Source organism: Ruegeria sp. AB7, assembly GCF_056542625.1.
Window position 1 is genome coordinate 55879 of record NZ_JBQGAC010000005.1, and the last position, 112169, is coordinate 168047.

Annotated in this window: 119 protein-coding genes and 1 tRNA gene (1 of these 120 running past the window's edge); 50 read left to right on the plus strand and 70 right to left on the minus strand. The window is 58.3% G+C overall.

All coding sequences use genetic code 11. The features are described from left to right. The 4 genes in view from ACR0EN_RS13790 to ACR0EN_RS13805 are tightly spaced (at most 12 nt apart) and all read right to left on the minus strand, a layout consistent with a single transcriptional unit that may run on beyond the window. Window positions 1-793 carry the 5' portion of a MaoC family dehydratase gene (locus tag ACR0EN_RS13790; RefSeq protein ID WP_480587255.1) on the minus strand. It extends 236 nt beyond the left edge of the window, so the window shows 793 of its 1029 coding nt (coding positions 1-793); it begins with the start codon at window positions 791-793; the stop codon falls past the left edge of the window. Further along, entirely contained in the window at window positions 793-999 is a 207-nt protein-coding gene (locus tag ACR0EN_RS13795; RefSeq protein WP_480587258.1) for a DUF1737 domain-containing protein, read from the minus strand. The genes ACR0EN_RS13790 and ACR0EN_RS13795 overlap by 1 nt, the downstream gene beginning before the upstream one ends. Window positions 1000-1011: 12 nt before the next feature. Further along, entirely contained in the window at window positions 1012-1566 is a 555-nt protein-coding gene (locus ACR0EN_RS13800) for an NnrU family protein (protein ID WP_170395794.1), read from the minus strand. Between the two features lie 6 nt (window positions 1567-1572). Then, window positions 1573-2430 (minus strand): HpcH/HpaI aldolase/citrate lyase family protein, encoded by an 858-nt coding sequence (locus ACR0EN_RS13805; RefSeq protein WP_170395792.1) that lies wholly within the window; start codon window positions 2428-2430, stop codon window positions 1573-1575. Window positions 2431-2605: 175 nt separating this feature from the next. Here ACR0EN_RS13805 and ACR0EN_RS13810 point away from each other — a divergent pair, with 175 nt between their 5' ends. Then, entirely contained in the window at window positions 2606-2905 is a 300-nt protein-coding gene (locus tag ACR0EN_RS13810) for a hypothetical protein (RefSeq protein WP_170626171.1), read from the plus strand. Here ACR0EN_RS13810 and ACR0EN_RS13815 read toward each other — a convergent pair. After that, a complete protein-coding gene (locus ACR0EN_RS13815; RefSeq protein ID WP_170395788.1) occupies window positions 2902-3657 on the minus strand; it encodes a sulfite exporter TauE/SafE family protein in 756 nt (251 codons plus the stop codon). The genes ACR0EN_RS13810 and ACR0EN_RS13815 overlap by 4 nt on opposite strands. A 161-nt stretch (window positions 3658-3818) precedes the next feature. Here ACR0EN_RS13815 and mdh point away from each other — a divergent pair, with 161 nt between their 5' ends. The 9 genes from mdh to ACR0EN_RS13860 all read left to right on the plus strand — a co-directional run bounded on the left by mdh (window position 3819) and on the right by ACR0EN_RS13860 (window position 14456). After that, window positions 3819-4781, plus strand: coding sequence for a malate dehydrogenase (gene mdh, locus ACR0EN_RS13820; protein ID WP_170353522.1), 963 nt, complete (start codon window positions 3819-3821; stop codon window positions 4779-4781). 309 nt (window positions 4782-5090) lie between these two features. Then, window positions 5091-6284, plus strand: a complete 1194-nt coding sequence (gene sucC / locus ACR0EN_RS13825; RefSeq protein WP_170395786.1) for an ADP-forming succinate--CoA ligase subunit beta — start codon at window positions 5091-5093, stop codon at window positions 6282-6284. Window positions 6285-6367: 83 nt separating this feature from the next. Continuing rightward, the gene (gene sucD / locus ACR0EN_RS13830; protein WP_170522246.1) at window positions 6368-7249 is read left to right on the plus strand and encodes a succinate--CoA ligase subunit alpha; all 882 of its coding nucleotides are present in this window, start codon (window positions 6368-6370) and stop codon (window positions 7247-7249) included. Between the two features lie 34 nt (window positions 7250-7283). Further along, complete coding sequence (locus tag ACR0EN_RS13835; RefSeq protein ID WP_480587261.1) at window positions 7284-7823, plus strand: DUF805 domain-containing protein; 540 nt, start codon at window positions 7284-7286, stop codon at window positions 7821-7823. Next, entirely contained in the window at window positions 7820-10777 is a 2958-nt protein-coding gene (locus ACR0EN_RS13840) for a 2-oxoglutarate dehydrogenase E1 component (RefSeq protein WP_170647118.1), read from the plus strand. Before ACR0EN_RS13835 ends, ACR0EN_RS13840 begins: the two co-directional genes overlap by 4 nt. A gap of 3 nt (window positions 10778-10780) precedes the next feature. Beyond that, window positions 10781-12295 (plus strand): 2-oxoglutarate dehydrogenase complex dihydrolipoyllysine-residue succinyltransferase, encoded by a 1515-nt coding sequence (gene odhB, locus ACR0EN_RS13845; protein WP_480587264.1) that lies wholly within the window; start codon window positions 10781-10783, stop codon window positions 12293-12295. Window position 12296: 1 nt separating this feature from the next. Then, window positions 12297-12566 (plus strand): hypothetical protein, encoded by a 270-nt coding sequence (locus tag ACR0EN_RS13850; protein ID WP_170513081.1) that lies wholly within the window; start codon window positions 12297-12299, stop codon window positions 12564-12566. 71 nt (window positions 12567-12637) lie between these two features. Next, window positions 12638-14026, plus strand: a complete 1389-nt coding sequence (gene lpdA, locus ACR0EN_RS13855; RefSeq protein WP_480587267.1) for a dihydrolipoyl dehydrogenase — start codon at window positions 12638-12640, stop codon at window positions 14024-14026. A 121-nt stretch (window positions 14027-14147) separates the two neighbouring features. Further along, the gene (locus tag ACR0EN_RS13860; RefSeq protein ID WP_170408345.1) at window positions 14148-14456 is read left to right on the plus strand and encodes an EthD family reductase; all 309 of its coding nucleotides are present in this window, start codon (window positions 14148-14150) and stop codon (window positions 14454-14456) included. Between the two features lie 17 nt (window positions 14457-14473). Here the strand turns inward: ACR0EN_RS13860 and ACR0EN_RS13865 are convergent, their stop codons facing one another. The 4 genes from ACR0EN_RS13865 to ACR0EN_RS13880 are packed head-to-tail and all read right to left on the minus strand — an operon-like array spanning window position 14474 to window position 17379. Beyond that, on the minus strand, window positions 14474-15079 hold the full coding sequence (locus ACR0EN_RS13865; RefSeq protein ID WP_170818592.1) for a pyridoxamine 5'-phosphate oxidase family protein: 606 nt from the start codon (window positions 15077-15079) through the stop codon (window positions 14474-14476). Beyond that, a complete protein-coding gene (locus ACR0EN_RS13870; RefSeq protein ID WP_170513904.1) occupies window positions 15066-15806 on the minus strand; it encodes a lysophospholipid acyltransferase family protein in 741 nt (246 codons plus the stop codon). The genes ACR0EN_RS13865 and ACR0EN_RS13870 overlap by 14 nt, the downstream gene beginning before the upstream one ends. Next, complete coding sequence (locus ACR0EN_RS13875; RefSeq protein WP_170408348.1) at window positions 15806-16705, minus strand: FtsX-like permease family protein; 900 nt, start codon at window positions 16703-16705, stop codon at window positions 15806-15808. The genes ACR0EN_RS13870 and ACR0EN_RS13875 overlap by 1 nt, the downstream gene beginning before the upstream one ends. Continuing rightward, window positions 16702-17379 carry a cell division ATP-binding protein FtsE gene (locus ACR0EN_RS13880; protein WP_170423929.1) on the minus strand — a complete coding sequence of 226 codons (678 nt, stop codon included), beginning with the start codon at window positions 17377-17379 and terminating at the stop codon, window positions 16702-16704. Before ACR0EN_RS13880 ends, ACR0EN_RS13875 begins: the two co-directional genes overlap by 4 nt. Before the next feature lie 182 nt (window positions 17380-17561). Between ACR0EN_RS13880 and ACR0EN_RS13885 the strand changes: the two genes are divergently transcribed. Continuing rightward, window positions 17562-18329 (plus strand): zinc-ribbon domain-containing protein, encoded by a 768-nt coding sequence (locus ACR0EN_RS13885; protein WP_480587270.1) that lies wholly within the window; start codon window positions 17562-17564, stop codon window positions 18327-18329. Here the strand turns inward: ACR0EN_RS13885 and ACR0EN_RS13890 are convergent. The 4 genes from ACR0EN_RS13890 to argH form a co-directional block, all read right to left on the minus strand. Continuing rightward, the gene (locus ACR0EN_RS13890) at window positions 18326-20812 is read right to left on the minus strand and encodes a TIGR02302 family protein (RefSeq protein ID WP_480587554.1); all 2487 of its coding nucleotides are present in this window, start codon (window positions 20810-20812) and stop codon (window positions 18326-18328) included. The two genes, ACR0EN_RS13885 and ACR0EN_RS13890, sit on opposite strands and share 4 nt — an antisense overlap. A 96-nt stretch (window positions 20813-20908) precedes the next feature. Continuing rightward, window positions 20909-22174 carry a diaminopimelate decarboxylase gene (gene lysA / locus ACR0EN_RS13895; protein ID WP_170818590.1) on the minus strand — a complete coding sequence of 422 codons (1266 nt, stop codon included), beginning with the start codon at window positions 22172-22174 and terminating at the stop codon, window positions 20909-20911. A gap of 294 nt (window positions 22175-22468) precedes the next feature. Then, window positions 22469-22651: an argininosuccinate lyase gene (locus ACR0EN_RS13900; RefSeq protein WP_170395762.1), complete on the minus strand. Its 183-nt coding sequence runs from the start codon at window positions 22649-22651 to the stop codon at window positions 22469-22471. Beyond that, window positions 22651-24039 carry an argininosuccinate lyase gene (gene argH, locus ACR0EN_RS13905; protein WP_170408352.1) on the minus strand — a complete coding sequence of 463 codons (1389 nt, stop codon included), beginning with the start codon at window positions 24037-24039 and terminating at the stop codon, window positions 22651-22653. The genes ACR0EN_RS13900 and argH overlap by 1 nt, the downstream gene beginning before the upstream one ends. A gap of 21 nt (window positions 24040-24060) precedes the next feature. On the opposite strand from argH, the gene ACR0EN_RS13910 reads away from it, so the two are divergent. The 10 genes from ACR0EN_RS13910 (at window position 24061) to yddG (ending at window position 32081) form a co-directional block, all read left to right on the plus strand. Further along, window positions 24061-24627 carry a TlpA disulfide reductase family protein gene (locus tag ACR0EN_RS13910; protein ID WP_170395758.1) on the plus strand — a complete coding sequence of 189 codons (567 nt, stop codon included), beginning with the start codon at window positions 24061-24063 and terminating at the stop codon, window positions 24625-24627. Between the two features lie 93 nt (window positions 24628-24720). After that, on the plus strand, window positions 24721-25050 hold the full coding sequence (locus ACR0EN_RS13915; protein ID WP_480587273.1) for a hypothetical protein: 330 nt from the start codon (window positions 24721-24723) through the stop codon (window positions 25048-25050). 59 nt (window positions 25051-25109) lie between these two features. Next, window positions 25110-25496 carry a hypothetical protein gene (locus tag ACR0EN_RS13920; protein ID WP_480587276.1) on the plus strand — a complete coding sequence of 129 codons (387 nt, stop codon included), beginning with the start codon at window positions 25110-25112 and terminating at the stop codon, window positions 25494-25496. After that, entirely contained in the window at window positions 25493-26464 is a 972-nt protein-coding gene (locus ACR0EN_RS13925; RefSeq protein WP_170597266.1) for a sterol desaturase family protein, read from the plus strand. The genes ACR0EN_RS13920 and ACR0EN_RS13925 overlap by 4 nt, the downstream gene beginning before the upstream one ends. 90 nt (window positions 26465-26554) lie before the next feature. Beyond that, window positions 26555-26743, plus strand: a complete 189-nt coding sequence (locus tag ACR0EN_RS13930) for a hypothetical protein (RefSeq protein WP_170395750.1) — start codon at window positions 26555-26557, stop codon at window positions 26741-26743. Between the two features lie 110 nt (window positions 26744-26853). Next, the gene (locus ACR0EN_RS13935) at window positions 26854-27687 is read left to right on the plus strand and encodes an EAL domain-containing protein (RefSeq protein WP_170513107.1); all 834 of its coding nucleotides are present in this window, start codon (window positions 26854-26856) and stop codon (window positions 27685-27687) included. A gap of 194 nt (window positions 27688-27881) precedes the next feature. Continuing rightward, window positions 27882-29057, plus strand: a complete 1176-nt coding sequence (locus ACR0EN_RS13940) for an acetyl-CoA C-acetyltransferase (protein WP_170395746.1) — start codon at window positions 27882-27884, stop codon at window positions 29055-29057. Window positions 29058-29244: 187 nt separating this feature from the next. After that, window positions 29245-29967 (plus strand): acetoacetyl-CoA reductase, encoded by a 723-nt coding sequence (gene phbB, locus ACR0EN_RS13945; RefSeq protein ID WP_170395744.1) that lies wholly within the window; start codon window positions 29245-29247, stop codon window positions 29965-29967. A 303-nt stretch (window positions 29968-30270) separates the two neighbouring features. After that, the gene (locus tag ACR0EN_RS13950; RefSeq protein ID WP_170513880.1) at window positions 30271-31218 is read left to right on the plus strand and encodes a transcriptional regulator GcvA; all 948 of its coding nucleotides are present in this window, start codon (window positions 30271-30273) and stop codon (window positions 31216-31218) included. Beyond that, window positions 31215-32081 carry an aromatic amino acid exporter YddG gene (gene yddG / locus ACR0EN_RS13955; RefSeq protein ID WP_480587280.1) on the plus strand — a complete coding sequence of 289 codons (867 nt, stop codon included), beginning with the start codon at window positions 31215-31217 and terminating at the stop codon, window positions 32079-32081. The genes ACR0EN_RS13950 and yddG overlap by 4 nt, the downstream gene beginning before the upstream one ends. Window positions 32082-32085: 4 nt before the next feature. On the opposite strand, the gene ACR0EN_RS13960 is transcribed toward yddG, so the two are convergent. The 3 genes from ACR0EN_RS13960 to ACR0EN_RS13970 form a co-directional block, all read right to left on the minus strand. Further along, window positions 32086-32250 carry a YdcH family protein gene (locus ACR0EN_RS13960; RefSeq protein ID WP_170395738.1) on the minus strand — a complete coding sequence of 55 codons (165 nt, stop codon included), beginning with the start codon at window positions 32248-32250 and terminating at the stop codon, window positions 32086-32088. Between the two features lie 124 nt (window positions 32251-32374). Then, complete coding sequence (locus tag ACR0EN_RS13965) at window positions 32375-33142, minus strand: tRNA1(Val) (adenine(37)-N6)-methyltransferase (RefSeq protein WP_480587282.1); 768 nt, start codon at window positions 33140-33142, stop codon at window positions 32375-32377. Beyond that, window positions 33139-33354, minus strand: a complete 216-nt coding sequence (locus ACR0EN_RS13970; protein WP_008755664.1) for a putative signal transducing protein — start codon at window positions 33352-33354, stop codon at window positions 33139-33141. Before ACR0EN_RS13970 ends, ACR0EN_RS13965 begins: the two co-directional genes overlap by 4 nt. A 56-nt stretch (window positions 33355-33410) precedes the next feature. On the opposite strand from ACR0EN_RS13970, the gene ACR0EN_RS13975 reads away from it, so the two are divergent. Next, complete coding sequence (locus tag ACR0EN_RS13975) at window positions 33411-34409, plus strand: polyprenyl synthetase family protein (RefSeq protein ID WP_170395734.1); 999 nt, start codon at window positions 33411-33413, stop codon at window positions 34407-34409. Here ACR0EN_RS13975 and ACR0EN_RS13980 read toward each other — a convergent pair. From ACR0EN_RS13980 to soxR, 4 genes are all read right to left on the minus strand, one after another. After that, entirely contained in the window at window positions 34402-35220 is an 819-nt protein-coding gene (locus tag ACR0EN_RS13980; RefSeq protein WP_170395733.1) for a 4-(cytidine 5'-diphospho)-2-C-methyl-D-erythritol kinase, read from the minus strand. The genes ACR0EN_RS13975 and ACR0EN_RS13980 overlap by 8 nt on opposite strands. Next, complete coding sequence (locus ACR0EN_RS13985; RefSeq protein ID WP_480587284.1) at window positions 35210-36922, minus strand: tetratricopeptide repeat protein; 1713 nt, start codon at window positions 36920-36922, stop codon at window positions 35210-35212. Before ACR0EN_RS13985 ends, ACR0EN_RS13980 begins: the two co-directional genes overlap by 11 nt. A 104-nt stretch (window positions 36923-37026) precedes the next feature. After that, window positions 37027-38673: an electron transfer flavoprotein-ubiquinone oxidoreductase gene (locus ACR0EN_RS13990; RefSeq protein ID WP_170818586.1), complete on the minus strand. Its 1647-nt coding sequence runs from the start codon at window positions 38671-38673 to the stop codon at window positions 37027-37029. Window positions 38674-38809: 136 nt separating this feature from the next. Next, window positions 38810-39265 carry a redox-sensitive transcriptional activator SoxR gene (soxR, locus tag ACR0EN_RS13995; protein WP_170612843.1) on the minus strand — a complete coding sequence of 152 codons (456 nt, stop codon included), beginning with the start codon at window positions 39263-39265 and terminating at the stop codon, window positions 38810-38812. Window positions 39266-39354: 89 nt separating this feature from the next. Here soxR and ACR0EN_RS14000 point away from each other — a divergent pair, with 89 nt between their 5' ends. The 3 genes from ACR0EN_RS14000 (at window position 39355) to ACR0EN_RS14010 (ending at window position 41447) form a co-directional block, all read left to right on the plus strand. Further along, window positions 39355-39735, plus strand: coding sequence for a VOC family protein (locus ACR0EN_RS14000; RefSeq protein WP_170408363.1), 381 nt, complete (start codon window positions 39355-39357; stop codon window positions 39733-39735). Between the two features lie 234 nt (window positions 39736-39969). Next, on the plus strand, window positions 39970-40440 hold the full coding sequence (gene greA, locus ACR0EN_RS14005) for a transcription elongation factor GreA (protein WP_170395722.1): 471 nt from the start codon (window positions 39970-39972) through the stop codon (window positions 40438-40440). Window positions 40441-40454: 14 nt separating this feature from the next. After that, the gene (locus tag ACR0EN_RS14010) at window positions 40455-41447 is read left to right on the plus strand and encodes a hypothetical protein (RefSeq protein ID WP_170566247.1); all 993 of its coding nucleotides are present in this window, start codon (window positions 40455-40457) and stop codon (window positions 41445-41447) included. On the opposite strand, the gene ACR0EN_RS14015 is transcribed toward ACR0EN_RS14010, so the two are convergent. The 4 genes from ACR0EN_RS14015 to ACR0EN_RS14030 are packed head-to-tail and all read right to left on the minus strand — an operon-like array spanning window position 41444 to window position 44733. After that, window positions 41444-42709 carry a molybdenum cofactor synthesis domain-containing protein gene (locus ACR0EN_RS14015; protein ID WP_480587289.1) on the minus strand — a complete coding sequence of 422 codons (1266 nt, stop codon included), beginning with the start codon at window positions 42707-42709 and terminating at the stop codon, window positions 41444-41446. The genes ACR0EN_RS14010 and ACR0EN_RS14015 overlap by 4 nt on opposite strands. Then, window positions 42706-43197 carry a molybdopterin-guanine dinucleotide biosynthesis protein B gene (mobB, locus tag ACR0EN_RS14020; protein WP_170626189.1) on the minus strand — a complete coding sequence of 164 codons (492 nt, stop codon included), beginning with the start codon at window positions 43195-43197 and terminating at the stop codon, window positions 42706-42708. The genes ACR0EN_RS14015 and mobB overlap by 4 nt, the downstream gene beginning before the upstream one ends. Continuing rightward, a complete protein-coding gene (mobA, locus tag ACR0EN_RS14025; protein ID WP_480587292.1) occupies window positions 43194-43850 on the minus strand; it encodes a molybdenum cofactor guanylyltransferase MobA in 657 nt (218 codons plus the stop codon). Before mobA ends, mobB begins: the two co-directional genes overlap by 4 nt. Continuing rightward, window positions 43843-44733 (minus strand): formate dehydrogenase accessory sulfurtransferase FdhD, encoded by an 891-nt coding sequence (locus ACR0EN_RS14030; RefSeq protein WP_170423927.1) that lies wholly within the window; start codon window positions 44731-44733, stop codon window positions 43843-43845. The genes mobA and ACR0EN_RS14030 overlap by 8 nt, the downstream gene beginning before the upstream one ends. 49 nt (window positions 44734-44782) lie before the next feature. Here ACR0EN_RS14030 and ACR0EN_RS14035 point away from each other — a divergent pair, with 49 nt between their 5' ends. Together ACR0EN_RS14035 and ACR0EN_RS14040 are read left to right on the plus strand one after the other, a co-directional pair. Next, window positions 44783-45493, plus strand: coding sequence for an AzlC family ABC transporter permease (locus tag ACR0EN_RS14035; RefSeq protein ID WP_170408370.1), 711 nt, complete (start codon window positions 44783-44785; stop codon window positions 45491-45493). Continuing rightward, window positions 45490-45822 (plus strand): AzlD domain-containing protein, encoded by a 333-nt coding sequence (locus tag ACR0EN_RS14040; protein ID WP_170395711.1) that lies wholly within the window; start codon window positions 45490-45492, stop codon window positions 45820-45822. Before ACR0EN_RS14035 ends, ACR0EN_RS14040 begins: the two co-directional genes overlap by 4 nt. Here the strand turns inward: ACR0EN_RS14040 and ACR0EN_RS14045 are convergent. The 7 genes from ACR0EN_RS14045 to ACR0EN_RS14075 all read right to left on the minus strand — a co-directional run bounded on the left by ACR0EN_RS14045 (window position 45811) and on the right by ACR0EN_RS14075 (window position 52315). Further along, entirely contained in the window at window positions 45811-46443 is a 633-nt protein-coding gene (locus tag ACR0EN_RS14045; RefSeq protein ID WP_170395709.1) for a hypothetical protein, read from the minus strand. The two genes, ACR0EN_RS14040 and ACR0EN_RS14045, sit on opposite strands and share 12 nt — an antisense overlap. 21 nt (window positions 46444-46464) lie before the next feature. After that, window positions 46465-46599: an aa3-type cytochrome c oxidase subunit IV gene (locus ACR0EN_RS14050; RefSeq protein ID WP_170395707.1), complete on the minus strand. Its 135-nt coding sequence runs from the start codon at window positions 46597-46599 to the stop codon at window positions 46465-46467. Between the two features lie 68 nt (window positions 46600-46667). Then, on the minus strand, window positions 46668-47222 hold the full coding sequence (locus ACR0EN_RS14055; protein ID WP_170818584.1) for a hypothetical protein: 555 nt from the start codon (window positions 47220-47222) through the stop codon (window positions 46668-46670). After that, window positions 47209-49047 carry a glycerophosphodiester phosphodiesterase family protein gene (locus ACR0EN_RS14060; protein WP_480587295.1) on the minus strand — a complete coding sequence of 613 codons (1839 nt, stop codon included), beginning with the start codon at window positions 49045-49047 and terminating at the stop codon, window positions 47209-47211. The genes ACR0EN_RS14055 and ACR0EN_RS14060 overlap by 14 nt, the downstream gene beginning before the upstream one ends. Before the next feature lie 64 nt (window positions 49048-49111). Then, window positions 49112-49561, minus strand: a complete 450-nt coding sequence (locus tag ACR0EN_RS14065; protein WP_170395701.1) for a DUF6173 family protein — start codon at window positions 49559-49561, stop codon at window positions 49112-49114. A 4-nt stretch (window positions 49562-49565) separates the two neighbouring features. After that, window positions 49566-50612: an MBL fold metallo-hydrolase gene (locus ACR0EN_RS14070; protein WP_480587298.1), complete on the minus strand. Its 1047-nt coding sequence runs from the start codon at window positions 50610-50612 to the stop codon at window positions 49566-49568. Continuing rightward, window positions 50612-52315: an acyl-CoA dehydrogenase family protein gene (locus ACR0EN_RS14075; RefSeq protein WP_480587300.1), complete on the minus strand. Its 1704-nt coding sequence runs from the start codon at window positions 52313-52315 to the stop codon at window positions 50612-50614. The genes ACR0EN_RS14070 and ACR0EN_RS14075 overlap by 1 nt, the downstream gene beginning before the upstream one ends. A gap of 132 nt (window positions 52316-52447) precedes the next feature. Here ACR0EN_RS14075 and ACR0EN_RS14080 point away from each other — a divergent pair, with 132 nt between their 5' ends. Then, window positions 52448-53395 (plus strand): L-threonylcarbamoyladenylate synthase, encoded by a 948-nt coding sequence (locus ACR0EN_RS14080; protein ID WP_170513159.1) that lies wholly within the window; start codon window positions 52448-52450, stop codon window positions 53393-53395. Here the strand turns inward: ACR0EN_RS14080 and ACR0EN_RS14085 are convergent. Beyond that, window positions 53392-53946 (minus strand): YqgE/AlgH family protein, encoded by a 555-nt coding sequence (locus ACR0EN_RS14085; protein ID WP_170395693.1) that lies wholly within the window; start codon window positions 53944-53946, stop codon window positions 53392-53394. The two genes, ACR0EN_RS14080 and ACR0EN_RS14085, sit on opposite strands and share 4 nt — an antisense overlap. A gap of 148 nt (window positions 53947-54094) precedes the next feature. Between ACR0EN_RS14085 and ACR0EN_RS14090 the strand changes: the two genes are divergently transcribed. Next, a complete protein-coding gene (locus tag ACR0EN_RS14090; RefSeq protein ID WP_170733553.1) occupies window positions 54095-54907 on the plus strand; it encodes a protein-disulfide reductase DsbD domain-containing protein in 813 nt (270 codons plus the stop codon). A 4-nt stretch (window positions 54908-54911) separates the two neighbouring features. Beyond that, complete coding sequence (locus ACR0EN_RS14095; RefSeq protein WP_170612826.1) at window positions 54912-55361, plus strand: NUDIX hydrolase; 450 nt, start codon at window positions 54912-54914, stop codon at window positions 55359-55361. On the opposite strand, the gene ACR0EN_RS14100 is transcribed toward ACR0EN_RS14095, so the two are convergent. The 6 genes from ACR0EN_RS14100 to ACR0EN_RS14125 form a co-directional block, all read right to left on the minus strand. Then, entirely contained in the window at window positions 55328-58729 is a 3402-nt protein-coding gene (locus tag ACR0EN_RS14100; protein ID WP_480587305.1) for an efflux RND transporter permease subunit, read from the minus strand. The genes ACR0EN_RS14095 and ACR0EN_RS14100 overlap by 34 nt on opposite strands. 5 nt (window positions 58730-58734) lie before the next feature. Further along, window positions 58735-60192 (minus strand): RND family efflux transporter, encoded by a 1458-nt coding sequence (locus tag ACR0EN_RS14105; protein WP_170818578.1) that lies wholly within the window; start codon window positions 60190-60192, stop codon window positions 58735-58737. Window positions 60193-60297: 105 nt separating this feature from the next. Then, window positions 60298-60840 carry a molybdenum cofactor biosynthesis protein B gene (gene moaB / locus ACR0EN_RS14110; RefSeq protein WP_170408382.1) on the minus strand — a complete coding sequence of 181 codons (543 nt, stop codon included), beginning with the start codon at window positions 60838-60840 and terminating at the stop codon, window positions 60298-60300. 6 nt (window positions 60841-60846) lie between these two features. Then, window positions 60847-61467 (minus strand): LysE family translocator, encoded by a 621-nt coding sequence (locus tag ACR0EN_RS14115; RefSeq protein ID WP_170423650.1) that lies wholly within the window; start codon window positions 61465-61467, stop codon window positions 60847-60849. Further along, window positions 61464-62063 (minus strand): metallophosphoesterase, encoded by a 600-nt coding sequence (locus tag ACR0EN_RS14120; RefSeq protein ID WP_170423648.1) that lies wholly within the window; start codon window positions 62061-62063, stop codon window positions 61464-61466. Before ACR0EN_RS14120 ends, ACR0EN_RS14115 begins: the two co-directional genes overlap by 4 nt. After that, complete coding sequence (locus ACR0EN_RS14125; protein ID WP_480587557.1) at window positions 62060-62824, minus strand: uracil-DNA glycosylase; 765 nt, start codon at window positions 62822-62824, stop codon at window positions 62060-62062. The genes ACR0EN_RS14120 and ACR0EN_RS14125 overlap by 4 nt, the downstream gene beginning before the upstream one ends. 758 nt (window positions 62825-63582) lie before the next feature. Between ACR0EN_RS14125 and ACR0EN_RS14130 the strand changes: the two genes are divergently transcribed. From ACR0EN_RS14130 to ACR0EN_RS14165, 8 genes are all read left to right on the plus strand, one after another. Next, window positions 63583-64518 carry an aspartate carbamoyltransferase catalytic subunit gene (locus tag ACR0EN_RS14130; RefSeq protein ID WP_480587309.1) on the plus strand — a complete coding sequence of 312 codons (936 nt, stop codon included), beginning with the start codon at window positions 63583-63585 and terminating at the stop codon, window positions 64516-64518. Continuing rightward, complete coding sequence (locus ACR0EN_RS14135; protein ID WP_170818574.1) at window positions 64515-65033, plus strand: hypothetical protein; 519 nt, start codon at window positions 64515-64517, stop codon at window positions 65031-65033. Before ACR0EN_RS14130 ends, ACR0EN_RS14135 begins: the two co-directional genes overlap by 4 nt. Continuing rightward, window positions 65018-65404 (plus strand): hypothetical protein, encoded by a 387-nt coding sequence (locus ACR0EN_RS14140; protein WP_170818573.1) that lies wholly within the window; start codon window positions 65018-65020, stop codon window positions 65402-65404. Before ACR0EN_RS14135 ends, ACR0EN_RS14140 begins: the two co-directional genes overlap by 16 nt. Further along, a complete protein-coding gene (gene pyrC / locus ACR0EN_RS14145; RefSeq protein WP_480587313.1) occupies window positions 65401-66681 on the plus strand; it encodes a dihydroorotase in 1281 nt (426 codons plus the stop codon). The genes ACR0EN_RS14140 and pyrC overlap by 4 nt, the downstream gene beginning before the upstream one ends. Next, window positions 66681-67286 carry a glycerol-3-phosphate 1-O-acyltransferase PlsY gene (gene plsY / locus ACR0EN_RS14150; RefSeq protein ID WP_170395665.1) on the plus strand — a complete coding sequence of 202 codons (606 nt, stop codon included), beginning with the start codon at window positions 66681-66683 and terminating at the stop codon, window positions 67284-67286. The genes pyrC and plsY overlap by 1 nt, the downstream gene beginning before the upstream one ends. After that, window positions 67283-67558 (plus strand): hypothetical protein, encoded by a 276-nt coding sequence (locus ACR0EN_RS14155; protein WP_170395663.1) that lies wholly within the window; start codon window positions 67283-67285, stop codon window positions 67556-67558. The genes plsY and ACR0EN_RS14155 overlap by 4 nt, the downstream gene beginning before the upstream one ends. Window positions 67559-67730: 172 nt before the next feature. Further along, window positions 67731-68204 (plus strand): YHS domain-containing (seleno)protein, encoded by a 474-nt coding sequence (locus ACR0EN_RS14160; protein WP_170395661.1) that lies wholly within the window; start codon window positions 67731-67733, stop codon window positions 68202-68204. Window positions 68205-68465: 261 nt separating this feature from the next. Then, a complete protein-coding gene (locus tag ACR0EN_RS14165; protein WP_480587316.1) occupies window positions 68466-68999 on the plus strand; it encodes an outer membrane protein in 534 nt (177 codons plus the stop codon). Window positions 69000-69040: 41 nt separating this feature from the next. Here ACR0EN_RS14165 and ACR0EN_RS14170 read toward each other — a convergent pair whose 3' ends face one another. Beyond that, window positions 69041-70024, minus strand: coding sequence for a quinone oxidoreductase family protein (locus tag ACR0EN_RS14170; RefSeq protein ID WP_170423639.1), 984 nt, complete (start codon window positions 70022-70024; stop codon window positions 69041-69043). Window positions 70025-70238: 214 nt separating this feature from the next. Here ACR0EN_RS14170 and ACR0EN_RS14175 point away from each other — a divergent pair, with 214 nt between their 5' ends. Then, the gene (locus ACR0EN_RS14175) at window positions 70239-71096 is read left to right on the plus strand and encodes a DUF2189 domain-containing protein (RefSeq protein ID WP_170408392.1); all 858 of its coding nucleotides are present in this window, start codon (window positions 70239-70241) and stop codon (window positions 71094-71096) included. Between the two features lie 15 nt (window positions 71097-71111). On the opposite strand, the gene ACR0EN_RS14180 is transcribed toward ACR0EN_RS14175, so the two are convergent. Further along, window positions 71112-72098 (minus strand): NAD(P)H-quinone oxidoreductase, encoded by a 987-nt coding sequence (locus tag ACR0EN_RS14180; protein WP_480587319.1) that lies wholly within the window; start codon window positions 72096-72098, stop codon window positions 71112-71114. Window positions 72099-72170: 72 nt separating this feature from the next. Beyond that, window positions 72171-72863: a COQ9 family protein gene (locus tag ACR0EN_RS14185; protein ID WP_480587321.1), complete on the minus strand. Its 693-nt coding sequence runs from the start codon at window positions 72861-72863 to the stop codon at window positions 72171-72173. A gap of 112 nt (window positions 72864-72975) precedes the next feature. Between ACR0EN_RS14185 and rpsU the strand changes: the two genes are divergently transcribed. Together rpsU and ACR0EN_RS14195 are read left to right on the plus strand one after the other, a co-directional pair. Then, window positions 72976-73182, plus strand: a complete 207-nt coding sequence (gene rpsU, locus ACR0EN_RS14190; RefSeq protein WP_005614280.1) for a 30S ribosomal protein S21 — start codon at window positions 72976-72978, stop codon at window positions 73180-73182. A 296-nt stretch (window positions 73183-73478) separates the two neighbouring features. Further along, the gene (locus ACR0EN_RS14195) at window positions 73479-74675 is read left to right on the plus strand and encodes a CAP domain-containing protein (protein WP_170818567.1); all 1197 of its coding nucleotides are present in this window, start codon (window positions 73479-73481) and stop codon (window positions 74673-74675) included. 51 nt (window positions 74676-74726) lie between these two features. Here the strand turns inward: ACR0EN_RS14195 and ppk2 are convergent, their stop codons facing one another. Together ppk2 and ACR0EN_RS14205 are read right to left on the minus strand one after the other, a co-directional pair. Beyond that, window positions 74727-75644: a polyphosphate kinase 2 gene (gene ppk2 / locus ACR0EN_RS14200; protein WP_480587324.1), complete on the minus strand. Its 918-nt coding sequence runs from the start codon at window positions 75642-75644 to the stop codon at window positions 74727-74729. A 172-nt stretch (window positions 75645-75816) separates the two neighbouring features. Beyond that, window positions 75817-76275: an Lrp/AsnC family transcriptional regulator gene (locus ACR0EN_RS14205; RefSeq protein ID WP_480587327.1), complete on the minus strand. Its 459-nt coding sequence runs from the start codon at window positions 76273-76275 to the stop codon at window positions 75817-75819. A 135-nt stretch (window positions 76276-76410) separates the two neighbouring features. Between ACR0EN_RS14205 and ald the strand changes: the two genes are divergently transcribed. Next, window positions 76411-77526, plus strand: coding sequence for an alanine dehydrogenase (gene ald / locus ACR0EN_RS14210; RefSeq protein WP_170597235.1), 1116 nt, complete (start codon window positions 76411-76413; stop codon window positions 77524-77526). A gap of 187 nt (window positions 77527-77713) precedes the next feature. Here ald and ACR0EN_RS14215 read toward each other — a convergent pair whose 3' ends face one another. Further along, window positions 77714-78520: a mechanosensitive ion channel family protein gene (locus tag ACR0EN_RS14215; protein ID WP_170423629.1), complete on the minus strand. Its 807-nt coding sequence runs from the start codon at window positions 78518-78520 to the stop codon at window positions 77714-77716. A 223-nt stretch (window positions 78521-78743) separates the two neighbouring features. On the opposite strand from ACR0EN_RS14215, the gene ACR0EN_RS14220 reads away from it, so the two are divergent. Next, the gene (locus tag ACR0EN_RS14220) at window positions 78744-79442 is read left to right on the plus strand and encodes a glutathione S-transferase N-terminal domain-containing protein (protein WP_170423627.1); all 699 of its coding nucleotides are present in this window, start codon (window positions 78744-78746) and stop codon (window positions 79440-79442) included. Between the two features lie 51 nt (window positions 79443-79493). Here the strand turns inward: ACR0EN_RS14220 and ACR0EN_RS14225 are convergent, their stop codons facing one another. From ACR0EN_RS14225 to ACR0EN_RS14265, 9 genes are all read right to left on the minus strand, one after another. Then, window positions 79494-79940 carry a YtoQ family protein gene (locus ACR0EN_RS14225; RefSeq protein ID WP_170423625.1) on the minus strand — a complete coding sequence of 149 codons (447 nt, stop codon included), beginning with the start codon at window positions 79938-79940 and terminating at the stop codon, window positions 79494-79496. Between the two features lie 80 nt (window positions 79941-80020). Then, window positions 80021-82417 carry a phenylalanine--tRNA ligase subunit beta gene (gene pheT / locus ACR0EN_RS14230; RefSeq protein WP_480587330.1) on the minus strand — a complete coding sequence of 799 codons (2397 nt, stop codon included), beginning with the start codon at window positions 82415-82417 and terminating at the stop codon, window positions 80021-80023. Between the two features lie 78 nt (window positions 82418-82495). Next, window positions 82496-83299, minus strand: coding sequence for an alpha/beta hydrolase family protein (locus ACR0EN_RS14235; protein WP_170818565.1), 804 nt, complete (start codon window positions 83297-83299; stop codon window positions 82496-82498). Between the two features lie 265 nt (window positions 83300-83564). Then, window positions 83565-84077, minus strand: coding sequence for a hypothetical protein (locus ACR0EN_RS14240; RefSeq protein ID WP_170818564.1), 513 nt, complete (start codon window positions 84075-84077; stop codon window positions 83565-83567). After that, a complete protein-coding gene (gene pheS, locus ACR0EN_RS14245; RefSeq protein ID WP_010443591.1) occupies window positions 84074-85147 on the minus strand; it encodes a phenylalanine--tRNA ligase subunit alpha in 1074 nt (357 codons plus the stop codon). Before pheS ends, ACR0EN_RS14240 begins: the two co-directional genes overlap by 4 nt. 70 nt (window positions 85148-85217) lie before the next feature. Next, complete coding sequence (locus ACR0EN_RS14250; RefSeq protein ID WP_170818563.1) at window positions 85218-86588, minus strand: glutamate--cysteine ligase; 1371 nt, start codon at window positions 86586-86588, stop codon at window positions 85218-85220. Between the two features lie 66 nt (window positions 86589-86654). After that, on the minus strand, window positions 86655-87182 hold the full coding sequence (locus ACR0EN_RS14255) for a hypothetical protein (protein WP_170818562.1): 528 nt from the start codon (window positions 87180-87182) through the stop codon (window positions 86655-86657). Continuing rightward, complete coding sequence (locus ACR0EN_RS14260) at window positions 87179-88027, minus strand: GNAT family N-acetyltransferase (protein WP_170423615.1); 849 nt, start codon at window positions 88025-88027, stop codon at window positions 87179-87181. Before ACR0EN_RS14260 ends, ACR0EN_RS14255 begins: the two co-directional genes overlap by 4 nt. Further along, window positions 88024-88749, minus strand: coding sequence for a 16S rRNA (uracil(1498)-N(3))-methyltransferase (locus tag ACR0EN_RS14265; protein WP_170423613.1), 726 nt, complete (start codon window positions 88747-88749; stop codon window positions 88024-88026). The genes ACR0EN_RS14260 and ACR0EN_RS14265 overlap by 4 nt, the downstream gene beginning before the upstream one ends. Before the next feature lie 12 nt (window positions 88750-88761). Between ACR0EN_RS14265 and ubiA the strand changes: the two genes are divergently transcribed. The 3 genes from ubiA to ACR0EN_RS14280 all read left to right on the plus strand — a co-directional run bounded on the left by ubiA (window position 88762) and on the right by ACR0EN_RS14280 (window position 92036). Beyond that, a complete protein-coding gene (gene ubiA / locus ACR0EN_RS14270) occupies window positions 88762-89724 on the plus strand; it encodes a 4-hydroxybenzoate octaprenyltransferase (RefSeq protein WP_170818561.1) in 963 nt (320 codons plus the stop codon). 67 nt (window positions 89725-89791) lie between these two features. Continuing rightward, window positions 89792-91714, plus strand: coding sequence for an OmpA family protein (locus ACR0EN_RS14275; protein ID WP_480587334.1), 1923 nt, complete (start codon window positions 89792-89794; stop codon window positions 91712-91714). A gap of 1 nt (window position 91715) precedes the next feature. Continuing rightward, the gene (locus ACR0EN_RS14280) at window positions 91716-92036 is read left to right on the plus strand and encodes a hypothetical protein (protein WP_170395619.1); all 321 of its coding nucleotides are present in this window, start codon (window positions 91716-91718) and stop codon (window positions 92034-92036) included. A gap of 5 nt (window positions 92037-92041) precedes the next feature. Here the strand turns inward: ACR0EN_RS14280 and ACR0EN_RS14285 are convergent, their stop codons facing one another. The 3 genes from ACR0EN_RS14285 to pgsA are packed head-to-tail and all read right to left on the minus strand — an operon-like array spanning window position 92042 to window position 93404. Further along, entirely contained in the window at window positions 92042-92485 is a 444-nt protein-coding gene (locus ACR0EN_RS14285) for a molybdenum cofactor biosynthesis protein MoaE (protein ID WP_480587337.1), read from the minus strand. A 1-nt stretch (window position 92486) separates the two neighbouring features. Then, complete coding sequence (moaD, locus tag ACR0EN_RS14290; RefSeq protein WP_170395615.1) at window positions 92487-92732, minus strand: molybdopterin converting factor subunit 1; 246 nt, start codon at window positions 92730-92732, stop codon at window positions 92487-92489. Window positions 92733-92735: 3 nt separating this feature from the next. After that, complete coding sequence (gene pgsA / locus ACR0EN_RS14295; RefSeq protein ID WP_170395613.1) at window positions 92736-93404, minus strand: CDP-diacylglycerol--glycerol-3-phosphate 3-phosphatidyltransferase; 669 nt, start codon at window positions 93402-93404, stop codon at window positions 92736-92738. A 190-nt stretch (window positions 93405-93594) separates the two neighbouring features. Here pgsA and ACR0EN_RS14300 point away from each other — a divergent pair, with 190 nt between their 5' ends. Further along, window positions 93595-94479 (plus strand): DMT family transporter, encoded by an 885-nt coding sequence (locus ACR0EN_RS14300; RefSeq protein WP_480587340.1) that lies wholly within the window; start codon window positions 93595-93597, stop codon window positions 94477-94479. Here the strand turns inward: ACR0EN_RS14300 and uvrC are convergent. The 7 genes from uvrC to ACR0EN_RS14335 form a co-directional block, all read right to left on the minus strand. Then, window positions 94476-96350: an excinuclease ABC subunit UvrC gene (gene uvrC / locus ACR0EN_RS14305; RefSeq protein WP_480587561.1), complete on the minus strand. Its 1875-nt coding sequence runs from the start codon at window positions 96348-96350 to the stop codon at window positions 94476-94478. The genes ACR0EN_RS14300 and uvrC overlap by 4 nt on opposite strands. Window positions 96351-96640: 290 nt before the next feature. Next, window positions 96641-97420: an SDR family oxidoreductase gene (locus ACR0EN_RS14310; RefSeq protein ID WP_170626212.1), complete on the minus strand. Its 780-nt coding sequence runs from the start codon at window positions 97418-97420 to the stop codon at window positions 96641-96643. Window positions 97421-97441: 21 nt separating this feature from the next. Beyond that, window positions 97442-98404 carry a calcium/sodium antiporter gene (locus ACR0EN_RS14315; RefSeq protein ID WP_170395605.1) on the minus strand — a complete coding sequence of 321 codons (963 nt, stop codon included), beginning with the start codon at window positions 98402-98404 and terminating at the stop codon, window positions 97442-97444. 168 nt (window positions 98405-98572) lie between these two features. Next, window positions 98573-99370, minus strand: a complete 798-nt coding sequence (locus ACR0EN_RS14320; protein ID WP_170423599.1) for a S49 family peptidase — start codon at window positions 99368-99370, stop codon at window positions 98573-98575. A gap of 104 nt (window positions 99371-99474) precedes the next feature. After that, complete coding sequence (locus tag ACR0EN_RS14325; RefSeq protein ID WP_170395601.1) at window positions 99475-100236, minus strand: ABC transporter permease; 762 nt, start codon at window positions 100234-100236, stop codon at window positions 99475-99477. After that, window positions 100233-101162, minus strand: a complete 930-nt coding sequence (locus tag ACR0EN_RS14330; protein WP_170395599.1) for an ABC transporter ATP-binding protein — start codon at window positions 101160-101162, stop codon at window positions 100233-100235. Before ACR0EN_RS14330 ends, ACR0EN_RS14325 begins: the two co-directional genes overlap by 4 nt. Before the next feature lie 91 nt (window positions 101163-101253). Then, on the minus strand, window positions 101254-101769 hold the full coding sequence (locus ACR0EN_RS14335) for an SRPBCC family protein (RefSeq protein WP_480587343.1): 516 nt from the start codon (window positions 101767-101769) through the stop codon (window positions 101254-101256). Between the two features lie 155 nt (window positions 101770-101924). Between ACR0EN_RS14335 and ACR0EN_RS14340 the strand changes: the two genes are divergently transcribed. Further along, complete coding sequence (locus ACR0EN_RS14340) at window positions 101925-103019, plus strand: CaiB/BaiF CoA transferase family protein (protein ID WP_480587346.1); 1095 nt, start codon at window positions 101925-101927, stop codon at window positions 103017-103019. A 58-nt stretch (window positions 103020-103077) separates the two neighbouring features. Here the strand turns inward: ACR0EN_RS14340 and hemE are convergent, their stop codons facing one another. Then, window positions 103078-104112 (minus strand): uroporphyrinogen decarboxylase, encoded by a 1035-nt coding sequence (gene hemE / locus ACR0EN_RS14345; RefSeq protein ID WP_170733532.1) that lies wholly within the window; start codon window positions 104110-104112, stop codon window positions 103078-103080. Between the two features lie 107 nt (window positions 104113-104219). Between hemE and hemC the strand changes: the two genes are divergently transcribed. Further along, window positions 104220-105176: a hydroxymethylbilane synthase gene (hemC, locus tag ACR0EN_RS14350; RefSeq protein WP_170818555.1), complete on the plus strand. Its 957-nt coding sequence runs from the start codon at window positions 104220-104222 to the stop codon at window positions 105174-105176. A 220-nt stretch (window positions 105177-105396) separates the two neighbouring features. Here the strand turns inward: hemC and ACR0EN_RS14355 are convergent, their stop codons facing one another. Continuing rightward, entirely contained in the window at window positions 105397-107517 is a 2121-nt protein-coding gene (locus ACR0EN_RS14355) for a CHASE2 domain-containing protein (protein WP_480587349.1), read from the minus strand. A 162-nt stretch (window positions 107518-107679) separates the two neighbouring features. Beyond that, complete coding sequence (locus ACR0EN_RS14360) at window positions 107680-108636, minus strand: FecR family protein (protein WP_480587352.1); 957 nt, start codon at window positions 108634-108636, stop codon at window positions 107680-107682. A 304-nt stretch (window positions 108637-108940) separates the two neighbouring features. Here ACR0EN_RS14360 and ACR0EN_RS14365 point away from each other — a divergent pair. Continuing rightward, window positions 108941-109030 (plus strand) — tRNA-Ser (locus tag ACR0EN_RS14365). A 335-nt stretch (window positions 109031-109365) separates the two neighbouring features. Here ACR0EN_RS14365 and rplT read toward each other — a convergent pair. The 4 genes from rplT to ACR0EN_RS14385 all read right to left on the minus strand — a co-directional run bounded on the left by rplT (window position 109366) and on the right by ACR0EN_RS14385 (window position 112131). Next, window positions 109366-109731, minus strand: a complete 366-nt coding sequence (rplT, locus tag ACR0EN_RS14370; RefSeq protein ID WP_008756009.1) for a 50S ribosomal protein L20 — start codon at window positions 109729-109731, stop codon at window positions 109366-109368. 14 nt (window positions 109732-109745) lie between these two features. Beyond that, a complete protein-coding gene (rpmI, locus tag ACR0EN_RS14375; protein WP_010443552.1) occupies window positions 109746-109946 on the minus strand; it encodes a 50S ribosomal protein L35 in 201 nt (66 codons plus the stop codon). A gap of 182 nt (window positions 109947-110128) precedes the next feature. Next, window positions 110129-111679, minus strand: coding sequence for an alanine/glycine:cation symporter family protein (locus tag ACR0EN_RS14380; RefSeq protein ID WP_170465878.1), 1551 nt, complete (start codon window positions 111677-111679; stop codon window positions 110129-110131). Between the two features lie 14 nt (window positions 111680-111693). After that, window positions 111694-112131 (minus strand): universal stress protein, encoded by a 438-nt coding sequence (locus ACR0EN_RS14385; RefSeq protein WP_170395586.1) that lies wholly within the window; start codon window positions 112129-112131, stop codon window positions 111694-111696. Between the last annotated feature and the right edge of the window lie 38 nt (window positions 112132-112169).

The following is a 112169-nucleotide window of genomic DNA, read 5'->3' on the forward strand; positions in this document are numbered from 1 at the left end:
TCTGCGCATTCGCCAGGCCATTAAACGACAAGGCACGCGCCATCGAGATAACGTGGCCGCCATAGATCAACCGCCCCTCTGGTCGGAAGGTGAGGTCGAAATGCACTTTGGCGGTGTTCTGCCACAGGCGGGTGGCCAGCATGTGCTCGGCCTCTTCGACGGTCACGCCATCGACGTGATCGATCGTTTCTTCCGTGTTGTACGCATCCCAGCGGTGGTTTTCGCCGGATTGTACAAAATTATATTTCGAGAAATCGAGCCCCTGCGGTACCGCCAGATCGCTGACATCAAGCGCCTTTTTCAGATTGGGCACCACCGTCTCTGGTGCAGGCGCATCGAGGTTTGATTTGCGCACCATGACCCAGCGAACATACTCGATCACCACTTCGTCGCGCTGGTTCAGCCCGCGGGTACGGACCCAGACGACACCGGTTTTGCCATTCGAGTTCTGCTTGAGGCCGATCACCTCAGATTCAGCGCGCAGCGTATCACCGGGGTAGACCGGTTGCAGCCAGCGCCCTTCGGCATAACCCAGATTGGCGACTGCATTCAGCGAGATATCGGGAACCGTTTTACCGAACACCACATGGAAGGCCGCCAGATCGTCAATCGGACTTTGCGGCAGGCCACAATTCCGGGCGAACTCATCCGAGGAATAGAGTGCGTGTCGCGCGGGATAGAGCGCGTGATAAAGCGCGCGCTCGCCATCCGTCACCGTGCGCGGCACGGCGTGATGCAGGATCTGCCCGACTGAATAATCCTCGAAAAAGTTACCCGGATTGGTTTTTGCCATTATTGCTGTCCCAGTTTCATGTCGGGGGTGTAATCAGCGGCGACCTCTTTGGTCACAGCCTGCGCGCAACGCATCACGTTATTTGCGGCGTCAAAGGCATAGGACGGGTCGCCATAAAGCTCCCATCCCATTGCCAACGCGTCCGAGACCTTGTGGCAGAAGGCTGATGTGTCTTCCTCGGTCAACAAACGATAAAGTTTCGCCATTGATTAGGCCCCTTATCCACCAAACGGAGACGGACCAACCAGCCCGTGAATATAGCCCACAACGCCCAGCAGCACGATGGAGCCCACAAAGAACATGGCATCTTTGCCGTATGTGCCGGGTTCGCCCGGCGCCCAGTCTGGTTCGGATTTGTTGATCACGATTACTTCGACAATTGCCCAGGCCAGCAAGCCACCAAACAGGATGATCGAGGCCAGATCACCGTTCACCAACAGGTGCGCAAATGCCCAGAGTTTAAAGCCACCCAGCATGGGGTGACGGACCTTGTTCAACAGGCGACCTTTGGTTCCCGCAGGGCTGGCCAGATAGAACGCGATCAACACCAGCAGGTTGTTGACGTGAATCAGAAAGGTTGGCGGCGCCCAGACATATATGAAATCGGTCATGCGATAACCGAAGATCATCAACAATACCGAGGCCACCAAGGCGAGCGCCACGACGCCCTTGCCCGCGTCGCCCATGGCGGCACGTCGTTCCGGCATCGCGCGCTTAAAAAGATGTGCGGCCCACCAAAGTGCCACACCAAGGATCAGAAGAACAAAGCCCATACTGGCTTACCCCGCTTGCAAAGCTACTATCGCCTCTGCTTTTGCCAGAGTTTCGCGGGCAGTTACAACGTGTAGGTTTTCAACAATCTTGCCATCGACAACGGCGACCCCCTGCCCCTGCGACTCGGTTTCCTCGAAAGCGGCAATCTGACGGCGAGCCAGATCAATCTCATCCTCGGAAGGGGCAAAGGCGGAGTTTGCGATGTCGACCTGGGCCGGGTGGATCAGGGTTTTGCCATCAAAGCCCATGTCGCGGCCCTGGGCACACTCGGCGGCCAGACCGTCGGTGTCCTTGAAGGCATTGTAGACGCCATCGACGATGATCAGCCCCTCGGCCTTGGCCGCCAGCAGGCACAGGCCAAGCGAGGTCATCATCGGCAAACGGTCGGGGCGGAAGCGCGTCTGCAGCTCTTTCGCAAGATCGTTGGTCCCCATGACAAAGCCTGCCATCAGCGGATGTGCGGCAATTTCGGCTGCGTTCAGCATCCCGCGCGGCGTCTCCATCATCGCCCAGATCGGCAGGTCTCCGGTGATTGAGGTCAGCGCATCCACATCCGCAGCAGAACTCACCTTTGGCAACAGAACGGCATCTGCATCCATCTCGCGCACGGCTTCGGCATCCGCGCGCCCCCATTCGGTATCAAGCCCGTTGATCCGCACAATCTTGACCCGAGCACCATAGCCTCCGGCGGCCAAAGCCGCCTTGAGGGTCTCGCGCGCGTTCTCTTTCTCATCAGCCGCAACCGCGTCTTCAAGGTCAAAGATGATGGCGTCCACCGGCAATGTGCGGGCCTTATCAAGCGCGCGTTCACGCGAGCCGGGGATGTATAGTACCGAGCGATAGGGGCGTTGGCGCGGGTCCACTGGACTCTCCCATTGAAATAATGTTGCGCGGAATGGGGCATTTTTTGACGGAAAGTTCAAGAACAAAATCGCCGCAGCGCAGCATTTCCTGCGCTGCGCAACGTGCGTTGCCTTAACGCGATGTCCTTTTGCCTACGGCACGCTGCTTTGAGGAAGAGCTTGAAAGGGGTGACCAATGAAAACGATTATGCTGAAAATGACGATTGGCTTGGGCATCATGGTACTGGCAGCGCAACAAGTCAGCGCACAGAATTGTGCGCCACGCGAGGACGTGATCAAGCGATTGGCAAAGTCCTATGGCGAAACCCGACGAGGCATCGGTATTGTGCGTCAGGGAGCGGTGATGGAGGTGTATGCCTCGGACCAAACCGGCAGCTGGACCATTGTTGTGACCTTGCCGGAAGGTGTGACCTGCCTGATCGCCTCAGGCCAGTCTTATGAAACACTGGCCGAAACGCTGCCGCCCAACACCTAAACCAGCGCATCCCAGATCAGTTTGCTTCCCGTCAGGGTCAGCAAGACGTAGGCAATGTTAAAAAACAATCGTTCGGAGAGCATGAAATGCGCCCGGACGCCCAGCCAGGCCCCGAGGATCGCAAACGGGGTCAGCAAGAGGTCTGCCAAGGCTGTGTGCCAAGTGAAGAGGCCCAGATAGGCGAAGGGCACGAATTTGACGGCGTTGATCACCCAGAAGACCAGCACGGTTGAGGCTTGAAATTCGGTTTTCGTCAGGCGTTGTGACAGCAGGTACACGGCGGCGGGTGGGCCGCCCGCATGGCTGACAAAGCTAGTGAATCCGGCGATCAGCCCGGCAAACAAACCCGCCGATGGAGGCAACCGGTTGGCAAAGCCCCGTACCCAGCCTCTGGTCTGGGCAACGTGCCAGATCACGAAACCGACCGATATTCCGCCAATCAACAGACGTAGCAGATCGTCATCCGTCGCACGATAAAGCCACGCGCCCAGCGCGATACCGGGTACTGCGCCCAACATCAGAAGGCGCGAATCCGGCCAGCTCCAGCGTTTCCAATACGGCTTTAACGTCGCCAGATCGATCACCATCAGTATCGGCAGCATTAGTGCTAGCGCCTGTCCTGGCGTCAGTATCAGAGCCAGAATCGACGAAGATGCAAACGCCACTCCCGAGCCGAACCCACCTTTCGAGATGCCCGCGAAGATCACCGCCGGGATCGCCACTGCAAAAAACATCAGGTTCATCTCGAACATCAGGCACCCCGGAAATATGCATGATTCACAGGCGGTTTAGCGCAATCGGCGGGGTGTGTGCAAACGGTATGCGGTGGCATGCCGCGCCGCAGAAGGCTTGCGTGACGCCGCTTTTACGACTAGCACAACCGCGATTTCAAAACCGACCGGAGATATTCCAAATGGCCAGACCCAAGATCGCGCTGATCGGCGCAGGTCAGATCGGCGGCACGCTCGCCCACCTCGCTGCAATGAAAGAACTTGGTGACGTCGTGCTGTTCGACATCGCCGAAGGCACCCCGGAAGGAAAGGCGCTGGACATCGCCGAATCCGGCCCCTCGGAAGGCTTCGACGCCAAACTGAAGGGCACCCAGTCCTATGAGGACATCGCCGGTGCCGACGTCTGCATCGTCACCGCTGGCGTGCCGCGCAAGCCGGGCATGAGCCGCGACGACTTGCTGGGCATCAACCTGAAGGTCATGAAATCGGTCGGTGAAGGCATCGCCGCAAACGCTCCGGATGCGTTCGTCATCTGCATCACCAACCCGCTGGACGCGATGGTTTGGGCGCTGCGTGAATTCTCGGGCCTGCCGCACAACAAAGTCTGCGGCATGGCGGGCGTTCTGGACTCGGGCCGTTTCGCACACTTCTTGTCGGAAGAGTTCAATGTGTCCATGCGCGACGTCACCGCCTTTGTTCTGGGCGGCCATGGCGACACAATGGTGCCTTCGGTGCGCTACTCGACCGTTGCCGGTATCCCGCTGCCCGATCTGGTTGAGATGGGCTGGACCACGCAGGAAAAACTGGACGCCATCGTTCAGCGCACCCGTGACGGCGGCGCAGAAATCGTTGGCCTGCTGAAGACCGGCTCGGCTTTCTATGCACCGGCGACTTCGGCGATCGAAATGGCCGAAGCCTACCTGAAAGACCAGAAACGCGTTCTGCCCTGTGCTGCCTATTGCAACGGCGAACTGGGTGTCGACGGCATGTATGTCGGCGTGCCTACCGTAATCGGTGCAGGTGGCATCGAGCGCGTCGTCGACATCAAGCTGAACGAAGAAGAACAGGCCGGTTTCGACAATTCGGTCAATGCCGTTAAGGGCCTGATCGAAGCATGCAAGGGCATCGACAGCTCGCTGGCCTAAGTCACGAACCCTAAAACCAATGAACCGGCCCTCTTCACGGGCCGGTTTTCTTTTACACGGTGCCAAGCTGGCTAAAAGATGTTCGCGCAAACGTCGCAAAACTCATCTATGAATGTGTTTTGTGGGCATGATCCCGGATCATCGAATCAATTTCCACGCCCCGCAATTTTTGTGATCACACCCCAAAAACCTGTGATCACAAATACTGAAAATCTTCGACAATTTCCCGTGACCCGTCAAAAAACTCTTTAATTTTGGCGCTTAGACACCCCTATAACGGTGTAATCGTAGTCAGACGGGACAATTTCGATGAACATTCACGAATATCAAGCCAAAGCGCTTCTTCGCAGCTATGGCGCTCCGGTCTCCGATGGTCGCGCAGTTCTGCGCGCCGAGGAAGCCAAAACCGCAGCCGGTGAATTGGACGGGCCGCTTTGGGTCGTCAAGGCGCAAATCCACGCGGGTGGTCGCGGCAAGGGTTCCTTTAAAGAGGCCGACGCCGGTGAAAAAGGCGGTGTCCGTCTGACCAAATCGGTGGAAGAAGCCGCCGAAGAAGCCAAGAAGATGCTTGGCCGCACGCTGGTCACCCATCAGACCGGCCCCGCAGGCAAGCAGGTGAACCGCATCTACATCGAAGCCGGTTCAGGCATCGAACGTGAACTTTACCTGGCCCTGCTGGTGGACCGCCAGACCAGCCGTATCTCATTCGTATGCTCGACCGAAGGCGGCATGGACATCGAAGAGGTGGCCGCTGCGACGCCTGAGAAAATCCTGTCCTTCTCGGTTGATCCCGCCACTGGTTATCAGCCCTATCACGGCCGCCGCATCGCGTTCTCGTTGGGACTGGAAGGCGCGCAGGTCAAACAATGCGTCAAGCTGATGAACCAGCTCTACAATGCCTTCGTCGAGAAGGACATGGAGATGCTGGAGATCAACCCGCTGATCGTCTCGGACAAGGGCGACCTGAAAGTACTGGACGCAAAAGTCGGCTTTGATGGTAACGCGGTATACCGCCACCCGGATATTGCCGAGTTGCGCGACACGACCGAGGAAGACCCCAAGGAACTGGAAGCGTCCAAATACGACCTGAATTACATCGCGCTGGACGGTGAGATCGGCTGCATGGTCAACGGTGCCGGTCTTGCGATGGCCACGATGGACATCATCAAGCTTTACGGTGCCGAGCCTGCCAACTTCCTGGATGTTGGCGGTGGCGCGACCAAAGAGAAAGTAACCGAGGCGTTCAAGATCATCACCTCAGACCCCAACGTCAAAGGCATTCTGGTCAACATCTTCGGCGGCATCATGCGCTGTGATGTGATTGCCGAGGGCGTCGTTGCCGCGGTGAAAGAGGTGGGCCTGCAGGTCCCGCTGGTCGTGCGTCTGGAAGGCACGAATGTCGAGAAGGGCAAAGAGATCATCAACACCTCGGGCCTCGATGTGATCGCAGCGGACAACCTGAAAGACGGTGCCGAGAAAATCGTGAAGGCCGTCAAAGGCTGAGTGTCATCCCGTAGGGTGGGCTTCAGCCCGCCTTTCCCAAGATTTTGGCGGGCAGAAGCCTGCCGTATAAAGGAGAACGCCAGATGGCAGTCCTCATCGACGAAAATACCAAAGTGATCTGTCAGGGCTTTACCGGCTCGCAGGGCACATTCCACAGCGAACAGGCCATCGCCTATGGCACCAAGATGGTCGGCGGCGTGACCCCCGGCAAAGGTGGGATGGAGCATCTGGGCCTGCCCGTGTTCAACTCGGTTCACGAGGCCAAGCATGTGACCGAAGCCAACGCCAGCGTGATCTACGTGCCGCCGCCCTTTGCAGCGGACTCGATCCTCGAAGCGATTGACGCCGAGATGGAAGTGATCGTCTGCATCACCGAAGGCATCCCGGTTCTGGATATGATGAAGGTGAAACGCGCGCTGGAAGGTTCAAACTCGCGTCTGATCGGCCCGAACTGCCCCGGTGTCATCACGCCCGACGCCTGCAAGATCGGCATCATGCCGGGCCACATCCACAAACGCGGCTCGGTCGGCGTTGTGTCGCGCTCGGGCACCCTGACCTATGAGGCCGTCAAGCAGACCACCGATGTGGGTCTGGGCCAGTCCACCTGTGTGGGCATCGGCGGCGACCCGATCAAAGGCACCGAGCATATCGACGTGCTGGAATGGTTCCTGGCAGATGACGAAACCGAGTCGATCATCATGATCGGTGAGATCGGCGGCTCGGCCGAGGAAGAAGCCGCGCAATTCCTGGCAGATGAGGCCAAGAAAGGCCGCAAGAAGCCCACGGCAGGGTTCATCGCGGGCCGCACGGCCCCTCCTGGCCGCCGCATGGGCCACGCGGGCGCCATCGTCGCCGGCGGCAAAGGCGGCGCCGAGGACAAGATCGAAGCCATGCGTTCGGCTGGTATCGTCGTGGCCGAAAGCCCGGCGCAGCTGGGTGAGGCTGTGCTGGAAGCCATCGGTTGACCAGAATTTGACTGCTTTGGGAGGAGCGGTAAACATGACTTTCGGCGAAGCCATTAAAACCTGTTTCTCCAAGTTTTTCACCTTTTCGGGCCGTGCTTCGCGGCCCGAATACTGGTTCTTTTTCCTGTTCATCGTGATCTGGAACATCATCGCCGGGATCATCGACTGGCAGTTTTTCACTCAGGTCGCTGTGACCGAAACAGAGACTTCCAAATCCGTCACGGCCACCTCGACGGGCCCGGTCCAAAGCATCGTCAGCCTGATTGTCTTCTTCCCCCATTTGGCCGTCGCGTGGCGGCGGATGCATGATACGGGGCGCAGCGGGCTTTATGCTCTGCTGCCGATCCTGCTGATACTTGGTGCGCTTGCCGTCCTGATCTTTGGCATCGGCCTTGCCAGCCAGTTCCATGGCGGCACGTTGGATATCCTGTTCACCCGCGCAACTCTTCTTATTGTCATTCCGACACTTCTTGTCCTGTTTGTGTCGCCCCTCCTGGTTCTGTGGTGGCTGACCCGCCACAGCGAACCAGGCACCAACCAATACGGTCCCAACCCATATGAGGTAGCCCAATGACCGAACACTCGCCCAACACCGCCTTTCATGCCTCAAGCTTCATGCAGGGGCATAATGCCGAATATCTGGAGCAGCTTTATGCCCAGTACACCAAGAACCCGGGCGCTGTGGATGCTGCCTGGGTCGAGTTCTTCAAGGCCATGGGCGATGACGCGCCGGATGTGCAGCGCGAGGCCGAGGGGCCTTCGTGGGCGCGGACCGACTGGCCTCCGATGCCTGCGGATGATCTGACCGGTGCGTTGACTGGCGAGTGGGCCGAGATCGACGCCAAAGCAGCGGGCAACAAAATCAAGGATAAGGCGGCGGCCAAGGGTGTTGAGGTCAGTGATGACCAGATCAAGCGCGCGGTGCTGGACAGCCTGCGGGCGCTGATGCTGATCAGGGCCTATCGTATCCGGGGCCATCTGGCAGCTGATCTGGACCCGCTGGGCATGCGCGCCGCCAGTACGCATCCCGAGCTGGACCCGAAGACTTACGGGTTCACCGATGCTGACATGGATCGACCGATCTTTATTGACAACGTGCTGGGCCTGCAGATGGCCAGCATGCGCCAAATCGTCGAGATCGTGAAGAGGACCTATTGCGGCACCTTCGCGCTGCAATACATGCATATCTCGAACCCGGAAGAGGCCGCGTGGCTGAAAGAACGCATCGAGGGGTTCGGTAAGGAAATCGCCTTCACCAAGGAAGGCCGCAAGGCGATCCTGAACAAGATGGTCGAGGCCGAGGGTTTCGAGAAATTCCTGCATGTGAAATACATGGGCACCAAGCGGTTTGGTCTGGACGGTGGCGAGGCACTGATCCCCGCGATGGAACAGATCATCAAGCGCGGCGGCGCCTTGGGCCTCAGCGATATCGTCATCGGTATGCCACACCGGGGTCGTCTGAACATTCTGGCCAATGTGATGGGCAAGCCCTATCGCGCGATCTTCAACGAGTTTCAGGGCGGCAGCTTCAAGCCCGAAGACGTGGATGGATCAGGCGACGTGAAATATCACCTCGGCGCGTCAAGCGACCGAGAGTTCGATGGCAATAGCGTTCACCTGTCGCTGACCGCAAACCCCTCGCACCTTGAGGCAGTGAACCCGGTGGTTCTGGGTAAGGTCCGCGCCAAGCAGGACCAGTTGAACGACGAAGACCGCACCAAGGTGATGGGCATCCTCCTGCACGGTGATGCGGCCTTTGCCGGTCAGGGTGTTGTCGCCGAAGGCTTCGGCCTGTCGGGTCTGAAAGGGCACAAGACCGGCGGCACCATGCATATCGTGGTGAACAACCAGATCGGTTTCACCACCGCGCCGCATTTCAGCCGTTCCAGCCCTTATCCCACGGATATCGCGCTGATGGTTGAAGCTCCCATCTTCCACGTGAATGGCGACGACCCCGAGGCGGTGGTGCATGCCGCCAAGGTGGCGACCGAGTTCCGCCAGAAGTTCCACAAGGACGTGGTGCTGGATATCTTCTGCTACCGCCGGTTTGGTCATAACGAGGGTGACGAACCCATGTTCACCAACCCGATCATGTACAAGAAGATCAAGACGCATAAGACCACGTTGTCGTTGTATACCGAGCGCCTTGTCAGGGACGGGCTTATCCCCGAAGGCGAGATTGAAGACATGAAGGCGGCCTTTCAGGCACATCTGAATGAAGAGTTCGATGCCGGGAAAGACTACAAGCCAAACAAAGCCGACTGGCTGGATGGGCGCTGGTCGCATCTGGACAAGCACAAAGACGAATACATGCGCGGTGAAACCGCAATTACACCAGAGACGCTGGCCGAGATCGGCACCGCTCTGACCAGCGCCCCCGAAGGTTTTGCGATGCACAAAACCGTGGGCCGGTTGCTGGACCACAAGAAACAGATGTTCGAAAACGGAACCGGCTTTGACTGGGCAACGGGCGAGGCTCTGGCGTTTGGCTCTCTGCTGACCGAAGGCTACCCTGTACGTTTGGCCGGACAGGACGCGACGCGTGGCACATTCAGCCAACGCCATTCCGGATTTGTCCATCAGGAAACCGAGGAACGGTATTACCCGCTGAACAATATCCGCAAGGGCCAATCACATTATGACGTGATTGACTCGATGCTGTCCGAATACGCGGTGCTTGGGTTTGAGTATGGCTATTCACTGGCCGAGCCCAACGCGCTTGTTCTCTGGGAGGCACAGTTTGGCGATTTCGCCAACGGGGCGCAGATCATGTTCGATCAGTTCATCAGTTCGGGTGAATCGAAGTGGCTGCGGATGTCTGGTCTGGTCACGCTGCTGCCGCATGGGTTCGAAGGGCAAGGCCCAGAACACTCATCTGCACGGCTTGAGCGGTTTCTGCAAATGTGCGGTCAGGACAACTGGATCGTGGCGAACTGCACAACGCCTGCGAACTATTTCCACATCCTGCGCCGTCAATTGCACCGGACCTTCCGCAAGCCGCTTATCCTGGTGACGCCAAAGTCGCTGCTGCGCCATAAGCTGGCGGTCAGCAAGGCCGAGGAATTCACCACAGGCTCGAGCTTCCATAGGGTGCTGTGGGATGATGCTCAACAGGGCAACTCGGACACTAAACTGGTGGCAGATGACAAGATCAAGCGGGTCGTCATGTGCTCGGGCAAGGTCTATTTTGATCTGCTTGAGGAACGCGATGCGCGCGGCATCGACGACATCTACTTAATGCGGATCGAGCAATACTATCCTTTCCCCGCGCATTCGCTGATCAACGAGCTTGAGCGCTTCAAGGGGGCCGAGATGGTCTGGTGTCAGGAAGAACCCAAGAACCAGGGGGCTTGGACTTTTATTGAGCCCAATATCGAATGGGTTCTGACCCGCATTGGCGCAAAACACACTCGTCCGGTCTATGCCGGTCGCGCAACTTCGGCCTCGCCCGCGACGGGTCTGGCCAGCCAACACAAAGCCCAACAAGAAGCGCTGGTGAACGAAGCGCTGAGCATTGAAGGAAAGTAAACGATGACGATTGAAGTTCGTGTTCCCACGCTGGGCGAGTCTGTCACCGAAGCCACCGTTGCGACCTGGTTCAAGAAACCGGGCGATGCAGTCGCCGTAGATGAGATGCTATGTGAACTTGAGACCGACAAGGTCACGGTCGAGGTGCCCTCACCCGCTGCTGGCGTGATGGGCGAGATAGTTGCAGCCGAAGGTGAGACCGTGGGCGTCGATGCCCTGCTTGCCACGATAGCGGCGGGCGAAGGGGCTGCGCCTGCTCCGGCAGCGGCGGCCCCGGCCCCGGCGGCAGCGGCACCCGCAGCATCAGGCGGCAGTGTAGATGTGATGGTGCCGACATTGGGTGAATCCGTCACCGAGGCTACAGTCTCGACATGGTTCAAACAGGTCGGCGACAGCGTTGCACAGGATGAAATGCTGTGCGAGTTGGAGACCGACAAGGTCTCGGTCGAGGTCCCTGCCCCGGCGGCAGGCGTTCTGGCTGAAATCGTTGCGCCTGAAGGCAGCACGGTCGATGCTTCTGCCAAATTGGCGGTGATCTCGGGCGCAGCCGCAGGTGCGGCAGCGGCTCCGGTGGCAGCCGTCGCCGCTCCGGCTGCAGCCAGCACAGCTAAAGACGTGTCCAACGCTCCATCGGCTGAGAAAGCGATGGCCGAAGCTGGTCTGTCTGCGGATCAGGTCACTGGCACCGGACGCGATGGTCGTATCATGAAAGAAGACGTGGCAAAGGCAGTTGCAGCAGCTACAGCCCCAGCGCCTGCGGCGGCTGTGCCCGCCCCCGCTGCCCAAGCTCCGCGTGCGCCTGTAGCTGCGGAAGATGCCTCACGCGAGGAACGTGTGCGCATGACACGTCTGCGCCAGACCATTGCCAAGCGCCTGAAGGACGCGCAGAACACCGCCGCGATCCTGACCACCTATAACGAGGTGGACATGACCGAGGTGATGGCCCTGCGCAACCAGTACAAGGACCAGTTCGAGAAGAAGCATGGCGTACGTCTGGGCTTTATGTCCTTTTTCACCAAGGCCTGCTGTCATGCGCTGAAAGAAGTGCCCGAAGTGAATGCCGAGATCGACGGCAATGACATCGTCTACAAGAACTTCGTGCATATGGGTGTGGCCGCAGGTACGCCGCAAGGGCTGGTGGTTCCAGTCATCCGGGATGCGGACTCGATGTCTTTCGCAGCGATCGAGAAAGCCATCGCCGAAAAGGGCAAGCGCGCCCGTGATGGTAAACTCTCGATGGCGGAAATGCAGGGCGGCACTTTCACGATCTCGAACGGAGGCGTCTACGGCTCGCTGATGTCTTCACCGATCCTGAACCCGCCGCAATCGGGCATTCTGGGCATGCACAAGATCCAGGATCGTCCCATGGTCATCAATGGTGAGATCAAAATCCGCCCGATGATGTATCTGGCGCTGTCCTATGATCACCGTATTGTGGACGGCAAGGGTGCTGTGACATTCCTTGTCCGCGTAAAAGAGGCGCTGGAAGACCCGCGCCGTCTGCTGATGGATCTTTAAGATGGCGACTCATGTACTGTGGCAAGCCGATGTGGCCGATTTCGATGCATGGCTGAAGGTGTTCCGCGAGGATCAACCGATGCGCAAGGCCGCGGGCATCCGCGACCTGCATGTCTGGCGCGATCCGGATCAGCGGGATCATGCGATAGCCATGTTCGAGGTTATGGATCTGGACAAGGCAAAGGCGTTTTTTGGGTCGGAAGAGTTGGCGATGCATCACGAGCGGGGCGGGATAGCCCATATCTCGATCAAGCTGCTGGAACCCGTTTGAAATATAGGTACCCGACCCGCCACACCGGATCGGGACGCTGCCGGATCACCCGGTCGATTTAGGAGAATGTAATGGCAAATTATGACGTCATCGTAATCGGCGCCGGACCCGGCGGCTATGTCTGCGCCATCCGTTGCGCCCAACTGGGCCTTAAAACCGCAGTTGTCGAGGGGCGCGAGACGCTGGGTGGGACTTGCCTGAACGTGGGCTGCATCCCCTCGAAAGCATTGTTGCATGCCAGCCATCAGTTGCACGAAGCCGAACACAACTTTGCAAAGATGGGTCTGAAGGGGAAGTCACCTTCGGTCGATTGGAAGCAGATGCAGGCCTACAAGGACGAGGTGATCGATGGCAACACCAAGGGCATCGAGTTTCTGTTCAAGAAGAACAAGATCGATTGGCTGAAAGGTTGGGGCTCAATCCCTGCTGCGGGCAAGGTCAAGGTTGGTGATGAGGTCCATGAGACCAAGAACATCATTATCGCGTCGGGCTCTGAGCCATCGGCACTGCCTGGCGTCGAGGTTGACGAAAAGGTCGTAGTGACTTCGACCGGCGCGTTGTCTCTGGGCAAAGTTCCCAAGAAAATGATTGTGATCGGTGCCGGTGTGATCGGGCTTGAATTGGGCTCGGTCTACAGCCGTTTGGGCGCAGAGGTGACGGTGATCGAATTCCTCAAGGAAATCACGCCGGGTATGGACCCCGAGGTTCAGAAGACTTTCCAGCGTATCCTGAAGAAACAGGGTTTGAAGTTCGTCATGGGCGCTGCGGTGCAAAAGACCGAAGCCACCAAGACCAAAGCCAAGGTGACATACAAGCTGCTCAAGGATGACAGCGAGCATGTCATCGATGCCGATACTGTGCTGGTGGCCACCGGGCGCAAGCCATATTCGGATGGGCTGGGGCTGGACGCTTTGGGCGTCGAGATGACCCGGCGCGGCCAGATCAAGGTCGGTAGTGATTGGCAGACCAACGTGCCGGGCATCTACGCCATCGGCGACGTGACCGAAGGCCCGATGCTGGCCCACAAGGCTGAAGACGAGGGCATGGCCGCAGCCGAGCAGGTTGCAGGCAAGCATGGTCATGTGAACTATGGTGTCATTCCGGGAGTCATCTACACTTGGCCCGAAGTGGCCAATGTGGGTGAGACCGAAGCGACACTCAAAGAACAGGGCCGCGCCTACAAGGTCGGCAAGTTCATGTTCATGGGCAATGGCCGGGCCAAGGCGAATTTCGCAGCCGACGGGTTCGTCAAGATTCTGGCAGACAAAGAAACCGATCGCATTCTGGGCGCGCATATCATCGGCCCCGCGGCCGGAGACCTGATCCACGAGGTTTGCGTCGCCATGGAATTCGGCGCATCAGCCGAAGATCTGGCCCTGACCTGCCACGCTCACCCGACCTATTCCGAAGCAGTGCGCGAGGCGGCGCTCGCCTGTGGTGACGGGCCAATTCACAGCTGACCCAACCTGAGCAGGTCCTCTACCTAGTCTCCTTGAGCGGCACCCCGTGTCGCTCAAAACCATTTGCGGCAGGTGATCAGACGCGGTTTACTGACTCCATTGCTTTTGGAAAGGAAGTCAGATGAGCGTCAGTTTACAGGTGATCTATCCCATAGGTACAGAAACACATTTCGATTTCGACTATTATGTCGGCACACATCTTCCGCTTGTCGGCGAGCACATGGGGTCACATATCGAACGTACGGTCGTAACCAAAGGCATTGCGGGAGGCCCGGATGAGGCGGCGGGTCACTACGCGATCGCAACGATCATATTTGAAGATCAGGAAGCGATGAACGACGCTATGTCAAAGGCAGGCCCTGTCCTGGCCGATCTGCCAAACTTCACAAATGTCAAACCGCAGATGCTGATCGGTGAGGTGATCGGCTGAATCAGAGCCATGTTTACCTACCACATGGTTTTTGCGGCGCGGGCACCCCATTCCTGATCATATTGCGCGCCGCCTTCTTCTCCTGACGTCATCTCCGAGAGGATCTCGCCGACGGTTGGCAGCCCATCGGATTCATCCCGCCCGCTCCATGTTTGCGCGCGCATCAAGGCGCGGGCACATTGGGTGTAGATTTCGGAAATTTCGATCACGATGACGGTCGCGGGGCGCTTCCCGTTTTTCTCTAACCGGGCGCGCAGGGCTTCATCAGCAGTCAGTTGAGCGTTCCCATTTACCCGAACCACATTGTTCGAACCGGGCACCATGAACAACAATGAGACGCGTGGATCGAGTACGATATTTCGCAGGGAATCCAAGCGGTTGTTTCCCCGCCAATCCGGCAGTGCCAGGGTGCCTTGGTCCAGTTCCAACACAACTGGCCCTTCATCTCCACGCGGGCTGCCATCGACACCTTCGGAGCCGACGGTGCTGAGGATACACAGGCGTGAGGCCATAATCCATTTGCGGTAGAGCGGTGTTAGCCGCCGCGCCACTTTGCGTATGGAGGCTGCGCCGGGTGTGCCATACAGAGCCTCAAGGGCAGTGATATCCTTAACGAATTCCATCCGGGTCAAACCCCACTTCTCTCATCAATTCGTTCGAGCGTGTCTCAATCACGTTTTCCAGCCGTTCCAGAAAGTCATTCCGCGCAACGCCGGGTTCGATTGGATTTAGGAAATCGACAATCGCCGTGCCGGGCTTGCGCATGACACCGGTTCTGGGCCAGAAGACGCCCGCATTGGTGGCAACGGGTACGCACGGGAACCCGAGCCCTTCATACAGAACCGCCGTTCCAACCTTGTAGGGCTTGTGCACCCCAGGCGCGACGCGCGTACCTTGCGGGTAGATCACCAACTGACCGGGTTCGCTGAACTCGCGGGCGACATCCTTGACCATCTTCGCAACCGCCGCCCCGCGTTTGCCGCGATTGACCGGGATACATCCCAGACGGCGCGCATACATTCCGATGACCGGCGTCCACAGAAGCTCTCGCTTCATGATGAATTTGCCGTGTGGGATGGCGTCGAAGATTATGATGATGTCCAGAAACGACTGGTGCTTGGCGCCGATCACAACCTCGCCATGTGGGACTTCTCCGCGCACTTCGCAGCGAATACCAACCATCCAGCGGGCCAACCACTTGGTTGTGCGCGCATAGGTTTTGCATGCTCGCAATGCGCCACGCTTGGCGAACAGCGCATAGGGGGCAAAGACAAGCCCCAGTACCAGCATCCAGGCATAGATGGTGATCATGAAGATCAGCGACCGGACCCATTGAATAGCCATGAACATCACGAAAGCTCCTTCAACTTGCGCTGCGCGGCTGACCATGTGGCCAGAAACGCAACGGCCGCGCCCAATACCGGGATCAGCACGGGCAGGATCCAACCGATACCCTGAAACCCAAGGCCAGTGAGAAAACCACCCGCATCCGAGGCTTCGGGGAGCAACAATACACCCGTCATACCCAGCAAGGTGCCGACCGCTGCCCCAAACAGCGCCCGGAACGTAAAGCGGCGCACGAACGCTCCGGCGATGAACCGGTCCCGCGCGCCGACCTGACGCAGAACCTCGATTATCTGCGCGTTGGCGGCAAGCGAGGCGTTGGCGGCAAGCGTGATCATGGCGGCAGTGGCGCCGCCGATCAGCAGGATCGAAATCCAGCCCAGACGCCGCAGTGAATTGGCCGCATCAACCAATGGTTCGCGCCAGCGAGTGTGATCATCCAGCACTGCGCCCGGCACCTCAGCCCCTAGCCGCAGCCGCAGGCCAGCCGCATCAAGACCCGGCTCACCTTCGATAATCTCTATCAGCTGCGGGATTGGTAAAGTGTCCAGAGGCAAGTCCGGTCCGAACCAGGGTGACAGCAGTGTGGCCTGCTCTTCGCTCGTCAACGCGCGAGCCGAAGCCACACCCGGCGTTTGCTGGAGGACGTTCAAAGCAGCCTCGGTTTGCGCCGCACGTTGATCTGCAGGGGCATTGATCCGCAAGGTCGCTGCCCCCGCCAACTCTGAAGCCCAACGATCCGCCACACGGCCCGAGGCTAACGAAAGAGCCAGCGCAAACACCGCCAGAAAGGCCATTGCGCCAGACACGAACAGGGTCAATTGCGCCGTAAAGCCCGTGGGTGGCACCACCCGGTCGGCGCGGCTGTCACGGCGCAGCAAATTGCGGATCGTGCCCTTGCTCATAGATCCGCCCCCGCAAGCTGCACCCGGCGCTGCGCGATACGCAGTACGCGAGCCTGAACTTGGCTTTTGGCGGCGCGGATCAGGCTTAGGTCATGGGTGGCGATCAGCACGGTTTTTCCCATCCTGTTCAATTCGACCAACAGGCGCAGAAGTCGTTGCGACATCTCCCAGTCCACATTGCCGGTGGGTTCATCCGCAAGCACCACATCGGGCGATAGGATGACTGCGCGGGCCAATGCGGCACGCTGGCGTTCGCCCCCCGATAGTTCAGGCGGGTGCGCCTCAAGCCTGCTGCCAAGCCCGACCCAGCCAAGCAGTTCGGTCAGATCGTCCTGCTGCCCATTTTCAGAGCGCCCCGAGACCATCAGCGGCAACGCGACATTCTCGGCCAGCGTCATGTGATCCAAAAATCGGCAATCCTGATGCACCACGCCAATTCGGCGGCGCAGCAGCGCCATCTGATCGCGGTCCATGCGGGCGATATCCTCACCAAAGGCCATCAACCTGCCCGAGGTTGGCAACAACGCGCCATAACAGAGTTTCAGCAATGTGGTCTTGCCCGCACCCGAAGGCCCGGTCAGAAAGTGGAACGATCCGGGCTGTAATTGCAGCGAAACATCGCTTAGCAACTCACCACCGCCGTAGGTATAGCTGATATTCTCCAGCTCGATCACGCCTGCCCCCTTTATTCTGCTCACCTCTTGCCCGAGCGCAGCGGTGGATTCAATGCCTTGGGCGGGGCCAATTGGCGACACTTGGCCCGCGAAACCGAAAACACGCTTTGCTGTTGGGTCTTAACGGAATATCATCCCTGAAAAAACTATTATCAGGCCAGCCTTGAAGGTCAGGAGGCAGAATGCGTTTAACGTGTCCGAATTGCAGCGCCCAGTACGAAGTCCCGGACGAAGTGATCCCCGAGGACGGGCGCGAAGTTCAATGCTCGGCTTGCGAAGAGACCTGGTTTCAGGAAAAGTATCCAGTCGCCAGCAAAGCAGAGCCGGAAGCGAAATCTGCAACTGCAATCCAGGCAGCCTTTGCCGAACCGGAAGATGTTAAGTCAGAGGATGCGCCAGAACCCGATACGGCCAAGGCCGAGCCAGAAAAGGTTAAGGCAGAAGACACACCAGAACCCGATGCGCCCGAGGAATTGAGTGTTGGAAACGTAGACCCAGTGGTATCCAGCATCCTCAAGGAAGAGGCTGCACGCGAGGCAGAGCTGCGCGAGCGTGAAGGCAGTAATCTGGAAAGCCAACCTGATCTGGCATTGGATCCGCCTGAAGAGCCCAAGGTCAAACCGAAACGGCCCTCGGCCACTGAAACCGCCGCTGACGCAGGTCAGAAAGATGAGCTGCCGGATGTTGAGGCGATCAACTCGGGTCTGCGCAGCGACTTGACATCGGACGAAGCTGAAGCCGTTGCTCCGGCCCGCAAATCCGGTGGGTTTCTGCGTGGCTTTGCCTTGATCATTATCATCGGCGTCATTCTGTTTCTGATATATGGAAACGCCAATCAGATCAGCGAGGCGGTTCCTCAGGCTGATCCGATGCTGAAATCATATGTCTCACTGGTCGATCAAGCGCGCCTTTGGCTTGAGACACAGACCGGGGGCGCAGGGCAGAACTAGAACCTTTCGAGCAATCGCTTGAGGTATTCCAACTCGATCTGAGGCCGATCCTGTTCACCGGTCCTACGGCGGATTTCATCCAGCAACTCGCGCGCACGGCGATATACATCTTCGCCTTGCAGCAAGTTGTCGTCGGTCGAGATTGATCCCGCGGAACCTGGCGTACGACCCAATGGATCGCGGTTATTGGCCTGCATGTCGCCGGCCTCGGTCCCTTGACCCGGCTGGTTCTGCTGGTTCTGCGCCAGGGCTTCGCCCAGTGAACGCATGCCTTCGCGCAGGGCTTCCATCGCCTCGGATTGACGGTCAATCGCCTCGGCCAGATCATCGCTGCGCAAGGCGTCTTCGGCGTCGTCCATGGCCCGGCCCGCACGGCCCAATGCTTCGCGCGCAGCGTCGCCTTCGGGTGTACCACCGCCGGGCAGACCCTGTTGCTGCCGATTCAACTCATCCCGCAGCGCCTGCTGCCGATCCGCCAGTGACCCCTGACCTTGCTGGCCTTCACCAGCCTCATCCTGACCCTGGCCCTGACCGCCCTGGCCTTCATGGCTCTGGCCGCGTCCCAGACCACCATTGCGGCCCTCATTTCCCTGACTTTCGCCCGCTTGCGCACCGGGGTTGAACTGTTCCTGCAGGTCGCGGAATGCCTGATCGCTGAGGCCCTGTTGTTCGCGCAGGGTTTCTGCCAGCCCTTCCATGGCCTGCTGTCCTTCGGACTGGCCACCTTGGCCCTGCCCTTGTGTGACGCGCATGTTTTCCATCATTTGCTGGAACTCTTCCAATGCCTGCTGCGCCTCGGCCATGCGGCCTTGTTCCATGAGCTCCTGAATGCGGTCCATCATTCGCTGCAGGTCATCCTGCGTCATCTGCAGGGTTTCGCCGTTCTGGCCCTGCTGTCCTTGCTGCGTCTCACCGTTTTCCTGCGCCAGACGCTGGAGTTGCCGCATGTAATCCTGTGTCGCTTCGCGCAGCTCCTGCATCAGTTCGGCAATCTCTTCGTCGCTGGCACCGTTCTGCATCGCTTCGGTCAGACGCTCCTGCGCACGGCGCATCCGTTCCAATGCGTCGGCCAGCGTGCCATCCTCGATCAGAACCGCCAGATCCCACAGTGCCTGCGCAATTTCTTCCTGCTGTTTGACGTTCAGTGCGCTGTATTTGTCGAAGGTCTCCAGCCGCCGCAGGATCACACGCAGACGCAGATACGCTGTATCTGAGCGGAAAAGGTCCTCGGGTAGGTGCGAAACCGCGCGCAGCAATTGCGATACACGCAGCGCGTTTTCGCGCGACCAGAGCAGATCGCGCCGCTGTTCGATCACCGCAGCAGCCAGTGGGTCAAAGAACCTACGGGCGGGCAGTTCTGTCAGATAAGGTTCTGCCACCGTCTCTTGATCTGCCGCGTCGATAGCCATGAGGGTTATTTTCACCGGCAAATGTGCCCAAGGGTGCTGCGAGAAATCCTCGATCAAGTCTTCGGTGAAATCGGTCCGATCGCCTGTAATCGGCATTGGCAACTCGACCGTAATGATCTCGCGCGGTTCTGGCTCGGTCGCAAGACCGAATTGACGGTTGACCGCAGGCAGGTCCAATTCGATCCGGGCGGTGCCGGAGACGATTCCATAGTCATCCGCAGCAGCGAAAGGCAGCTTCATCTGTCCGCCAGCCTCTGATTGCGCCACTCCTGCCGTCGCGATCCTGGGCGCAGTGTCTGGAAGGATCTCAAGCGCCCAATCGCGACCGGCCGGGCCATCGATCCGCATCTGACCCGAGCGTTCGGCAACAAATTCCTGTTCCGGTTCTGTCGCGGCTTCGGTGCCCAGAGGTGTCGAAGATTCTGTCAGGCTGTGCGCGCCGATCTCGCCGTAGAACCGAAGTGTGATGCGGCTGCCTTTAGGCACCGTCAACGTCGGATCGGTCTGATCGGCAAGGTAGAGCGTTGGCAGCCCGGTGTAGCGCGGCGGTTCAATCCAACCCTCCCAAGTCGGGCCCTGCCCCGCCTGAGCGGTCCCCGGCGTCATGTCAGCGACCGAGCCTATCCGCCAGAACGAGCCGAACAGAGCCGCAACGACGAGTGCCAATAAGGCAGCATAGCGAAGCGCATAGGGATCGCGAGACGCCAGCCGCAAGTCGGGTTTTACCGGATCGGCCTTTGATGCACGATCTGCCATGCGCGTCTGGTGCGCATGCCACAGTGCCACCGAATCCGCATCCATTGCACCGATTGCCTGATCGTCCATCAGTGCTTGTATCGGGCGTCCGGGCAGGGTTTCATCCAGCCGAACCAGCGCCTGGGCCCGGGTTGGCAGGTGGAACCGTCTGATTCCCAAAACCGCTGTCGCAATCATAGCAATCAATCCGATCGCTGCAGAAATCCAAACGGCTTCAATGCGCACAAGATCGTGCAGACCCAGCATCAGGGCGGCCAGCAGCGCCATAAGAATAGAAAAGAACGGCCAGAAGGCGCGCATCACCTGCTCAGCCAGCATACCCCCGTGCGTCAGCCACAGGGACAGTCTTGGAATTGGCAAGGTCTGGTTGTCGCGCAAGGCGGGCCTCCTGATCGGCCCGACGCGCCTATCGCGTCAAAGCCACTCAGGTATGGTATCGCGGTTTATGATTTCGTCAAAGCTTGGGCGTTCACGAATTACGGCAAATTGATCCCCGTTCACCAGAACCTCAGGGATTAGGGGCCGCGTATTGTATTCGCTGGACATGACAGCACCGTAGGCACCTGCACTGCGGAATGCGATAAGATCGCCCGATTTCAAAGCCGGCATGTTGCGTTGTTTTGCAAAGGTATCCCCGGATTCACAGACCGGACCAACGATATCATACGGGCGCTGTTCGACCCCTGCGGCAGGTTCTTCGACCGCCACTATATCATGATACGCCTCATACATCGCGGGGCGGATCAGGTCGTTCATCGCGCTATCGAGGATCAGGAAATCGCGGTCTTCGCCGGATTTAACATAGATGACCTTGGACACCATCAGACCCGCGTTTCCGGCAATCAGCCGACCGGGCTCAATCTCGATCTCGCAGCCCAGATGGCCCAGTGTTTTCTTGACCATCGCACCATATTCAACCGGCAGCGGAGGCGCGTCGTTGGAACGGGCATAGGGAATACCCAAGCCACCGCCCAGATCAAGGCGGCGGATGTTATGTCCCTCAGCGCGCAGACGCTCGGTCAGCTCAGCAACCTTGTTATAAGCCAGCTCAAACGGCTCCAACTCGGTCAGTTGTGAGCCGATATGAACGTCGATCCCAATCACCTCCAATCCCGGAAGGCTTGCGGCCAGTGCATAAACCTCGGACGCGCGCGAAATCGGGATGCCGAACTTGTTCTCGGACTTGCCGGTGGCGATCTTGGCGTGGGTTTTTGCATCCACGTCCGGATTCACCCGAACAGTGATCGGCGCAACCTTGCCCAATTCCAGTGCAACCGCATTGATCACCTGCATTTCGGGCTCGGATTCGACATTGAACTGACGAATTCCACCGGTCAGAGCGGTACGAATCTCATCCGCTGTCTTGCCGACGCCCGAAAAGACAATCTTGTCTCCGGGCACGCCCGCGGCTTTGGCGCGCAGATATTCCCCGCCCGAAACCACATCCATTCCCGCACCTGCCTGCCCCAGCGTCTTCAGGATGGCCTGATTGCTGGCCGCTTTCATCGCATAGCAGACTAGGTGATCAGTGCCCTCAAGCGCGTCATCGAACAGCTTGAAATGCCGTAACAGCGTCGCCGTCGAATAGACATAGAACGGGGTTCCGACCGCGGCTGCGATTTCGGAGATTGGCACATCCTCGGCGAAAAGCGCGCCGTCGCGGTAGAGAAAATGATCCATGCCTGCGCGCTTAGACCAAAAGAGGTATGTGGATCAAATGATTCCGGTAGGGTTGTGGTCACCGTCGCGGTTCAGAACGTCTTTGACGCGCCAACCCTCGCATATCCTGAAACCGAGACCCCGGACCCGCTAGGTGCGGCCGTTGGTTCCGTTCGGGGTGCGCCTGACGGGTCGCAAGCTGCAAGTACGGCGAGGCAGAGGATCAGGCCGGCAGGTCTCATGCATTTTCTCTTTGTCATTCAGGACGTGTCAGATGCAGATGGGTGTGCGATCAGTAAATTGCAATTTTGGAGTTCAGAGCCCCAGATAAACGCCTAGCCCACCGCGTCTGAGACCAACGCCAACACCGCCATAGGTGCCGCTGCTGCCTACGCCGACGCTTGCGCTCATGGTGGGCTGTATGGGTTCGCCATCGGCACCACACCCGGCCAAGGCCGCTGCGACCGCAATCAATAGCACCACCCGTCGTATCTGCATTACACCAGCGCCTTCCATCGCTTGATCTGGGCCCGCACCTGATCCGGTGCGGTGCCGCCATAGGATTGGCGAGAGTTTACCGAATTTTCGACGGTAAGAACAGAATAGACGTCGTCGGTGATGTCCGCGTGGACCGATTGCATGTCCTCCAGCGTCAGATCCGGTAGGTCGCAGCCCTTGCTTTCAGCCATGGCCACCAGCGATCCAGTGACATGGTGCGCGTCGCGGAAGGGCAGGCCCAGCACGCGGACCAACCAGTCGGCTAGGTCGGTCGCAGTTGAAAAGCCAGACCCGGCAGCGGCAGCCAGGCTTTCGCGATTGGCGGTCATGTCCTTGACCATGCCTTCCATCGCAGCAAGTGCCAGCATCCAGTTATCTGCCGCATCAAATACCTGCTCTTTGTCTTCCTGCATGTCCTTGGAATAGGTCAGCGGCAGCCCCTTCATCACCATCATCAGGCCAGTATTCGCACCAAATATGCGGCCAACCTTGGCACGGATGAGCTCAGCTGCATCGGGGTTCTTCTTTTGCGGCATGATTGATGAACCAGTCGAGAAGCGATCAGACAGTGATACAAACCGGAATTGGGCCGAGGACCAGATTACCAGTTCCTCGGCAAAGCGCGACAAGTGCATGGCGCAAATCGAGGCGGTCGACAGGAACTCCAACGCGAAGTCGCGGTCGCTGACAGCGTCAAGTGAATTGGCTGCGGGGCGGTCGAAGCCCAGCGCCTCAGCTGTCATCTGGCGGTCGATTGGGAAAGAGGTCCCGGCCAACGCGGCTGCGCCCAAGGGGGATTCGTTCATCCGGGCACGGGCGTCGCGCACGCGGGACAGATCGCGGCCAAACATCTCGACATAGGCCATCATGTGGTGACCCCAGGTTACCGGCTGCGCGGTTTGCAGGTGGGTGAAACCGGGCATGACCCAGTCTGCCCCGGCCTCGGCCTGCGCCAAAAGCGCGCGGATCAGGGCCAGAAGACCGGATTCTGCGGCATCTAGCTGGTCGCGAACCCAGAGTTTGAAATCGGTCGCCACCTGGTCGTTTCGCGACCGGCCCGTGTGCAGACGGCCTGCGGGTTCTCCGATCACCTCTTTCAGTCGCGCCTCGACATTCATGTGGATGTCTTCCAGCGCAGTCGAGAACTGAAATTCTCCGTTCTGAATTTCTGACAAAACGGTGAGCAGGCCTTCCCGAATGGCGTGCGCATCACTATCAGTAATAACGCCTGTGGCAGCCAACATGGCGGCATGGGCGCGCGAGCCTGCGATGTCCTGGGCTGCCATCCGCTGATCGAACCCGATCGAGGCATTTATCGCCTCCATGATCGCGTCTGGACCAGCGGCAAAGCGGCCGCCCCACATCTGGTTCGAAGATTGATCGGTCATGAAAGAAAACCCGGAGTTGATATGCGCCTGTTACGTCTGATCCCCCTTTATATGGCCCTAGCGCTGGGTGCAAACGCCGCTTTGGCAACAGATGCGGCAACGCTTGGCCCATTGCGTGAGGGCAGCCTGAAGCGGCTGATCCTGCATAGTGAGCCCAAGCCGGTCAAAGTGGTCGATTTTGAGCTAGAAGATGATGGTGGCACCGGATCGCTGGCCGACTACAAAGGCAAGTATGTGCTGCTGAACTTCTGGGCCACATGGTGTGCGCCGTGCCGCAAAGAAATGCCTCAGATCGCTGAACTGCAACAGGAGTTTGGCGGTGACAAATTCGAGGTTCTGACCCTGGCGACCGGTCGCAACACACCTGCCGGGATCAAGAAGTTCTTTGACGAAAACGGCATCGACAACTTGCCGCGTCATCAGGATCCGAAACAGGCGGTTGCACGCGAAATGGGAGTGATTGGCCTGCCGATCACTGTGATCATCGACCCCGATGGCAATGAGATCGCACGCCTGATCGGTGATGCAGAATGGAACTCGGACAGTGCCAAGGCGATAATTTCGGCACTTGTCGAAGGCAATAGCTGAGGTCCCGCGCGCTCTTGCAGAAAATCTGTGTTAGAATGAGACCGGCCCCAACGGGCCGGTTTTCGTTTGCGACCGGAAGAAAGGGAGACTCCGATGAAACCGGTAGTTCTGTTGATTGGGCGGTTGCCGAATGTAATCGGCGACGTGGCACAACAACTGGATCACCTACCGATTCAGTGGCTGGGCGCGCATGATCAGGATGAGGTGCGGCGGCAGCTGGACGCGGAACCGCGCATCGCCTGTGCGATCATGGGCGCGGGTCTTGATGACAAGATACGCGGAGAAATGGTTGGCATCATCGCCGCGCGAAGGCCCGATATCTGCATCCATCTCAAAGATCGGGCCTCTGGCCCTGACGGGTTAATGCCGTTTGTCGCACGCATCGTCCAGCATGAGATTCTGGAAAGCCTGGAAAGCGGCTGACGCCACGCCACCTTTGACAGACAAATCGCCCGCTTGCAGGTTATCTGCAGGAGGATGGAATGCCGCTGGAAATACTATTGATCCTCGTCGTCGGCGGCATTGCCGGGGTCGCCTTGCTGCTGCATCTGACGGGCAAATCACGCTTGCAAGTGCTGACGCCCAAGACAGCACAGGAACAGTGGCTGCGTCACTTTCCAGATGATTCAATCATTGACGTAACCGTTGCCCATGATAGTCACGCCGCCCTTATCCGAACCGAAACCGGAGCCGGTCTGCTGTGGTCCTTTGGTGCCGATACCGTGGCCCGCCATTTGCGAGATTTCGATTGGCTGGATCATCCCGAAGGCTTTGAAGTCCTGTTCCAAGATTTCGGCACTCCTCGGGTCATCGTCCACCTTGATGAGACCGAACGCCAGCACTGGCAAAATCTGATGGATCCCGCATGACCGATCAAGTGAGTTTTCCCGACGCGGTGCAATGGGCCGTGCCTTTCTTCATCGCGGCCATTCTGGCCGAATTCCTTTGGATCGCGATCAAAGGCCGGGGCGGTAGGTACGAAACCCGCGATGCCTTGACCTCGCTAATCATGGGGGCAGGCAATATCGCCTCGGGCTTTTTGCTGGGCTTCATCGCATATGCGTTTTTCATGTGGCTGTGGCAGATCACACCGCTCAACCTAGGGACCTCGATCCCGGTCATCATCTTGTGCTTTGTACTGGACGATCTGCGGTATTACTGGGTGCACCGCTTTGGGCACCGCATTCGCTGGGTCTGGGCCAGTCATGTGAACCACCACAGCTCACAGCATTACAACCTTACAACGGCGCTGCGGCAGACCTGGACCTATACATTCACCTTTATGATGGTGGTACGTGCGCCGCTGATCCTGCTGGGCTTTCACCCGGCGATGGTGCTGTTCGTCGGAGGTCTGAACCTGATCTACCAATTCTGGATCCATACCGAAGCGATCGGCAAAATGCCGCGCTGGTTCGAAGCCGTCATGAATACGCCCAGTCACCACCGCGCCCATCATGGGCGAAATGCGCGATATCTTGATTGCAACTATGCGGGTGTCTTTATCATCTGGGACAAGATGTTCGGCACATTTGTCCCCGAGCAAGAAGATGACAAGGTCGACTATGGGCTTGTCCACAATATCGGCACGTTCAATCCGCTGCGCGTGGCGTTTCATGAATGGGTTGGAATCTGGCGGGACGCCACCCAACCGGGCCTGACCTTGCGCCAACGTCTGGCTTATTGTTTTGCCCCTCCGGGCTATAGCCACGATGGCAGCCGCGACAATTCCCAACAGATCAAGGCCAAGCACCTTGTCCGCCATCCGCAAGATCACGGCACACCGGGATTCGAACAGTTCGGCACCAAATCACCTGCTTCCACAGCCAAGCGGGCCTAGGTCTCAAAAAGACCTTTTCTTTGCTTGAAATTTGGCACAAGCGCTCCATATCCCCTGAGATGTTTTAAGAGTGCATTTCCGGAGGTCCGCATGTCAAAGCTGATGAGAATTTCTACGATCACAGGTTTGCTGGGCCTCGTCATCACAATGACCGCCGCACTCAACGGAGCAATGCCCGCGCTATTGGGGCTGGGATTTGTCATGGCCGCGCTGGGACTTTTAGGAGCGCTTATCGGTGCGGCTGCCTCGCTGCGTCATGCTTGGCAATCAACACACTGATCTTCCGCCCCGCCACCTGCGATAAAATTTTGAGCGTTAACCCCGGTTTTACCTGTCTTCCCTGAAACTGGCCCCGGCCAAAATCATCGGGATCAGGGGAACGGTACGTCATGGGAAACAGGAAACGCGCAGACCTGCCCGAGGGATCGGACGACCCTTTGAGCGCCGCCGTCACTTCACGGGATCGATCGGTGGTACAGATGGCGACCGAAGCCGTAAAGCATAGACAATGCAGGCTGGCGTTCCAGCCTGTCGTTCAAGCACATCCTCCTCAGGGCATCGCGTTCTACGAAGGGTTCATCCGTGTATTGGATGAAACCGGCCGCGTCATCCCCGCGCGCGAGTTCATGCCACAGGTTGAGAACACGCCAATTGGCCGGGACCTTGATTGCGTCGCGCTTGAAATGGGGCTGCGCACTCTGATCCGCAACCCTGGCATCCGCCTGTCGATCAACATGTCCGCGCGGTCCATCGGTTATTCCAACTGGTCGCGTGTGCTGGATAGGTTTCTGAAAAAAGACGCAAGCTTGGGCGAAAGGTTGATTCTGGAAATCTCAGAATCTTCGGCGATGCAGGTGCCCGAACTGGTGGTAGATTTCATGGATCGCCAACAAGCCCGCGGTATCGCCTTTGCGCTGGATGATTTTGGGGCCAGTAACTTTGGCTTTCGCCACTTTCGTGAATTTCTGTTCGATGCCGCCAAGATCGATGGGCAGTTCATCAGGGGCATCAGCAGCAATCCCGACAATCAATCGCTGGCGCGCGCACTGATTGCAGTTGCGCGGGAATTCGAAATTCTTGTCACCGCCGAATCGGTCGAAAGTGACGAAGATGCTCATTTCCTGATCGCAAACGGTGTCGATTGTCTGCAGGGCTTTCTGTATGGAGCGCCTTCAGTCACTCCGCCCTGGAGCTCGGAAAAAGCTGCAAAAACGGGCAGTTGATAGCAGCTGGTCGCGCGGAACACCGCCAAGGCTCACTCTGAGACAAGCTGTCCGTTGCTGCAGATGCAGCATTGCGCTATTGCAGAAGATGCTTGAGCGGGGGATCACGAGGCGCTCTTGCACCCGGAGAAGACTTCTCCTCAAACCGCGCCGTCAGATTTCCCACAGGACCATGACGGTAAAGGATTGACTTTATGACCAACGTAGTAATCGCATCCGCCGCACGTACGGGCGTCGGTAGCTTTAGCGGTTCGTTTGCGAACACCCCCGCACATGATCTGGGCGCTGCCGTCCTTGAAGCAGTTGTCGAACGTGCCGGGATCGACAAGGGCGAAGTAAGCGAAACCATCATGGGCCAGGTCCTGACTGCCGCCCAAGGTCAGAACCCAGCGCGCCAGGCGCATATAAATGCGGGCCTGCCGCAGGAAAGCGCGGCTTGGGGCATCAACCAGGTCTGCGGTTCGGGTCTGCGTGCTGTTGCTCTGGGTGCACAGCATATCCAATTGGGCGATGCCGACATCGTTGCGGCTGGTGGACAAGAAAACATGACCCTGTCGCCCCATGCCGCCGCCCTGCGCGCCGGTCATAAAATGGGTGACATGAAATACATCGACACGATGATCCGCGATGGTCTGTGGGATGCCTTCAACGGCTATCACATGGGTCAAACGGCTGAGAACGTCGCCGAGAAATGGCAGATCAGCCGCGATATGCAGGATGAATTTGCGGTCGCCTCGCAAAACAAAGCCGAAGCGGCCCAGAACGCTGGCAAGTTCGCCGATGAAATCGTGCCCTTCACCATCAAGACCCGCAAGGGCGACATCGTGATGGACAAGGACGAATACATCCGCCACGGCGCGACAATCGAAGCCATGGGCAAACTGCGCCCCGCCTTCGCCAAGGACGGTTCTGTCACGGCCGCAAACGCTTCGGGCCTGAATGACGGTGCCGCAGCCACCCTGCTGATGTCGGCTGAGAATGCCGAAAAGCGTGGGATTGAGCCCTTGGCCCGAATTGCATCCTACGCGACCGCCGGACTTGACCCGTCGATCATGGGCGTTGGCCCGATCTACGCTTCGCGCAAGGCTCTGGAGAAAGCTGGATGGTCGGTCGATGATCTGGATCTGGTCGAAGCCAACGAAGCCTTCGCAGCGCAAGCCTGCGCTGTAAACAAAGACATGGGTTGGGATCCGTCGATCGTAAACGTCAACGGTGGTGCAATTGCCATCGGACACCCAATCGGCGCGTCCGGTTGCCGGGTTCTGAACACCCTGCTGTTCGAAATGAAGCGCCGGGATGCCAAGAAAGGTCTCGCGACCCTCTGCATCGGCGGCGGCATGGGTGTCGCCCTGTGTGTGGAGCGTGACTAAGTGCGCTGAAAACTAATTACAAAAGGGCGTCTACTGGGCGCCCTTTTTTGTTACAATCGGATCATACCCCTTAGATGCGACAATATCGCCGGACAGAAAGACAAGATCGATCACGAAACGATATTGCGCATCCTTAACTCTCAGAGTAACAGAATTACCAAGACGACTAAATTTGGAGGAGTCCTAAATGGCACGTACAGCACTCGTAACCGGCGGTTCCCGCGGCATCGGCGCAGCAATTTCCAAGGCGCTGAAGGCCGAAGGATACAATGTTGCCGCCACTTATGCAGGCAATGACGAAGCCGCCGCAAAGTTCACCGACGAAACCGGTATCAAAACCTATAAATGGAATGTTGCGGATTACGACGAATCCAAAGCGGGTATCGAAAAAGTCGAGGCCGAGGTCGGCCCGATCGACATCGTGGTCGCCAACGCAGGCATCACCCGCGACGCACCGTTCCACAAGATGACACCTGAACAGTGGCATCAGGTCATCGACACCAATCTGACTGGTGTTTTCAACACCGTGCACCCGGTATGGCCGGGTATGCGCGAGCGTAAATTTGGTCGTATCATCGTGATCAGCTCGATCAACGGTCAGAAAGGCCAGTTTGCGCAGGTCAACTATGCCGCAACCAAAGCGGGCGATCTGGGCATCGTGAAATCTCTGGCGCAGGAAGGTGCGCGGGCCGGTATCACGGCCAACGCGATCTGCCCCGGCTACATCGCGACCGAAATGGTCATGGCCGTGCCGGAAAAAGTGCGCGAATCGATCATCGGTCAAATCCCGGCTGGTCGTCTGGGTGAACCGGAAGAAATCGCGCGTTGCGTGGCCTTCCTGGCGTCGGACGATTCGCAGTTCATCAACGGCTCGACCATTTCCGCAAACGGTGCACAGTTCTTCGTCTAAACCGACGATCTGAGAATGAAAACGGGCCGGTCCATCAAGGACCGGCCCTTCTTTTATCCCGTAAGATCACGCGCGCTGCGATCAGCGGGAACCGAATAGCCAGGACCAGAATCCTACAACCGCCTTGCCGCGCTCTTCATGCGCGCGGTGAATGGCGTTCTGAATGGCTGGGTTTGTTGTCATCTCGATCATGCTGAACCCTTCTCAATCAAGTTGGATTTGTCTTGCCATCAACATGGCCTTTGATTTTAAATTGCACAAACGAGAGTTTTCGACCCTTCAGTTCAGAAAAACTTAACTGTCATGACCGACCGCCTGCCTCCGCTGACTGCTTTGCGCGCCTTCGATGCCGCCGCACGACATATGTCGTTTGCCAAGGCGGCGGAGGAGCTGAACGTGACCCCGGCTGCCCTGTCCTTTCAAATCAAGTCGTTAGAAGAGCATCTGGGCCACCCCGTGTTTCGCCGGCTCAATCGCGCCGTCGAACTGACCGAAGCCGGGCGCACATTGGCACCCGGAACCGCAGATGGCTTTGCCGCCCTGCAAGCCGCGTGGCAAGCGACGCGGAGGCTGCAGGATGAAACCAGCCTAACGGTTACCGCTGGCCCTGCCCTGACGGCGAAATGGCTAGCTCCGCGTCTGTACGAATTTGCCCGGGCAAACCCCGGCATTGATCTGAAATTCTCGGCCACTCTGCGCAACATGGACCTTGAACGGGATGACGTGGACGTGGCGATCCGCTTTGGCTACGGGCCGGATGAGGGGCTCTATTCGGTTCCCGTCCGCAAGGAGTGGCTGACACCGGTTATGACCCCGGAGCTGGCCGAACAATTCCCCACGCCTGCGTCGTTGCGCGACGCCCCCCTGATCCACGACGATTCGATCAGTTTCCTCAAGCCGCGTTGCGACTGGCCTGCATGGTTCCGCGCGGTGGGATTGGACTTCACACCGACCCATGGGGCGCATTTTTCAAACGCCGATCACGCCATCGATGCTGCCGTGGCCGGGGTGGGCGTGGTTCTGGGGCGGCGCGCCATGATCCTGAAAGACCTGACCGAAGGGCGACTGGTCGCGCCGTTCAAAGTGGCACTGGAGACCGCCGGGCGATTTCGTTTCCTCTGCCTGCAAGGGGCAGAGAAGCGACCGCAGATCGCAGCGTTCCGCGACTGGTTCATATCCGAGATTGAAAAGACCGCGCATATATCGGATGAGTTTGAAATCATCCCTGTTGAGAAGGTAGCTGGTGAATGAGCAGAATGGGCGCGACCGCGATTGGTTTTGTCGCCGTTTTGCTATGGTCTCTGCTGGCGCTGTTCACTGTGGGTTCGGCCCCGACGCCGCCTTTGTTGTTGAACGCGATCTGTTTTACCATCGGCGGTACGCTGGGTCTGATTTGGACATTCGCCAGCGGCGGGCTGGGTCAACTGCGCCAGGTCGCGTGGACGACATACCTGCTTGGATCAATTGGCCTTTTTGGCTACCACGCGCTGTACTTTTCAGCCCTTCGCATGGCCCCTGCAGCCGAGGCTGGGCTTATCGCTTATCTCTGGCCTTTGCTGATCGTTCTTCTATCAGGTCTGCTGCCCGGAGAACATCTGAAACCTGGTCACCTTATCGGAGCCTGCCTTGGCTTTGCTGGAGCCGCCGTCATCATCACGGGTGGTGGCAGCGCAGGGTTTCAGGTCCAGCATCTGCCCGGCTACGGGCTGGCCTTGCTGTGCGCGCTTACATGGTCCAGCTACTCGGTTCTATCGCGACGGCTGGGTGATGTGCCGACAAGTTCGGTCGCGGTGTTCTGCATTTTGACGGCGATCGCCTCATGGGCCTTGCATTTCACGGTGGAAGAAACGATCTGGCCGCAAGGCACATTTGGCTGGGCCTCGACCTTTGCACTTGGCCTGGGACCGGTTGGGCTGGCGTTCTATGTCTGGGATATCGGCGTCAAGCGCGGGGACATTCAAATACTGGGCACCGCCTCATACGCGGCACCTTTGCTATCGACGCTTGTGTTGGTTCTGGCCGGGATCGCCGCCCCGTCCTGGGGTCTGGCGATCGCGGCCTTGTTTGTCACCGGTGGCGCTGCCATCGCGGCCCGCGCCAGCCTGAAGGCCTAGAACCTTAGGTCGACAGGCGCTCGATCTCTTCTTTTAGCTTCAGCTTCTGTTTCTTCAGCTGTGCGATATGGAGATCGTCAATACCAGGTGAGCGTTGCGCTTCTTCCACTTCAAGACCGAGAATTTCGTGTTTTTTCTTCAACTCCGTCAGATGTGCGCTCACGCTCATGGCGGTCCTCCTTCTCTGGTTTGTAAGTGTCACGTAAGAAGTTGATCACATCATTTCCAGCCTGTCACGCTGCAGACGCACGAAATCTATAATAAATCCGACAAATTCGGCTGGTCATTGCCGATCAGGCAAAGTGCCCGGTCAAATCCGCCCGATCGCGCAACACCGCCGAAACCTTTGGGGTATAGCTTTCGCCGTCTTCTACGTGCCGGTCACCGAGGTGCAGAATCAGCGGTGCGTGTAGCCGAAAGGCGGCGCGCCCGCCCTTTCTGGCACGCAGAATCACCAGCTCGGACGCGCGATCCGCACGGGGGGCCAGAGGTAGCACCTGAATCGAGCCCAAGCGGCCCGCGCACCCCGCAAGCATATCGGGCAGCCGGTCTGCCCTCTGGATCATGTGAAGATAACCGCGCGGCGCCAGACGTCGGGCGGCGACATTGATCCAGTCCTCAAGCGGCGTGTCTTCACCCAGTGCGATCTGCCGACCCGCGTCGGTGGCAGGGCTGTGCGCGCCTGCCCGGTAGTAGGGCGGATTGGCGATCACATGATCGAACTGTTCTTGTCGCAGATCATTCGGTAGTGCGTTCAAATCCGCCTCAACCACGGTGATCGCTGCGTTTTGTTCCGAATTGCGGCGGGCCAGATCTGCATAGCCAGCCTGCAGTTCAACCCCAGTTGCCTTCAGGTGCGGCACTCGCGCCATTAGGCACTGAATAGCAGCCCCTGCCCCGCAGCCCAATTCCAGCACCGACTGGCCAGCTTGTGCCGGGACCGATGCCGCCAGTAGGACCGGATCGGCCCCTGCACGATATCCTGAGCGCGGCTGCCACAGACGCACACGCCCGCCCAGAAAATCATTGCAGGTCAGATCACTGTCGGAAAAGCTGCTCATCGCCCCAGCGGGATCTCGTTATCGCGCATGACCCGTTCGGCGCGGGTCAGATCATCTGCCCGCACCATCAGGCGACGGGGAAAGATTCCGATGCCGCCTTCTAGGATGCTCATATTTACGTCCATCTGAAAGCAGTCTATATCCTCGCCCTCAAGGAGAGCCGTTGCAAAGGCTAGGATTGTCGGATCGGTGCTGCGCAATAGTTCTTTCATGGGGATGGATGTAAGGGCAAGGTGACAGGGATGTCGAGCCTTGTATCAGGAGAGTGATGAACGTCAGCACGATCTCGAAACCGCATGAGCGTCTGGCAGAGATGCTTGCGGGCGAAATGGCAGCAGTAAACACGCTGATTCGGACGCGTATGGCGTCGGAACATGCCCCGCGCATTCCCGAAGTGACCGCGCACCTGGTCGAGGCGGGCGGTAAGCGTCTGCGCCCGATGCTGACCCTGGCGGCGGCGCAGCTGTTCGGCTATTCAGGCGACCATCACGTCAAGCTGGCTGCAACGGTCGAGTTCATTCATACCGCAACCCTGCTGCATGACGATGTCGTAGATGAAAGCGGGCAGCGGCGCGGGCGACCGACGGCAAACCTGCTATGGGACAATAAATCCAGTGTCCTGGTTGGCGATTACCTGTTTTCCCGCAGTTTTCAGTTGATGGTCGAAACCGGTTCGTTGCGGGTTCTGGATATCCTTGCAAATGCATCGGCCACAATCGCCGAAGGCGAGGTGCTGCAGATGACAGCGGCCACCGATCTGGGCACGGATGAAGGTGTCTACCTGCAGGTTGTACGCGGCAAAACGGCGGCGCTGTTTTCTGCCGCAACCGAAGTGGGTGGTGTGATCGCAGGCGCGACCGAGGCGCAGGTCAAGGCGCTGTATGACTATGGCGACGCGCTTGGAATCGCGTTCCAGATCGCAGATGATCTTTTGGATTATCAGGGCGATAGTGCGGCCACAGGCAAAAACGTCGGCGACGACTTCCGTGAACGCAAATTGACCCTGCCAGTGATCAAAGCCGTGGCTCAGGCAACTGCCGAGGAACACGCGTTTTGGGAACGGACGATCGGTCGCGGGCGGCAGGAAGAGGGTGATCTGGATCACGCTTTGTCGCTGATGGCCAAATACAGCACGCTGGATGCAACCCGCGCGGATGCGTTTGGCTGGGCGGCCAAGGCCAAGGCTGCGCTGGCGCCTCTTCCGGATCACGAAATCCGCACCTTGTTAGGCGATCTGGCCGATTACGTCGTATCGCGCCTTAACTGAGCGTCGTTGCGCGGCACCACCAACCGGGTTGGGCCGCGCCGATCTCATAGGCGGCAAAATGGGCTGCTTTGAGCGTTGGAAAAAGTGCGAAACAGGTTGAGCCTGAACCCGACATACGAACCATCAACGCGTCTCGGGTGCCTTCCAACGCCGCTATGACCTCCGCAATGCCCGGCGCTACAGATATTGCAGGTGCCTCTAAATCATTCCGCTGAACCTGCAACCACGTGGCGCAGTCTTCCGGTGTTTTGAATGCAGGGATCTCAGCAGGCATCGGTGCGTTGTCTCTGCTGTGCAAAGCGGAAAACACCGGGCCGGTGGGAACTTCAATACCCGGATTGACCAAAAGCGCCGGGAGGGGCGGCAACGCCATCGGCTCAATCTGTTCACCAATCCCGCGCATACGCGCTGCAGCAGCATGTATGCATACCGGGACATCCGCGCCGAGCGACAGCGACACGCTATCGGGCCACTCTCCCCCCTTCTTCACGGTGCGCAAAACCGCCGCAGCATCCGAGGAGCCGCCCCCGACACCGCCACCGTGCGGCAGTTGTTTGTTCAGATGAATGCGACCGGTCCAGCCTGCGGCCTCGGCGGCCTGCCAGACCAGATTGCGATCATCGGTCGGTACGCCATCCGAAAACTCACCCGTGACCGACAGAGACAGCTCGGGGCCGGAACTGAGGCTCAACTGATCCCCAACATCGGCAAAGGCCACCAACGAATCAAGCAGATGATAGCCATCCGCGCGTTGGCCGGTCACATGCAGGGTCAGGTTGATCTTGGCGGGGGCAAATGCCTCAGCCTTCATTGGCGACCTTCAGGGGTTCGGCACCTTCCTCGGCCAGAACCGCATCCAATCCGACTTCAATCTTGCGGCGGATGCGTTCAGGATCGGCTTCACCGTCGGTATCTTCAGGATCAATGAAAGATAGTGCTCGTTTCCACTGGAACTCGGCTTCACGCCCGCGACCTACGGCCCAGTAAACATCGCCCAGATGGTCATTTACCACCGGATCGACCGGCATCAGTTCAACGGCGCGCTCCATGTGGTCGACTGCTTCGTCGTACCGGCCCAGGCGGAACAACACCCAGCCCAAGCTGTCAACGATATAGCCGCTGTCAGGGCGCGCTGCGACTGCGCGTTCGATCATATTCAACGCTTCGTCCAATTTCTCGCGCCGCTCGACCAGCGAATACCCGAGATAGTTCAGCACCTGTGGTTGGTCCGGGTTCAACTCAAGCGCGCGGCGGAAATCGGCCTCGGCCTCGTCCCAGTTCTTCAGACGTTCATGCGATATCCCGCGGGCATAATGCAGGAACCAGTTTCCGCCTGCACCCTCTTCCGTCAGGCCAATCGCCTTGTCGTAAGAGGTGACCGCTGCCGCGTAATCCTCTTGCTGGCGCCGCAGGTCGGCCAAAGCTACATGCACACCGGGCAAATCGGGGCTTTGAGCGGCAAGGTTTTGCAGGACTTCGGCGGCAGCTTCTTTTCTGTCAGAGCGACTGAGGACCTCGGCGCGCCCCAGCTCGGCGGCATGATAATCGCTGCTGTCCGGAGGCACCTGCCGATAGACATCAACCGCCAGATCATATTGTTCCAGCCCATCCAACAACTCAGCGCTTAGCAAAAGCGCATCAATATGGTCAGGCCGCAGAAAGGCCGCGACGCGGGCATATAGCAGAACATAATCCTGCGCGGCCTCCGCACTCAGCGCAGCGCCAACGGTGAAGAAAACCTCGGCCATGCCATCCTGTGCAGAACGGACATGGGTAAAGGGCAGCGTTTCGCCATCAGACAGCCGAGTGACGTAACCTTCGATGGTCGGATCACTGCCGGCGGCAAAGACGTTATCCAGAAATTCCAGCGCATCGTCGTTGCGATCCAGCTGCGACAGCACTTCGGCACGCGCCAGCGCAGCCCGGCGTGAAAAACGGGCGACCAGGCCATCATCTGCGGCAAGGATCGCCTCGGCCCCCTCAAAGTCTCCGACTGACGCCCACGCCATGGCCTTGTGATAAAGTGCAAATTCTTTCAGACCTTCCTGCGTGGTAACAACGTCAAATTGTTCCATCGCTTTGGTCATGGCGCCTTGCCCCATATGAGCCCAAGCAATCATCAGGCCATCAACCAGCGGTCCAACCCCTTGCGTTTCAGGATCGCGGGCCAGAAATTCATCCAGCTTGCCATCTGCCACCAGATTGGCGGCGATCACCATCCGAGCGGCCTGGCTGGGCAGTTCATTTTCCTCGATAACTTCGGCGACGGTCAGGGCCCGCTCAATCTCACCCAAGGCGAGCCGGGCGACGACCACGTTTTCCAGCAGTTTCGGGTTTTGGGGATCAGCGCGAAGCGCCTGCGCATAGTAACGCTCGGCAGCGGGATAGTCGCTCTCATAAATCGCCTGACGCCCGGCCAGATACGACCCCGATCCGGTATCCGATACCGCAGGAAACGCGATTGAAGAACTGAGGATCACGGCCAGAGCCGCGCGTCGAACCAGGGAAACCACTGATAATCTGCCTTGCTGTCGTTGACTGACCGACAAGCTAGGGCTTTGCTGGGCGAGAGGCAATGGCAGAGCCTTCACGACCCTGCCAACGCCCGTGTTCTTGCCTACATATTGGGGTAGTTCGGCCCGTCGCCGCCCTGCGGTGTAGTCCAGGTGATGTTCTGGCTGGGATCCTTGATGTCACAGGTCTTGCAGTGAACACAGTTCTGGAAGTTGATCACGAATCGCGGCCCGTCTTCATCCTCGACCATCTCATAGACGCCTGCGGGGCAGTAACGCTGTGCTGGCTCGTCGAATTTGGGCAGGTTGACCTTAACCGGGATGTCCGGGTCGGCCAGTTTCAGATGACAAGGCTGGCTTTCCTCGTGATTGGTGGCCGCAAACGATACGTTCGTCAGGCGGTCAAAGGACAGTGTGCCATCGGGTTTCGGATAGTCGATGGGTTGATGCTTGCTGGCATCTTCGGTCGATTCCGCGTCGTTCTTGCCGTGGCCCAGCGTGCCCAACAGCGAGAAGCCCAGCGTATTGGTCCACATGTCCATACCGCCCAGTACCAGGCTGGCGGTCAGGCCGTATTTCGACCAAAGAGGTTTGACGTTGCGCACCTTCTTCAGATCCGAGCCGATTGCACCATCGCGAACGTCGGCCTCATAAGCGGTCAGCTCATCACCCGAACGCTCGGCCTTGATGGCATCATAGGCGGCCTCGGCCGCGGCCTTGCCTGACAGCATCGCGTTGTGGTTGCCCTTGATGCGTGGCACGTTGACCATGCCCGCCGAGCAACCCAACAGCGCAACACCCGGTGCGACCAGTTTCGGCATCGACTGGTAGCCACCCTCGGTGATCGCGCGGGCACCATAAGCCACACGCTTGCCGCCCTTAAGCAGGTCAGCCACCATCGGGTGATGCTTGAAGCGCTGGAATTCCATGTAGGGGTACAGGTGCGGGTTTTTGTAGTTCAGGTGAACCACAAAGCCGACATAGACCTGATTGTTTTCAAGGTGATAGATGAACGACCCGCCTCCCGCGTTGCTGCCCAGCGGCCAGCCCATGGTGTGCGTGACGCTGCCTTCTTTGTGCTTGGCCGGGTCGATCTCCCAGATCTCTTTCATGCCAACACCGTATTTCTGCGGCTCTTTACCGGCAGACAGGTCGTATTTGGCGATGACTTCCTTGGACAGTGAGCCGCGCACGCCTTCCGACAGAAAGACATATTTACCATGCAGTTCCATGCCCGGTTCGGTGTTGGGACCGTAGGATCCGTCTGGCTCCAGACCAAATACACCGGCAACAACGCCTTTGACTTCACCGTTCTCACCGTAGACCAGCTCGGAACAGGCCATGCCGGGGAAGATTTCGACGCCCAGCTCTTCGGCCTGTTCGGCCATCCAGCGGCAGACATTGCCCATCGAGACGATGTAGTTGCCGTGGTTGTTCATCAGCGGCGGCATGGGCGCGTTGGGGATGCGGATCTGACCGGCCTCACCCAGCATATAGAAGTTGTCTTCGTTCACCGGCGTGTTCAGCGGCGCGCCCTTGTCCTTCCAGTCGGGGATCAGCGCGTCCAGACCACAAGGGTCCAGCACCGCACCCGACAGGATATGCGCACCCACTTCCGAACCCTTCTCTAGAACCACGACGTTCAGGTCGGCATCCAGCTGTTTCAGACGGATGGCCGCAGACAGGCCCGCAGGGCCAGCACCCACGATCACCACGTCATATTCCATCGCTTCGCGTTCAATCTCGGCCATCGCGGGCTCCTTAGCTAACTTTCCGAATTGGCGCTTTCTTCATGCGGTCGGCGCAATATTGTTTCACGGCTGATTACATGGTCATAAAGACTTTGGTCAATCGAAACACGGCGTAACAACGCCGCTATTCGACACTTCAGGCTCCGGGTGCGTCCCCCATAAGGTATCTGGGACCGCTACCATGGGATTTGGCCCTGTCATCGGGGTTGTAAAGCTTGCATTTCGGCAGGCTGAGGCAGCCACAACCAATACATCCATCCAGATTGTCGCGCAGTCGCATCAGCGTATCGATTCGCTGATCCAGATGCGTGCGCAGCCGTTCGCTGATACTCTTCCAGTCCTGAGGCGTCGGTGTGCGGTTTCCTGGCAAGCCCGACAATACCTCGCGGATCTCGGGCAAAGTCAGACCGAATTGCTGCGCGATCATCACAAAGCTTAGCCGTCGGATATCGGCGCGCTGATAACGCCGCTGCCCACCCGCGTTACGCCATGGAGATATCAAACCTTGCGCCTCGTAGTATCGGATCGCCGACACCGCCAACCCGGTGCGCCGGGCCAATGCTCCAATCGCCAGACCTTCCGAAACAACCATTACATCCTCCCAAAGAAATCTCTTGACCTAAAGTTAGGTTTAGAAATTACAGTGAGTCGGGACAAGCCTCAAATTGGAAGGAGAATCCCATGATGGCGACGCTGGAACATACTAATTTCACGGTCCGCGACCCAAAGGCATCTGCGGCGTGGATGCAGAAAGTCTTCGACTGGAAAACACGCTGGGAAGGCCCTGCCATTGCCGGTGGCTATACGGTGCATGTGGGCAGCCCGCATACCTATCTGGCACTCTACGCCCCCGGCGATCCCAAGCCATCAGGCGAAAACAGCTATGATTTCGTGGGCGGCTTGAACCATGTAGGTGTGCTGGTCGAGGATATCGACGCCACCGAGGAAAAGGTCCGCAAAGCGGGATTTGAACCGCACAACCACGCAGACTATGAGCCAGGCAAGCGGTTCTATTTCGAGGATGACAATGGCATCGAATTCGAAGTGGTTCAGTATGATTGAGATGCTGTGGCTTGGGCACGAAGCCAGCCGTTGGCGTAGTGGAGAATTGTTGGGACAGCGCCACAGGCGCACCCGCCCCCCGGAACGGCGGCGCTAAGTTGCGAGTTTACTGACAACGCACACCTCCCCTCTTGCAATTCACGCCTCATTTGGGTCAGGTAATTGCCAACCCATCCTTCGCCCCGACGCTATTGTGCGGCGGGGCGTAACAATTTCTGCGTGGACGACAAGACAATGGAAAAGATCCCCATGACGCCTTCGGGCAATGCCGCGCTCGAGGCAGAGCTGAAGAATCTGAAATCCGTCGAGCGCCCGGCGATCATCGAGGCGATTGCCTCAGCCCGCGAACTGGGCGACCTGAAAGAAAACGCCGAATACCACTCGGCGCGCGAAAAGCAGGGCTTTATCGAAGGCCGCATCAAAGAGCTTGAAGGCATCCTGTCGCTGGCAGATGTCATTGATCCGGCCAAACTGTCAGGGGCCATCAAGTTCGGCGCGAAGGTCACGTTGGTGGATGAAGATACCGACGAAGAAAAGACCTGGCAGATCGTGGGTGAGTATGAGGCCAATATCGAAGCGGGCCTTCTGAACATCAAATCCCCCATCGCCCGCGCCCTGATTGGCAAAGAAGAAGGCGACAGTGTCGAGGTCCGCACCCCCGGAGGCGTGCGCTCTTATGAAGTTCTGAGTATCGAATACGCCTGACCGGAGCGTTTGTCATGTCAGGGTCTGAACCTGAGCAAGAACCCGAGAAACCCACCTCGCTGGGTATCTACGACCGTCCGGCGCACCGTTCGGTCACCGAGATCGAGATTGCAGCAGTTGTTCTCAGCCTGATCTGGCTGGTGGTGTCGGTCGTGTTTCTGGTACTGCCCGGCGGGCAACAAGGAGGGTTCATCGTCACCTTCCTGGCGGTGTTCATGCCGGTCGCAATGATCTGGGTCGCAGCCCTCGCGATGCGCGCCAGCCGCGTGATGCGCGAAGAAAGCGCCCGCCTGCAGACAGCGATCGATGCGATCCGCAACAGCTATGTCGTTCAGCAACAACGCGCGGCCAGCACGTATGAACCGACGGTCGGCAAGAAACTGGATGAAATCGCCGAAAGCGCAAAAAAGACCGAGAGCGCGCTGGCGACATTCTCGACCAATCGCGGTGAACCCGGGCGCACCCAAAGGCCCGCGCCGGACATGGCCAATCAGACTTCGTTGGAACTTGGCACCTCAGCGGAAGAAATTGCGCCCCCGTTGCCCACCGACATCTTTATCCGCGCCCTGAACTTCCCCGAGACGCAAAGCGATGCCGAGGGATTTAACGCGCTGCGGCTTGCATTGAAAGATCGCAAGACCTCGAAACTTGTGCAGGCCTCACAAGATGTTCTGACCCTTCTCAGCCAGGAAGGCATCTATATGGATGACCTGCGCCCCGATATGGCGCGACCCGAAGTCTGGCGGCAATTTGCCCAAGGCGCGCGCGGGCGGTCGGTGGCTGCCTTGGGTGGCATTCGGGACCGTTCGTCACTGGCGCTGACTGCGGCGCGGATGAAACAGGATCCGATCTTTCGCGATGCCGCACACCATTTCCTGCGCCGCTTTGACCATATGATCGTCGAGTTCGAACCTAATGCCAGCGATGCCGAGCTTACAGCCCTGAGCGAAACCCGCACAGCGCGTGCCTTCATGCTGGTGGGGCGTGTCGCAGGGACGTTCGATTAAAGCCCAAAACTCCCGTAGGGTATGAACCTCACCAGATCGCCGGGCTTGATATCGCGGGCACCGTCCTCGATTTCGACCAAGCCTTCGGCCCAGCTCAGCCCGCTGATCCGGCCAGATCCTTCCGAATGGAACACCTCGGCCCGTCCTTCACGGATTCGTGCCCGCAGATATTCGCGACGCCCCGGTTTCTTGCGCTTTTCGAAAGCGGCGGGCACGTCGAAGCCTTGCGGCTCTTGCCAGCCTGCACCGGCCAGCAGGTTCAGTGCCGGGCAGGCAAAGATCAACGTGCAAACCAGTGCTGCCACCGGATTGCCCGGCAAGCCAAACACCGGCGTCTGATCCCACATGCCCAGCGCCAATGGTCGCCCGGGTTTTAATGCGATGCGCCATTCCTGCATCGCCCCGGCCTCTCGCAATAATGCCGAGACGTGATCTTCATCGCCGGCGGAGGCCCCGCCACTGGTCAGGATTACATCCACTTGCTGAGCCGCGCGATCCAAATGCTGTTTCAGCGCCGCGCGATCATCCTCGGCGCGCCCAAGATCAACCGCTTTGAATCCAATCCGCTCGGCCAGTGACAGCAGCATCGGACGATTTGCATCATAAATCTGCCCCAGTCCGGCGCTGTCACCCGGCTCGACCAGCTCATCCCCGGTCGATAGTACCCCGACGCGCAAAACCTTGCGGACGGAAACCTCAGCCAGACCAACCGCCGACAAAAGCGCCAGATCCGTTGGTGTTAAACGCCGCCCAACTGGCAAGGTCAGCGCGCCTTCAACCACGTCTTCGCCTGCCTTTCGCGTGTTCGCGCCCTGTTTCAACGGACCTCGGAATGCAATGTGCCCATGATCAAAGGTCACATCCTCTTCCAATATGACCGTATTAACACCCTTTGGCAGTGCAGCTCCGGTAAGAATGCGTATCGCATGGCCCTCTGGGACCTCACCGTCAAAGGGTACACCCGCAGCCGCCCGGCCCTCTACCAAAGGCATGACACAGGGTCCGTCCGGCACCGGACCGGCAAATCCGTACCCATCGACAGCGGTGTTGGGCTGAGGCGGGTTTGATCGTTTGGCCGACACGTCCACCGCCAGAACTCGGCCCGCCGCCCGCATCACGGGCACGTTTTCAACCCCAGCTACCACCGACAATCTGTCTCGCAAAAGCGCCAGAGCCTCATCAACGGGTGTCCAGTTCACCCCTGCAGGCAAGGCGAAACAATCATTGCGCAAGGGCGGAGGTGAGATATCCGGCGTGCTCATAATCCGACCTCTTCCAGGATGAAATCTGCAATGGCCGCCGTATCATCCAGATCAAACACCGGGCAATCCAATTCCAAAGGCGTATCACTTGCAACCGCGCGAACCGTCTCATCATCCGTGGCGATCAGCGGATTTCCGGGTTCTGCGCGAAACGCTTCGATCTTGGGGTGACGCTCGCGTTTGAAGCCTTCGATCAACACCAGATCGACCGGAGACAAACGCGACAGCAAGGTGTCCAGCTTCGGCTCGGGCGCACCGCGCAACTCCTGCATCAGTGCGATCCGCTGGCCGGATGCCAACAGCACTTCGGACGCACCCGCCGCGCGATGCCGCTGGCTGTCGGTACCCGGCTGGTCGACGTCGACGGAATGATGCGCATGTTTGACGGTGGAAACGGTATACCCACGTCCGGTGATTTCAGCCACCAGCCGTTCCACTAGACCGGTTTTGCCCGCGTTTTTCCAACCGGTGACGCCGTAGACCCTCATACCTGCTCCAACAAGGTTTCAGCGCGGGCCAGATCATCGGGAGTGTTGACGTTGAAGAACGGATCAAACGGCTGGGCCGAAAACAGCGCCTCTCGCCCATCATGCTGGTCAGTCCACAGGACAACCTTGCGCAATCCAGCGTTCAACGCCTCCCTCAGATCATCGCGCAATGCCACCGGCCAGAGCCCAAAGGTCGGGTGCCGATTGACCCGCTTGCCGCCGCCGGATTTCAAAGCCTCGTCACCCGTGCGCGGGGTGGTTGCCAGAACGAGTGGGTGTTTCTGACCTTCGGATGCGTGCACCAGTTGCGCCACAAGATCATGCGGAAAGAACGGAGTATCCGCCGCAACCGTCACGATAGATTGAGCGCCCTGTTCAGCGGCCCAATCAAGCCCGGCCAAAACACCGGCCAGCGGTCCTGCAAAGCCCTCGATCGAGTCCGAAACAACCGGCAAGTTCAAGCGGGTAAACCGTTCGGCATCGCCGTTGGCGTTCAAAGCCAGCCCGCCGACCTGAGGGCGCAGCCTGTCTATCACCCGATCCAGCAGGCTCTGCCCGCCGATCTGCAACAGCCCTTTATCGCCGCCTCCCATTCGCGTTGCGAGGCCGCCTGCCAGAATAACCCCCAGCGGTTTTTGCGACTGTTCAGCCATCGGCACTTTTCCTGCGATGTTTTTTGTCCTCAATCGCCACGCTCGACGGATCAACATCGCGCACCAATCGGTCTTCGCCCGACAAACACACGAACCGCTGCCCGCGCATCCGGCCGATCAGAGTCAAACCGACCTCGCGCGCGATCTCGACACCCCAGGCGGTGAATCCCGATCGCGAAGCGAGAACAGGGATGCCCATCATCGCCGTTTTGATCACCATTTCCGAGGTCAAACGACCGGTCGTATAGAGGATCTTGTCAGACGCAGTCGCACCCTCGGAGAGCATCCAGCCTGCGATCTTGTCGACCGCGTTATGGCGGCCCACGTCTTCCATATAGACCAACGGGTGGCTTTCATGACAAAGCACCGTGCCATGGATGGCACCCGCCTCAAGGTACAGAGACGGGGTGCGGTTGATCTTCGACGCCAACTCATACAGCCATGAGGTGCGCACCGAGACCTGTGGCAGGCGCACGTCCTCTAGCCCCTCCATCATGTCTCCGAACACAGTGCCTACTGCGCAACCGCTGGTGCGAGTCTTCTTCTTCAGCTTGTCCTCGTATGAGGTCTCACGCGCTGTACGCACGACCACGGTTTCCAGATCGTCGTCATAGTCGACCCGAGTAATTTCATCATCTGCAAGCAGCATCCCCTGATTACGCAGAAACCCGAGCGCAAGGTATTCGGGATAGTCGCCGATGGTCATTGCCGTCACGATTTCCTGTGAGTTGAGGAAAATGGTCAGCGGGCGTTCCTCGACCACCGAGATCTGACTGATCTCACCATTCTGGTCCACACCCTCGACACCGCGCGTCAGGCGGGCAGCCCCCGGATCGGGCGCAATGAGGTAGTCTGACAGGTCGATCTCCGTGGCCAATTGCAACCCCTTCCCAAGACGGCTACTGCTGCTCGCGTCACCATAGGATTTAGCCATGGCCTCTGCCACATCCAAGTCATACTTCTGGAAAGGTTTTCGCGACGGGACGCCGTTTATCTTCGTCGCCATGCCCTTTGGCCTTCTGTTTGGTGTTTTTGCCACAGAAGCAGGGCTGGATATCATCCAGACGATGGCCTTTTCCGCCACGGTGTTTGCCGGCGCTGCTCAGTTCACCGCATTGCAATTGCTGCAGGACAATACACCAACGGTTATCGTTCTGATCTCGGCCCTAGCTGTGAACCTGCGGGTGGCCATGTATTCGGCTTCACTGACCCCTTATCTGGGGGCGGCTCCGCTGTGGCAACGGGCCCTTGGAGCCTATCTTATTGTTGATCAGTCTTACGCCTGTTCGATTGTCCGATTCGAGAAAGAACCGGATATGTCCGTGCCTCAGCGCATGGCGTATTTTGTCGGCTCGGTCACGCCGATCACGCCGCTTTGGATACTCGCCACTTATCTGGGTGCTGTTTTGGGGGCGCAGATTCCGGAAAGCTGGGCTCTGGATTTTGCGCTGCCGATCACGTTCTTGTCCATGATCGGACCAATGATGCGCACCATGGCGCATGTTGTAGCCGCGCTGGTGGCGATTGTTGTGGCCCTGCTGTGCGTGGCAGTGCCGTTCAATCTTGGACTGTTGATCGCAGGGATAGCCGGGATGATGGCAGGTGCACGGGCTGAATTGATGTTAGAGCGGAAAAAGTCATGACGCAGATCGACCCGACAACCATGTGGATCATCATCGTAGGTCTGGCGATAGGCAGCTACCTTCTGCGCTTTACCTTTATCGGGCTGGTTGGCGACCGCCCGATGCCGCCCTGGCTTCTGCGGCACCTGAGATACACAGCAGTGGCGATTCTGCCTGCCCTGATCGCACCTTTGGTAGTCTGGCCGACAGCCACCGAAGGACAACCGGATATGCCGCGCATGGCGGCTGCGGCAGTTGCGTTGACGGTGGGAATTGTGACGAAGAACGTCATAGCGGCCATCTTTTCAGGGGCCGCCACGCTTTACGGTCTGCTTTACCTAGTTGGTTGAGACCGCTTCAAGCTGATTGAGGCGCGCATTGTTTTCCGCCAGCCCCTGCTGCAGATCAGCCGAGTCATTCTCACGATAGTCCGTGGTGACAACGCCTGGAATCTGACCAAACTGATCGGATAGCTTCACCGGGTAGAATGTTGTTTTGATTTGCTCGAACCCCGGGACCTGTTGCAGCAATTGCGAGGTCGAATTTGCACAAAAAGCCTGCGAAACCGGGCCCATCTGCTTGGCCAGTTGCAGCGCGATCTCGGCCTGCTGTGGCGTCACTTCGATCGTCTGAATACGGGCATAATGCGTCTCGCGCGCATGACTGCTACGATAGGCGCGTTCGACATTTGGCGTGATGCCATAAAGGACATCATTCTTGATCGGCACCACATCCGCCCGGAACGATCCGGCAGGATCAAATATGACCCGCTCGCTGCCGCTGATCATCAGCGACGTGTGTGCCCCCGATCCGGTGCGCGTGCTGATCATCGTATAGAGCGTCAGTGTCGATGGCCCCGGATCACGATAGGACCGGGCCACGATTTCCGAGGGATCAGCCTGCGGGCGCTGCGATCCCGCGCAACCCGCAACTGTCACTGCCAGCAGGCAGGCAATCAGAATCCTGAACAAGAGATGCGCCTCGTGTACCGTTTAGGCCGCAAAGACCGCCAGGAACAGGCAAAGGAGTACAATTGCCACCACGCACCACGTGGTGAATTTGATGAAACCGTCAAAGGTTTTTGTTTGAACGGTGATGTCCATCTCGCCGTGCTTGTGATCAGCCATGTTTATTAGAATCCCAATTCGCGTGTTTGAAATGTTGGATAATGCAAAATTCAGGGCCTGTCACGACGTCATTCGCGCGCAGTTGGGCCAAAGATGGTGCAGCCCGGATAACCGAACCCCCAGCGCCACGGCAGCCCGCTACAGGGACCGCCCCCAAAACGTACCGCCATGTACATCGCTTCAGACGTGATCGAATGGACCGAGCGGATTTGATCCGGCGTCATATCATAGCGTTCGGCATATTCATCAGCATGGCTTTCGCCGTGGGTTTTGACACAGGCGCGCAAGGTGTCATCGGCAGCGAGGCGGGCGTCATAACTGGCCCCAGCCTGCGACGCGCCACCTGCGTTGTGATAGGCGCGATCGTGAGTAACGCAGCAGTACTCCCATGGCGGGTGTTCTTCATAAAGCAGACTGAACTTCGGAAAGGTCTCGGCAACCATACGCCAGCTGGAAGATAATCCGCCCGAACAGCCGTCCGTTTCGAAGGGGGTCAGTTCAGCGCCTTCTATCGTGTCGGCCAACGCCCGGTGAGCGGGCATTTCCACGCTACGCATCAGGTCCTGCGCAGCTGCAGGCAGCGCGCAACAGACCAGAAGGGCGGCCAGTCTATGGTTCCGCATCACGCATCTCGGCAGTATCAATGGACAATCCGAATGTCGTCGCCAACCATAGCATCAGACGCTCGCCCGGTCCCATCTCGGCACGAACACGCAGCACTTCGCGAGCCATGGCAGGACGATCGGTGATCAGCCCGTCGACCCCCATCGATGCCATCGCCGACATCTGCAACGGGTCATTCACCGTCCAGACATAGATGTCCTTGCCCGCCTCATGGACCGAGCGGATCAGACCCGGAGACACCGTCGCCGCATTTACTGCCACAAAATCGCCCTCAAGCCCCGACAGATTGCCGATGGCGGTCGCGGCCAGAACGCCTGCCCGCCAATCGGGGCGCAGCGCTTTCATCTTCTGCACGGCCGGATATTTCAATGACATGGTGGCGATGTCATCCTGCATATCCAGCTCCTCGACAATCGTGGCAACTCGGTTTTCCAGGTCGACGTCATGGCCATAGTATTTCAGCTCGATGATGACCTTGGATTTGCCCTTCGCAGCTTCCAGAACATCCCGCAGCGTGGGCGTCCGTTCCGAAGCATATTCGGGGCCGAACCAGCTGCCGATATCGATCTCGGCCACATCCTCCATGGTTGCGTCCCAGACCTTGAGCGGCACACCAGCCAGTTTCATGAAATCGCTGTCATGCGCGATGATGACCACACCATCCGCGGTCTCCTGAACGTCGATCTCAACCCAATCGGCGCCATCTTCGATAGCCTTCAACACTGCCGCCATGGTATTTTCCGGCCTTATCGCCGCCGCACCTCTATGACCAATGACATCCGCATGATCGGGGGCCTGAATGCGGACCAGCAACTCCTGCCCGGACCAGAGCCCGATCAGCAGGGCGATTGCCGCGCCACCGACCACAGCGTAAAGCGGCGCGCGCAGGTTGCCTGGTTCGGGATGAGGGACCTCTCGGCCTTGTGTGTCGAAGAACCCATCCAGCAGAACCGCCAATGCTCCCAGAGCGACGGCTGCAAGCACAAGCCCAGCCAGCGACCAGAGGCCCGCTACGATCATACTGAAGATCAGCGCAAAGCGCAGGTTCGTGCTTTCCTGCAACGGTACCAGATCGAACAACAGTCCGGCCACAAAGGCAATCAGTGCGGCGATCACGAGACGCATCGCAAGCCAAAGGCCAAGCTCGATCTTGAGGCGACCGCGTTTGCCTTCCATTCGATCCGTGCTGGCGGAGAAGGCCTCGGCGGGTTTGCAGCCCTCAAATAATACAAGATGCAGCGACAGCGCCCAGGCCGAGAGCCTGCGGATCAGAACCCAAGCCAGACACAGCACCACAAATCCGATCAGCACTACCGCCACCCAGAATGAAGGCGGGTGGAAGGTGAGGTAATAGTTGATGTCGTATTCAGTCAGCATCCACCAGGCGATCAGGCCAGCCACGGCGACAAAAGGCAGCGCAAGTACCAGCACACGCAAAATGAACCGTGCGGCAAAGCCGAAAAGCGCAGGTAAACGCGTCAGGATCAACCGGATGGAAGCACTGCCCGCGCGCCAAGGGTCACGCTCACCCATCCGCAATGATCCGGCCATGACCGAGAAGACAAAGACCTCGGCCAGTAAGAACAGGCTGAGAACTACAACCGCCGCGATGAAGCCCGCTGGTGACAGCAGGAACATCGCAATGTCCTGATCCGTCAGCGCCGATTGATCAGACAATGAGACAGCAAGATTGACGGCGATGGCAACGCCCGGAGCGATCAGTGCAACCAGCAGCAACCGGACAGCGACATAAACAGGCACAAACACGCGCCGCCGCGCCCATGCGCCCCGGTAGGCAGTTGTAACGGCTGAGAAATTGGTCACGCGGTTGCCTCCTGAATGGTCTATCCATTCAAGGCTGCGTAAGTGTGAATTGCAAGAGTGGGCGTCAGCTTTCTTCCAGATCAGCCGCCAGCCGGAAACCAATGCGGTTGGCTGGTTTATCCTCGATCGATTTCGGCAAGGCACGCAGCATCACATTCAACTGGCTGACATGCTGGACGAGCTGCGTTTTGGCGCCGCCTCCGTCCGAGCCATAGAAGGTGATCACATCCGGATCGAAATAGCCCATGCCCTCGATCCGCATTACACCGGCATCACCACCGGTGAATCCCATGGCAACCTCGTGATCGCCATCCAGAGTCTTCTCGAAATTCTGAATATACATGATCAGCCGCTCATAGGCCCATTGAGCAGGGCTTTTGCTTTCGACCGGCTTTTGCAATGGCTTGGGCAAATCCTTGTTCCCCGATGCCGCTTCAGGGTTGGCGTGCACCTCATAGCACCGCGGCAACGCCGCAGATTCCGCTGCCTCGGCTGAGGTTTCGATCTTGTCCATTGCTCTACCCTTTGCGCTGATATTCCCAAGCTCCGTCCGCGCGCCGCGTCCGGGTGACCGCTCCAATGTGGTAGAGATGGTTCATATGTGCAACCGCCTCGACCAGCGCGAGGCCGTATTCCCCGCCCCTGATCTGGCGCTTGAACAGCGGGGCAAAGCACTCGGCGGCGGTTTTGGGTTGATCGAGATCGTTCAGCAGACGCTCCAGCGCGCCGTGGTGGTTATCGATCAACTGCCGCATGCGGATCGGCAACCCGGTGAACGGCAGTTTGTGCCCGCCCAAAACCAAATGATCGGGCCGGGCCAGCGGTTGCAGGCGTTCACACGCCTCCAACCAGTCGGCCACCGGATCGGCCATCGGCTCGGTGGCATAGACGCCCAAGTTGGAACTGATCGAACTGAGGATCTGATCGCCGGTCAGCACCAGATTGTCCTCGCGGCTCCAGAAGGTGCAATGCTCGGGCGCATGGCCGTTGCCCATGTGAACATCCCAGTCGCGGCCACCCATGCGGATCACGTCGCCCTGTTTGACACGGGTAAATCCCAGCGGCATAGGGTACACGGCGTCTGCAAAGTTGAACGGACGCTCGGCCATCCGACCGGCCAGCACGTCCGGATCCATCCCCGCGCTGCGGTAATAATCCAACGTTTCCTTCGGCCAATTCTCTTGCACATCCAGCGTCAGCATACGCGCGAACAACCATGCGGTACGACTGGTGACCAGTTCTGCACCATGCTCGGACTGGAACCAGCCCGCATTGCCGACATGGTCAGGATGGTGATGAGTCACGACAACGCGACGGACGGGTTTGCCAGCCAATGGCCCTTCCATCAGGGCCTGCCAGATTCCCCGTGTTTTCTTTGAAGAAAGCCCTGTGTCGACGATGGTCCAGCCGCCGCCATCATCCAATGCATAGACATTCACATGATCCAGCGCCATCGGCAAAGGCAGCCTGATCCACAGAACTCCTTCTGCAACTTCGACCCATTCGCCAGGAGCGGGTGGTTCCTCCCACGGATATCGCATCACTTGCGGAGCCTCGCCATCCATCAAACCGCCAGTTCCTCTGGGCTGAGGGCATAGAGGTCATCCGCCCCGTTCTGCGCCTGCGCAAGCAAGCCTGTATGTTCAGGCAGCAGCACATTGATATAATAGCGTGCCAACTTGGCGCGCGGTCCATCGGGATCGGCCAGAGCCGCTGACAAATGGTAATGCCCGCCCAGAACCCGCGCGAACGCTTTTAGATACGAAGCCGCGCCAGCAAACCGGTTGTTCATATCCGATTGAGCAACGAGCCACTCCGTCGCTTCCCGCAGCGACTCGGAAGCTTCCCAAACAGGACCAGCAAGTTCAGGCATCGTGGCGCGCGCCTTCTCGGCTTGATCCTCGATCTCATCCAGAAGGTTCGAGGCCGCCTCACCCCCATCCATCATCTTGCGCGCTACGAGGTCCATGGCCTGAATACCATTGGTGCCCTCGTAGATCGCGGTCACACGGACATCGCGATAATATTGTGCAGCACCAGTTTCTTCGATGAAGCCCATGCCACCATGCACTTGAACGCCGGTCTCGGAAACGCGCATGCCGGTCTCGGTGCCAAAAGCCTTGCAGATCGGCGTCAGCAGCGCCGCACGTGCCGCCCAATCGGCCTCACCCGTGGCCTGCGCCATGTCGATTGCAGCTGCATTGGCCAGCATGATCGCCCGCGCCGCAAACACATCTGCGCGCATCGACATCAGCATCCGCCGCACATCCGCATGGTCGATGATCGCGCCCGAGGGCGTCTTGCCCTGTTTACGCTCCAACGCATAGGCCAGCGCATGCTGGTAGGCCCCTTCGGCGACACCCACACCTTCGCCACCCACGCCCAAACGCGCGTTGTTCATCATGGTGAACATCGCGGCCATCCCGCCATGTTCCTTGCCGACCAGCCAGCCTTTGGCCCCGTCATATTGCATCACGCAGGTTGGCGAGCCGTGCAGGCCCATTTTGTGTTCCAGCGAGACCACCTTGAGGTCATTGGCCACGCCGGGGTTGCCGTTCTCGTCGGGGATGTATTTCGGCACCAGAAACAGCGAAATCCCCTTGGTCCCCGGAACACCGTCTGGCAGGCGGGCCAGAACAAGATGGCAGACATTCTCGGCAAAGTCGTTGTCGCCCCAAGAGATATAGATCTTCTGCCCGGTCACCGAATAGGTGCCGTCGCCATTGTCTTCGGCCTTCGAGGTCAGCGCGCCCACATCCGATCCGGCCTGCGGTTCGGTCAGGTTCATGGTGCCTGACCATTCACCCGCCATCATCTTGGGCAGATAGAGCGCCTTCAACGCATCGCTTGCGTGATGCTCCAGCGCCTCGATCTGACCTTGGGTCATCAGCGGGGCCAGTTGCAGCGACAGGCAAGCAGCACTCATCATCTCATTCACGGCAGTGGTCATGGTCATGGGCAGACCCATACCGCCATATTCGGGATCGCCGCTCATCCCGATCCAGCCGCCTTCGGCAATCGCCCTCCAGCCCTCGGCATAGCCCGGAGAGGTCCGCAGCACGCCGTTCTCCAGCCGCGCGGGTTCCAGATCACCAGGGCGTTGAAGCGGGGCCATGATCTCTTCGCACATCTTCCCGGCTTCGGTCAGAATGGCGCTAACCACATCCTCGCTGGCTTCCGAGAACTTTTCGGTCGCGGCGATCTGGTCAAAGCCGATCACGTTACGGAATAGGAATTCATAGTCTGAGATCGGGGCGCGATAGGGCATGGTTTCCCTCTGGTTCTGGCAAGTTGTCAGCGTGGGGTTGGAATCCCGGCCCCACGCCGGTATTCATCTGGGCTGGCACGATTACCTACCGTTACCTGAACTGCAAGCAACCAAAACGCGGCGTCACGATCCATGACCCTTCTCGGTACTCAAGACTTACCAGCAAACGCCGACGGGCTCGCCAAGGCCGCTGACCTGTTGCGGCAGGGGCTGCTGGTCGCTTTCCCGACCGAGACCGTCTATGGACTGGGTGGCGATGCACGGAACGGCGAGGCTGTGGCCGCGATCTATGAGGCCAAGGGGCGACCCAGTTTTAACCCACTGATCGCCCATGTCGCCTCAACCGAGACCGCGAAACGCTTCGTCGAATGGACCGATCAGGCTGATTTGTTGGCTGATGCCTTCTGGCCCGGACCGTTAACTCTGGTTCTTCCTCTGCGCCCCGATCACGGGATTTCGTCGCTGGTCACAGCTGGCTTGGATACTCTGGCCGTTCGCGTGCCTGCGCATCCCACAGCGCACGCTTTACTGACCGCTTTTGACGGTCCTGTGGCAGCGCCATCGGCCAACCCCTCTGGTCAGATCAGCCCAACGACGGCGGCCCATGTCCGAGCGGGGCTGGAGGGACGCATAGCCGCAGTTCTGGACGATGGGCCGTGCGGTGTCGGGCTTGAGTCCACTATTGTGGGTCTGGCCGGCACCCCTGCCTTGTTGCGTCCAGGTGGTGTCGCATTGGAACAAATCGAAGAGGTTCTAAAGGCAGAACTGCATCACCACCAACCCGGCGATCTGCTTACCGCGCCGGGGCAGTTGCAATCCCACTACGCGCCGGACGCGCCGGTGCGGCTGAACGCCCGGTCACGGCAGGGGGACGAGGTGTTGCTGGGTTTTGGCCCCGTTGATTGTGATCTGAACCTCTCCAGCACCGGCAACCTGCCCGAGGCCGCCGCCAACCTGTTTGCCGCCCTTCACAAACTTAACGATACCGGTCAGCCAATCGCCGTATCACCAATTCCCCAACACGGATTAGGTGCGGCCATCAACGACCGTCTACGCCGCGCAGCGGCCCCACGCGATTAGGCGCGGCCTGCGCTGGCTGAAAGGGTCAGCGGATCAACACCAAGCGTGGCCAAAGCCGCCTCCCATTTCTCGTCATCAGGGACATCAAAGACCAGTTTCGACGACGCATCAGTCGTTAACCAACCATTCATCGCGATCTCATCTTCCAACTGACCCGGCCCCCAGCCGGAATAACCTAAAGTCAGCATCGAATTCAGCGGCCCCTTGCCCGAGGCCAGATCCTCGAGCACATCCAGCGTTGCGGTCATGCTGAAATCTTCGGATATCTGCATTGAATGCAGATTCGCCTCGTAATCTGCGCTATGCAGGACAAAGCCACGCGACATCTCGACCGGGCCGCCAAACTGCACCAGCCGTTCGCCAATTACGGGTATCCGACACGGGATGTTGAGCTGTTCCAGCAAGGTCTTGATCCGCAAGTCCGAAGGCTTATTCACGATCAATCCCATCGCGCCGTCATCACCATGGCTGCAGATATAGACGACCGAATGCTCGAATCGCGGGTCGCCCATTCCGGGCATCGCAATCAACAGTTTTCCCGTAAGGTCCATCAGCAGATATCTCTTGCGCCATAGGATATCCCTAGAATGACCCTGTGAACCGGGGAATGGCAAGGGATCAGCCGGGATTTCCGTGCATTTCACAGAAGTGACCGGAACGTGACTTGGCAATCACGACCGGAATGCGCATGTTCTGCATATGAAAGCGCTTTGCAAATCTGCTGCAGCCGTGTTGGCCGTCAGCCTTTGTTTTGGTGCCCCCGCCACTGCGCAGGGGGTTGATAATCTGGTTCAGCTTGAGGTGTTGGACGGCGGCAAAACCGCCGAAGGTACCTATCAGGGGGCCTTGCGTCTAAAGCTCAAGGACGGGTGGAAGACCTATTGGCGCGCACCCGGCGATGCGGGCATTCCGCCACAGTTTGATTGGAAAGGCTCTCGCAATATTGCAGACATAGCCTTCACGTGGCCCGCGCCGCATGTGTTTGATCAGAACGGGCTGCGCTCGGTCGGGTATGAGGATCAACTTGTACTGCCCGTCGAAATCACGCCTAAGAACCCTGCCAAACCCGTGCGTTTGCGCGGCGAGATGGACTTGGGCGTGTGTAAGGATGTCTGCGTGCCGGGTCGGTTGCAATTCGATCACACAATGGATGCCGACGCTGCACGCAATCCGGCCATCGCCGCAGCCCTCGCCCAGCGCCCGTTTTCCGAACGCGAAGCAGGCGTGGCGGATGCGACGTGCCAATTGACTCCCACTGCAGACGGAATGCGGATCGAGGCGCGTATCACCATGCCTTCAGCGGGCGGGTCCGAATTCGCCGTCATTGAACCAGGAAACCCGGCACTCTGGGCATCGCAGCCCGATACACGCCGTCAGGGCAACACCCTGATCGCAAGCTCGGAGATTATCGGTGCCTCCGGCGGGCCATTTGCGCTGGATCGGTCCGAAGTGCGCATCACGGTTCTGGGGGCAAACCACGCTGTCGATATCCAAGGATGCAGCGCAGGCTGACCGGATGAGCCAGACCCCAAAGATCGGTGCCTTGGCTGTCGTGCTGCACGATGGCCAGGTACTTTTGGTGCAACGCAGCAAGCAACCCGATCAGGGGTTGTGGGGCTTTCCAGGCGGCCATGTGGAATGGGGTGAAACGGTTCTGGACGCCGCCACCCGCGAGCTGCGGGAAGAGACCGGTGTGATTGCTGAGCCTTTGGTCTATCTCGACAATCTCGACCTTTTGCTGCGCGATGATAGCGGGCAGACCCGGGCGCACTACCTGCTGGTCGGAGTTGCGTGTCGCTATGTAACCGGCACGCCTGTCGCTGCAGACGACGCGCAGGACGCTCAGTGGTTTCCGGTGGACCAGATCACCAGCGGCGACCTGCCAATGAGCGACCGCGTTCCCGATCTTTTGCGGCGTGCTTTAGAGATGGATCAAGCCTCGACCCGATCCGACAAGCGTGCATAAAGCACGCTGGACAGCACGACACCTACCAGCAGGATCACGGTCGCACCCGCTACGAAAACGCCAAAGCCCATTTGCAACACACTTGGACCTTCGGCGGCTGGGTAGAGACCCGAGAGCAGCGCCAACGGCGCACCTGTCACTACGGGCCAGATCATCGAGGCACCCAGCCAGATCGCCAACGCTGCGCCCGTTGCGCGCACGGCATTGCGTACCACCCTGTCCGGCGCGCGCAAGGCCCGTCTCATCGATGTCATCGGGCGTGAGATGTCGTTTAGGATGGCCAGCAATGCAGGCACTAGCAGCAGGATCAGGGCCATGCCAAAGCCCAGCCCATAGACCAGTGTGATCACGGTCGGTTTCAAAAACTGCGCCTGCTGCGAGCTTTCGTACATCAAGGGCGTCAGCCCGAGTACCGTGGTCAGCGTGGTCAGCATCACAGGCCGCAATCGATCTGCCGTGCCTTCGACGATTGACGGCACCAACCCGCGCTCTTTCCGGTATCCGTCGATTGTGGTCACCAGAACAATCGAGTCGTTGATTATGATCCCGGTCATGCCCAACAGGCCGACGACGGTGAACATGCTTAACGGCACGCCCCACAGGTAATGCCCCCAGATCGCGCCCACGAGGCCAAAGGGAATGATCGCCATGACCACCAAGGGCCTTGTCCAACTGGCAAAGACCCAAGCCAATACCAGATAAATTCCGGTCAGACACAGGATCAGGCCTGTGCGGGCCTCGGACAGGAATTCATCCTCCTGCTCACTCAGGCCAGCCATGCGCCATTCGACCTGCTGTTCGGCGGCGATGTTTGGCAATATCTCTTCGCGCATGGCGCGGGCGATTTCGGCAGCCTGCGCCGGGTCGTCCTCGGAAATATCACCATTCACCGAGATGACCCGCAGACCATTTTCGCGCCGGACGGTCGAGAAACCCGATTTACGCTCGACCGAGACGATATCGGCGAGCGGGACATAAACGCCATCCGGAGTCCGCATCAATGTGCGTTCGAGGAAATCAGCAGTCAGTTCGCCCTCGGGCAGTTCGATCCGAATCTCGGTGCTACGCGGACCATCCGGGAAGGTCGCGGCCTCAATCCCGTTCAGCCGGTTTCGCAACACGCGGCCCAGTGTTTCGATGCGGAAACCCAGCGCCTGACCCTGCGCGGTGAGGTCCAGAATGAACTCTTCCTTGTCATAGGCGAGGTTATCCTCGAGCGCCGAAACTTCCGGGTATTTCGCGAGTTCCGCCTGGAGGTCCTCGGATGCAGATTTCAACGTGTTCACATCCGCACCGTAGAACTGCACGTCAATCGCGTCGCCACCGGGCCCTGAACGCCAACCACGGAAGCTAAGCAGCTCGACCTTCGGGTGGCGCGGCACGAAATCCTGCAGCTCGCCCACAAATTCAAAGCTGGAATAGGGGCGCAAGTCGGCATCGATCAGCTCGATCGAGATGCCGCCCAGTAGATCGTCATCCTTGCCATCCGCCGCGCGCAGCCCCCATCCGGCCGAACCGCCAACCTCGGCTAGAACGTATTCGATCGGGTTGCGGCCATGGCGTTCTTCGTAAACCTGACCCAGTTCTTCCGTGGCTTTCTGGACCATGCGCATCATTTCCAGCGTCTCAGCGCGCGTCGCGCCTTCGACCATGATGAAATTGCCAGTGACCGAACCGCGTTCCGGTGCGTTGAAGAACCGCCAATTCACATCACCCCGAATGAACAGAGCGATCTGACTGGCCAGTATCACCACCATCAGTGCAACAACCACATACCGTGCCCAGACCACCCACGCGACCAGCGAGCGGAACAGGTGGTCGCGCACCCAGCGGAAGCCCTTGTTCACAACCCGGTTGGGCCAGTCATACCAATGCTCCTTAGCCGAATGCGCGATGGCATGGGCCATATGGTTCGGCAGGATCAGGAAGCATTCGATCAGTGAGGCAATCAGGACAGCGATAACCGTGAACGGGATGTCTCGGATCAGCTCTCCGAAGCGGCCACCGATGGCGGTGAGACCAAAGAAGGCGATGACCGTGGTCACTGTTGCAGCAAACACCGGCATCGCCATTCGGCGGGCAGCGCGTTCTGCGGCGACGATTGGCGCTTCGCCCAAACGGCGGGCACGGAAATCGGCGTGCTCTCCCACGACGATGGCGTCATCAACCACGATGCCCAAGGTAATAATCAAACCGAACAGAGACACCATGTTCAGCGACAACCCGCCCAGATACATCAGCGCAATCGCCGCAGACATTGCCACCGGAATACCGGCAGCCACCCAGAAAGCGATGCGGGCGTTCAGAAACAGGAAGAGTAGACAAACCACCAGCCCAAGCCCAACCAGCCCATTGTCGACCAGAATATCTAGTCGGTCGGTGATCGCTTGTGCGCGGGTGCGAATCAGCTCAATCGTGATACCTTCGGGCAGGCTGGCCTGCATCTCGGCCACGACATCCTCGACATCGCGCTGAATTCCGATGGCATCGCCCAAATTGGACCGGTCGACGCGGATCGACATCGCCGGATTGTCACCAACGAAATAGCTGCGGTTGCGCGTGACCCCTTCGACCCGAATTTCAGCCACATCGCCCACAACCAGCTTAGAACCATCGGCAAAGTTGCGCAGGGCGATACCTTCGATCTCTTCCGGGGTGCGTTTCTCAACGCCTGTCCGAATACGCGCATTGGCACCTGTGACATCGCCCGCGGGGTTCGCGGTGACTTCTGCCGCAATGGCCTCGGCAATATCCGAAAGCGAGATATCATTGGCGATCAACTGTGCGGTGGGCACTTCGACCACCACACGCGGCGCGGCCAGTCCCCGGATCGTTGTCCGCGTGACACCAACCGCAAACAGGCGGCTTATCAATTCATCGGTGAATTTGGCCAGTTGTTCAGCTTCGATGGGCCCCGTGATGACCACATCCGTGACACGATCCCGCCAAGCGCCGCGCCTGATGGTTGGTTCCTCGGCGTCTTCGGGCAGGTTGGTGACGCTATCGACGGCGGTCCGGACCTCCTCAACCGCGCGAGACATGTCCCAGTTCGGCTCAAACTCCAGCCTGACCTGCGCCGTTCCCTCCCGAGAAGTTGATTCCGTGCTGGCAACGCCCTCAACCGCCAAAAGCGCAGGTTCCAGCAATTGGATGATGCCATTGTCGACATCCTCGGGGCCTGCGCCGTCCCATTGAACGTTCACATCGACGCGTTCGAGAATCACATCAGGAAAGAACTGCGCCCGCATGTTGGGGATCGCGGCGGCCCCCAGCACCAGCATGATCAGCAGCAACAGATTGGCCGCAGTCCGGTGCCGGGTGAAATAGCTGAGGATACCGCCCGCCGCGTTGGGAATGTCGCGGATCATGGCGCTTAGCCCCCAGCCCGGTTGTCATCAAGACGGCGTATTAGGGTGGCGGGCACTTTGGCCTCGCTCAACTGGCCCAATACTTGGGCTTTGTCTTCCTGAGACATGGCATCACTGGCCTCGACCTGAGCCACAAGCTGAGCGCGCTTTTCGTCCGAAAGCTCGACCATGCCCGGATCAGCTTCGGCATTCGCCTCAATCCGTAGGGGCCGCACACGTACACCCGAACCCAGCAGAGGCGTCCGGCCAATCACAACCTCGCGGCCTTCCAGGCCTTCACCACGCAAAAGCACCTCATCGCCCTGACGACGGATCAATTGCACAGCCAACGGTTCCAGCCGGTCATCGGGGCCGAGAACAAGCACGTTGCCCGTGGCGTCCAGAACCGAGGATGGCAGACGGACCACATTATCGAGCGGCTGTTCTTCAATCGAAACGGTGACAAAATCCCCCGGCTTGAATCCCGGCGCGTCGTCGAGACGCGCATAGATCAGACGCCCGGTTTGCCCTTCACCCGCCGCGCCGCTATCGCGACTGATCCGGCCGGTGGCAGTGAGATCGGTCCCCGTGACCTCAAGCGATACAGTCACCGGGGCTGAGATCAGATCACCCTGCGCGTCCAGCAACCGCACGAATTGCGCGGTGGAAACCCGAAACGCGACCTCAAGCGCATTGGGGTCGACGAGTTCGGCCAGCTTTTCGTTGGCCGCGACCAAGCGGCCTTCAACCAAAGTAACCTCGGTCAGCGTCCCATCAAACCCGGCATGGATCGTCATATCCTCCAGGTCACGCTCGGCCCCTTCCAACGCGATACGAGCCCGCGCAAACAGGGTTGTTGCCTGGTCCACCCGGGATTCGGCCTGCGCCAGAGCGATCCTGCGCGCGAGAACTGCCTGATGAGCCGATGTTGCGGCCAGTTCCGCTTCTTCGACGCTTGCAGCAGCCCCGACACCTCGCGTCTGCAGGTCCTGCTGACGCTGCAAAGCCCGGTCACGCAGTTCGGCCTGTGCCTCGGCTGATTTCAACTCATCCTGCGCCAACAGCAGCGAGCGTTCGGCGTCGCGCTCTTCAAACTGGGCATCCAGAAGATCGGATTTGGCACGGTCCAGAGCCGATTGCATATCGGCTGGGTCCAGTTCGACCAGCAATTCTCCCGCCGTTACAGTACCGCCATCTTCAAAATCTTCGGCCAGTGATACAACGCGCCCACCCAAGGCCGCGCGCAGCTCTAACCGGCGGCGGCTTTGAATCTGGCCAAACGCTTCCAGATAAGGAGTAATGGTTTCCGGCTCGGCGGTTCGTACGGTAACGGCGAATATGCGTTCCCGCGCCTCAGGTGCCTGATTGTCCCGCGTCAGCACATCCTGAACCGCGCCCGAGATCATCTGTGCGGCAACGATCAGCAGGCCCAGCGTCAAAAACGCCAGGAACACCCCAACAAGGCTTTGCCGCAGAAATCGCATCGGTCACTCACCTTTGGTCGCACATGCTGCCTTCCGCAAAGGTAGCCGGGACGCAAAAAATGCCAAGCCACAAAGCGGTTATGATCCGTTAAACGCAGAACCAGTCTACTTCCGTCGCAGGTGTTCGTCCAATCTGGGCATTATTTCAACGAAATTACAGGGCCGGTGGCGATAATCGAACTGTTTCTCCAGAATCGCATCCCAAGCGTCTTTGCAGGCACCCGGGCTGCCCGGCAACGCAAACAGATAGGTTCCGCCTGCAACTCCGCCTGTAGCGCGGGACTGCACGGCAGAAGTACCTATCTTTTCCATAGACACGATGGTGAAAACGGTGCCAAACGCTTCGATCTCTTTTTCATAAACGTCCCGGTGCGCCTCGACTGTAACATCGCGACCGGTCAGACCTGTGCCGCCGGTCGAGATCACGACGTCGATTTCAGGATCCGCGATCCAACTGCGCAATTGCTCGGCAATCTGGGCGCGTTCGTCCTGAATGATCTTGCGGTCCGCCACTGAATGTCCAGCCGTTTCGATCCGGTCGACAAGCGTCTGGCCCGAGCGGTCGTCGTCCAGCGAGCGAGTATCCGACACAGTCAGAACCGCAATGCGGACGGGGATGAACTCAATGCTTTCATCAATGCGCGACATATGTCGTCAAGCCCTTTCCATAATGGCAAGCCGGATGGCAAGAGCCGCGAATATCCCGCCCGTGACCCATCCAATGATACGTGAAGCGCGTGGGTTTGAGATCAAAATGCGCCCTGCTCCGCCCGCAAAGATACCGACCACCCCGTTCACCAGAATGCTGCCCAAGGTGATAATTGCACCAAAGGTTAGGAATTGCAGCAGAACCGGGCCGTTTGCTGGGTCCACGAACTGAGGGATAAAGGCCAAAACAAACAGAATGACCTTGGGATTGGTCAGGTTCACCAGCAACCCCTCGCGAAACGCGAAATGAGCAGGCTTGATTGCTGCATCGTCCGACACTGCCCCTTTCCGGATTGCGCCCCATGCAAGAACCAATAGATAAGCAACGCCCATCCACCGGATAACGTCAAACAGCCAAGGCACGGCTGATACCAACGCCCCAAGTCCAAGCCCCGCCAGCAAAACTTGCACCATCAGACCCGTCGAAACACCGAGGCTGGCCATCATCGCTGGGCGTGACCCAGACCGTAACCCTTGCCCGAAACAGAACATCATGTCAGCGCCGGGTGTGAAATTCAGCACCAGTGCGGCTGGGATGAAGGCCATCAATGTCACTGTCTCGATCACGTTGTTACCTCGAACCAATGTGGTTTTGGGCCCAGATTGGCGATCTGAGACCGCCCGAGCATGCCGCGGTATCCCCAACTGTCGTGGATATGACCGCAAAAGACAAAATCGGGCTGGATGCGTTCAACCGCGTCCCGAACTGCGGTCGAGCCGACCGACACATCTTGTGATGTCACATCCCCATATCCTTTTGGCGGAGAGTGCGCGATCAGAACATCCGCAGCCTCGCACCGGTCCAGCAGTTCCGATGCTTCAGCTTCAGTAAGATCGCAGGACCAGTCTCCAAAAGGCGTCACCGGCACGCCGTAGCCCAGCCCGAACAGGCGCAGACCATCCAATGTCATGCCCGTCCCGTGCAGAACATGCGCGCCTTCGGGCGCAGCGGCTGTCAGTTCCTCGGCGCTCTCAGCGTTGCCCGGCACCAGGATCAGCGGCGCTGCAATGCCCGACAGCATCTGCATCGCTTCATTCAGGCCCCGCCGCGCATTGCAAAAGTCCCCCGCACCGATGACAAGATCAGCCTCGGCGCTAGCGACCACCAGATCAGCGGCCCGGTTGCGCGCCATATGAAGATCGGAAAACGCCAGAACTCTCATCCCGCGCCCCTCAGCCTTGCTTGCAGGTCCAGCAAATCGGCCCAGGCCTGACGTTTCATCTGCGGTTGACGCAGCAGGTAGGCCGGGTGGAACATCGGGATGACCGGCAGGTTCAGCGCCTGATCCCATTTCCCGCGCAGCCGCGTGATACCGCGTTTGCCCAGCAAGGCCTGACAGCTAATATTGCCCATCACCACGAGCACCTCGGGCTTGGCCAACGCCACATGCCGTTCCAGAAACGGCTTCATCATGCCAATCTCTTCCGGCTTGGGATCGCGATTCTGCGGGGGCCGCCACGGCAACACGTTGGTAATGTAGACATTCTCGCGCCGATCCAGATCAATCGCGGCCAGCATCCGGTCCAGCAATTGCCCAGCGCGCCCGACAAAGGGCTTACCTTCGCGATCCTCATCACGGCCGGGCGCTTCGCCGATGATCATTACCCGTGCGCCGGGGGTGCCATCGGAAAACACCAACTGCCGCGCGCCGCGTTTGAGGTCGCAAAGATCAAACGCCTCCATCGCCGCACGCAACTCGACGAGCGATCCAGCGGTTTTCGCCGCCTGTTTTGCAACAGCTGCGGTATCGACCGGTTCTGGTTTTTTCGCAGGTTCAACCGCAGCTGATTTCTTAGCCTTGGCCGCTTTGTCCGGCAACGCATAGCGATCCACCGGCGCGTCGCCGATCGCCTCAGTTGCGCCCAGCTCGATCTGCCATTCCAGCAGCGCCCGCGCGGTATGATGGTCCAAGCCCGATTCCATAACCCTCAATCTAACCAGCTTTTGACCGAGGGAAAGCGAATAGACCTTGCCATGGCACAGGGTCGCACCGACCATGGCAGGGTCATGCTGTCATTTCTGCGATTCCTTCTGATTGCTCTATTGCTGGCAACCTCTGGCGGTTCGGCGAGTGCGCAGCTGTTTGATCGGGATAAACAATGCCGCGCCGGACAGTTGCAATGCGGGCGCGGTTGTTGCCCCGCAGGCCAGCGCTGCAGCTTTGATGGCCGCTGTATCCCGCCGGGACACACCTATTGTGGAGGTGGGCGCACCTGCGGCCCGTTCGAGCGCTGCGTGGCAGGAGGAACCCGTTGCGCCCCTGCTGGGGCGAATAAGTGCACCTCGCGCTTGGATTGCCCCGGTGGTAGCTTCTGCAACGGACGCGGTGAATGCGAGCGCAGCAGACCGGATTTGGTCCCCGCTCCATCCACAACCTGCGCCGATGGCAGGAGTTGCGGAGCCGGTTCATCCTGCTTGCCGGGCGGCGGATGTTCGCGCCCCGGCTGGTTTCTGTGTGAAGAAACCGGTTCGCAATGCCGACCCGGCTTTAAATGCTCGGCTTATCAGGGCTGTGTTCCGATCAAGGCCATTGATTGTGGCTATGGCAAGTGGTGCAAACCAGGGGAACAATGCCTGCCCGAAGGCGGATGTGAGAAACTAACCGAAGGGTCGGAACCTTAGGTTGCCTTGGCCTGCATGGCTTCCTATAAGCGGTCCGATTGTCAGACAGGAGCCCGCCCATGCGTTTCGCCCATCGTCACCTTCTTGGCATCGAGCATCTGTCGCAATCCGATATCACCGCTATCCTTGATCTGGCCGAAACCTATGTCGATCTGAACCGGCAATCGGCTAAGCATTCCGATGTGCTGTCGGGCCTGACTCAAATCAACATGTTCTTTGAAAACTCGACCCGTACGCAGGCGAGTTTCGAAATTGCGGGCAAGCGATTGGGCGCGGATGTGATGAACATGGCGATGCAGGCCAGTTCGATCAAAAAGGGCGAGACGCTGATTGATACAGCAATGACGCTGAACGCAATGCATCCCGATCTGCTGGTGGTGCGGCATCCTCATTCCGGCGCGGTGGACCTGCTGGCGCAGAAGGTAAACTGCGCCGTGCTGAACGCAGGTGACGGGCGGCATGAGCACCCGACGCAAGCCCTGCTGGACGCGCTGACCATCCGCCGTGCCAAAGGCCGCCTACACCGGCTGAACATCGCGATTTGCGGAGACGTGGCGCATTCGCGCGTGGCGCGATCGAACCTGATCCTGCTGGGCAAGATGGAAAACCGCATCCGTCTGATCGGCCCGCCGACGCTGGTGCCGTCGCAATTCGCGGAATTCGGGGCCGAGATCTATAATGATATAAATGAGGGTCTGAAAGACGTCGACGTTGTGATGATGCTGCGCCTTCAGAAGGAACGGATGGACGGCGGCTTTATCCCCTCGGAACGCGAATATTATCACCGCTACGGTCTGAACGCTGAAAAGCTGGCGCTGGCCAAGCCAGACGCCATCGTGATGCACCCCGGTCCAATGAACCGCGGGGTCGAGATCGACGGCACTCTGGCCGATGACATCAACCGATCCGTCATTCAGGAACAGGTCGAGATGGGCGTTGCCGTCCGCATGGCCGCCATGGACCTGCTGGCGCGCAACGTGCGAGAAGCCGCATGAACGATCTGATCATCGCCCCCCATGAGCGCGGCGTGATCCGCCTGTTCTCGCTGGACATGCGCCCGGAAGAGGCGAAATTCCTGCGCGAACCGGGGGCTGTTGATCAGGTGTTGGGTGTCGAGGGGCTGGATCCAGAACAGATCGACATTTTTCCGGTATCCGACCTCGAAGATCTCGGGCTTTATGGCTATCTCAGCGAAGGCTGCGGTGTCTCGGAAGACCAGTTGGACCGCACGAAATTGGAGGCCATCGAAGGCTGGGTGATGGTCCTGCGCAGTGCGGCGCTGGGTGGTCGATCTGCAACCCTTTCCCTCGATCCCCGCCTGCATCTGATTGGCCTGTTCACCGAAGAGGCTACCAACTGGTCCGGCGGCACGATTGAGACCGAAAGCGCAAAACCGTTCTCGGCCCCGCAAAGCCCGCCAGTGTATAATAAACCAAGCCGCATCGGTTCAGCCGTCATTGCCATACTGATTCTGATCGCCGTCGGAGGTGCCTTGTGGCTGATCCTGTAACATTCACGCCAGACAAGGGCGCTTATATCCGCACCAACGCATGGCTCGCCGCGTTTGCAATGGCGGCCGCGATGGTCTTGCTTTGGTTGATAGGCAACCCTTACGTCTGGACCGGCGCGCCCGCAGGGTTGGCCGCCATCACCATCCGCGCTTGGTATTTGGCTTCGGAAGAACTGGTCGCCAAGTGGGAAATGACGGGCACCACTCTCACCGGTCCTGGTCCGCGTAAGGTGGCGCTGAACCAAATTCAGACGGTCAATACCATTGGCAGCTTTGTCCAGATCGTCACAAAAGGCGGCGACAAGCACCTGATCAAATATCAGGCGGACCCCGCCGCCACCAAAGCTGCAATCGAAAGGGCCATGGCATGAGCAATCTGATTTTTACTAACGCTCGCCTGATCGACCCCGAAGCTGGCACAGATAGCATCGGCTGGCTGCAGATTGCCGATGGTCGGATCGCAGCGCTTGGTGAAGGCACGGCCCCAGACGCTGACACGCAGGTGGTCGATTGCGGTGGGCAATGCCTTGCGCCCGGTATCGTCGACATTGGCGTTAAGGTTTGCGAGCCCGGTGAGCGACACAAGGAGAGTTATAAATCTGCGGGTTTGGCCGCTGCCGCCGGGGGAGTGACGACCATCGTCACCCGTCCAGACACGCTGCCTGCCGTCGATACACCCGAAACGCTGGAGTTTGCCACCCGCCGCGCGCAAGCGGACGCGCCGGTAAACGTCTTGCCGATGGCCGCCCTGACCAAAGGGCGCGAAGGGCGTGAGATGACCGAGATCGGGTTCCTGCAAGACGCAGGGGCCGTGGCTTTTACCGATTGCGATCATGTCATCACCAATACCAAGGTGTTCTCACGCGCGCTGACCTACGCCAAATCCTGTGGCGCGCTTGTGATCGCCCACCCTCAAGAGCCGGGCCTGAGCAGCGGTGCCGCGGCCACCAGCGGCAAATTCGCCGCACTGCGAGGCTTGCCTGCCGTAACGCCTATGGCCGAGCGTATGGGGTTGGACCGCGACATCGCCCTGCTTGAAATGACCGGGGCCGCCTATCACGCCGATCAGATCACCACCGCCCGCGCCCTACCCGCACTGGAGCGCGCCAAGCGCAACGGGCTGGACATCACAGCAGGCACCTCGATCCACCATCTGACGTTGAACGAATTGGACGTGTCCGATTATCGCACCTTCTTCAAGATTAAGCCTCCACTGCGATCCGAAGATGACCGGCAAGCCGTGATCGAAGCGGTGCGAACCGGTCTGATCGATACGATCAGCTCCATGCACACGCCGCAGGATGAGGAAAGCAAGCGACTGCCGTTTGAAGAGGCGGCCTCGGGCGCGGTGGCGCTGGAAACACTGCTGCCTGCTGCGCTTCGGCTATATCATTCCGAACAGCTGGACTTGCCAACCCTGTTCCGCGCCATGGCCCTCAATCCGGCCAAACGGCTGGAGTTGGAGAGCGGTCGCCTGGCCCTAGGCGCGCCTGCCGATCTGGTGCAGTTCGACCCGGATGTTCCCTTTGTTCTGGACCGATTTACGCTGAAATCGAAATCGCAGAACACACCGTTTGACGGTCAGCGGATGCAGGGTAAGGTCACCGCAACCTTTGTCGCTGGACAAGAAGTGTACCGGAGAGCCTGATGCCCCTGATCGACAGCACAATGACTCAGCTCATCCTGTGGGCCGCGTTAGGATACCTGCTTGGGTCCATACCCTTTGGCATGATCGTCGCGCGCGTGATGGGTCTGGGAAATCTGAGGCAAATCGGGTCGGGCAATATCGGCGCAACCAACGTCCTGCGAACCGGCAATAAGGCAGCGGCAGCGCTGACATTGCTGTTTGATGCAGCCAAGGGTGCCGTTGCTGTTCTGCTGGCACGCGCTTTGGCTGGTGAAGATGCCGCGCAGATCGCCGCGTTGGCCGCGTTCCTCGGGCATTGCTTTCCGGTCTGGCTGGGCTTCAAAGGCGGCAAAGGCGTTGCGACTTTTCTGGGCCTTTGGCTGGCACTTGACTGGCGCGTGGGTGTCGCCTGCTGCTTGACATGGCTGGTCGCGGCGCTGATCTGGCGTATTTCATCCGTTGGTGCGCTGGCCGCCGCCGCCCTATCCACCACCTGGATCATGGTGCTGACAGATGGCAGTACCTTCGTTCTTGGAATTGCTCTGACCTTGCTGCTCTACTGGCGGCACAGCGCCAACCTAGCGCGGATCAAGGCGGGGACAGAACCGAAAATCGGGAAATCGTGACAGCGCCCAGCGCGTTTCTGAAAGCGTTCCATGATCTGCCGGTCGGCACGTTCACCGGTTCCGTTGGGCCGCATCGATATTTGGTATCGCATCAGATCATGGCCTGCGGGAAATCTCACAAACTGGTGGCTCATCAATTGGGCGGGCCGGATTACATCAGCCTGAACCTTTATCTCACACAGAAAAGCGGCGCATTGCTTCGCCCCTGCGAAATGCCTGCGGAAAAGGTGGTCGATTTTGTCCTGGCGCTGGTGCCTGACGTGCAGGAATGAACAACCGGTCTTTGTGATTGCACAATCACAATTGATTGCTTTGAACGTGATCGGGCCATTCCCCAACTGGGATTTTGTGACGGCCAATTACAGGCGTCGCGACAATCAAATCCGGTTCGCCCGGGCAAAATTACAGTGCTCTTCAGCGAGCCTATTCACGAAAGGTGAAGTCATGAACACGTTCAAATCCATCATCAGCGGAGTCGCGCTGTCTGTTGCGATCGCAAGCTCAGCAATGGCGGCTGGCGTCGAAATCAACGCAAGCTCGACCGGATTGGCAATGCAGGGCTATGACCCGGTTGCCTATTTCACCGTTGGCGAAGCAACCAAGGGTGATTACAAAATCACCACGCTGCACAACGACGCCCTGTACCGTTTTGCATCGGAAGAGAACAAAGCCGCTTTTGAGGCGAACCCAGAGGCCTATCTGCCTGCTTACGGCGGCTATTGCGCATTTGGCACCGCAATGGGCTTCAAGTTCGATGGTGACCCGAACTACTGGAAAATCGTCGACAACAAGCTGTATCTGAACCTGTCACAAGACATTCAGGAGCGTTGGGAAGGCGACATTCCGGGCTTTGTTGAGAAAGCCAGCGCGAACTGGGAAGACATCGCCGACAAAGACCCGGCTGAACTACAGCAATAATTCGCTGACAAGACCTTTGTGCATCGGCGGCAGATCGTATCTGCCGCCGATCTTCGTTTGAAGGCATCATGTTTCACCCTATCTAGCATGTGAGAAAAGAGCCCAACCTGAGTGGGCCCACGCCGGGGCTCCGGCCAGAATAAAGTTGTTCGGGACAGTCAAAACATCACTGATCCGGCCTAAGGGCCGGAACGTAGATTCAATCATAACGCTGCCATTAGATTTGATTGGCAGCAGGTTTCGAGCGAAAGGAATGAGACGATGACAGGAAGATTGGCACTGATCACCTCGGTCGCCGTATTGGCTGCGGGATCCGCCATGGCGCAATCCTCAGGCAACTGGACTGGATTCTACGGCGGTGCACAGTTTGGTTATGCGGACATCGACACAAACGTATCAGGCGTCGACGGCGATCGTGCGATCGGCGGTATCATCCTTGGATATGATTACGATCTGGGCGATTGGGTCGTCGGAGGTGGCTTCGACTATGACTGGAGCGACGTAGACCTTTCCGGCGCCGCCACGGTCGAGAATGTCTGGCGGCTCAAAGCGCGCGCGGGCTACAAGGTGAACCCGCAGGGCCTGCTTTATGGCACCGCCGGTTATGCCGATGCGGATACCGATAATCTGGGCAGTGACGATGGCTGGTTCATCGGCGCAGGCTATGAGCAGATCGTAGCCCCCAATATCAGCGTTGGAGGCGAGATTCTGTATCATGAGTTCGACGACTTCAACTCATCGGGCGTCGATGTTGACGCAACTACAGTTCAACTGCGCGTCGCATATCGGTTTTGATGAGAAGGTAGGGCCCGGCTATTTGCGCCGGGCCCGTGCCGCTAGGGCACCAAGACTGTGCTGCCGGTGGTTTGTCGTGCTTCCAAAGCACGATGCGCATCAGCAACTTGATCCAACGGAAACTCCTGATCGACATGGATCTTGACCTCGCGCCCGTCCACTTTGCCAAACAAGCGTCGCGCCATCGCCTGACAGGTGGCGTGATCCGAGATATGCGTGAACAAGGTTGGCCGCGTCACCTTCAGAGATCCCCGCTGCGCAAGCATTCCCAGATCGACAGGCGGCACTGGCCCCGAAGCGTTTCCGAATGAGATCATCATGCCCAAGGGTTTCAGGCAATCTAGCGATCCCTCAAACGTGTCCGCACCGATGGAGTCCATCACCACATCAACCCCTTTGCCTCCGGTGATCTCGGCCACACGCTCGACAAAATTCTCGGTCCGGTAGTTGATGCAATGTGACGCGCCATTGAATTGCGCCAGGCTGCATTTCTCATCCGTTCCCGCTGTCCCGATCAGTTTGATGCCTTCGGATTTCGCCCATTGGCAGGCGATCAGTCCCACACCTCCGGCTGCCGCGTGGAACAACACAGTATCTCCGCGCCGCAGCGGCGTTGTGCGGTGAAACAGGTATTCAACCGTCATGCCCTTTAGCATCATGGCCGCTGCGGTGCGGAACGAGATACTCTCGGGCAGCGGACAAACCTGTGCTGCAGGCATCACGCGCGCTTCGGAATATGCTCCCGATGGGCCTGCGGCATAGGCCGCGCGTTGGCCGGGGGCAAGATGCGTAACGCCTTCGCCTACCGCCTCAACGACTCCGGCCGCTTCCATTCCCAACGCATGAGGCAACTCCAGCGGATAAAGGCCGGTACGCTGGTACACATCGATGAAATTCAATCCGCAGGCATGATGGCGAATGCGCACCTCACCCGGGCCGGGATCGCCAAGCGGGCGATCCTCAATCCGAAGAACCTCGGGGCCGCCGGATTCGTGTATGACGACTGTGCGTGCTGTCTGCTGCATGAATGCCTCCCTTGCCTGTGGAAACAAAGCTAACACGCCTGTGCGGCAGAGCAATCCTTCCGGCTCTGCAAGGGTGATCGGGCAAAATTTCGCAATATGTGCTATAATGCAACGAGACGTTGTAATTGGGCAGACGTTGCCGGCTGATCCGGTCACGCGAATTGCCACGCCGGATGCATCCCGCGGCGCACCCACGCCAGAAAAGGGGATGAACATGGACAAGACAATCGGTAACCCAATCACCTGGGTCGCCCGAAATCTGCGGGCAACCAGCGATCATGTCACTGAATCCGTGACCGAGATCGGCAGCGCGGATGTTCAGGCTCTGCCTACGGTGCATACGCTGACCCTGCAGGATCTGCGCGAATGCCTGAAAGCTGGATATAACGATTTTCTCGAAACCCGGGCCGATGCGATCTTTGTCGTTCTGATCTATCCAATCGCAGGTCTGCTGATGTTCGGTATTGGGCTCAACAAAGACATGGTGCCCCTGCTGGCCCCGCTTGTCATGGGCTTTGCCCTGATCGGGCCGGTCGCCGCCGTCGGGCTTTATGAGATCAGTCGCAAGAGGGAACAGGGCGGAGACGTTCATTGGCTAGACGCGTTCGGCGTGTTCCGCTCACCTTCCTTCGGAGCCATACTGGCATTGGGCTTCTATCTGGTCATGCTATTGATGATCTGGCTGATGGTCGCGCAAGGCATCTATGCGCAAACCCTAGGGCCAGAACCTCCGGCCTCGGCCATGGCATTCGTGACAGAAGTGTTCACCACCGGAGCAGGCTGGAGCATGATCATCATCGGCACCGCCACCGGTTTCCTGTTTGCACTGGTCGCATTGGCGCTAAGCGTGGTCAGCTTTCCGCTGTTGCTGGATCGTAAAGTGGGCGTTCCCGTGGCCGTCGTAACCTCGGTCCGGGTCTTGCGTCAGAATCCGGGTGTGATCTTGACCTGGGGGGCCATCGTGGCGGCGATGTTGGTACTGGGCGCGATCCCGATGTTGCTGGGGCTGATCGTCGTCATGCCCGTTCTAGGCCACGCCACATGGCACCTGTATCGCCGGGCGGTCGCCTGACTACATGGCAGCAGCTTAACCAGAGACCTTCAGAACGATCTTGCCAATGTGGCCCGATGCTTCCATCCGCGCATGTGCAGCGGCGGCATCAGAAAGATCGAATTCTGAATCCATCACCGGTGCGACCTTCCCGGCCTCAAGCAATGGCCACACGGCTTCACGCAAGTCTTGCGCGATTCGCGCCTTGGCCAAATCGCTTTGTGGGCGCAAGGTGCTGCCAGTCAGGGTGAGGCGTTTCACCATCATCAGCGCAAAGTTCAGTTCGACCACCGGACCTTGCAGGAAAGCGATCTGAACCAGCCGCCCGTCTTCCGCCAAAGCCTTGATGTTGCGCGGGATATAATCACCACCGACCATGTCCAGAATCAGGTTCGCCCCGCCCTCGGCGCGCATCGCAGCCACGAAATCTTCGTCGCGATAGTTGATCGCCTTTTCGGCACCTAGCTTGATACAAGCCTCACATTTCTCAGCCGACCCGGCGGTTGCAAAGACGCGAGCGCCAAACGCATTGGCCAGCTGAATGGCCGTCGTGCCGATCCCGCTGGAACCGCCATGGACCAGAAACCGCTCGCCCGGTTTCAAGCCGCCACGGGTGAAGACATTGGACCAAACAGTAAAGAAGGTTTCGGGCAGGCAGGCAGCTTCTTTCAAACCCATACCCGCAGGCACAGGCAGGCAATGAGCGGCGGGCGTTGCGACATATTCAGCATAACCGCCGCCGGGCAACAGGGCGCAAACCCGATCGCCAACGACCAGACCTTCGACACCCGAGCCGATGGCGATGACCTCGCCCGAGGCCTCTAGCCCCGGCAAATCGCTTGCACCGCGAGGTGGATCATACGCCCCTGCCCGCTGCAGCGCATCAGGACGGTTTACCCCGGCGTACGCGACTTTCAGAACCACCTGACCCTCTGCTGGTTCCGGCATCGGGCGTTCCGTCAGTTGCAGAACGTCCGGGCCACCAGCTACAGTGATCTCGACAGCGCGCATTGTCTGGGTCATGGGCATATCTCCTTTGCCCAATGCCTAGCAGGCGAAAACGAATAGGCCCAGCGGCAAGTGGAAACGCTGCGACTATTTTCCCGATGACAGCGAACCGGGCAGGTTGTCAGGCAACTTCGTCGGAGCCTTCACCTGACCCGCAAGCCAGTTGGGGACGGCCAGAAACGGTTTCAGCAGCGGGTTGCCATTCACCTGCGCCTTGAACTTTTCAAACTGCATTACGCCCTCGATCCGCCGATCCAGGAATTCCCATGTCGCCTGATAATCCGGGCTGTCATCACCCAGCCAATACAACAGTGTCGAAGAATAGACGCCCGACAGAGTGGCACGTTTGGTGTACCAGTTCACGTCGTCCGAAGTATCGCCAAGCGCTGTCCAGATCTGGTCACAGGTGCCCCAGACCGCCTTGGCCCCATCCGCGGTATGGATCGGCAACGCGAACAAAGTCATACCTCGGCGTACTGCTTCTTTGTCTTCGACCGCCTGCAGGCGGAAACGGACGGCGGCGGCGATCTTTTCACGGAATTTCAGCCCGCTCAGGTCTTCGGATTTCAACCGCTCCAACATCGCGGCATCCCCGCGCGCATGAAAGGACAGTGCCAGATCGACGGCACCACGCGGACAGATCGCTCGGGCCAGCGCGGGCTCCAGATCGCAATCGCTGATGGCCGCACGAAAGCTTGTTTCCGACCAGCCGTCGAACGGCACATGGTTCAGAATCGCATCGAGAAGCTGCTCTTTGGTGTCTTCATAGGTTGCTGTCATGTCGGGTCTCCGAGGCTGCGGGTCCAGTACTAGACAAGTTAGGCGTGCTTTGCTATACGGCCACTTCCTGCAATTTCCTTGCAACTCTATCTAGAAAGGTGGTGACAACCACATGCAGGTTAGTGTTCGCGACAATAACGTCGATCAGGCGCTTCGTGCCCTGAAGAAAAAGCTGCAGCGCGAAGGCGTGTTCCGTGAAATGAAGCTGAAGCAACATTTCGAGAAACCGTCCGAGAAAAAAGCGCGCGAGAAAGCTGAAGCGATCCGCCGTGCCCGTAAACTGGCACGTAAGAAAGCACAGCGCGAAGGTTTGCTCTAAGAGCTTCCTGCGACTCGTCCAGCTTTGGATGACACTATTTGACGACCCCCGAGGCCCTGCCCGGGGGTTTGTCGTTTTTAGGGCGGATGATCCCGCCAATTCCCGGCTTTACCCTCGCGGCAACCTGCCGATTTTGATGCAATCGCCGCAGTCGGCATTTTACAGCGCAGCGAATCGCCGTTCGGTTGCATTCTGCCGCCGAAAAACGCCCATCGCCGTACCCGCCCTATTCAGCGTTCTTTGATCGTCTGTAAGTGAGGCCGTCCACTCAGACATAACCAAAAACGGAGGCACTGATGTCGACAGCAAGTACGGTCGAGCGCGAAATGCTCGCGCTGATCAACCAAGAGCGCACATCCCGCGGTCTTGATCCCCTGGAACTTGAACGCAACCTGAACGAATCTTCCGAGGACCACAGCAGCTGGATGCTGGACACCGACCGGTTCAGCCACACCGGTCAGGGTGGTTCATCCGCGACCCAACGGATGCAAGCCGCAGGGTTCGACCTGTCCGGGAGCTGGCGCACCGGAGAAAACATCGCCTGGCAATCCGAGCGTGGCGCACCCGGTATCAGCGATGATGTCGCCCAGTTGCACCAGAACCTGATGAATAGCCCCGGTCACCGCGCCAACATTCTGAACCCCGATTTCAAATATATCGGCATCGGGATCGAAGAAGGCGACATGCAGGGGTACGACGCTGTCATGGTGACGCAGAACTTTGCGGCGACTCAGGGCGATGTCGATCTTGATAACGGCGGCACCACCCCGCCGGTGACGCCTCCGGTTGAAGAAGTTGTTGAGCCAGAAGAGGAAGAGGTTACCACCCCGACCGAACCAGAAGTGCCGGAAACCGATGTGACCGAGACTGAGGAACCAGTTGACGAAACACCGGTAGCGGAAGTTCCCGATGCCGAAGAACCGGCAGAGGAGACCCCGGAGGAAGACGTCACCGAAACCGAAGAACCATCGGACGAAACACCCGACACCGATGTGACGGAAACCGAGCAACCGGCAGACGAAACGCCAGAAACTGACGTTACCGAGACCGAGGACCCGGTTGAGGAGACTCCGGAAACAGACGTGACCGAAACTGAAGAGCCGGAACCCGATGTGCCGGATACTGAAGTCGTCGAGGTCGAGGAACCCGAAACTCCGGAGACCGACGTCACCGAGGTCGAAGAACCCGAGCCAGAAACACCTGAAGTTGTCGTTGACAATGGTGCACCGGGCGCGGACTGCTTTGACGTTCAGACCTTCCTTGCCGGGATCGAAGCGTTTGTTAATGCGCTGCAAGCCCAATTTGACCAGTTCGAATGGTCTCCGGTGCAGCAGGCTGACACGACCCCGGAGATGGATGATTTCGATCTGGTGTTCGACACCGACTTCGCTGACGACATGATCGAAACCGTTGAAGCCACAGTCGAAGACATGAATGACGACATGTGCGGCGTGTATGTTTTCGAAACGAACTGCGGATTTGATTGGGGTTAATCAAACCGTTCAGGTGCGGGGATCCTTTTCCCGCACCACTTTCCTGCCAAATCAATATATCTTAGGCACGTGTAGCTCATCCGGCAAAATGCGCCGTTCGTATTCGGGGTTATAGCGCCGATCCGGCAGATTGACCTTTTCCTGCGGCACATCCTCATAGGGGATCTTGGTCAGCAGGTGCTCGATACAATTGAGCCGTTCGCGTTTCTTGTCGTTGCCTTCAACGATATACCAAGGCGCCTCAGATATGTTGGTGCGAAAGAACATATCCTCTTTGGCCTTGGTGTATGCCTCCCACCGGATGCGGGATTCCAGATCCATCGGTGACAGTTTCCACTGCTTCATCGGATCGTGAATACGCATCAGGAATCGCAATTGCTGTTCTTCGTCTGTAATCGAGAACCAGTATTTCAGCAGGATAATCCCCGACCGCACCAGCATCCGTTCGAATTCGGGAACGTCCTGAAAGAACTGTTCGACCTGATCCTCGTTGGCAAATCCCATCACGCGTTCAACACCAGCGCGGTTGTACCAGGACCGATCGAAGAACACGATCTCACCGGCCGCAGGCAAATGGGGCACGTAGCGCTGAAAATACCACTGGCTTTGTTCGCGTCGGCTGGGTGCAGGCAAGGCGACCACACGCGCTACACGAGGGTTCAAACGCTGCGTGATCCGCTTGATCACACCCCCTTTCCCGGCGCTGTCGCGCCCTTCAAATAGAATACAGACCTTGGCCCCTGTATGGACCACCCAATCCTGAACTTTGATAAGTTCAGCCTGCAGCCGCAAAAGGTTGCGAAAATAGACCTTGCGATCCAGCATGTCAGGATGCTGGTCCTTGTAAATCTTGCGCACTTCCATCGAAAGCATGGGTTCGCTGAATTCGATCTCGAAATCTTCGTCCAGCGTGTCTTCCAGTTCAGCTTCCAGCCAATCTTTCGGCGTGCTGTTGTTTTCGTAAGCCAAGGTCTGCTCCTTATTGTTCATCGGGTTAGGACCGTACACGGCCAGTGTAACCACGGAGTGTCAGCGCAAAGTGCCGAGGTCGTACATAAGGTCGGAAACATGGATTTTGGCCCGACCGCACGACAGATACAAGCGGCAGAATTGACGCAAGGCTAACCCCCAATAGTTGGTTTCAGACAGGCAAAGCCGTGGTTTTGAACACCGTGCGCAAAGCAAATGAGCTTTGCATCTGCGCCACCCCAGGCAAGCGCGACAGGTATTGCCGATGAATGCGAGCAAAATCCTCGGTATTTTCTGCGACGACCTTTAGAATGTAGTCCGCCGTGCCCGCCATCAAATGGCATTCCAGCACATCCGGAATCCGTGCTACGGCTTTTTCAAACGACTCCAGCACTTCTTCCGCCTGACCCTGCAACGTGATCTCGACAAACACAGTGGTTGGAACGTTCAACTTCCGTGCATCCAACAGGGCGACGTAGTCCTTGATATAACCCTCAGCCTCAAGTCGCTGCACGCGCCGGTGGCAGGCCGAAGGGGATAGATTCGCCTGTTCGGACAATTCCGAATTTGACATCCGCCCTTTGCGCTGCAGGGCTGCCAGAATCTTCCGATCTGTTGCGTCAATCGTCATTTGCGCACATCCATTGCGTCAAGTTGTCTATACGCTGAATATTTTCCCGCAGATTGTGTGTTTAGCAAGTGGGGTTTCACAAAAATTGCGCCAATTTATGCCCATAATTTAGGCAGTTTATGAATGGAGTCTCACATGAAAATCGGCTGCCCAAAGGAAATCAAACCTCAGGAATTCCGCGTCGGGATGACCCCGAACGCTGCTGGCGAAGCTGTGGCCCGCGGTCACGAAGTCATTATCGAAACCGGTGCCGGGATGGGCTCGGGCTTTGATAACGACGCTTATGTAGCGGCAGGTGCCCGCATCGTCGACACTGCAGAAGAAGTGTTCGCCACGGCTGATATGATCGTCAAGGTCAAGGAACCTCAGGCGGTCGAGCGTAAAATGCTGCGCGAAGGTCAGTTGCTGTTCACCTATCTGCACCTGGCACCCGATCCAGACCAGACCCACGATCTGCTGGAATCCGGCTGCACCGCGATTGCCTATGAGACCGTGACTGACTCCAATGGCGGCCTGCCGCTGCTGGCGCCGATGTCCGAGGTTGCCGGTCGCTTGGCTCCACAAGTTGGATCCTGGACTCTGCAGAAGGCCAACGGTGGCCGCGGCGTTCTGATGGGTGGTGTTCCGGGTGTAGGCCCTGCCAAAGTGATCGTCATCGGCGGAGGCGTCGTAGGCACCCACGCAGCGAAGATTGCCGCAGGCATGGGTGCGGATGTGACCGTACTGGACCGTTCGCTGCCGCGTCTCCGCTATCTGGACGATGTGTTCGGCGGAACCTTCAAGAACCAGTATTCAACCGCTGGTGCGACAGCCGAGCTGATCCAGGATGCCGACCTGGTCATCGGTGCGGTTCTGATCCCGGGCGCAGCTGCTCCCAAACTGATCTCGCGCGAACAGCTGTCGACCATGAAGCCCGGCGCGGCTCTGGTAGACGTTGCGATCGATCAGGGCGGCTGTTTTGAAACCTCGAAAGCCACCACCCACGCCGATCCGGTTTACGAAGTTGACGGCATCATGCACTACTGCGTCGCCAACATGCCCGGTGCGGTTGCCCGGACTTCGACCATCGCACTGGGCAACGCAACCATGCCGTTCATGCTTTCGCTGGCAAGCAAGGGCTGGAAGCAGGCCTGTAAGGACGACGCACACCTGCTGGCAGGTTTGAACGTCCACGCCGGCAAGCTGACTTACGAAGCGGTGGGCACCGCCCTTAACATCGACTCTGTCGATCCAACAACTCTGTTGAACTAAGAGCGCTCCCGCCTCTGAAAGCGTCCTTTTCCAAAGGACGCTTTACAGACTTGGGCCTAGCGCCGCGCCAATAGCGCGGCGCTGTTTTTTCTGGACCAAGGTACGCGCAAAAAAGCACCGCGCCTTAGCGCGGTGCCCGGCCCAACCAGAGGATGGCATTTCAATGCCCGATCGACGGGCGGGAGGCTTACGCCTCTTTGTGAATCTCCACAGAATGCGGATACGGGATGGATACGCCTTTGGCGTCAAACGCTTCTTTGATCGCTTTGGTAAGTTCAAACTTCACATCCCAATAGTCAGCCGCTGCGCACCACAGGCGCGCGGTCAGATCAACCGAACTATCCCCAAGATTTGTCACCCGCACCCAGGGCTCAGGATCAGCCATGATACGATCGTCAGCTTTGGCCACATCCAGGATGATGTTCATAGCCTCATCCGCGCTATCGCCGTAGTCGATGCCAAACACCAGATCGACCCGGCGGGTGTCATGGGCGGAATAGTTGGTGATCACCGAACCCCAAGCCTGACCGTTTGGCACGATGATCTGCACGTTGTCCGGCGTCACCAGCTCGGTCGTGAACAGGTTCAGGTCTTTCACAGTACCCGCTGTGCCACCAATATCGACATATTGGCCCAGCTTATAGGGCCGGAACACCACCAGCATCACGCCCGCGGCCAGATCGCTGAGTGTTCCCTGCAGCGCCAAACCGATGGCCAGGGATGCGGCACCCAGAATGGCCACGATGCTGGTCGCCTCGATTCCGAAAATGCCCAGAACGGCGACAAAGACAATCGCCAGCAGCACCCATTTCACGAGGCTCGCAACGAAATTCCCCAAAGTCGGGTCGATATGTGGCGTGGCGTTGATCCGCCGCCGCACCAGACCGCTAATGGCTCCGGCAACGATCCAACCCAATACCAGAACGATCAACGCTTTGATCGCGCTCATGATCAGCGGACCAAATGCGCCCACCTGTGTTACGACATCTTCCACACGCTTCTCCTTTGCGCCAACAGCAAACCCGCGCCTTTTGGCGCGGGATCGCTGAAAAGTCTGGGCTAATTTTGCGCGCAGGTCTAGGTGCGGGATTTCCGAGTTTTCCCCCCTGCTGTTCCCCAGCAAACATCGACTGACCGATCACGCACAGAATTGGACCTTACAAAAGCGCCACAAATTACCAGATTGACCGAGACAGGCGCGATAAAAGGAGCCCATCATGCTGGACACAATCCAATTCCCGATCATGAATAAATGGTCCCCACAGTTCCCCGAGCGGATTCAGCTTTATTCCTTCCCCACACCCAACGGGGTAAAGGCGTCGATCATGCTGGAAGAAACCGGCCTGCCTTATGAGGCACATCGTGTCACACTGGCCGATGCAGATGTCAAAAGCCCGGAATTTCTTTCGCTGAACCCGAACAACAAGATCCCGGCAATCATTGATCCCAACGGGCCCGACGATGCTCCGTTGGCTTTGTTCGAAAGCGGTGCAATCCTTCTGTACCTCGCTGAAAAGAGCGGTAAGCTGCTGGGTCAGAACAAAGGCGACAAGCACCGGGTCACCCAATGGGTTATGTTTCAGATGGGCGGTATCGGACCAATGTTTGGCCAGCTTGGGTATTTCCACAAATTCGCAGGGGCTGAAATCGAAGACCCCCGCCCGCGCGAACGCTACGTGTCCGAGGCCAAACGCCTGCTGAACGTTCTCGACCGGCAACTGGACGGCCAAGATTGGATCGCCGGAGAATTCTCGATCGCCGATATCGCAATCGCGCCCTGGCTGCGCGGTTTAGATTATTACGGCGTCAAGGATGTCATAGGCTGGGAAAGCTATGGCAACGTTACGCGCTATCTGGACAGGTTCCTGGATCGACCCGCAGTGCAAAGAGGACTGAACATCCCCTCACGGGATTGATACACAAGGCCTGTGCGGCGGGATCCAAATCCGCCGCCACGGGCCATCGGGTTACCCAGGCAGCGCGCCTGTTAGAACGTAGCGCAAGATCTCAACAACTTGCGCGGGTTCTTCAGCGACGGCGAGGGCTGCTGCATCTACTTCTTTCAGCGCGTGCTGATGATCAGCCCCGTGCAGAACAATGATCGACTTGCCCAGTGCTGCCGCATAGCCCGCGTCAAATGCCGCGTTCCACTGCTTGTATTTGTCCCCAAAGCGTACAACCACAACATCCGCGTCTGATATGCCCTTGCGGGTCCGGATCGCGTTGACCATGGCACCCTTGTGATCATGCCAGTACTTGTTCGGCTCGGCCCCCAAGATCGTGACACCGCAATCGTCCGAAGCACCGTGATCGGTGACCGGGCTACTGAACTCAACATCCAACCCATCGGCGCCCGCAATGATCTGCTCGCGCCAATCCGTGTGAATCTCACCGGACAAATAGACCTTAAGCATTTTTCTCTCCTCCCGTGAAAAAGGGGCGCAATGGCCCCTTTATCATTTCAAAAATACTCCCGCCGGAGGCGAAAACCAACTCATCCCCGCAAGACGCCGCCAGTGGCTTTCACCACTTTTTCGACAATCTTGGTGCTGACCGCCTCGATATCCTTTTCCTTCAGGGTCGCGTCCGACGGCTGAAGCCTTACGGTAATGGCCAGAGACTTCTTGCCCTCGCCGACGCTACCGCCAATGAATTCGTCAAAGACGCGCACGTCCTCGATCAGAGCCTTATCAGCACCCGCAGCCGCATTGACCAACGTCAGAGCTTCGATATCCGCATTTACAACAAAGGCGAAATCGCGCTCGACCGCCTGCAGGTCGCGCAATTCCAAGGCAGAACGGGTCGCACCGGATTTACGTGGCATCGGCACCTGATCAGGCCAGATGGTGAACGCCATTGCCGGACCCTTGATATCCAACGCCTGCAACACGCGCGGATGCAATTCACCAAAAACGCCCAGAACCTTTTTGGGGCCCAGACAAATCTTGCCGTGCCGACCCGGGTGCCACCAGGCATCGCCGCCACGAAGGATCTGAACCTTGGCAGGCGCACCAATGGCGGCAAGCACCGCCTCTGCGTCGGCTTTGGCATCAAACAGGTCAACGGGACGGGAAGCACCATGCACGTCCTTGGGACCGCTACGCCCAACCAACAGGCCGGTAATCTGTGTCTGCTGATCCCCCGGCTCACCATCATGGAACACAGGTCCGACCTCAAACAAAGCCAGATCGGCATAACCCCGCGCCTGATTGCGCGCCGCCGCTTGCAGCAGACCAGGCAGCAGATCAGGGCGCATATGGCTCATCTCGGACGAGATCGGGTTTTCCAACATGGTTGCTGCGTCACCGCCGCCGAACAGCGCCGCCGAGGCCTGATCGATGAAGGTGTAAGACACACATTCATTATACCCCAGCGCTGCACAGGTCCGGCGCGCCATCGACTGGCGACGCTGCGTGGGTGTCATGACCGGTTTGGGGATACCTGCTGTCGTACGCGGCAGCGGAATACCCTGCAACTTGGTCAGAGAAGCGATCCGCGCAACCTCTTCCACCAGATCGGCCTCCCCCATGATATCGGGTCGCCAGCTGGGCACATGCGCCATCTCGCCATCCAGACGAAAGCCCAAACGGGTCAGTGTCTGCCGCTGCTCGCTTTCCGGAATCTCCATCCCGACCAAGGACTGCACGCGCGCCGCGTCCAGTTTGTAGGCCCGCGCGTGGTTCGGCGCTTTGCCCGCCTCGACCACATTCGAGGCTTCACCGCCGCAGATATCCAAGATCATCTGCGTCGCATGCTCCAACCCTTCGCGCGTGTATTCCGGGTCGACGCCGCGCTCGAATCGATACCGCGCGTCCGAGTTTATCTTCAGCGCCCGACCTGTGAGGGCGATCTGTACATGATCCCAGAACGCGCTTTCAAGGAAGACGTTCACAGTCTCCTCGGTACAACCGGTTTCCTCACCGCCCATGATACCCGCGATAGATTCCGGGCCTTTGTCGTCCGAAATCACCATCATGCCAGGCTGAAGGGAGTATTCTTTTTCATCAAGCGCGACCAGCTTTTCACCACCCTTGGCGCGATGCACCCGCAAATTGCCCTGCACCTTGTCCGCGTCGAACACGTGCAGCGGACGGTTGTGGTCGAAGGTCATATAATTGGTGATATCCACCAGAGCCGAGATCGGACGCAGACCAATCGCTTTCAGTTGATCCTGCAGCCACTGAGGGCTCGGGCCGTTCTTTACGCCACGGATCAGACGCCCGGTGAAATGCGGCGCGCCGTCCAGCGTATCCTCGTCGATCGACACTTTGATCGGGCTTTCGAAATCACCCGGCACCGGAGTGTAATCGCGCACTTTCAGCGTGCCCAACCCCCGCGCGGCCAAATCACGCGCAATACCCGCAACACCCAGCGCATCCGGGCGGTTCGGCGTGATCGCGATCTCGATCATCGGATCAACTTTTGACGGATCGTTCTCAGCCAACCAATCGACAAACCGATCACCGACCTCACCCGAGGGCAGCTCGATAATCCCGTCGTGTTCATCCGACAGCTCAAGCTCGCGCTCGGATGCCATCATGCCAAAGCTCTCGACGCCACGGATCTTGCCGACGCTGATGGTGATATCCAGGCCGGGAATATACATACCCGGTTTACAAACCACCACGGTGATGCCTTCGCGCGCATTGGGCGCGCCGCAAATGATCTGCAGATCGCCCTCGTCGGTTTCAACCGTGCAAACGCGCAACTTATCGGCGTCCGGGTGCTTCTCGGCATGTTTCACATGGCCCAGCGTAAAGCCCGCCAGACGGTCCGCCGGGTTGACGATCTCTTCGACCTCAAGCCCGAGATCGGTCAGCGCTTCGGCGATCTCATCAACCGACGCATCCGTATCGAGGTGGTCTTTCAGCCAGGACAGAGTGAATTTCATTGCAGCGGGCCTTTTTCGGCAAACATTCAGTCGGCACAGGCAATGGCAAAGATTGCGCCGAGGTGCAAGCGCTGCGGCTCACGGATAGGTGGGGGTGCGACCCAAAAGCTCGTCCAGCTGCCAGCCGATCCAGCCGTGGGGAATAAAGTGCCCGCCGGGATGGGTGTCCAGTGTCACCTGCCCTTGCGCGCAATCGGTCCACTCCAATCGGCTGAGCGTCAGGAAGGGCTTCACACTCCAATCTCCACGAGGGGTCGCGCCGTTGCAGTTGAACTTCGCCTTCCACAGAGCCACTGGATAGGTCGCGTCACCGTCCGGCCCAAAGGGAAAATCCATCACCGTATCGTCCAGCCCGTGCACATGACGCACCTCGCGTGGGGCTTCCGGGCAGTCCTCGGTCTGGCGGATTGATCCCGCAACGGCCAGCAGCGCAGCGATGTCATTTCCCGACTGGCAGACAAAGCGCCACGCCATCGCGCCGCCGTAGGAATAACCCGAGACATAGATGCGTTCAGGATCAATGGGATAGTGTTTGGCCACATCCTCCAACACCCGATCAGCGAACGGCACGTCTGCGGTATCGGCGGTCCAGAAGTTCCAGCTTTTGCGCAGCCCGTTCGGAGCCACCAACAACACATCGCGCAGCTTCGTCGCCCCGGCGATGCGTTCATGGTTCACCACCACATCGCCCTGCCGCGCCCAGCCGTGGAAATGCAACAGCACTGGCAGAGGCGTTTCGCCATCCCAACCATCAGGTTCCAGCACATGGTAAGAACGGTCGCCGATCTCACAGGCGGAATCGCCGTGGCAGTCAGATTTCCACGGCCCCATCGCAAAGGCGGGAGTCGCGGTCAGCAGAAGAAAAAACATTCGATAGATCATAAGCCGGAGCCTAGCGACGTCTGCCGCGCTGTCACATAACTTATTGGTGTAGGGTGGGGTTTCACCCCACCAACCGCCCCACGGCGGGGTGAAAACCCACCCTACACCGGATCAAATCACAAAGCAGCGCGATCGCCAGACCGTGGGGTGGCGATCAGAGGTTTGTGTTGGGCACTTTATGCCAGCCAATTCCGCGAAACATTCAAACGGAGCGCTTATGGAGACAAATTTTCAGCCCAAGCCAGCGTTTTCAACATATGACTGGTCACTCTAAATCTGCCCTCATGGCGGTGATAAGTTCATCAGTGGCGGCGTTGAGTTTGGCTATAAAATCTGTATCAACGCTGTTTTGAGCCTCAGTCTTATTCCGCCACTCTAGTGGGGTTAAAGACAATACATGTGCTCCATATTTCACATAAATGACTCTAAGTTCAAAAGCTCGTTCATATACTTCAATAGGTGCCAACAATCGTAGCTCCTCAAAGTAACGCTTAAGGTCTGAATTCCGCATTGATATTTTGGAATCTACAGGTCCTGAAGTAACTTCGTTCCATACCAACCCGCATTGGTGCAAGTACTCAGCATAAACCTTTCGGCGCTCATCACGGCGAAGCGCTTTTCTCTCGTCTTCAGACTTTCGATAGTAAATATAAATAGCCCCTGCCAATGCAATCAGAGGACCAAGATCGGTTATCAAATCACCAATCCACGCAACAAAACCAGGCACCCAATGAAAATCGCTTGCCAAGTTTTCTAGCGCAGTGGTTTTTTCCGTCACCTACTCAAACCACCATGCAGGTTCGGCATATCCAGCGCCGCGAACCCGTAGTGGCGCAGCCAACGCAGGTCAGAATCAAAGAACGCTCGCAAATCCGGAATGCCGTATTTCAGCATCGCCAGACGGTCGATGCCAATGCCGAAGGCAAAGCCCTGATAGACTTCGGGATCAATACCACCAGCGGCGATCACTTTGGGGTGGACCATGCCGGAACCGAGGATCTCCATCCAGTCGTCGCCCTCGCCGATCTTCAGCTGGCCGTTGTCCCAGGAACAGCGGATATCGACCTCGGCCGACGGCTCAGTGAAGGGGAAGTGCGAGGCGCGGAAGCGCAGCTCGACGTCGTCGACCTCGAAGAACGCTTTCACGAACTCTTCCAGAACCCATTTCAGGTTCGCCATCGAGATATCCTTGTCGATGGCCAGCCCCTCGACCTGATGGAACATCGGCGTGTGAGTCTGGTCATAGTCGGCGCGGTAGACACCGCCCGGGCAGATCACGCGGATCGGCGCGCCCTGCAGTTCCATCGAGCGGATCTGCACTGGCGAGGTATGGGTGCGCAGCACATGCGGCGGGCGATTGTCGCCCTCGGCGCGGTGCATGTAGAATGTGTCCATCTCGGCCCGCGCAGGGTGGTGGCCGGGGATGTTCAGAGCGTCAAAGTTGTGCCAGTCGGTCTCGATCCGCGGCCCTTCGGCCACCGAGAAACCCAGTTCGGCAAAGATCGCGGTCAGTTCCTCGGTCGCCTGGCTGACCGGGTGGATCGAGCCCTGACGACGTGCCCGGGTCGGTAGTGTTACGTCGAGCCACTCGGTGCGCAGACGCTCATCCAGCGCGGCGTCGGCAAGCGCGGCCTTTTTGGCAGAAAGCGCCGAGTTGATCTCATCCTTCAGGGCGTTCAGCGCGGGGCCTGCGACCTGACGTTCCTCGGGGGTCATCTTGCCTAGCTCGCGCATCTTCAGCGCGACCTCGCCTTTTTTGCCGACGGCGGCGACGCGGATCGCCTCAAGCGCGTTTTCATCGCCAGCTTCGGCGATTTGGCCCAGATATTTTGCCTTAAGATCGTCCATGACGCCCTCTGAATTTGGTCGCCAACCTGCTATCGGCCCCGCCCCGCGAATGCAAGCGGGACGGTAGGGATCAATAGCTGTATTCGGGATAAATCCGGGTCAGGTCGCCATTCCAGTCGCCATTGTAGTGATCCAGCAACTCATCTGCGGGCACCTTGCCCGTATCGATGCTGTCCTTGAGCGCGTTCAGGAAATGCGTTTCGTCCTGCACCAGACCACCCGCACCGGGGCGCGCGCGGGATGCAAGTCCGGCCTCTGCGATCGAGACCACTTCGCGCGCCAGATCATGCATGTTGATGTTGCCGACCTGCGCTTGCAGGCCATCCTTGGCAGCCTCAACCCGCAGCGCTTCGCGCGTCTCGGCATCCCAGCCTTTGACCAGATCCCAAGCGGCATCCAGTGCGGTTTGATCATAGGTCAGACCAACCCAGAAGGCAGGCAGCGCACAGAGCCTGCGCCATGGGCCACCATCGGCGCCGCGCATCTCCATGAATTTCTTGATCCGCGCTTCGGGAAATGCCGTGGTCAGGTGATCGGCCCAATCGGACAGAGTCGGCGTCTCACCGGGCAGCGCAGGCAGTTTGCCCTGCAGGAAGTCGCGGAACGACATGCCCAGCGCGTTGATATACTGGCCGTCGCGATAGACGAAATACATCGGTACATCGAGCGCATATTGTACATAGCGTTCGAACCCGAAGCCCTCTTCGAACACAAAGGGCAGCATGCCCGTCCGTGCATCGTCCAGATGCCGCCAGATATAACTGCGCCAGCTTTTCTGGCCGTTCACCTTGCCCTCGAAAAACGGAGAGTTCGCAAACAGCGCCGTCGCGACCGGCTGAAGGGCCAGCGCGACGCGCAGCTTCTGCACCATGTCGGCCTCGGACCCGAAGTCGATATTGACTTGAACGGTACAGGTACGACGCATCATGGCGCGACCCATGGTGCCGACTTCTTCCATATAGTCGTTCATCAGCCGGTAACGGCCTTTGGGCATCAACGGCATCTCATCATGGGTCCAAATCGGAGCCGCGCCCAGACCGATAAAGCCTACGCCGATCTCATCAGCAATGTCTTTCACCTCGCGCAGGTGGATGTTCACTTCATCGCAGGTCTCGTGGATCGTCTCCAGCGGAGCACCCGACAGCTCCAACGCGCCGCCCGGCTCCAAGCTGACATTCGCACCATCCTTCTCAAGCCCAATCAGATGCCCGGCCTCGCGCACTTCTGCCCAACCGTGACGGTCACGCAGTCCTTCCAGCACGGCCACGATGGACCGTTTGCCCTCAAACGGCAGCGGCTTCAGCGTGTCTTTGCAATAGCCGAACTTTTCGTGCTCGGTTCCGATGCGCCAATCATCCTTGGGCTTGCAGCCCGATTCCAGATATTCGGCCAATTGCTCGTGGCGTTCGATCGGTCCGCCGCCGGACTGGGGGATGGACATGTGACCCGTGCTCCGATCCTGATGTGTCTGTCTTCGGCTCAGTCCTGAGCGCAAACCGCGCGAGTGTCAATGCAGCCTAAGGTGGGCCGGGCGTGACGGCGTGCGTTCCCAGATCACCACCGGATGCGTCGCTCGACCGTTGAGTTCCGACAGCATTTGCTCGGTTTTCAGCCCCGGAAGCGCTGAGAAGACATCAAACAGCGCCTCGGCCCCTTCAGCGTTCACCGGAATGTGAAGGGTCGGCTGCCCCGGTTGGTCCAGAACCCAAAGCGCGGGGCGCGAGGTCGGGTCCAACGCCAACCGCTCAATCTCACGCGCAGCGACCATGCCGCCGTCGAGCGGGCCCAGATACGTGATCTGACCTTCGTCGATGGTCACAACCCCGGGACCGCCTGCACCATTGCGGAAACGCACCCGTTGCACCCCGATCACGGCCAGAGCAATCGAAACCACGATCAGCAACCACCCCAACCACGCCAGCAATCCACCAGGGCCGCTGATCCAGCTGAGGCCGAGGATCAGAACAAACCCTGCAACCAGCACTTCGCGCCAGCGCCACAGTGCCAGTTTGGCTTCGGGTCGAAAGAAACTCATGCCACGTCCTCCGGGTTTTTGAACAGGATCAGCGAGTATTGACCTGCAGGCTGGAACCCAATGGATATATAGGCACGCGCTGCCGCATCGGAAGCCGCAAAGAGGACAGCTCTGGAAACTCCCGCGTCGCGCGCCTCAACCAGATGCAGGGCAACAGCCAAACGCGCATAGCCTCGCCCTCGTAAATCGGGTGGTGTGTAGACACCGCCGATCTGCACCACTTCAGGCAAGCGAGCGTTGAAGCCGGTCATGCTGACCGGTAGGCCATTCTGCAGCAAAACTCGATGAGATTCTCGCTCGATATAGGTCTTGATGTCCTTCCCAGCCTGCGTCTGTGCGCGCACAGGATCAAAATCCATGGCTTCGATGAGGTAGCATTCTCGCCAGTCTTCAAGGACCGAACGGTCTACATCAGTAAGCGGCATGAGATCTGCCCCACTGAAATCCGGTATTTGAAGTCGATCCAGCGCCAGGGAAAACCCCGGCTCATCGCTGTTCAGGGTCGCGGGTCGCCCTTCCCAACCTGCCAACCGCATTATCCGACGGGCCTGCGTTGCCTCAGCCGCGATGCCGAACAGGGCCCGGCCTCGAATAAGGTCAATCGCTGCGGCAAGTTCGGTATCCGAACAGTCGGGACATTGCAGCAGGATCATGCCTTCATTTGTTATGGCAAAGACCGCACGCAACGGGCTGCCAAGCGTCCATGCATTCAACGACCGGGGATGCGTACCGCACAGGCCAAAATCCCGTAGATTGGCCAAAGGGAACATCGATGTTTGGATATGTTGGGACAAAAACGAGTCGATCCTGGACAGGTCCGTTTCCTGCGCCAATTGCCACGTCACGTCCAATCTCCCAACGCTTGCTGCCACATTGTCATCGCCGCAACGGCTGCTGTATCGGCGCGCAGGATGCGTGGGCCGAGGCTGACCACATGGGTAAATGGCAGCTCTGCCAACCGTTTGCGTTCGGGCCCGGAAAACCCGCCCTCGGGGCCGATCAGGATCGCCCACGGCTTGCCTTTCTCATTCTCTGCCAAGCGCAGGGCCGAGCCGGCTTCTGCCTCGTCACAGAACATCAATTGGCGATCATCGGGCCACGCGCCCAGGATACGATCCAATCGCTGGAGGTCAGCGACCTCAGGCACAAAAGTGCCGCCACATTGTTCGGCCGCCTCAATTGCGTGGGCCTGCAAGCGATCCTGTCGAATGCGCTCGGAGTTGGTGAATTCGGTCTGCACCGGTATGATCCGTGCGGCCCCCATTTCAGCTGCTTTTTCAACGATGAAATCGGTCCGCGCCTTCTTGATCGGTGCAAAGAGAAGCCACAGATCGGGCGGTAATTGCAGAGGTTTCGATTGCTCCACGCACGACAGAATACCGCCTCGTTTGCCCGCTTCTGCAACCTCTGCCTGCCACTCGCCATCGCTGCCATTGAACAGGGCGACCCGGCCCCCAACCGACAGGCGCATGACACCGAACAGATAATGCGCCTGTTCACGCGTCAAAGGAACCGATTGCCCCGGACCCAAAGGGTGCTCTACATACAGTCTGATCTTCGCATTCATGAGACCCTACATATGCAAGGCAATGCCCCAACACCAGACGGTCAAGTCGCCGATGCCGTAACCGGCAATTGGGTCGACACCCACGCCCCCGCCTTTGCCCGCCCTTACCTGCGGCTCAGCCGCGCAGACCGACCCATCGGCACATGGCTTCTGCTGATTCCCTGCTGGTGGGGTCTGGCCTTGGCCATCCTGAGCGACGGCGCACCACGATGGGAGGATCTTTGGATCGCAGTTGGTTGTGCCATTGGTGCGTTTTTGATGCGCGGCGCGGGCTGTACGTGGAATGACATTACTGATCGTGAGTTTGACGGGAAGGTCGAGCGTACAAGGTCGCGCCCGATTCCCTCAGGCCAAGTGAGTGTCCGTCAGGCTGCATTCTGGATGGTGCTGCAATGTCTGTTGTCCCTGGCCATCCTTCTGACCTTCAACCGGGCCGCGATTGCGATGGGGGTTCTGTCTTTGCTGCCTGTTACCATCTATCCCTATGCAAAACGTTTTACGTGGTGGCCGCAGATTTTTCTGGGGCTGGCCTTCAACTGGGGCGCATTGCTGGCCTGGGCTGCACATACCGGCACCGTGGGCTGGCCTGCGATCATGCTTTATCTGTCAGGAATCGCCTGGACTTTGTTCTACGACACGATCTACGCCCATCAGGATGCCGAAGATGACGAGCTGATCGGCATCAAGTCAACCGCACGGCTGTTTGGCACCGATACCGCCCGTTGGCTCAAGTATTTTCTGATTGGAACCGTCAGTCTAATGGCCTTTGCAATTATCGACGCGGCTTTGCCCGGGACATCGGTTCTTGCTTTGGCGGTCGCCCTTGGCGGGCCCTGGGCGATGGGGTGGCATCTGGCCTGGCAATTGCGGGGGCTGGACACGGAGGACAACGCCAAATTGCTGCAGCTTTTCCGGGCCAATCGTGACACCGGCTTGATTCCGCTGATCTTCCTCTGCGTCGCCCTTTTCCTCTGATTGCACCTCTGTGCTGCGCTCTGTATGAGTCCCGGAACCAACCGCCCGAGGAGTCTCGATTTCGCCCATGCGTCTGCCTTACGCCCTAGCTGTTGCGTTGATTTTCGCGGTGTCCGCCGTTCTATCGCTGGTGGTCGCTGGATTTGCGGTCAGCAAGATCGAAGACGCCTCGGAACTGGCCGTGCGAAAGGCCTTGAACTTGCAGGGGCATGATTGGGCCGAAGTCGAATCCGACGGCCTGCGTGTCGTTCTGACCGGCACGGCCCCGACTGAGGCGACCCGATTCAACGCCCTGATCGCTGCGGGCACCGAGGTCGACACCTCGCGCGTCATTGACGAGATGGAGGTTGCTCCCACCGCCGATCTGACACCGCCCCGCTTTTCTACCGAGATCCTGCGCAATGACAGCGGAATTTCGATTATCGGGCTAGTACCTGCGGCTCTGGATCGCGACGATCTGGTAGACAGGCTGCAACGCCTTGATCGGGACGCGTCAGTTTCGGACCTGATGGAAAGTGCCGACTATCCCAAGCCAGACGGATGGGATCAGGCAATCGACTATGCGATCGAAGCGCTCTCGGATTTGCCACGGGCCAAGATATCTGCCAGCCCAGGGTTGGTGCGTATCACGGCCATTGCCGATAGCCAGCAAGAGAAAGACCAGCTGGAACAAGACCTGAGCCGCGCCGCGCCACCAGGTCTGCGAATCGGCCTTTCGATTTCGGCACCTCGCCCGGTAATCACACCATTCACGCTGCGCTATCTGATAGATGAGGATGGCGGGCAGTTTGATGCGTGCTCGGCCCAGGATGAAGTTGCGCGCGACATCATCGTCGCTGCAGCACAAGAGGCCGGATTAACCGGCCCCTATTCCTGCACCATTGGGCTAGGCGTACCGTCTCCGCGTTGGGCGAATGCAGCGCAGCTCAGCATTCGTGCGCTATCCGAACTTGGTCAGGGTTCAGTTACTCTGTCGGATGCAGATATCACTCTAGTTGCCACACAAGGGACTAACCCTTTGGAGTTCGACCGCATCGTGGGAGAGCTCGAAAATACGCTGCCCGAGGTTTTCGCCTTGCATGTAGTTCTTCCCGAACCCGAACCGGATGACCCGACTGGGCCTATTGAATTCGTCGCAACACGTAGCCCTGAGGGTTTGGTTCAACTGCGTGGCCGTCTGAGTGACGAAACGCTGCGTGAAATGACCGACAGCTTTGCACGTGCCGCCTTTGGATCATTGCAGGTGCACACAGCCACCCGGATTGCACCGGACCTGCCCGCGGATTGGCCCATACGTGTCTTGGCCGGGCTGGAGGCACTGTCGCAACTGCACAATGGCGCCCTGACCGTTACGCCGGACAATGTAGCGCTGTCGGGCATCAGCCATGATCCCGACGCCAAGGCCCGGATCGCCGGCATGCTGTCGGACAAGCTGGGCGAGGCGCAGGATTACACCCTGTCAATCACCTATCAGGAGCCGCCCGCACCCGCCGACGCGCCGCCCGACCCTGAGGTCTGCGAAGAGCAGCTGGCCGAGGTTCAGGCCGCCAGCAAAATTGCGTTCGAACCGGGATCAGCCACCGTCGCAGCAGACTCGCGCGATGCCCTGAACCAGATCGCGGACATCCTGCGTGAATGTGGCCCCATCCGGTTGGAGATTCAGGGCCATACCGACAGTCAGGGCCGTGAAGAGATGAACCAGCAGCTCAGCCAGTCGCGCGCACAGTCGATCCTGAACGAATTGCGCGGACGGCGCGTGCCGACCTCAAGCTTTTCTGCGGTCGGGTATGGCGAGACGCAGCCCATCGCCGATAACGAAACCGAAGAAGGCCGCGAAGATAACCGCCGCATCGAGTTTCGCCTGATCCGTCCTGAACCCGTGGCCAACACCCTGACCGGGCTTGAGGCGATGGAAGCCGAGGCCGAATCTGAGGCCGAAATCGAGACACCTGAAACCGACGCACCGGATGCAGGCTCAGAGGACCAGTAAGTTGAACAGAACAGAATTCATCATCGCCACAGCCATTATCCTGTTCGCAGCTTTCTGCATGGGTTGGTTCGCCAACTGGCTGGCCCATCGGCTGTCCCGTGTTCGCCAAAGCGACGTGGCCGATCTTGACCGCATGAGTCAGGAACTGCACGAGGCCGAAGAAACACGCGATCAGGCCATCACATATTTGCAGCAGCGTGAGGCAGAGCTAACCAACCAGCTGACGCAAACCGAAGCCGAGTTGAATGCCGCAATGGAAGGGCTGCGCGCGGCGCGGCAGGAAGCCGAAGAGATGCGCGGGCGGATCAACAACGCAGACTAGGCACCCTACCAGCGGGTCAGCGCGTCTTCATCCTCGTCCTTAGCAGCCACCCATTCTGCTCCGGACGTGGTGATTTCCTTCTTCCAGAATGGCGCGCGAGACTTAAGGTAATCCATCAGATATTCCGCCGCCTCAAACGCATCTTTGCGGTGCGGTGCGGCGGTGGCCACCATCATGATACGGTCACCCGGAGCAAGCCTTCCGTGGCGGTGGATCACCAGAACGTTGCCCAGTGACCAACGGGCTTGCGCCTCTTCCGCGATCTTGGTTAGGGCGCGTTCGGTCATGCCAGGATAGTGCTCGATCTCCATCACATCCAGATCGCCCGAAGCCAGATCGCGCACAACGCCTGTGAAGGTCACGATGGCCCCGTTGGTATCGTCCCCGGCGGCAAAAGCGTTGGCTTCGGCCCCCAGATCGAACGGGGCCTGCTGCACGACGATCCGCATTCTAGCCACCCGTCATGGGAGGAAAGAATGCAACCTCGCGCACACCGGTCAGTGGGGCGTCAAAATCCGAAAGCTCTTGGTCCAGCGCCACGCGCAAGGCCGACAGATCGGCAAAGGCAGCAGCATATCGATCCTCACGCGCGCTCAGTTCCGCGACCAAATCGCTGACTGTTGCGGCCTCAGTTTCAATCTTCTCTTTCGGCAGGCCGATGCGTTCGCGCACCCAAGCGAAATACAGCACGTTCATCGGTTAGCTCTCCTTCAGGTGGGGCATGGCTTTACGTAGGTAGTCATAGCCCGTGATCAATGTCAGCGTCGCGGCAATCCAGAGCAGCCATAGCCCGATACGACCTGACCAGAACATGGCCTCAAGATGCCAGCGGATGTTGTTCAGGTCCTCGACCTGCCCTGCCAGAACCTGATCAATGGTTGTCGCATCCATGCCAAACGTGGCCATCACAAAATGGTGCTCGAATATCCCCTGCGAGAACAGGATCGCGATCGCTACCATCTGTGCCGTCGTTTTCCACTTGGCCAGCTTGGTGACCTTCAGGGTTCCGGCCACATCGCCCAGATACTCTCGCAAGCCTGAGACAAAGACTTCGCGAAACAGGATCACTGTCGCGGGCAGGACCAGCCATGGTGTCCAGTGTTCAGTCGAATAGCCCACCAATATCATCAGCGCGATTACCACCATTGCCTTGTCGGCAATGGGATCCAGCATGGCGCCAATCTTCGTTTCCTGTTTCCAGGCGCGCGCCAGATACCCGTCGAACCAATCGGTGATCGCCGCTGACAGGAACAGGATCAAAGCAAACCAATCCGCATAGGGACGGGTGAAATACAGAAACATCACGGCGAGACCGGGGGCCGCCACAAGGCGCAGTACAGTCAGAATATTCGGCAGGTTCCATTTCATGGCTTGGACCCTACATCGCCGGTTCAAGACAGAAAAGACAGGGTCTTAAAAAACTGACCCAACACAAGCGTTTGCTGTCTTAAAAGTCAAAGCGTCGCAGCGGTGGTTACATTACAGGTTTCATCTTGGCACTTGATCGCTTTGGCGTCAGATTGTCGGCTGGCCAACCAGACAACACCCCAGAGCTGATATGACACCGCATATTCAAACCGATCCCCGGTCAAATCTGATCGGCAGCGCCTGGATGGTCGCCGCAATGGCGCTGTTCGCGCTGGAGGATGCGCTGCTTAAGGCGGCTTCGGCGTCGATCCCGATCTGGCAGGTGCTTGTACTGTTCGGTGCGGGTGGTGCTGTGATCTATGCAGCGGTTGCCACAGTACGTAGCACGCGTCTGTTCCAGCCGGACGTGTTGTCGCGCCCAATGAAGGTGCGTGTGGTCTTCGAGATTCTTGGACGGTTGTTCTATGTATTGGCGATCGCGCTAACGCCACTGTCTTCGGCCACGGTGATCCTGCAGGCCACGCCACTGGTTGTCGTCGCAGGGGCCGCGTTGTTCTTTGGAGAATCCGTCGGCTGGCGGCGATGGAGTGCCATTTTGATCGGTCTTGTTGGCGTTGTGATCATCATCCAACCGACCGGAGACAGCTTCTCGGCCCTGTCAATCCTTGCCGTGCTGGGGATGCTCGGCTTTGCGGGGCGCGATCTGGCCAGCCGCGCCGCACCCGCAACACTGGGCACCGAAGTTCTGGGGTTCTATGGCTTCCTCTGCATCATTGTCGCGGGTTTGGCTTATCGATTCTGGGAAGGAACACCGCTGCAAACTCTGACGCCTAATGTCAGCCTGCACATGGGCGGGGCGATTGTGATGGGGGTCATGGCCTATGCCGCGCTGATGAAGGCGATGCGCACCGGCGAGGTCTCATCTGTGACGCCGTTTCGCTATTCGCGGCTGTTGTTCGGTATCGGCTTGGGCGTGGTGATGTTTGGCGAGCAATTGGATCAGACCATGTGGATCGGCTGCGGCCTCATCGTGGCGTCGGGCCTCTATATCCTTTGGCGGGGGCGAAAGGCCTAGCCCTTATCGTGGAAGAAGTCATAAACCTTCTGCGCCAACCCGGCTGAAATCCCCTCGACGGCTTTAAGATCCGCCAAATTGGCTCGGCTCACCGCTTTGGCGCTGCCGAAATGAGTCAGCAGGGCGCGTTTGCGCGCGGCCCCGACGCCGGGGATTTCGTCCAGTGGCGTTGCACCGACCGCCTTGGCGCGTTTCGCGCGATGGGTGCCGATGGCAAAGCGATGTGCCTCATCCCGCAAGCGCTGGATAAAGTACAATACGGGATCGTTGCGTTTCAGCGCAAAAGGGCGCTGCCCGATGCGATGGAATTCTTCCTTGCCGTGATCGCGATCGACACCCTTGGCGACACCGACCATCGGGATATCCTCGACCCCGTGCTGGGCCATGATCTCATTCACGGCGCTCACCTGCCCTGCACCACCGTCGATCAGCAGCAGATCGGGCCAATGCCCTTTGTCCCGATCCGGATCTTCCTTTTGTAGGCGCGTAAAACGGCGGGTCAGGACCTCTTTCATCATGCCGAAGTCATCGCCGGGGGTTAGATCATCGCCGCGGATGTTGAACTTGCGATAGGCGTTTTTCATGAACCCCTCTGGGCCCGCGACGATCATGCCACCCACGGCATTGGTGCCTTGAATGTGAGAGTTGTCGTAAACTTCGATCCGGTTCGGTGGCGCGTCCAGATCAAAGGCCTCGGCCACACCGCGTAGCAATTTGGCCTGCGTGGCACTTTCCGACATCCGCCGGGCCAGCGATTCACGTGCGTTGCGCAAGGCACCTGCGATCAGTTCCTGCTTTTCACCGCGTTGGGGCACCAGGATTTCCACCTTGCGTCCAGCTTTTTCCGACAATGCCTCCTGCATCAGATCGGCATTCTCGATCGCATCAGACAGGATCAACTGCCGGGGTGGTTCCTTATTGTCGTAGAATTGGCCCAGAAACGCTTCCATCGCCTCAGCCGGTGACACATCCGGGCCGACGCGCGGATAGAAATCGCGGTTACCCCAGTTCTGGTTGGCGCGGATGAAGAACACCTGAACGCAGGCTTGCCCGCTGTCCATGTAGAGACCAATGACGTCAGCCTCGGCCACGCCGCGCGGGTTGATGCCCTGAGACGTCTGCACCTGCGTCAGCGCCCGGATACGGTCGCGCAGACCGGCGGCCCGTTCGAACTCCATCGCCTCGGAGGCAGCCATCATCTGCGCGGCGAGATCTTCCTGCACTTTGGTAGATCGGCCTGACAGGAACCTTTCGGCATCCTTAACGCTTTCACGATAGTCGGCTTCCGAGATCAGTTCGACGCACGGTCCAGAACATCGCTTGATCTGATAGAGCAAACACGGCCGGGTCCGGCTATCGAACATGGAATCCGAACAGTTCCGCAGCAGGAACGCCTTTTGCAGCTGGTTCAGCGTCCTGTTCACCGCGCCTGCACTGGCGAAGGGGCCGAAATAAGCCCCCTTTTCTTTCTTCGCCCCTCGGTGCTTTTTGATCTGCGGAAAGGCATGATCCTTGGCGACCAGAATATTCGGGAAGCTTTTGTCATCCCGCAACAATACGTTGTATTTGGGCTTGAGCTGCTTGATCAGGTTCTGTTCCAGCAGCAGCGCCTCGGTCTCGGTCCGAGTGGTCAGAAACATCATCGAGGCAGTTGCGGCGATCATTTTCTCGATCCGACCCGAATGTCCCGGGCGGGTGTAGTTCGATACCCTCGCCTTCAGGTTTCGCGCTTTACCTACGTAAAGAACTCGGCTGTCCCCATCCAACATCCGATACACACCCGGCGAGCTGTCCAGCGTTTTCACATAACGCTGAATGCAGGCATAGCCGGTGGCTTGGGTCGGCGATTCGGAATCGGTACTGGCGGTCATGAGTCTGAGATATGATTCTCTGACCATGGCTGCAATCTTGTGCGCTTCAGATCAAGAGAAAACAAATCCACGACTTCTGTGGATAACTGTGCAGATAACTTTAGGGGCATCGTGATTTTCCCTTGAATCCTTGCCTATTCGTTGATCTGCACAAAAAATAGGCAGGAAATTATGGTATTGTTTTTAAACGATAAATTTGTTGATCTGAGACAAGTGTATGAAAATTAAGACATTTTTGTAACGTTCAGATAACAGGAACGAGAGCAGTGCAAAACTTGCAGCAGATTTACTTATTCTACACCAAGAACATCGGGTGTTTGCCAACCCAAATGTTGCCCACCATCGACGCAAAGAAGCTGCCCCGTAACGGCATGTGCATCCAGAAAGTATCCCAGCGCAGCAGTAATATCCGACGGGTTCGCGCCGCGCTCCAGAATCGTGTTCTGCCGCTGAGCGCTAAAATGAGCATCACTTTGGCGATGACCCTGCAGCGTTGGACCGGGGCCGATCGCGTTCACACGGATTGCGGGTGTCAGAGCCTGCGCTGCAGTCCGGGTCAAGGCCCACAACCCCATCTTGGCAATCGTGTATGACATGAACTCAGGCGTCAGTTTACGCACCCGCATATCCACCATGTTCACGATCAGCCCAATCGCCAGAGGCTCTCCCTGATCATCAAGCTCCGGCTGCAACCCCTGCTCGGCCATGGCTTGGGTCAGTACGAATGGTGCGCGCAGATTGCTGTCGAGATGCCGATCCCAGCTTTGGCGGGTAGCTGTGTGTATATTGTCATACTCAAATATCGATGCATTGTTGACCAGACAGGTGATCGGACCACCCAGCGCCTCAGCTGCACGCGGCAGCAATGAGCTGACTTGCCCCTCATCAAGCAGATCGGCCTGCAGCGCAACTGACCTTCGGCCCAGCGCCTGAACCTCATCAACCGTTTCACGCGCGGCCTGATCCGAACTGGAATAGTGCACAGCGACATCCATGCCGCGCTGCGCCAAATACAGCGCCATGGCACGACCAAGGCGTTTACCGGCACCGGTCACCAATGCTCGGGTCATGGGCTCATTCTCCTCGTCAGGTCAGGCTAACAGGCTTGCAACATAGATCACATAGAGCGCTGTCAAGATCAGGCCCCAGACGCGTGTGATATCTTTCTTGAAGAACACAAAAGGAACCAACAAGAGCGACGCGCCGAGCATCACCCACAGATCGAAACGCAGGAATTCAGGATCGACGGGAATACGCCCAAACAAGGTCGTAATGCCGACAATGGCCAGCAGATTGAACATGTTCGATCCGATGACGTTACCCAGTGCCACATCCGCTTGTCGCCTCAGGGCAGCCATGACGGTTGTCGACAGTTCCGGCAGGGACGTACCCACCGCGATCAGCGTAAGGCCGATCACTGTTTCGCTCACACCGTAGTTCCGGGCAATGACGGTCGCATTTTCGACCAGCAGATGCGCACCCATTGGCAGGCCGATCAAGCCGAGGATCAGGTAGATCGCCACCTTCCAATAGGGCATGTCAGGATCTGCTTCCTCAAGACCCTCAAGCTCGTCCTCATCGGCACATGCTTCACCACAGGCTTTACGGTGCGCATGTGCTTCGCGAAACGCGTTGCCGAGGATCAAAGCCAACGCAGCCAGCAAAATTGCCCCGCTGAGCAGATTAAAGACCCCGCAAAAAGCCAACCCGATAAATAACACCGACGCCAGAAGCATGAAGATGTAGTTCTTGCGGCTGTCGCACTCACTTGTGTGCAAGGTCGCCAGAAGCGCGGGCAATCCCAGAACCAGCAAGATATTCGCTGTATTCGAGCCCACCACGTTACCCAACGCAATGCCCGGCGCGTTTTCCTTGATGGCGCTGATTGCAATCAGCAGCTCAGGGGCCGAAGTTCCAAAGGCAACTATTGTCAGGCTGACGATCAGGGCGGGAACCCCCAACCGCAGGCTGAGGTTCACGGCCCCACGCACCAGCGCGTCACCTGCCAACAACAGGATCAGCAGCCCGAGGCCGGAGAACAGCCATGCCGTCATCCACGGCCTCCTTCTTCGCAAGGACACGGGCCTTTGCCGATCCTAAACCGCCCACAACGCGGACATTTCGCAGAACTCAATCGTTTCTGTCCAGGAAAGCGTAGCTTGCCGAACATCGCCAGAACGCCCATGGCGATCAGGAACAAGGTGACTGCTTTGATGATCACTCTACAACCCGAAACGCGCGTAGGCAGCGCGCTCCTCAATACCGGCTATGGCATCCTGCGCCAGCGTCGCGCCGAAGCGCGACCAGATCGGTTTGCGCAGGCCATAGCGGCGGAACCTGACTTTGTCGCCAAACTTCTCCTGCATCTTGGGCTTCAGATGGGCAATACCATCAATCAAGCCCAGCTGTTGCGCGCGACGGGCCAGCCAGACCTCGCCATTGAACAGATCAGCGCTGCTGTCCAGCTTGCCGTCCCGGCGAGATTTCACATGGGTTATGAAATTCTCGTGGATATCGCCCAGCAGCACTTTGAGCCGTGCAATGTCTTCTTTCTTTTCCGGAGCAAACGGGTCGAGCATTGATTTCGACTGACCCGCAGTATGTACGCGTCGTTCAAAGCCCTGACGTGCCAGAAAAACATGCGCGCCAAATCCCGACGATATCACGCCGATCGACCCCAGAACCGAACTGTCATCGGCCCAAATCTCATCCGCTGAAACCGCCAACCAATATCCACCCGAAGCCGCCACGTCTTCGACGAAAGCGTAAACAGGGATCTTAAGCTCTTCCGCCAGTCGCTGGATACGCGCACCGATCAATGAGCTTTGAACGGGGGAGCCGCCCGGCGAATTGATCTCCAGCGCGACCGCAGCGGGCTTGCCCTTGCGAAAGGCTTTCTCCAACACCGGTGCCAGAGCGGTCGCGTTCATCGACCCTCGCCCGGCCATTCCAATGGCACCGGACAGGCGAACAACGGCCACAAGTGGCGGCTTTTTCATGAAGGGCAGGCTGAGTTTCATGGAAGCCGATGTAGAGCGCGCCGGAGCCGTAAACAAGAGACCCGAAGCGCCATAAACGCGACGTGAACCAATTTCACACACCTGATGGGCAAAAATGCAACGCCCTAGCTGCGGATGCGCCAACCGGTTTTGAAGATCCAGCCAATGATCGCGAGGCATATTCCGGTGAAGGCCAGTATGGCCAGAAGGCTCCAAAATATCGGGACATCTGCGATACCGTAGAATGACCAGCGGAACCCGGAAATCAGATAAACCACAGGGTTGAACAGAGTGATCGTCTGCCAAAGCGGAGGTAGCATCGAGATCGAGTAAAACGTCCCACCCAGAAAAATCAGGGGCGTCACAACAAGCTGGGGGACAAGCGACATCTGTTCAAAATTACCCGCCCAGATACCCACGATGAAACCCAGCAAGGAAAAGCTGAGGCAGGACAGGATGAGGAAAGCCGCCATGGCAAACGGGTGTTCAATGCGAATGTCCACAAAGAACGTCGCAGTGGCCAGAATGACAAGACCTACAAACAGTGCCTTAGTTGCGGCCGCGCCCACATAACCAATCACAATCTCGATGAAATTGATGGGGGCTGAAAGTAACTCATAAATCGTACCCAAGAATTTGGGAAAGTAGATGCCAAAGGACGCGTTCGAGATTGACAGCATCACTACGGACAACATGATCAGACCCGGCACAATGAAGGCCCCGTAGGACACGCCTTCAATCTCTTGAATGCGACTGCCGATGGCAGTGCCAAACACCACGAAATAAAGCGAGGTCGACAGGACCGGCGACAGAAAACTCTGCGCCAGTGTGCGAAAGAACCGGGCCATTTCAAACCGGTAGATGGCAGTAATAGCGGACCAGTTCATGCGGGTTCTCCGGACACGAGGTTGACGAAAATCTCTTCAAGGCTCGATTGCCGTGTCTGCACATCACGCAGCACTAGACCGGCCTGTGCAACATCATTGAGAAGAGTGGTGATGCCCGTGCGCTCGGCATTGGTGTCGTAAGTATAGATCAGCGCATCGCCTGCACCGTTGAGCGTCAGTTGATGATCGGACAGAACGTCGGGAACCGATAAAATAGGCTCGGTCAACATGACCTCAATCTGCTTTTTGCCCATCTGCGCCATCAATGTGTCTTTGTCCTGCACGAGCAAAAGCTCACCCTTGTCGATGACACCCACACGGTCGGCGATTGCCTCGGCTTCCTCGATGTAGTGAGTGGTCAGGATGATGGTGACACCAGCCTGCTTCAATTCGGCCACGATCTCCCACATGTCCTTACGTAGCTCGACATCTACGCCGGCGGTGGGTTCATCCAGAAACAGCACCCTTGGCTCATGCGCCAAGGCTTTCGCGATCAGCACACGTCGCTTCATGCCTCCGGATAGTTCCTTGATTGCGTTACGGCGTTTGTCCCATAGGGACAGCTTGCGCAGGATTTCCTCGATCCTAGCGTTGTCTCCGCTATGACCGAACAGCCCGCGCGAAAAGCGGACAGTGTTCCAGACCTTCTCGAACGGTTCCAGCGCGATTTCCTGCGGCACCAGCCCAATCATCTTGCGGGCTGCGCGGTACTCGGTCTGGATGTCATGGCCACCTACGGTGACCGAGCCCGAAGTCGGCGTGGTAATACCGCACACAGTCGAGATCAGCGTTGTTTTACCCGCCCCATTGGGGCCCAACAGCGCTAGAATCTCACCTTCTTCAATGTCCAGAGACACACCTTTCAGCGCCTCAAACCCATCGGCATAAGACTTCCGCAAATCCCGGATCGACAATATGGTCGTCATGCGTACCCTCGTTCTGACCCCGCAACCTATCGTGACGGACCATCGTCGAACAGTCCAATTCCGCACAGTGCCATGCGCGTGTGCGCAGGGTTCAGTCTCGTCCCGTCAGGCGACCTAGCCAGCCTGACTTGGTCTCTTTTTCGGCAGCGTCTTCTTGCGGTGGCGGACCTTCGAAATATTCTTGAAGATTGGCGAAAAACTGATCGGCCATCTTCTTGGCAAACCCATCAATCAGGCGGCTGCCCAGCTGAGCCAGTTTGCCACCCACCTTAGCCTCGACCTCGTAGGTCAGAAGGGTGCCACCAGCCTCGCTGGGCGCGAAGGTTACATCTGCGCTTCCCTTGGCAAAGCCTGCGGCGCCCCCCTTGCCCTCACCAGCGATGGTCAGGCGTTCAGGCTCAACCATGTCGGACATGGTCACAGTGCCTTTGAAAGTCGCCTTCACAGGGCCAACCTTTTGCACCACGGTCGCATTATACCCCTCGGTTGGATCGCCGGTAATCTCCTGCGCGCCGCTGATGCAGGCTTTCAATACTTCAGGGTCCAGCAACGCAGCGTAAACGGCGGCAGGCGGCGCCTGAATTTCACGGGTATCGCTTAACTGCATCTCTCAACCTCTTTTTAATCCTACGGCAGACCACAAAGACCTAGCCCTGAAACATCGATGCAGGCAACCAGTTTGCTCACACCAAGGCACTGGATCGGGATTCTTCGCTTGCATTCGCTCCGCCCAACAGAAACCCTGCGCCGCAGGAGGAAGACATGCTGCACGGCATACGCATCATCGAAATCGAAGGGCTGGGCCCAGCCCCCTTCGCGGCCATGCTGCTGGCGGATATGGGCGCCGATATCATCACCATCCATCGCAAAGGGTCCGCCGTCACTCCGGGTATGCCTGAACGTTCGCTGCTGGATCGCGGCAAACGATCAATTGCACTGGACCTCAAAGACCCGCAGGATCTTAGCGTTGCAAAACGGCTGATCGCAACGGCTGATGCGCTGATCGAGGGTTTTCGCCCCGGCGTGATGGAAAAGCTGGGGCTGGGGCCGGAAGACTGTCATCACCTGAACCCAAAGCTGGTCTATGGCCGAATGACAGGCTGGGGGCAGCATAGCCCACTTTCTGAGACAGCGGGCCATGATCTCAACTATATTGCCCTTTCAGGGGCTTTATCCTACGCGTCGCCGCCCGGCCAACCGCCTTTGACGCCCGCAACACTAGTCGGGGATATCGGCGGTGGTGCGATGTATCTGGTTGCAGGTCTGCTCGCCGGGCTTCTGAATGCCCGGAGCACAGGCAAAGGCACGGTGGTGGACGCCGCCATCTACGATGGCTCGGCACACATGATGAATTTGCTGATGAGCCTGCGCCAAACCGGCAACCTGTCCGACACCCGGGGTCAAAGCCTGCTTGACGGACCGCATTGGAGCCGAACCTACGCCTGCGCAGATGGCGGCTTCATCTCAGTTCAATGTCTGGAGCCAAAATTCTATGCTCACTTCCTGGACATCCTCGGGCTCAGCGATGACGCGGAATTCGCTCAGCAATATAACCATGCGACGTGGCCCAACCTGACGAAGCGGTTGAGCAAAATCTTTGCCGAGAAGCCGCGCGACGAATGGGCGGCGCTGTTTCAAGGCACGGACGCCTGCGTTGCGCCGGTTCTAAGTCCACAAGAAGCACGGGATCACCCTATGAATTCGGCTCGCCAAACATGGATCGACCACGACGAAACACGTCAAGCCGCAGCCGCTCCTAGATTCTCAACCTACAACTGGCAACCGCGGCCCAGCCCCAAACGCGGAGAGCATACAAATGAGATTTTGAACGAACTTCCTCCCGCTTCAACTGGCTAAAAATACCTCGGGGGTGAATTGGCCGCAGGCCAAGAGGGGGCTGCCCCCCTCGCCAGGCTTACCGCCCGCGCACCGTATCGATCATCAATTGAACGTTCTCAGGGTCCGCATCTGGCGTAATACCATGACCCAAATTGAAGATATGCGGTCCTTTTGAGAAGGCTTCGACAATCCGCCGCGTCTCATCGACAAGCGCTTGCCCGCCTGTCACCATATGCGATGAAGCCAGATTGCCCTGCACACACCCATCGACTTGCACATTCGCAGCAGCCCATTCGGGCGACACAGAATTGTCCAGCGCGACACAATCCACACCGGTGGCCTTGGCGAAACCGATGTAACCCTGATCCGCTTCGCGTGGGAAACCGATGACGGGAATGCCCGGATGGCGTGCCTTTATGGCAGCAGTAATCACGCGACAGGGTTCAACGGCGTATTTCTGAAACGCTTCGCCCTTCAATGATCCCGCCCAACTATCAAATATTTTGACAACCTCGGCCCCTGCCTCGATTTGGGCAGACAGGTATTCAATTGTCGCGGCCGTGATCCGATCCAACAGCGCCTCGAACAGCGCAGTGTTTTCTTCGCGCAGCGCATGGGCTGGCCCCTGATCCGGGGTGCCCCGTCCGGCGATCATGTAGGTAGCCACTGTCCAGGGCGCGCCTGCAAATCCGATCAGAGCTGTCTCAGAAGGAAGCTCACGCGAAAGAATACGCACGGTTTCATACACCGGAGAAAGCGTCTCATGAATTGCATCAACCGGCTTCAGCGCATCAAACTCCGACTCCCGTGTAATTGTCGAAAGGCGAGGACCTTCGCCGGTGACAAACCACAAATCCGCACCCAGCGCCTGCGGCACAAGCAGGATATCAGCAAACAGGATCGCGGCATCAAAGCCGTAGCGGCGAATGGGCTGAAGGGTGACTTCGGCGGCAAGCTCGGGGTTATAGCAAAGAGACAGGAAATCTCCGGCCTGCGCGCGCGTTGCACGATATTCAGGCAAATACCTCCCGGCCTGTCGCATCATCCAGATCGGCGGCACATCCTGCACTTCCCCCGCCAGCGCCCGTAGCAATTTCTTTGTCTCGGCCATTCGTGCCCCCAGTGTTCCGGTTTGGTGCAACGCGTCGGCCCTCAGTGGCAATTTGTCAAGCTCTGCCCCCATTGTCAGGGCAATGTGACGCGACTAAAGCTGTGCGCATGAGTCTGATATTGCCTACCCCCGCATCGCCTCTGAAAATCGGCACCCGTGGATCTCCGCTGGCGCTGGCACAGGCCTATGAAACCCGTCAGAGACTTGGCGCCGCTTTCGACCTGCCTGAGGACGCGTTTGAGATCGTGGTAATCAAGACCACCGGTGACAACCGCGCCATGATCGACGCGGACCGGCCACTGAAAGAGATTGGCAACAAGGGTCTGTTCACCAAGGAAATCGAAGAGGCGATGCTGAAAGGTGAGATCGACATCGCCGTACATTCGACCAAGGACATGCCCGTCGAACAGCCTGACGGGCTGGTGCTGGATACATTCCTGCCGCGCGAGGATGTGCGCGACGCGTTTATCTCGCCGACTCTGAGTTCGATTCACGATCTGCCAGAGGGCGCAGTTGTCGGGACTTCATCGTTGCGACGCCGGGCGCAGTTGCTGAATCGGCGGCCCGATCTGAAAGTGGTCGAGTTTCGCGGCAATGTTCAGACTCGCCTGAAGAAGCTGGCCGATGGCGTGGCCGATTGTACCTTTTTGGCCATGGCCGGATTGCGCCGCTTGGATATGAAAGACGTCCCCGCGACTGCCATATCACCTGATGACATGCTACCTGCCATTGCGCAGGGCACCATCGGCATTGAACGGCGCAGCGACGATAACCGCACCGCCGAGATGCTGACGGCGATTCATCATGTCGAAACAAGCCAACGCCTTGCGGCTGAACGCAGCCTGCTGGCCGGGCTGGATGGCTCATGCGAAACACCGATCGCCGGTCTGGCACAAGTCCAAGATGGCCAACTGCATCTGCGTGGAGAAGTTCTGCGCCCGGACGGTTCCGAGGCGATCAGCGAAGAGGCCACCGGGGCGCTCGAAGACGGCGCAAAACTGGGTCAGTCGATGGCTGCCTCTCTGCTGAAACAGGCCGGACCAGGGTTTTTCGACTGGCGCTAAGAAAAAATTTAAACAATTTCAGGGTAATGTGAACTTCTTCACTGTCTACCCTGCCGAATTCGTTAAATATGGGGACAGAAGGTCGATCTCGAATATATCGAAAGTTTTAGCCCGTGTTGTTTTAGATGGTATTCGAGGGGGCGAGATTGATACTTCCGGCGGGGCGCAGTTGATTTTCAACAGCGCCCCGTTCTCTTTTCCAAAGCATATGGCGAAGTACTTACTCTGCACCTTCGCGCAGACCATGATGATGACTAAACACCGGCTGCGCATGAAGCACCTCTGATCGGAAATCCGCCATGCGCCCCGGTAGCGCGCGATAGAATGATGCCAAACCTGGCTCAACCGCCATCGCATGCTTGGCACATTCCTTGCACAACCCAGCGACTACGGTCTGTGATTCCCGTGCGCGTATCGCCTCTAGTAGACCTATGTGTGCGGTCTGCAGCTTTTGAAACGATGCACTGCCTGCAACTTCTCGATCTCCGACCAGTACATAAACAGGCTCTGGCTCGCTTTTGCCTTTCAAATCCACGAAGCCCGCCTCTAGCAGCGCAAGATCAGAATTGGTGACACGGCGAATAGAGTCTGAGACCAGAATATCATAATCCACATGTCGGCAGTTTTGTTCGATCCGCGCTGCCACATTCACCACATCTCCGATTACTGTGTAATTGAACCGGCGCCGCGAGCCGATATTGCCTACGCAGGCGGCTCCGGTTGCGCAGCCTGTCGCCAGAGCGATGGGAGGACGCCCGCGCATGATGGGCAAAGTGTTGAACCTATCTAACGCGCCGCGCATCTTCAGCGCGGCCAAAGCAGCGCGGCACGGGTGATCATCCACGGGCAGCGGTGCATTCCAAAAAGCCATAACCGCATCGCCGATGAACTTGTCGATCGTTCCACGCTCGACCAGAATCTGATCCCCGATCTCTGAGAACAGCGCATTCAGCAAGGCCACCAGATCGGTGGCTGAAACAGACTCGGACAATGGCGTGAAGCCCCGAATGTCCGAAAACATCACCGTGATCTCCTGAGATTCACCTCCCAATTGCAGCTGATGCCCGTTGGCCTCCATCTCATCGAGGATTTCCGGTGCGACATAATGCGAGAAAGTCTGGCGGATCACCCGCTTCTCCCGCTCGGTCGAAACAAAGAGGTACCCGGCCAGAAGCCCGAAATTGGCCATACCTCCGGCCAAAGGGAAGGTCGCATCAAACAGAACCGACTGGTTCTGGAACGCCAACCAACTGATGGCAATCACGGCCGATGCGGCCACACCGCCTGCAGCAAAAGAAGCGACCGCCCCATAGTTGGACATGACCACTGTGACAACGACGCCCAGGATCACGAACGCCAGCAGCTCAAGTGCAGAGGTAACATCCGATCTGCTCAGCACATCGCCAAGGATGATCTGTTCGATAATCTGGGCGTGGATCGAAACACCGGGAACAGATTCACCCAGTGCCGTTTCTCGTATATCGAACAAGCCCGCCGCAGAGGTGCCGACCAGAATGATCCGTCCTTCTATCTCTGACTGAAGCGTTGGATCACTACCGCTGCGCATGACATCATCGGCCGACAGATAGAGGCCAGGATTGTCCCGCCTGTAACGCACCCAGATCTCGCCATTCTCGGTGGTCGGCAGCACAAAATCACCCAGACCAACCTCAAGCATGATGCCGATCTCGTCCTGCGATCCTTCGGCAAAATAAACGGATTCGCCCATGGCCACCCGCAGGGCTTCAACCCCAAGCGCAGGTAATACACCGTTGGGCCCGGACCAAAGCACAGGGACCCGTCGCACCACACCCAAACTTCCTTGGGGCGAAACATTAACACCCCCGATCCCGGCCGCTTCTTCCCCCAATGGCGGCGCCAGAGAGGTCCAGTGGGCAACGCTGACAAGGCCAGCTGCGGGGTTCTCTCCGATTTCGACTAACCCCGCCTTCGGTACAATGGCCGAACCGCTATCGGTTTGCCGGGCTGCCACACCCAGAACCACTGGCCATTTCGCAACTTCGTCCCCAAATCTGACGTCATTGTCCAGATCGATCGCGGCCTGATCCACCTGCAATAGTCCGGACAAGGTCGGGTCTTGCAACAGTCGCATCGGAGAGTATCGGTCGGGCTCGGCAAACAGCATATCAAAGGCAATCGCAGCGGCACCGTATTCGCCCAATCGTTCGACCATCTGACCCAACAGGGTACGAGGCCAAGGCCATTGGCCCCATTCTGCCAGAGACCTTTCATCAATATCCACCACGCGGACCGGCAGATCCGGGTTGTAGGCCCGTGGTGAAATCCGCTGCAGGATATCGAAGTAAATCAATCTGGACATTTGAACGGGATACGGATCCGCGACCCTAATGAAGCAGCCCATCAAGATCAGCCCCAAGCCTACAAGCCTGAATACTAATCGATGCCCAATTTTGTCTCTTATCTTACCCACCACGTTCACCTTCCAGGCGTAGGGGAACATGAAAATATATGTAACCTGATGCTACCAACCAGCTATCGCTGAAGCGTTACCTGCCGTCGCCGTTGCCCTGACACCCGATCCACCGCTATCTCCACTGGATGCGTTTACGGATGTTCTCGTTTCACCCGAGGCGCTTACACCTGCGCGCGCTGATGTCCCGGAACGCCCTTCGGCGCTGGCAGAGGCCCGGTCTGGCGCTTCGGATCGCCCGCTTTCGCGGGCCGCCGACACCTCAGAACGACCTTGTTCCGTTTGCCGCCGCGCTTCGCGCCGCTCTGGCCTTTCAGATTCAATCTTTGGGGCCTGAGCCTGTCTGCCCGAACACCCTTCGGCACTCACCCGAAACGGTGGCAGCAGTTGCGTTTGCGAGCGTATGAAGGGGAAACCACCTTTTAGCGCTTTGTCATACTGCTCCTGATCTATCGGGCGCCCCACCTGACCGCCCGAACCGGTCGCAAAGAGACTGCACTGTCGGCTTGCCGACCGGCACGACCCGCGTCGGCCGCACATCTGAACGGTGCCCTCGATAACCAGCATCGCGCTTTGGCTGCCGGATGTAATCCACATGTCAAATGTCGTTCCCCGCACGGCCATGGTGGCATCGGGCGTTTTGATCGAATAAGCGCGCTTTCTGCTTTTGCCCGAAATGAAACGGAAACTGCCGCCCAGCGCCTGCACGGTGAAGTTTTTTGCCTTCCGATTGCCTCGCAGCATCGAGACATCCAGGATCATTCGCGCGTTCGGACCAACCGCAATCTTGGTTTCATCTACGAACACCAATTGAACCACCCCTGATCTGTCGGTCGAAATAGTATCGCCTGAAACAACATCCATCCCTTCACGCAAGCGTATCTTTTTACCGGCCCGGATAATATCCGCGCCCGGTTTAGCACTGAGCACTTTTCCGATTGATGCGATGGCCGACGCAGGCAGCGTCGCTAGAACCAAGAAAACACAAAACAATTTCAACCAGGCCAAACCCAAGTCCCCTTCCCCCAAAAGGTACCTACCAGAGTGCCAAACACCCCACGCCCGATATCTGTCGCCTCAGAAAGCTAAATCTGAATAGTTATTAGAGCCTTAAAACTAGACAAATATGCGCCAGAACAGGTGGAGTTGGCAAGGTTTTGCATGTTTTTCAGCATTTCGGGGGTTTCGCACCCCTGCTTCCGGTAGCCCCAGCGCTCCTTCTTGTGGGTTTGATCATCGGTATTCAGAAAAATTTTCCAGACATAGAAAATCGCCTTGTATCTGGATGACAGGCAAGGATATACCGGCCGGCGGAGACGTGGCCGAGTGGTCGAAGGCGCTCCCCTGCTAAGGGAGTAGGCGGGAAACCGTCTCGAGGGTTCGAATCCCTTCGTCTCCGCCACCCATACCGGGCATCACCTGCGATGCCTGCCATGGTCTGAACGATCTCATAAAATCATCCCACTGAATTCACGACATTTCACGGGCGTTGCACACTACCATTTCTCAAGTCGGATTGGATCGGTCGCATCAACGATTGCACCCGGATGCTGGAGCAGCTTGGTGCGTCGTCTGCAGAGCAATTCTGCCCAGGATGTCGGAGGCGGTGAGATGTCTATCTTCGTCGCCCTAGAAAGCTCAATTTAGCAAGCTGGCGCAATCGACACCCGTTACGGATTCAGAAAAAAAGCCGTCCCAACTGGGACGGCCTTTCATTCACTGTCTCTCGAAAGAGGTTCAGGCAGCCAGCGCGGCCTGTGCTTTGGCGACGATCGCGCCGAACGCTTCCGGTTCGTGCACAGCCAAGTCGGCCAGAACTTTGCGGTCCACTTCGATACCGGCCAGGTTCAGGCCGTTAATGAAGCGGGAATATGTCAGTGCCTCGTCATGCGAACGGACAGCGGCGTTGATACGCTGGATCCACAGCGCGCGGAAGTTGCGCTTGCGGTTCTTGCGGTCGCGGGTTGCGTACTGGTTGGCCTTGTCTACGGCCTGACGGGCAACCTTGAAGGTGCTCTTGCGGCGGCCATAGTAACCTTTGGCAGCCTTGATGACCTTCTTGTGACGGGCGTGAGTTACGGTTCCACCTTTAACGCGGGACATCTCTTAATCTCCTCTTAGCGGTCGTAGGGCATGTAGCCCTTGACGATCTTGGCGTCGGGGGCGGACAGGGTGGTGTTGCCACGGGCGTCGCGGATGAATTTCTTGGTCCGCTTGATCATACCGTGCCGTTTGCCGGCCTGGCCAGCAAGGACCTTACCGGTCGCAGTCACCTTAAAGCGCTTTTTGGCGCTCGACTTTGTCTTCATCTTAGGCATTTCCGTCTCCTTTCGGGGTTCGGTTTCAAACGCGACTCGGCATGCCATCTCGGCCGGTCACGCGATCAGAAGCGCCGTTTACGCAAGTTCGGTCATACTGGCAAGGGGGTTTGGGCCAGAATCTGCGCTTTTTGCAGGCTGGCTAGGCACCGGGGCGACGCGCGCCGCCCCGGTGGTTTGGATTAATGTTCGAATTTGCGGATTTCACCGCTCTTCAAACGCTCTGCATAAGATGCCAGTTCCTGACGTACCACTTTCATCAGGAAGTAGAGCGCGAAGACGTTCACAACCGCCATGGCAAAGATCGCCGCATCCGAGAAGTCGATAACGGGGCCAAGGTTAGCCGCTGCACCGATGACTACGAAGATGCAGAAGATGACCTTGAACACCAGTTCCTTGGTGTGACCCTCACCGAACAGGTAGGTCCAGGCCTTGAGGCCGTAGTAGGACCAGCTGATCATGGTCGAGAAGGCGAACAGAACTACTGCGATTGCCAAAACGTAAGGGAACCAACTGAACGCGCTGCCAAAGGCGGCTGAAGTCAGGCTGACACCCGAGTTTCCGTCAACCGTTGCGATGGCATTACCGGCTTCGTTCAGCATATAGTTTCCGGTCTCCGGATCGACGATCAGCTGCTGGGTGATGATGATCACCAACGCGGTCATGGTACAGATTACGACCGTATCAATGAACGGCTCCAGCAGAGACACAAAGCCCTCGGTGATCGGTTCTTTGGTGCGAACCGCCGAGTGGGCAATCGCCGCAGAACCAACGCCCGCTTCGTTCGAGAACGCCGCACGCCGGAAGCCCTGGATCAATGCGCCGACCATACCGCCAGCAACACCAAGACCGGTGAAGGCTCCCGCGAAGATTTGGCCAAAGGCCCAACCGATCTGATCCGCGTTCATCAGGATGATCACCAGAGCCGCGGCCACATACATCACGCCCATGAAAGGAACGACTTTCTCAGTCACGCGCGCGATGGATTTCAGGCCACCCACGATCACTGCAAAGACGATGCCTGCAAAGACCAGGCCAGTGATCCAGCCCGGGTAATCTCCGACGATGCCTGCGATCTGCTGATGCGCCTGATTGGCCTGGAACATATTGCCCCCACCAAGCGCGCCAAGGATGCAGAAGATCGAGAACAGAACGGCCAGAATTTTGCCGCCCGGCAGGCCCAGTTCGTTGAACCCTTTCGACATATAATACATTGGGCCACCAGAAACGGTGCCGTCATCATATTCGTTGCGGTACTTTACACCCAGCGTACATTCGGTGAATTTCGACGCCATGCCCAACAGGCCTGCGACAATCATCCAGAAAGTTGCACCTGGCCCGCCGATACCGACGGCGACCGCAACACCAGCAATATTACCGAGGCCAACGGTACCGGACAGCGCCGTTGCCAGCGCCTGAAAGTGGCTAACTTCACCCGCATCATTGGGATCAGAATAGTCACCTTTCACAAGGCTGATCGCATGACCGAAGAAACGCAATTGTACAAAGGCAAAATAAAGCGTGAAGACGGTCGCGGCGATGACCAGCCAACCCACGATCCAAGGGAACCCGGTGCCCGGAAACGGGGCAAAAATAAAGCTGACGAAAGGCCCGGTGAAATCAGCAAAGGCCTGGTTGATTTTATCGTCCAACCCGACCGCCTCCTGTGCGGCAGTGGGGCTCGCAACCAGAGCGGCAAGTGCTGCCAGACTCAGTTTGTTCTGAATATTCATCATAATCTCTCCCCTCAGTTCACGACCGTAACCGGAACATCGGCGTGCATGACAAGGTTCTGGGTCGAACTGCCAAACAGGCGTTTTTTAAACCCATCTGCCGAGGCCCGACCCACAACGATCTGGGAGCCACCGTTTTCAACCGTGATTGCATTCAGCGTTTCCGCCACATCTCCGTGACGGACGATGCCGCGCGCCTCGAATCCTGCAGCCTTCAACGCTTCGACCGCTGGCTCGATGATCCGTGACGTAGCTAACGCAACCTCTTCTTCGCGCCGTTTGTGGCGCAGGGCGTTCTCTTCTGGTGTCTGGAATGTGAAAGGAGACCATTCGATGACGTAAACCGCCAGAAGCTCGCATGAACCGATACGCCCGGCCAAGTCTTTGGCAAAGGCGATCGCGCGTTCTCCGGTTTCTGTCCCGTCCAGTCCTATGACAATTTTCGTTGTCATGCCGTTCCTCCGTTATTGTTGCTTTGGCCGGGGCCCTC

Coding starts and splice junctions, on each gene's coding strand:
- ACR0EN_RS13795 (WP_480587258.1), bottom strand. CDS start 999: ATGGCGAAACTTTATCGTTTGTTGACCGAGGAAGACACATCAGCCTTC.
- ACR0EN_RS13800 (WP_170395794.1), bottom strand. CDS start 1,566: ATGGGCTTTGTTCTTCTGATCCTTGGTGTGGCACTTTGGTGGGCCGCA.
- ACR0EN_RS13810 (WP_170626171.1), top strand. CDS start 2,606: ATGAAAACGATTATGCTGAAAATGACGATTGGCTTGGGCATCATGGTA.
- ACR0EN_RS13815 (WP_170395788.1), bottom strand. CDS start 3,657: ATGTTCGAGATGAACCTGATGTTTTTTGCAGTGGCGATCCCGGCGGTG.
- mdh (WP_170353522.1), top strand. CDS start 3,819: ATGGCCAGACCCAAGATCGCGCTGATCGGCGCAGGTCAGATCGGCGGC.
- sucC (WP_170395786.1), top strand. CDS start 5,091: ATGAACATTCACGAATATCAAGCCAAAGCGCTTCTTCGCAGCTATGGC.
- sucD (WP_170522246.1), top strand. CDS start 6,368: ATGGCAGTCCTCATCGACGAAAATACCAAAGTGATCTGTCAGGGCTTT.
- ACR0EN_RS13835 (WP_480587261.1), top strand. CDS start 7,284: ATGACTTTCGGCGAAGCCATTAAAACCTGTTTCTCCAAGTTTTTCACC.
- ACR0EN_RS13840 (WP_170647118.1), top strand. CDS start 7,820: ATGACCGAACACTCGCCCAACACCGCCTTTCATGCCTCAAGCTTCATG.
- odhB (WP_480587264.1), top strand. CDS start 10,781: ATGACGATTGAAGTTCGTGTTCCCACGCTGGGCGAGTCTGTCACCGAA.
- ACR0EN_RS13850 (WP_170513081.1), top strand. CDS start 12,297: ATGGCGACTCATGTACTGTGGCAAGCCGATGTGGCCGATTTCGATGCA.
- lpdA (WP_480587267.1), top strand. CDS start 12,638: ATGGCAAATTATGACGTCATCGTAATCGGCGCCGGACCCGGCGGCTAT.
- ACR0EN_RS13860 (WP_170408345.1), top strand. CDS start 14,148: ATGAGCGTCAGTTTACAGGTGATCTATCCCATAGGTACAGAAACACAT.
- ACR0EN_RS13865 (WP_170818592.1), bottom strand. CDS start 15,079: ATGGAATTCGTTAAGGATATCACTGCCCTTGAGGCTCTGTATGGCACA.
- ACR0EN_RS13870 (WP_170513904.1), bottom strand. CDS start 15,806: ATGTTCATGGCTATTCAATGGGTCCGGTCGCTGATCTTCATGATCACC.
- ACR0EN_RS13875 (WP_170408348.1), bottom strand. CDS start 16,705: ATGAGCAAGGGCACGATCCGCAATTTGCTGCGCCGTGACAGCCGCGCC.
- ACR0EN_RS13885 (WP_480587270.1), top strand. CDS start 17,562: ATGCGTTTAACGTGTCCGAATTGCAGCGCCCAGTACGAAGTCCCGGAC.
- ACR0EN_RS13890 (WP_480587554.1), bottom strand. CDS start 20,812: ATGCTGGCTGAGCAGGTGATGCGCGCCTTCTGGCCGTTCTTTTCTATT.
- lysA (WP_170818590.1), bottom strand. CDS start 22,174: ATGGATCATTTTCTCTACCGCGACGGCGCGCTTTTCGCCGAGGATGTG.
- ACR0EN_RS13900 (WP_170395762.1), bottom strand. CDS start 22,651: ATGCAGATACGACGGGTGGTGCTATTGATTGCGGTCGCAGCGGCCTTG.
- argH (WP_170408352.1), bottom strand. CDS start 24,039: ATGACCGATCAATCTTCGAACCAGATGTGGGGCGGCCGCTTTGCCGCT.
- ACR0EN_RS13910 (WP_170395758.1), top strand. CDS start 24,061: ATGCGCCTGTTACGTCTGATCCCCCTTTATATGGCCCTAGCGCTGGGT.
- ACR0EN_RS13915 (WP_480587273.1), top strand. CDS start 24,721: ATGAAACCGGTAGTTCTGTTGATTGGGCGGTTGCCGAATGTAATCGGC.
- ACR0EN_RS13920 (WP_480587276.1), top strand. CDS start 25,110: ATGCCGCTGGAAATACTATTGATCCTCGTCGTCGGCGGCATTGCCGGG.
- ACR0EN_RS13925 (WP_170597266.1), top strand. CDS start 25,493: ATGACCGATCAAGTGAGTTTTCCCGACGCGGTGCAATGGGCCGTGCCT.
- ACR0EN_RS13930 (WP_170395750.1), top strand. CDS start 26,555: ATGTCAAAGCTGATGAGAATTTCTACGATCACAGGTTTGCTGGGCCTC.
- ACR0EN_RS13935 (WP_170513107.1), top strand. CDS start 26,854: ATGGGAAACAGGAAACGCGCAGACCTGCCCGAGGGATCGGACGACCCT.
- ACR0EN_RS13940 (WP_170395746.1), top strand. CDS start 27,882: ATGACCAACGTAGTAATCGCATCCGCCGCACGTACGGGCGTCGGTAGC.
- phbB (WP_170395744.1), top strand. CDS start 29,245: ATGGCACGTACAGCACTCGTAACCGGCGGTTCCCGCGGCATCGGCGCA.
- ACR0EN_RS13950 (WP_170513880.1), top strand. CDS start 30,271: ATGACCGACCGCCTGCCTCCGCTGACTGCTTTGCGCGCCTTCGATGCC.
- yddG (WP_480587280.1), top strand. CDS start 31,215: ATGAGCAGAATGGGCGCGACCGCGATTGGTTTTGTCGCCGTTTTGCTA.
- ACR0EN_RS13960 (WP_170395738.1), bottom strand. CDS start 32,250: ATGAGCGTGAGCGCACATCTGACGGAGTTGAAGAAAAAACACGAAATT.
- ACR0EN_RS13965 (WP_480587282.1), bottom strand. CDS start 33,142: ATGAGCAGCTTTTCCGACAGTGATCTGACCTGCAATGATTTTCTGGGC.
- ACR0EN_RS13970 (WP_008755664.1), bottom strand. CDS start 33,354: ATGAAAGAACTATTGCGCAGCACCGATCCGACAATCCTAGCCTTTGCA.
- ACR0EN_RS13975 (WP_170395734.1), top strand. CDS start 33,411: ATGAACGTCAGCACGATCTCGAAACCGCATGAGCGTCTGGCAGAGATG.
- ACR0EN_RS13980 (WP_170395733.1), bottom strand. CDS start 35,220: ATGAAGGCTGAGGCATTTGCCCCCGCCAAGATCAACCTGACCCTGCAT.
- ACR0EN_RS13990 (WP_170818586.1), bottom strand. CDS start 38,673: ATGGCCGAGATTGAACGCGAAGCGATGGAATATGACGTGGTGATCGTG.
- soxR (WP_170612843.1), bottom strand. CDS start 39,265: ATGGTTGTTTCGGAAGGTCTGGCGATTGGAGCATTGGCCCGGCGCACC.
- ACR0EN_RS14000 (WP_170408363.1), top strand. CDS start 39,355: ATGATGGCGACGCTGGAACATACTAATTTCACGGTCCGCGACCCAAAG.
- greA (WP_170395722.1), top strand. CDS start 39,970: ATGGAAAAGATCCCCATGACGCCTTCGGGCAATGCCGCGCTCGAGGCA.
- ACR0EN_RS14010 (WP_170566247.1), top strand. CDS start 40,455: ATGTCAGGGTCTGAACCTGAGCAAGAACCCGAGAAACCCACCTCGCTG.
- ACR0EN_RS14015 (WP_480587289.1), bottom strand. CDS start 42,709: ATGAGCACGCCGGATATCTCACCTCCGCCCTTGCGCAATGATTGTTTC.
- mobB (WP_170626189.1), bottom strand. CDS start 43,197: ATGAGGGTCTACGGCGTCACCGGTTGGAAAAACGCGGGCAAAACCGGT.
- mobA (WP_480587292.1), bottom strand. CDS start 43,850: ATGGCTGAACAGTCGCAAAAACCGCTGGGGGTTATTCTGGCAGGCGGC.
- ACR0EN_RS14035 (WP_170408370.1), top strand. CDS start 44,783: ATGGCCTCTGCCACATCCAAGTCATACTTCTGGAAAGGTTTTCGCGAC.
- ACR0EN_RS14040 (WP_170395711.1), top strand. CDS start 45,490: ATGACGCAGATCGACCCGACAACCATGTGGATCATCATCGTAGGTCTG.
- ACR0EN_RS14050 (WP_170395707.1), bottom strand. CDS start 46,599: ATGGCTGATCACAAGCACGGCGAGATGGACATCACCGTTCAAACAAAA.
- ACR0EN_RS14055 (WP_170818584.1), bottom strand. CDS start 47,222: ATGCGGAACCATAGACTGGCCGCCCTTCTGGTCTGTTGCGCGCTGCCT.
- ACR0EN_RS14065 (WP_170395701.1), bottom strand. CDS start 49,561: ATGGACAAGATCGAAACCTCAGCCGAGGCAGCGGAATCTGCGGCGTTG.
- ACR0EN_RS14070 (WP_480587298.1), bottom strand. CDS start 50,612: ATGGATGGCGAGGCTCCGCAAGTGATGCGATATCCGTGGGAGGAACCA.
- ACR0EN_RS14075 (WP_480587300.1), bottom strand. CDS start 52,315: ATGCCCTATCGCGCCCCGATCTCAGACTATGAATTCCTATTCCGTAAC.
- ACR0EN_RS14080 (WP_170513159.1), top strand. CDS start 52,448: ATGACCCTTCTCGGTACTCAAGACTTACCAGCAAACGCCGACGGGCTC.
- ACR0EN_RS14085 (WP_170395693.1), bottom strand. CDS start 53,946: ATGGACCTTACGGGAAAACTGTTGATTGCGATGCCCGGAATGGGCGAC.
- ACR0EN_RS14090 (WP_170733553.1), top strand. CDS start 54,095: ATGAAAGCGCTTTGCAAATCTGCTGCAGCCGTGTTGGCCGTCAGCCTT.
- ACR0EN_RS14095 (WP_170612826.1), top strand. CDS start 54,912: ATGAGCCAGACCCCAAAGATCGGTGCCTTGGCTGTCGTGCTGCACGAT.
- ACR0EN_RS14100 (WP_480587305.1), bottom strand. CDS start 58,729: ATGATCCGCGACATTCCCAACGCGGCGGGCGGTATCCTCAGCTATTTC.
- ACR0EN_RS14105 (WP_170818578.1), bottom strand. CDS start 60,192: ATGCGATTTCTGCGGCAAAGCCTTGTTGGGGTGTTCCTGGCGTTTTTG.
- moaB (WP_170408382.1), bottom strand. CDS start 60,840: ATGTCGCGCATTGATGAAAGCATTGAGTTCATCCCCGTCCGCATTGCG.
- ACR0EN_RS14120 (WP_170423648.1), bottom strand. CDS start 62,063: ATGAGAGTTCTGGCGTTTTCCGATCTTCATATGGCGCGCAACCGGGCC.
- ACR0EN_RS14125 (WP_480587557.1), bottom strand. CDS start 62,824: ATGGAATCGGGCTTGGACCATCATACCGCGCGGGCGCTGCTGGAATGG.
- ACR0EN_RS14130 (WP_480587309.1), top strand. CDS start 63,583: ATGCGTTTCGCCCATCGTCACCTTCTTGGCATCGAGCATCTGTCGCAA.
- ACR0EN_RS14135 (WP_170818574.1), top strand. CDS start 64,515: ATGAACGATCTGATCATCGCCCCCCATGAGCGCGGCGTGATCCGCCTG.
- pyrC (WP_480587313.1), top strand. CDS start 65,401: ATGAGCAATCTGATTTTTACTAACGCTCGCCTGATCGACCCCGAAGCT.
- plsY (WP_170395665.1), top strand. CDS start 66,681: ATGCCCCTGATCGACAGCACAATGACTCAGCTCATCCTGTGGGCCGCG.
- ACR0EN_RS14160 (WP_170395661.1), top strand. CDS start 67,731: ATGAACACGTTCAAATCCATCATCAGCGGAGTCGCGCTGTCTGTTGCG.
- ACR0EN_RS14165 (WP_480587316.1), top strand. CDS start 68,466: ATGACAGGAAGATTGGCACTGATCACCTCGGTCGCCGTATTGGCTGCG.
- ACR0EN_RS14170 (WP_170423639.1), bottom strand. CDS start 70,024: ATGCAGCAGACAGCACGCACAGTCGTCATACACGAATCCGGCGGCCCC.
- ACR0EN_RS14175 (WP_170408392.1), top strand. CDS start 70,239: ATGGACAAGACAATCGGTAACCCAATCACCTGGGTCGCCCGAAATCTG.
- ACR0EN_RS14180 (WP_480587319.1), bottom strand. CDS start 72,098: ATGACCCAGACAATGCGCGCTGTCGAGATCACTGTAGCTGGTGGCCCG.
- ACR0EN_RS14185 (WP_480587321.1), bottom strand. CDS start 72,863: ATGACAGCAACCTATGAAGACACCAAAGAGCAGCTTCTCGATGCGATT.
- rpsU (WP_005614280.1), top strand. CDS start 72,976: ATGCAGGTTAGTGTTCGCGACAATAACGTCGATCAGGCGCTTCGTGCC.
- ACR0EN_RS14195 (WP_170818567.1), top strand. CDS start 73,479: ATGTCGACAGCAAGTACGGTCGAGCGCGAAATGCTCGCGCTGATCAAC.
- ACR0EN_RS14205 (WP_480587327.1), bottom strand. CDS start 76,275: ATGACGATTGACGCAACAGATCGGAAGATTCTGGCAGCCCTGCAGCGC.
- ald (WP_170597235.1), top strand. CDS start 76,411: ATGAAAATCGGCTGCCCAAAGGAAATCAAACCTCAGGAATTCCGCGTC.
- ACR0EN_RS14220 (WP_170423627.1), top strand. CDS start 78,744: ATGCTGGACACAATCCAATTCCCGATCATGAATAAATGGTCCCCACAG.
- ACR0EN_RS14225 (WP_170423625.1), bottom strand. CDS start 79,940: ATGCTTAAGGTCTATTTGTCCGGTGAGATTCACACGGATTGGCGCGAG.
- pheT (WP_480587330.1), bottom strand. CDS start 82,417: ATGAAATTCACTCTGTCCTGGCTGAAAGACCACCTCGATACGGATGCG.
- ACR0EN_RS14235 (WP_170818565.1), bottom strand. CDS start 83,299: ATGATCTATCGAATGTTTTTTCTTCTGCTGACCGCGACTCCCGCCTTT.
- pheS (WP_010443591.1), bottom strand. CDS start 85,147: ATGGACGATCTTAAGGCAAAATATCTGGGCCAAATCGCCGAAGCTGGC.
- ACR0EN_RS14250 (WP_170818563.1), bottom strand. CDS start 86,588: ATGTCCATCCCCCAGTCCGGCGGCGGACCGATCGAACGCCACGAGCAA.
- ACR0EN_RS14255 (WP_170818562.1), bottom strand. CDS start 87,182: ATGAGTTTCTTTCGACCCGAAGCCAAACTGGCACTGTGGCGCTGGCGC.
- ACR0EN_RS14265 (WP_170423613.1), bottom strand. CDS start 88,749: ATGAATGCGAAGATCAGACTGTATGTAGAGCACCCTTTGGGTCCGGGG.
- ubiA (WP_170818561.1), top strand. CDS start 88,762: ATGCAAGGCAATGCCCCAACACCAGACGGTCAAGTCGCCGATGCCGTA.
- ACR0EN_RS14275 (WP_480587334.1), top strand. CDS start 89,792: ATGCGTCTGCCTTACGCCCTAGCTGTTGCGTTGATTTTCGCGGTGTCC.
- ACR0EN_RS14285 (WP_480587337.1), bottom strand. CDS start 92,485: ATGCGGATCGTCGTGCAGCAGGCCCCGTTCGATCTGGGGGCCGAAGCC.
- moaD (WP_170395615.1), bottom strand. CDS start 92,732: ATGAACGTGCTGTATTTCGCTTGGGTGCGCGAACGCATCGGCCTGCCG.
- pgsA (WP_170395613.1), bottom strand. CDS start 93,404: ATGAAATGGAACCTGCCGAATATTCTGACTGTACTGCGCCTTGTGGCG.
- ACR0EN_RS14300 (WP_480587340.1), top strand. CDS start 93,595: ATGACACCGCATATTCAAACCGATCCCCGGTCAAATCTGATCGGCAGC.
- uvrC (WP_480587561.1), bottom strand. CDS start 96,350: ATGACCGCCAGTACCGATTCCGAATCGCCGACCCAAGCCACCGGCTAT.
- ACR0EN_RS14310 (WP_170626212.1), bottom strand. CDS start 97,420: ATGACCCGAGCATTGGTGACCGGTGCCGGTAAACGCCTTGGTCGTGCC.
- ACR0EN_RS14315 (WP_170395605.1), bottom strand. CDS start 98,404: ATGACGGCATGGCTGTTCTCCGGCCTCGGGCTGCTGATCCTGTTGTTG.
- ACR0EN_RS14320 (WP_170423599.1), bottom strand. CDS start 99,370: ATGAAACTCAGCCTGCCCTTCATGAAAAAGCCGCCACTTGTGGCCGTT.
- ACR0EN_RS14325 (WP_170395601.1), bottom strand. CDS start 100,236: ATGAACTGGTCCGCTATTACTGCCATCTACCGGTTTGAAATGGCCCGG.
- ACR0EN_RS14330 (WP_170395599.1), bottom strand. CDS start 101,162: ATGACGACCATATTGTCGATCCGGGATTTGCGGAAGTCTTATGCCGAT.
- ACR0EN_RS14335 (WP_480587343.1), bottom strand. CDS start 101,769: ATGCAGTTAAGCGATACCCGTGAAATTCAGGCGCCGCCTGCCGCCGTT.
- ACR0EN_RS14340 (WP_480587346.1), top strand. CDS start 101,925: ATGCTGCACGGCATACGCATCATCGAAATCGAAGGGCTGGGCCCAGCC.
- hemE (WP_170733532.1), bottom strand. CDS start 104,112: ATGGCCGAGACAAAGAAATTGCTACGGGCGCTGGCGGGGGAAGTGCAG.
- hemC (WP_170818555.1), top strand. CDS start 104,220: ATGAGTCTGATATTGCCTACCCCCGCATCGCCTCTGAAAATCGGCACC.
- ACR0EN_RS14355 (WP_480587349.1), bottom strand. CDS start 107,517: ATGTCCAGATTGATTTACTTCGATATCCTGCAGCGGATTTCACCACGG.
- rplT (WP_008756009.1), bottom strand. CDS start 109,731: ATGTCCCGCGTTAAAGGTGGAACCGTAACTCACGCCCGTCACAAGAAG.
- rpmI (WP_010443552.1), bottom strand. CDS start 109,946: ATGCCTAAGATGAAGACAAAGTCGAGCGCCAAAAAGCGCTTTAAGGTG.
- ACR0EN_RS14380 (WP_170465878.1), bottom strand. CDS start 111,679: ATGAATATTCAGAACAAACTGAGTCTGGCAGCACTTGCCGCTCTGGTT.
- ACR0EN_RS14385 (WP_170395586.1), bottom strand. CDS start 112,131: ATGACAACGAAAATTGTCATAGGACTGGACGGGACAGAAACCGGAGAA.